This window comes from Nocardia sp., from assembly GCF_025465275.1.
Lineage (GTDB): Bacteria > Actinomycetota > Actinomycetes > Mycobacteriales > Mycobacteriaceae > Nocardia.
In genome coordinates this window covers 115,343-230,685 of the sequence record NZ_JAODNK010000153.1, presented here as the reverse complement: position 1 = coordinate 230,685, position 115,343 = coordinate 115,343, and the positions used below count along the sequence as shown (strand labels likewise).

At 66.3% G+C, this 115,343-nt stretch carries 107 protein-coding genes, 5 tRNA genes and 1 pseudogene (2 of these 113 running past the window's edge); 59 read left to right on the top strand and 54 right to left on the bottom strand.

Annotation, left to right across the window (positions count from 1 at the left end):
- Positions 1-275 carry the start of a CAF17-like 4Fe-4S cluster assembly/insertion protein YgfZ gene (ygfZ, locus tag JWN03_RS33395; RefSeq protein ID WP_297623306.1) on the bottom strand. Its footprint begins 835 nt before the window's first position, so the window shows 275 of its 1,110 coding nt (coding positions 1-275); it begins with the start codon at positions 273-275; its stop codon lies beyond the left edge, outside the window.
- A gap of 290 nt (positions 276-565) precedes the next feature.
- Here ygfZ and JWN03_RS33390 point away from each other — a divergent pair, with 290 nt between their 5' ends.
- From JWN03_RS33390 to JWN03_RS33370, 5 genes and pseudogenes are all read left to right on the top strand, one after another.
- Entirely contained in the window at positions 566-1,495 is a 930-nt protein-coding gene (locus JWN03_RS33390; protein ID WP_297623304.1) for an aminodeoxychorismate lyase, read from the top strand.
- 183 nt (positions 1,496-1,678) lie between these two features.
- Entirely contained in the window at positions 1,679-3,148 is a 1,470-nt protein-coding gene (locus tag JWN03_RS33385) for a cytochrome ubiquinol oxidase subunit I (protein ID WP_297623302.1), read from the top strand.
- Between the two features lie 9 nt (positions 3,149-3,157).
- Positions 3,158-4,207 (top strand): cytochrome d ubiquinol oxidase subunit II, encoded by a 1,050-nt coding sequence (gene cydB / locus JWN03_RS33380; RefSeq protein ID WP_297623300.1) that lies wholly within the window; start codon positions 3,158-3,160, stop codon positions 4,205-4,207.
- Between the two features lie 45 nt (positions 4,208-4,252).
- Positions 4,253-5,962, top strand: a pseudogene (gene cydD, locus JWN03_RS33375) (thiol reductant ABC exporter subunit CydD); the annotation flags it as partial.
- A gap of 424 nt (positions 5,963-6,386) precedes the next feature.
- A complete protein-coding gene (locus JWN03_RS33370) occupies positions 6,387-8,084 on the top strand; it encodes an ATP-binding cassette domain-containing protein (protein WP_297623298.1) in 1,698 nt (565 codons plus the stop codon).
- Between the two features lie 406 nt (positions 8,085-8,490).
- Here the strand turns inward: JWN03_RS33370 and JWN03_RS33365 are convergent, their stop codons facing one another.
- The 6 genes from JWN03_RS33365 to JWN03_RS33340 form a co-directional block, all read right to left on the bottom strand.
- Positions 8,491-9,213 carry an FABP family protein gene (locus JWN03_RS33365; RefSeq protein ID WP_441343102.1) on the bottom strand — a complete coding sequence of 241 codons (723 nt, stop codon included), beginning with the start codon at positions 9,211-9,213 and terminating at the stop codon, positions 8,491-8,493.
- A 320-nt stretch (positions 9,214-9,533) separates the two neighbouring features.
- A complete protein-coding gene (locus tag JWN03_RS33360) occupies positions 9,534-9,839 on the bottom strand; it encodes a DUF1416 domain-containing protein (protein ID WP_297623296.1) in 306 nt (101 codons plus the stop codon).
- A gap of 5 nt (positions 9,840-9,844) precedes the next feature.
- Positions 9,845-10,678 carry a sulfurtransferase gene (locus JWN03_RS33355; RefSeq protein ID WP_297623294.1) on the bottom strand — a complete coding sequence of 278 codons (834 nt, stop codon included), beginning with the start codon at positions 10,676-10,678 and terminating at the stop codon, positions 9,845-9,847.
- A 27-nt stretch (positions 10,679-10,705) separates the two neighbouring features.
- Positions 10,706-11,191, bottom strand: coding sequence for a DUF4395 domain-containing protein (locus tag JWN03_RS33350; protein ID WP_297623292.1), 486 nt, complete (start codon positions 11,189-11,191; stop codon positions 10,706-10,708).
- Between the two features lie 263 nt (positions 11,192-11,454).
- Positions 11,455-11,910, bottom strand: coding sequence for a thioredoxin family protein (locus JWN03_RS33345; RefSeq protein ID WP_297623290.1), 456 nt, complete (start codon positions 11,908-11,910; stop codon positions 11,455-11,457).
- Positions 11,907-12,740, bottom strand: coding sequence for an LmeA family phospholipid-binding protein (locus JWN03_RS33340; RefSeq protein WP_297623413.1), 834 nt, complete (start codon positions 12,738-12,740; stop codon positions 11,907-11,909). The genes JWN03_RS33345 and JWN03_RS33340 overlap by 4 nt, the downstream gene beginning before the upstream one ends.
- Before the next feature lie 353 nt (positions 12,741-13,093).
- Here JWN03_RS33340 and JWN03_RS33335 point away from each other — a divergent pair, with 353 nt between their 5' ends.
- The 6 genes from JWN03_RS33335 to pstB all read left to right on the top strand — a co-directional run bounded on the left by JWN03_RS33335 (position 13,094) and on the right by pstB (position 18,903).
- Complete coding sequence (locus JWN03_RS33335; RefSeq protein WP_297623288.1) at positions 13,094-13,858, top strand: winged helix-turn-helix transcriptional regulator; 765 nt, start codon at positions 13,094-13,096, stop codon at positions 13,856-13,858.
- Entirely contained in the window at positions 13,858-14,754 is an 897-nt protein-coding gene (gene mshD / locus JWN03_RS33330) for a mycothiol synthase (RefSeq protein WP_297623286.1), read from the top strand. Before JWN03_RS33335 ends, mshD begins: the two co-directional genes overlap by 1 nt.
- A gap of 250 nt (positions 14,755-15,004) precedes the next feature.
- On the top strand, positions 15,005-16,123 hold the full coding sequence (gene pstS / locus JWN03_RS33325) for a phosphate ABC transporter substrate-binding protein PstS (protein ID WP_297623284.1): 1,119 nt from the start codon (positions 15,005-15,007) through the stop codon (positions 16,121-16,123).
- A 116-nt stretch (positions 16,124-16,239) separates the two neighbouring features.
- A complete protein-coding gene (gene pstC, locus JWN03_RS33320) occupies positions 16,240-17,211 on the top strand; it encodes a phosphate ABC transporter permease subunit PstC (RefSeq protein ID WP_297623282.1) in 972 nt (323 codons plus the stop codon).
- The gene (gene pstA, locus JWN03_RS33315) at positions 17,208-18,107 is read left to right on the top strand and encodes a phosphate ABC transporter permease PstA (RefSeq protein ID WP_297623280.1); all 900 of its coding nucleotides are present in this window, start codon (positions 17,208-17,210) and stop codon (positions 18,105-18,107) included. The genes pstC and pstA overlap by 4 nt, the downstream gene beginning before the upstream one ends.
- 19 nt (positions 18,108-18,126) lie before the next feature.
- Positions 18,127-18,903 carry a phosphate ABC transporter ATP-binding protein PstB gene (pstB, locus tag JWN03_RS33310; RefSeq protein ID WP_297623278.1) on the top strand — a complete coding sequence of 259 codons (777 nt, stop codon included), beginning with the start codon at positions 18,127-18,129 and terminating at the stop codon, positions 18,901-18,903.
- A 92-nt stretch (positions 18,904-18,995) separates the two neighbouring features.
- Here pstB and JWN03_RS33305 read toward each other — a convergent pair whose 3' ends face one another.
- Entirely contained in the window at positions 18,996-19,682 is a 687-nt protein-coding gene (locus tag JWN03_RS33305) for an FCD domain-containing protein (protein WP_297623276.1), read from the bottom strand.
- Positions 19,683-19,818: 136 nt separating this feature from the next.
- Here JWN03_RS33305 and JWN03_RS33300 point away from each other — a divergent pair, with 136 nt between their 5' ends.
- The 4 genes from JWN03_RS33300 to JWN03_RS33285 all read left to right on the top strand — a co-directional run bounded on the left by JWN03_RS33300 (position 19,819) and on the right by JWN03_RS33285 (position 25,423).
- Positions 19,819-20,934, top strand: a complete 1,116-nt coding sequence (locus JWN03_RS33300; protein ID WP_297623274.1) for a mandelate racemase/muconate lactonizing enzyme family protein — start codon at positions 19,819-19,821, stop codon at positions 20,932-20,934.
- A gap of 18 nt (positions 20,935-20,952) precedes the next feature.
- Positions 20,953-22,281, top strand: a complete 1,329-nt coding sequence (locus JWN03_RS33295; protein WP_297623272.1) for a cation:dicarboxylate symporter family transporter — start codon at positions 20,953-20,955, stop codon at positions 22,279-22,281.
- Between the two features lie 2 nt (positions 22,282-22,283).
- A complete protein-coding gene (locus JWN03_RS33290) occupies positions 22,284-23,456 on the top strand; it encodes a mandelate racemase/muconate lactonizing enzyme family protein (protein ID WP_297623270.1) in 1,173 nt (390 codons plus the stop codon).
- Between the two features lie 311 nt (positions 23,457-23,767).
- Entirely contained in the window at positions 23,768-25,423 is a 1,656-nt protein-coding gene (locus JWN03_RS33285) for an MFS transporter (protein WP_297623268.1), read from the top strand.
- Positions 25,424-25,488: 65 nt separating this feature from the next.
- On the opposite strand, the gene phoU is transcribed toward JWN03_RS33285, so the two are convergent.
- From phoU to JWN03_RS33250, 7 genes are all read right to left on the bottom strand, one after another.
- Entirely contained in the window at positions 25,489-26,160 is a 672-nt protein-coding gene (gene phoU / locus JWN03_RS33280) for a phosphate signaling complex protein PhoU (RefSeq protein WP_297623266.1), read from the bottom strand.
- A 111-nt stretch (positions 26,161-26,271) separates the two neighbouring features.
- Entirely contained in the window at positions 26,272-28,548 is a 2,277-nt protein-coding gene (locus JWN03_RS33275; RefSeq protein WP_297623264.1) for an LCP family protein, read from the bottom strand.
- Positions 28,549-28,850: 302 nt separating this feature from the next.
- Positions 28,851-30,011, bottom strand: coding sequence for a tRNA dihydrouridine synthase DusB (gene dusB / locus JWN03_RS33270; protein ID WP_297623262.1), 1,161 nt, complete (start codon positions 30,009-30,011; stop codon positions 28,851-28,853).
- A 69-nt stretch (positions 30,012-30,080) separates the two neighbouring features.
- Entirely contained in the window at positions 30,081-31,058 is a 978-nt protein-coding gene (locus JWN03_RS33265; protein WP_297623260.1) for an acyl-ACP desaturase, read from the bottom strand.
- Between the two features lie 211 nt (positions 31,059-31,269).
- Positions 31,270-31,869: a DUF937 domain-containing protein gene (locus JWN03_RS33260; RefSeq protein ID WP_297623258.1), complete on the bottom strand. Its 600-nt coding sequence runs from the start codon at positions 31,867-31,869 to the stop codon at positions 31,270-31,272.
- A gap of 383 nt (positions 31,870-32,252) precedes the next feature.
- Complete coding sequence (locus JWN03_RS33255) at positions 32,253-33,491, bottom strand: hypothetical protein (protein WP_297623256.1); 1,239 nt, start codon at positions 33,489-33,491, stop codon at positions 32,253-32,255.
- A gap of 2 nt (positions 33,492-33,493) precedes the next feature.
- Positions 33,494-34,318: a GntR family transcriptional regulator gene (locus tag JWN03_RS33250; RefSeq protein ID WP_297623254.1), complete on the bottom strand. Its 825-nt coding sequence runs from the start codon at positions 34,316-34,318 to the stop codon at positions 33,494-33,496.
- Between the two features lie 206 nt (positions 34,319-34,524).
- On the opposite strand from JWN03_RS33250, the gene JWN03_RS33245 reads away from it, so the two are divergent.
- The 17 genes from JWN03_RS33245 to JWN03_RS33165 all read left to right on the top strand — a co-directional run bounded on the left by JWN03_RS33245 (position 34,525) and on the right by JWN03_RS33165 (position 46,482).
- Positions 34,525-34,740 carry a helix-turn-helix domain-containing protein gene (locus JWN03_RS33245; RefSeq protein WP_297623252.1) on the top strand — a complete coding sequence of 72 codons (216 nt, stop codon included), beginning with the start codon at positions 34,525-34,527 and terminating at the stop codon, positions 34,738-34,740.
- Positions 34,737-35,057, top strand: a complete 321-nt coding sequence (locus tag JWN03_RS33240) for a hypothetical protein (RefSeq protein WP_297623250.1) — start codon at positions 34,737-34,739, stop codon at positions 35,055-35,057. Before JWN03_RS33245 ends, JWN03_RS33240 begins: the two co-directional genes overlap by 4 nt.
- Positions 35,054-35,512, top strand: a complete 459-nt coding sequence (locus JWN03_RS33235) for a hypothetical protein (protein WP_297623248.1) — start codon at positions 35,054-35,056, stop codon at positions 35,510-35,512. Before JWN03_RS33240 ends, JWN03_RS33235 begins: the two co-directional genes overlap by 4 nt.
- On the top strand, positions 35,512-35,688 hold the full coding sequence (locus tag JWN03_RS33230; RefSeq protein WP_297623246.1) for a hypothetical protein: 177 nt from the start codon (positions 35,512-35,514) through the stop codon (positions 35,686-35,688). The genes JWN03_RS33235 and JWN03_RS33230 overlap by 1 nt, the downstream gene beginning before the upstream one ends.
- Positions 35,685-35,990 carry a hypothetical protein gene (locus JWN03_RS33225; RefSeq protein ID WP_297623244.1) on the top strand — a complete coding sequence of 102 codons (306 nt, stop codon included), beginning with the start codon at positions 35,685-35,687 and terminating at the stop codon, positions 35,988-35,990. The genes JWN03_RS33230 and JWN03_RS33225 overlap by 4 nt, the downstream gene beginning before the upstream one ends.
- A complete protein-coding gene (locus JWN03_RS33220; RefSeq protein ID WP_297623242.1) occupies positions 35,987-36,397 on the top strand; it encodes an RRQRL motif-containing zinc-binding protein in 411 nt (136 codons plus the stop codon). The genes JWN03_RS33225 and JWN03_RS33220 overlap by 4 nt, the downstream gene beginning before the upstream one ends.
- Positions 36,394-36,747 carry a hypothetical protein gene (locus JWN03_RS33215; protein ID WP_297623240.1) on the top strand — a complete coding sequence of 118 codons (354 nt, stop codon included), beginning with the start codon at positions 36,394-36,396 and terminating at the stop codon, positions 36,745-36,747. The genes JWN03_RS33220 and JWN03_RS33215 overlap by 4 nt, the downstream gene beginning before the upstream one ends.
- Positions 36,744-37,520, top strand: coding sequence for a hypothetical protein (locus JWN03_RS33210; RefSeq protein WP_297623238.1), 777 nt, complete (start codon positions 36,744-36,746; stop codon positions 37,518-37,520). The genes JWN03_RS33215 and JWN03_RS33210 overlap by 4 nt, the downstream gene beginning before the upstream one ends.
- A complete protein-coding gene (locus tag JWN03_RS33205) occupies positions 37,517-39,634 on the top strand; it encodes a hypothetical protein (protein ID WP_297623237.1) in 2,118 nt (705 codons plus the stop codon). Before JWN03_RS33210 ends, JWN03_RS33205 begins: the two co-directional genes overlap by 4 nt.
- Positions 39,635-39,663: 29 nt before the next feature.
- Positions 39,664-40,173 (top strand): hypothetical protein, encoded by a 510-nt coding sequence (locus JWN03_RS33200; RefSeq protein WP_297623235.1) that lies wholly within the window; start codon positions 39,664-39,666, stop codon positions 40,171-40,173.
- 38 nt (positions 40,174-40,211) lie between these two features.
- Positions 40,212-40,691, top strand: coding sequence for a hypothetical protein (locus JWN03_RS33195; RefSeq protein WP_297623233.1), 480 nt, complete (start codon positions 40,212-40,214; stop codon positions 40,689-40,691).
- 5 nt (positions 40,692-40,696) lie between these two features.
- Positions 40,697-41,386, top strand: a complete 690-nt coding sequence (locus JWN03_RS33190) for a hypothetical protein (RefSeq protein WP_297623231.1) — start codon at positions 40,697-40,699, stop codon at positions 41,384-41,386.
- Between the two features lie 6 nt (positions 41,387-41,392).
- Complete coding sequence (locus JWN03_RS33185; RefSeq protein WP_297623229.1) at positions 41,393-43,339, top strand: hypothetical protein; 1,947 nt, start codon at positions 41,393-41,395, stop codon at positions 43,337-43,339.
- Complete coding sequence (locus JWN03_RS33180) at positions 43,336-44,385, top strand: hypothetical protein (protein ID WP_297623227.1); 1,050 nt, start codon at positions 43,336-43,338, stop codon at positions 44,383-44,385. The genes JWN03_RS33185 and JWN03_RS33180 overlap by 4 nt, the downstream gene beginning before the upstream one ends.
- Positions 44,382-44,813 (top strand): hypothetical protein, encoded by a 432-nt coding sequence (locus tag JWN03_RS33175; protein ID WP_297623225.1) that lies wholly within the window; start codon positions 44,382-44,384, stop codon positions 44,811-44,813. The genes JWN03_RS33180 and JWN03_RS33175 overlap by 4 nt, the downstream gene beginning before the upstream one ends.
- Positions 44,810-45,829: a DUF2637 domain-containing protein gene (locus JWN03_RS33170; protein ID WP_297623223.1), complete on the top strand. Its 1,020-nt coding sequence runs from the start codon at positions 44,810-44,812 to the stop codon at positions 45,827-45,829. The genes JWN03_RS33175 and JWN03_RS33170 overlap by 4 nt, the downstream gene beginning before the upstream one ends.
- 203 nt (positions 45,830-46,032) lie before the next feature.
- Positions 46,033-46,482, top strand: a complete 450-nt coding sequence (locus JWN03_RS33165) for a hypothetical protein (RefSeq protein WP_297623221.1) — start codon at positions 46,033-46,035, stop codon at positions 46,480-46,482.
- A 1,566-nt stretch (positions 46,483-48,048) separates the two neighbouring features.
- On the opposite strand, the gene JWN03_RS33160 is transcribed toward JWN03_RS33165, so the two are convergent.
- Positions 48,049-49,161 carry a tyrosine-type recombinase/integrase gene (locus tag JWN03_RS33160; RefSeq protein ID WP_297623219.1) on the bottom strand — a complete coding sequence of 371 codons (1,113 nt, stop codon included), beginning with the start codon at positions 49,159-49,161 and terminating at the stop codon, positions 48,049-48,051.
- Positions 49,162-49,228: 67 nt separating this feature from the next.
- On the opposite strand from JWN03_RS33160, the gene JWN03_RS33155 reads away from it, so the two are divergent.
- Positions 49,229-49,301 (top strand) — tRNA-Lys (locus JWN03_RS33155).
- A 44-nt stretch (positions 49,302-49,345) separates the two neighbouring features.
- On the opposite strand, the gene JWN03_RS33150 is transcribed toward JWN03_RS33155, so the two are convergent.
- Positions 49,346-49,444, bottom strand: a tRNA-Lys gene (locus tag JWN03_RS33150).
- Between the two features lie 1,094 nt (positions 49,445-50,538).
- Here JWN03_RS33150 and JWN03_RS33145 point away from each other — a divergent pair.
- From JWN03_RS33145 to JWN03_RS33120, 6 genes are all read left to right on the top strand, one after another.
- Positions 50,539-51,204: a TetR/AcrR family transcriptional regulator gene (locus JWN03_RS33145; protein WP_297623217.1), complete on the top strand. Its 666-nt coding sequence runs from the start codon at positions 50,539-50,541 to the stop codon at positions 51,202-51,204.
- A gap of 93 nt (positions 51,205-51,297) precedes the next feature.
- Positions 51,298-51,370, top strand: a tRNA-Glu gene (locus tag JWN03_RS33140).
- 35 nt (positions 51,371-51,405) lie between these two features.
- Positions 51,406-51,479 (top strand) — tRNA-Asp (locus tag JWN03_RS33135).
- Between the two features lie 35 nt (positions 51,480-51,514).
- Positions 51,515-51,591 (top strand) — tRNA-Phe (locus JWN03_RS33130).
- Positions 51,592-51,674: 83 nt separating this feature from the next.
- Positions 51,675-51,848 (top strand): hypothetical protein, encoded by a 174-nt coding sequence (locus tag JWN03_RS33125; protein ID WP_297623216.1) that lies wholly within the window; start codon positions 51,675-51,677, stop codon positions 51,846-51,848.
- A gap of 225 nt (positions 51,849-52,073) precedes the next feature.
- A complete protein-coding gene (locus JWN03_RS33120) occupies positions 52,074-52,775 on the top strand; it encodes a polyprenol monophosphomannose synthase (protein WP_441343108.1) in 702 nt (233 codons plus the stop codon).
- A 159-nt stretch (positions 52,776-52,934) separates the two neighbouring features.
- Here the strand turns inward: JWN03_RS33120 and JWN03_RS33115 are convergent, their stop codons facing one another.
- Together JWN03_RS33115 and JWN03_RS33110 are read right to left on the bottom strand one after the other, a co-directional pair.
- The gene (locus JWN03_RS33115) at positions 52,935-54,446 is read right to left on the bottom strand and encodes an HAD-IB family hydrolase (protein ID WP_297623213.1); all 1,512 of its coding nucleotides are present in this window, start codon (positions 54,444-54,446) and stop codon (positions 52,935-52,937) included.
- A complete protein-coding gene (locus JWN03_RS33110) occupies positions 54,443-56,809 on the bottom strand; it encodes a glycerol-3-phosphate 1-O-acyltransferase (protein WP_297623211.1) in 2,367 nt (788 codons plus the stop codon). Before JWN03_RS33110 ends, JWN03_RS33115 begins: the two co-directional genes overlap by 4 nt.
- Before the next feature lie 198 nt (positions 56,810-57,007).
- Between JWN03_RS33110 and JWN03_RS33105 the strand changes: the two genes are divergently transcribed.
- A complete protein-coding gene (locus JWN03_RS33105; RefSeq protein ID WP_297623209.1) occupies positions 57,008-58,342 on the top strand; it encodes a salicylate synthase in 1,335 nt (444 codons plus the stop codon).
- Between the two features lie 14 nt (positions 58,343-58,356).
- Here JWN03_RS33105 and JWN03_RS33100 read toward each other — a convergent pair whose 3' ends face one another.
- The 4 genes from JWN03_RS33100 to JWN03_RS33085 all read right to left on the bottom strand — a co-directional run bounded on the left by JWN03_RS33100 (position 58,357) and on the right by JWN03_RS33085 (position 61,786).
- A complete protein-coding gene (locus JWN03_RS33100) occupies positions 58,357-59,229 on the bottom strand; it encodes an oxidoreductase (protein WP_297623207.1) in 873 nt (290 codons plus the stop codon).
- Between the two features lie 46 nt (positions 59,230-59,275).
- Positions 59,276-60,895 carry a (2,3-dihydroxybenzoyl)adenylate synthase gene (locus JWN03_RS33095; protein ID WP_441343107.1) on the bottom strand — a complete coding sequence of 540 codons (1,620 nt, stop codon included), beginning with the start codon at positions 60,893-60,895 and terminating at the stop codon, positions 59,276-59,278.
- Between the two features lie 76 nt (positions 60,896-60,971).
- Positions 60,972-61,628, bottom strand: coding sequence for a disulfide bond formation protein B (locus JWN03_RS33090; RefSeq protein WP_297623203.1), 657 nt, complete (start codon positions 61,626-61,628; stop codon positions 60,972-60,974).
- Positions 61,622-61,786, bottom strand: coding sequence for a DUF5993 family protein (locus JWN03_RS33085; RefSeq protein WP_297623201.1), 165 nt, complete (start codon positions 61,784-61,786; stop codon positions 61,622-61,624). The genes JWN03_RS33090 and JWN03_RS33085 overlap by 7 nt, the downstream gene beginning before the upstream one ends.
- A 156-nt stretch (positions 61,787-61,942) precedes the next feature.
- Between JWN03_RS33085 and JWN03_RS33080 the strand changes: the two genes are divergently transcribed.
- From JWN03_RS33080 to JWN03_RS33070, 3 genes are all read left to right on the top strand, one after another.
- A complete protein-coding gene (locus JWN03_RS33080) occupies positions 61,943-62,827 on the top strand; it encodes an oxidoreductase (RefSeq protein WP_297623199.1) in 885 nt (294 codons plus the stop codon).
- 9 nt (positions 62,828-62,836) lie between these two features.
- Positions 62,837-63,199: a PH domain-containing protein gene (locus JWN03_RS33075; RefSeq protein ID WP_297623197.1), complete on the top strand. Its 363-nt coding sequence runs from the start codon at positions 62,837-62,839 to the stop codon at positions 63,197-63,199.
- A 268-nt stretch (positions 63,200-63,467) separates the two neighbouring features.
- A complete protein-coding gene (locus JWN03_RS33070; protein WP_297623195.1) occupies positions 63,468-64,562 on the top strand; it encodes a 3-deoxy-7-phosphoheptulonate synthase in 1,095 nt (364 codons plus the stop codon).
- A gap of 238 nt (positions 64,563-64,800) precedes the next feature.
- Here JWN03_RS33070 and JWN03_RS33065 read toward each other — a convergent pair whose 3' ends face one another.
- Positions 64,801-65,382, bottom strand: a complete 582-nt coding sequence (locus JWN03_RS33065; protein ID WP_297623193.1) for a GNAT family N-acetyltransferase — start codon at positions 65,380-65,382, stop codon at positions 64,801-64,803.
- Positions 65,383-65,476: 94 nt separating this feature from the next.
- Here JWN03_RS33065 and sigJ point away from each other — a divergent pair, with 94 nt between their 5' ends.
- Positions 65,477-66,403, top strand: coding sequence for an RNA polymerase sigma factor SigJ (gene sigJ / locus JWN03_RS33060; protein WP_297623191.1), 927 nt, complete (start codon positions 65,477-65,479; stop codon positions 66,401-66,403).
- A 110-nt stretch (positions 66,404-66,513) separates the two neighbouring features.
- On the opposite strand, the gene JWN03_RS33055 is transcribed toward sigJ, so the two are convergent.
- On the bottom strand, positions 66,514-66,756 hold the full coding sequence (locus JWN03_RS33055) for a hypothetical protein (protein ID WP_297623188.1): 243 nt from the start codon (positions 66,754-66,756) through the stop codon (positions 66,514-66,516).
- Positions 66,757-66,962: 206 nt separating this feature from the next.
- On the opposite strand from JWN03_RS33055, the gene JWN03_RS33050 reads away from it, so the two are divergent.
- Positions 66,963-68,144 (top strand): pyridoxal phosphate-dependent aminotransferase, encoded by a 1,182-nt coding sequence (locus tag JWN03_RS33050; RefSeq protein ID WP_297623186.1) that lies wholly within the window; start codon positions 66,963-66,965, stop codon positions 68,142-68,144.
- 59 nt (positions 68,145-68,203) lie between these two features.
- Here JWN03_RS33050 and JWN03_RS33045 read toward each other — a convergent pair whose 3' ends face one another.
- The 4 genes from JWN03_RS33045 to JWN03_RS33030 form a co-directional block, all read right to left on the bottom strand.
- Positions 68,204-69,610, bottom strand: coding sequence for a M1 family metallopeptidase (locus tag JWN03_RS33045; protein WP_297623184.1), 1,407 nt, complete (start codon positions 69,608-69,610; stop codon positions 68,204-68,206).
- A 62-nt stretch (positions 69,611-69,672) separates the two neighbouring features.
- A complete protein-coding gene (locus tag JWN03_RS33040; RefSeq protein WP_297623182.1) occupies positions 69,673-70,311 on the bottom strand; it encodes a LysE family translocator in 639 nt (212 codons plus the stop codon).
- 62 nt (positions 70,312-70,373) lie between these two features.
- The gene (locus JWN03_RS33035; RefSeq protein WP_297623180.1) at positions 70,374-71,042 is read right to left on the bottom strand and encodes a DUF3239 domain-containing protein; all 669 of its coding nucleotides are present in this window, start codon (positions 71,040-71,042) and stop codon (positions 70,374-70,376) included.
- 38 nt (positions 71,043-71,080) lie between these two features.
- A complete protein-coding gene (locus JWN03_RS33030; RefSeq protein WP_297623177.1) occupies positions 71,081-72,739 on the bottom strand; it encodes a DNA repair helicase XPB in 1,659 nt (552 codons plus the stop codon).
- A gap of 184 nt (positions 72,740-72,923) precedes the next feature.
- On the opposite strand from JWN03_RS33030, the gene JWN03_RS33025 reads away from it, so the two are divergent.
- Entirely contained in the window at positions 72,924-74,432 is a 1,509-nt protein-coding gene (locus JWN03_RS33025) for an endoglycoceramidase I (RefSeq protein ID WP_297623175.1), read from the top strand.
- Between the two features lie 307 nt (positions 74,433-74,739).
- Entirely contained in the window at positions 74,740-75,270 is a 531-nt protein-coding gene (locus JWN03_RS33020; RefSeq protein ID WP_297623173.1) for an LppU/SCO3897 family protein, read from the top strand.
- A 26-nt stretch (positions 75,271-75,296) separates the two neighbouring features.
- On the opposite strand, the gene JWN03_RS33015 is transcribed toward JWN03_RS33020, so the two are convergent.
- The 4 genes from JWN03_RS33015 to JWN03_RS33000 form a co-directional block, all read right to left on the bottom strand.
- Positions 75,297-77,609, bottom strand: a complete 2,313-nt coding sequence (locus JWN03_RS33015; protein WP_297623410.1) for a helicase-associated domain-containing protein — start codon at positions 77,607-77,609, stop codon at positions 75,297-75,299.
- Between the two features lie 277 nt (positions 77,610-77,886).
- Positions 77,887-78,075 carry a hypothetical protein gene (locus JWN03_RS33010; protein WP_297623171.1) on the bottom strand — a complete coding sequence of 63 codons (189 nt, stop codon included), beginning with the start codon at positions 78,073-78,075 and terminating at the stop codon, positions 77,887-77,889.
- Between the two features lie 243 nt (positions 78,076-78,318).
- The gene (locus tag JWN03_RS33005) at positions 78,319-78,945 is read right to left on the bottom strand and encodes a resuscitation-promoting factor Rpf1 domain-containing protein (protein ID WP_297623169.1); all 627 of its coding nucleotides are present in this window, start codon (positions 78,943-78,945) and stop codon (positions 78,319-78,321) included.
- 460 nt (positions 78,946-79,405) lie between these two features.
- Positions 79,406-79,636, bottom strand: a complete 231-nt coding sequence (locus JWN03_RS33000; protein ID WP_297623437.1) for a hypothetical protein — start codon at positions 79,634-79,636, stop codon at positions 79,406-79,408.
- Positions 79,637-79,818: 182 nt separating this feature from the next.
- Here JWN03_RS33000 and JWN03_RS32995 point away from each other — a divergent pair, with 182 nt between their 5' ends.
- Positions 79,819-80,247, top strand: coding sequence for a cold-shock protein (locus JWN03_RS32995; RefSeq protein WP_297623408.1), 429 nt, complete (start codon positions 79,819-79,821; stop codon positions 80,245-80,247).
- Positions 80,248-80,335: 88 nt separating this feature from the next.
- On the opposite strand, the gene JWN03_RS32990 is transcribed toward JWN03_RS32995, so the two are convergent.
- The 3 genes from JWN03_RS32990 to JWN03_RS32980 all read right to left on the bottom strand — a co-directional run bounded on the left by JWN03_RS32990 (position 80,336) and on the right by JWN03_RS32980 (position 83,938).
- A complete protein-coding gene (locus tag JWN03_RS32990; RefSeq protein WP_297623167.1) occupies positions 80,336-80,869 on the bottom strand; it encodes a DUF2771 domain-containing protein in 534 nt (177 codons plus the stop codon).
- A gap of 16 nt (positions 80,870-80,885) precedes the next feature.
- Positions 80,886-82,940 carry an MFS transporter gene (locus JWN03_RS32985; RefSeq protein WP_297623166.1) on the bottom strand — a complete coding sequence of 685 codons (2,055 nt, stop codon included), beginning with the start codon at positions 82,938-82,940 and terminating at the stop codon, positions 80,886-80,888.
- Positions 82,941-83,143: 203 nt separating this feature from the next.
- The gene (locus tag JWN03_RS32980; RefSeq protein WP_297623164.1) at positions 83,144-83,938 is read right to left on the bottom strand and encodes a glutaminyl-peptide cyclotransferase; all 795 of its coding nucleotides are present in this window, start codon (positions 83,936-83,938) and stop codon (positions 83,144-83,146) included.
- A 17-nt stretch (positions 83,939-83,955) separates the two neighbouring features.
- Here JWN03_RS32980 and JWN03_RS45875 point away from each other — a divergent pair, with 17 nt between their 5' ends.
- Complete coding sequence (locus JWN03_RS45875) at positions 83,956-85,344, top strand: DUF3027 domain-containing protein (RefSeq protein ID WP_441343101.1); 1,389 nt, start codon at positions 83,956-83,958, stop codon at positions 85,342-85,344.
- A 270-nt stretch (positions 85,345-85,614) separates the two neighbouring features.
- Positions 85,615-88,596, top strand: a complete 2,982-nt coding sequence (locus JWN03_RS32970) for a sacsin N-terminal ATP-binding-like domain-containing protein (RefSeq protein WP_441343106.1) — start codon at positions 85,615-85,617, stop codon at positions 88,594-88,596.
- Positions 88,597-88,824: 228 nt separating this feature from the next.
- On the opposite strand, the gene JWN03_RS32965 is transcribed toward JWN03_RS32970, so the two are convergent.
- Both JWN03_RS32965 and JWN03_RS32960 read right to left on the bottom strand, forming a co-directional pair.
- Entirely contained in the window at positions 88,825-89,439 is a 615-nt protein-coding gene (locus tag JWN03_RS32965; protein ID WP_297623162.1) for a TetR/AcrR family transcriptional regulator, read from the bottom strand.
- 90 nt (positions 89,440-89,529) lie between these two features.
- A complete protein-coding gene (locus JWN03_RS32960; RefSeq protein ID WP_297623160.1) occupies positions 89,530-89,769 on the bottom strand; it encodes a DUF2530 domain-containing protein in 240 nt (79 codons plus the stop codon).
- 130 nt (positions 89,770-89,899) lie between these two features.
- Between JWN03_RS32960 and JWN03_RS32955 the strand changes: the two genes are divergently transcribed.
- A complete protein-coding gene (locus JWN03_RS32955; protein WP_297623158.1) occupies positions 89,900-90,337 on the top strand; it encodes a MarR family winged helix-turn-helix transcriptional regulator in 438 nt (145 codons plus the stop codon).
- Between the two features lie 23 nt (positions 90,338-90,360).
- Here the strand turns inward: JWN03_RS32955 and JWN03_RS32950 are convergent, their stop codons facing one another.
- The 6 genes from JWN03_RS32950 to pdxH all read right to left on the bottom strand — a co-directional run bounded on the left by JWN03_RS32950 (position 90,361) and on the right by pdxH (position 98,461).
- Positions 90,361-92,094 carry an AMP-binding protein gene (locus tag JWN03_RS32950; protein ID WP_297623156.1) on the bottom strand — a complete coding sequence of 578 codons (1,734 nt, stop codon included), beginning with the start codon at positions 92,092-92,094 and terminating at the stop codon, positions 90,361-90,363.
- A gap of 28 nt (positions 92,095-92,122) precedes the next feature.
- Positions 92,123-92,512, bottom strand: coding sequence for a YccF domain-containing protein (locus JWN03_RS32945; RefSeq protein WP_297623401.1), 390 nt, complete (start codon positions 92,510-92,512; stop codon positions 92,123-92,125).
- A gap of 415 nt (positions 92,513-92,927) precedes the next feature.
- Positions 92,928-94,133, bottom strand: coding sequence for a GNAT family N-acetyltransferase (locus JWN03_RS32940; RefSeq protein WP_297623154.1), 1,206 nt, complete (start codon positions 94,131-94,133; stop codon positions 92,928-92,930).
- Positions 94,134-94,822: 689 nt separating this feature from the next.
- Positions 94,823-96,136, bottom strand: a complete 1,314-nt coding sequence (locus JWN03_RS32935; RefSeq protein ID WP_297623152.1) for a citrate synthase — start codon at positions 96,134-96,136, stop codon at positions 94,823-94,825.
- Between the two features lie 180 nt (positions 96,137-96,316).
- A complete protein-coding gene (locus JWN03_RS32930; RefSeq protein ID WP_297623150.1) occupies positions 96,317-97,600 on the bottom strand; it encodes an MFS transporter in 1,284 nt (427 codons plus the stop codon).
- A gap of 135 nt (positions 97,601-97,735) precedes the next feature.
- Positions 97,736-98,461 carry a pyridoxamine 5'-phosphate oxidase gene (gene pdxH / locus JWN03_RS32925; protein ID WP_297623149.1) on the bottom strand — a complete coding sequence of 242 codons (726 nt, stop codon included), beginning with the start codon at positions 98,459-98,461 and terminating at the stop codon, positions 97,736-97,738.
- Between the two features lie 101 nt (positions 98,462-98,562).
- On the opposite strand from pdxH, the gene JWN03_RS32920 reads away from it, so the two are divergent.
- Positions 98,563-99,702, top strand: a complete 1,140-nt coding sequence (locus tag JWN03_RS32920; RefSeq protein ID WP_297623147.1) for a citrate synthase 2 — start codon at positions 98,563-98,565, stop codon at positions 99,700-99,702.
- Positions 99,703-99,774: 72 nt separating this feature from the next.
- On the opposite strand, the gene JWN03_RS32915 is transcribed toward JWN03_RS32920, so the two are convergent.
- Positions 99,775-100,476 carry an RDD family protein gene (locus JWN03_RS32915; protein WP_297623145.1) on the bottom strand — a complete coding sequence of 234 codons (702 nt, stop codon included), beginning with the start codon at positions 100,474-100,476 and terminating at the stop codon, positions 99,775-99,777.
- Positions 100,477-100,656: 180 nt separating this feature from the next.
- Between JWN03_RS32915 and JWN03_RS32910 the strand changes: the two genes are divergently transcribed.
- Positions 100,657-100,830, top strand: coding sequence for a DUF1272 domain-containing protein (locus JWN03_RS32910; RefSeq protein ID WP_297623398.1), 174 nt, complete (start codon positions 100,657-100,659; stop codon positions 100,828-100,830).
- Between the two features lie 44 nt (positions 100,831-100,874).
- Entirely contained in the window at positions 100,875-101,747 is an 873-nt protein-coding gene (locus tag JWN03_RS32905; protein WP_297623142.1) for a polysaccharide deacetylase family protein, read from the top strand.
- 21 nt (positions 101,748-101,768) lie between these two features.
- Here JWN03_RS32905 and JWN03_RS32900 read toward each other — a convergent pair whose 3' ends face one another.
- Positions 101,769-102,557, bottom strand: coding sequence for a hypothetical protein (locus JWN03_RS32900; protein ID WP_297623140.1), 789 nt, complete (start codon positions 102,555-102,557; stop codon positions 101,769-101,771).
- A 133-nt stretch (positions 102,558-102,690) separates the two neighbouring features.
- Here JWN03_RS32900 and serC point away from each other — a divergent pair, with 133 nt between their 5' ends.
- The 3 genes from serC to JWN03_RS32885 all read left to right on the top strand — a co-directional run bounded on the left by serC (position 102,691) and on the right by JWN03_RS32885 (position 106,137).
- Positions 102,691-103,815 carry a phosphoserine transaminase gene (gene serC / locus JWN03_RS32895; RefSeq protein ID WP_297623137.1) on the top strand — a complete coding sequence of 375 codons (1,125 nt, stop codon included), beginning with the start codon at positions 102,691-102,693 and terminating at the stop codon, positions 103,813-103,815.
- Between the two features lie 147 nt (positions 103,816-103,962).
- Positions 103,963-105,117, top strand: coding sequence for a septation protein SepH (gene sepH / locus JWN03_RS32890; protein ID WP_297623135.1), 1,155 nt, complete (start codon positions 103,963-103,965; stop codon positions 105,115-105,117).
- Positions 105,118-105,399: 282 nt separating this feature from the next.
- On the top strand, positions 105,400-106,137 hold the full coding sequence (locus JWN03_RS32885) for a DUF6928 family protein (RefSeq protein WP_297623133.1): 738 nt from the start codon (positions 105,400-105,402) through the stop codon (positions 106,135-106,137).
- Positions 106,138-106,154: 17 nt separating this feature from the next.
- On the opposite strand, the gene JWN03_RS32880 is transcribed toward JWN03_RS32885, so the two are convergent.
- Together JWN03_RS32880 and JWN03_RS32875 are read right to left on the bottom strand one after the other, a co-directional pair.
- Positions 106,155-106,448: a DUF2537 domain-containing protein gene (locus JWN03_RS32880; protein WP_297623131.1), complete on the bottom strand. Its 294-nt coding sequence runs from the start codon at positions 106,446-106,448 to the stop codon at positions 106,155-106,157.
- Positions 106,445-107,248: a TrmH family RNA methyltransferase gene (locus JWN03_RS32875; protein WP_297623129.1), complete on the bottom strand. Its 804-nt coding sequence runs from the start codon at positions 107,246-107,248 to the stop codon at positions 106,445-106,447. The genes JWN03_RS32880 and JWN03_RS32875 overlap by 4 nt, the downstream gene beginning before the upstream one ends.
- Before the next feature lie 91 nt (positions 107,249-107,339).
- On the opposite strand from JWN03_RS32875, the gene JWN03_RS32870 reads away from it, so the two are divergent.
- Positions 107,340-107,702, top strand: coding sequence for an FKBP-type peptidyl-prolyl cis-trans isomerase (locus JWN03_RS32870; RefSeq protein ID WP_297623128.1), 363 nt, complete (start codon positions 107,340-107,342; stop codon positions 107,700-107,702).
- Between the two features lie 268 nt (positions 107,703-107,970).
- Here JWN03_RS32870 and JWN03_RS32865 read toward each other — a convergent pair whose 3' ends face one another.
- The 6 genes from JWN03_RS32865 to JWN03_RS32840 form a co-directional block, all read right to left on the bottom strand.
- Positions 107,971-108,255, bottom strand: a complete 285-nt coding sequence (locus JWN03_RS32865) for a hypothetical protein (protein WP_297623395.1) — start codon at positions 108,253-108,255, stop codon at positions 107,971-107,973.
- 149 nt (positions 108,256-108,404) lie between these two features.
- The gene (locus tag JWN03_RS32860) at positions 108,405-109,562 is read right to left on the bottom strand and encodes a hypothetical protein (protein WP_297623126.1); all 1,158 of its coding nucleotides are present in this window, start codon (positions 109,560-109,562) and stop codon (positions 108,405-108,407) included.
- A gap of 29 nt (positions 109,563-109,591) precedes the next feature.
- Positions 109,592-110,986, bottom strand: coding sequence for a sensor histidine kinase (locus tag JWN03_RS32855; RefSeq protein ID WP_297623124.1), 1,395 nt, complete (start codon positions 110,984-110,986; stop codon positions 109,592-109,594).
- The gene (locus tag JWN03_RS32850; protein WP_297623122.1) at positions 110,983-111,699 is read right to left on the bottom strand and encodes a response regulator transcription factor; all 717 of its coding nucleotides are present in this window, start codon (positions 111,697-111,699) and stop codon (positions 110,983-110,985) included. The genes JWN03_RS32855 and JWN03_RS32850 overlap by 4 nt, the downstream gene beginning before the upstream one ends.
- 16 nt (positions 111,700-111,715) lie before the next feature.
- On the bottom strand, positions 111,716-112,096 hold the full coding sequence (locus JWN03_RS32845; RefSeq protein ID WP_297623120.1) for a hemophore-related protein: 381 nt from the start codon (positions 112,094-112,096) through the stop codon (positions 111,716-111,718).
- Positions 112,097-112,399: 303 nt separating this feature from the next.
- Positions 112,400-114,544, bottom strand: a complete 2,145-nt coding sequence (locus JWN03_RS32840) for an AMP-binding protein (RefSeq protein ID WP_297623119.1) — start codon at positions 114,542-114,544, stop codon at positions 112,400-112,402.
- Between the two features lie 340 nt (positions 114,545-114,884).
- Here JWN03_RS32840 and JWN03_RS32835 point away from each other — a divergent pair, with 340 nt between their 5' ends.
- Positions 114,885-115,343, top strand: partial view of a sensor histidine kinase gene (locus JWN03_RS32835; protein WP_297623118.1) — the 5' end (the start) only. It continues 3,957 nt past the right edge of the window; the window shows 459 of its 4,416 coding nt (coding positions 1-459); it begins with the start codon at positions 114,885-114,887; its stop codon lies beyond the right edge, outside the window.

Genomic DNA, 115,343 nt, shown 5'->3' with positions numbered 1-115,343 from the left:
AGATCGAGATCCAGATTCTCGGCGGACTGCCCGTCCTGCAGCCCGGCCACGGCCTGACTGGAGATGGTGTGCAGCCAGCTCAGGCGTTCTTTTCCGGTGATGCTGATGACGAATCGATGCGATCTGTCCACCATTGCCGCACGCTGAACCGCGGCGCGCTGCTCACCCAGTGGATCCCCGTAATGCCACGCGACGGCCGCATCCGGTGACTCGGGCGGCCCCGCGACAGCCCCTGGAACCTGCAGAATCGGACTGGGTGCTACCTCGAAGGACACCACCCCACCCTAGCGTGACCTACAGACGCCGTCCGCTCACCCAGTCGCGTGAAGCGCTGTGACCTCCTCGAGTGTGTTAAGCGACACCACTCCCAAGGTCGCGGCCGTCCCGGTTCTGGACTGCGGCTCCATAGACCTGCGCCTTGGAGCGGGGGAGCGAAGCGGAGGAGCGGAGGGAGGGAAGAACCGGGACCAGGGGCCGCGACCCTGCCCGGAGCGAAGCGGAGGGCAATTGAGCACAGTGGCCGGATATCGCTCGATATTGTGGCGTCTGTCCTAGGCTCGCCTGCATGGTGGAACGGGTTTTGGTGACTATCGACGGCGCGATCCGGGATCCGGACGCGCCGCTTCTTTATGCGGACGATATCGGCGCACTTCGTGGTGACGGCATTTTCGAGACGGTGCTGGTGCGGGGTGGTTCGCCCTGTGCACTGGAGTTGCACCTGGGGCGACTACGCCGCTCGGCGGAGGCGATGGAGCTGCCTGCGCCGGATCTCGACGCGTGGCGGTTCGCGGTGGAACTGGCGGCCGAGGAGTGGGGCGCCGAGCGTGAGGGATTACTGCGGATGGTGCTCACCCGCGGGCGTGACAGCGATCACGCAAAAGCAAATAGCAAATCAACAGCTAACGCGGGTGGGGGTCTCTCCGGCTCCGAACCCGCCACTACCGGTTACGTTTTGGTGGTTCCGGTGCACGCGCGTGTCGAAACTGCCCGCAGCGAAGGTGTTTCGGTCATCACCCTGTCGCGCGGCATCTCGATCGACCTCGCGCAGGCCGCGCCTTGGCAATTGCTGGGCGCCAAAACCCTCTCGTACGCAACGAATATGGCGGCGCTGCGCTTCGCTCAGCGCATGAATGCCGATGATGTGATCTTCACCAGCACCGAGAACCGGGTGCTGGAGGGTCCGCGCTCGACCGTGGTTGTGGCACGCGGGAATCAGCTGGTCACCCCGCCCGCCCGCAATGGTGTACTGCCCGGCACGACACAGCGCGCGCTCTATGTACAGGCCGAGAAGGCTGGCTGGGACTGCCGCTACGAGCCGCTGTTCACCGCCGATCTGATCACCGCCGACAGCGTGTGGATGCTGTCGAGCGTGACCCTGGCGGCCCGGGTGAAATCACTGGACGGGCTGCGGTTGTCGGCTCCGGAGAATGCCCCCGAGATTGCGGCGCTGGTGGATCGCGGCATCGCGCTGCCCGGCAGCGTGGCCGACTGGTAGCCCATATTTCTGGTAGTTGAGCCCGATCATCGCCACGTCCCGTGGTGATGATCGGGCGCGCAGAGAGCGCGTTATCACAGTCCAGCTAATTTATGGCGTACTGTGGCGCGGCACATGTTGATCTGAAGTTCGTAAGGCGTACTGTCTGGTACTACGTCATGTCGTAGATCGGCTGGAGGTCGGATGAGCGTCGTGGATCTAGCGCGCTGGCAGTTCGGAATCACCACCGTCTATCACTTCATCTTCGTGCCGCTCACCATCGGTCTCGCACCACTGGTAGCGGGCATGCAGACCGCATGGGTGATTACGGGCAAAGAGCACTGGTACCGCCTCACCAAATTCTTCGGCAAGCTGTTCCTGATCAATTTCGCGCTCGGCGTCGCCACCGGCATCGTGCAGGAATTCCAGTTCGGCATGGCCTGGAGCGAATACTCCCGCTTCGTCGGCGATGTGTTCGGCGCACCGCTCGCCATGGAGGCGCTGGTCGCGTTCTTCATGGAATCCACCTTCCTGGGCCTATGGATATTCGGCTGGACCAGGCTGTCGAAAAAGGTGCACCTGGCCTGTATCTGGCTGGTCGCCATCGGCACCAATGCCTCGGCGTACTTCATCGTCGCGGCCAACTCGTTCATGCAGCACCCGGTCGGTGCGGAGTACAACCCGAAGACCGGACGCGCTGAGCTGCACGACATCTGGGCGGTGCTCGGCAACAACACGACGGTCGCCGCCTTCCCGCACGTGATCGCCGGAGCCTTCCTCACCGCGGGCACCTTCGTCGCCGGTGTCGCGGGCTGGTGGATGGTCCGCAAGGCCCGCCAGGTGGAGACCACCGGCGATCGCGCGCCGACCGAGGAGGCCCGCACCATGTGGCGGCCGGCTGCCCGGCTCGGGCTGTACGTCGTCCTGGTAGCCGCTGTCGCACTGGTTTTCACCGGCGATGTCCAGGGCAAGCTCATGTTCAAACAGCAGCCCATGAAGATGGCGTCGGCGGAATCGCTGTGCCACACCGAAACCGATCCGGACTTCTCCGTCCTCACCATCGGCACCCACAACAACTGCGACAGCGTCACCCACCTCATCGAGGTGCCCTACGCGCTGCCGTGGCTGGCTCAGGGCAAATTCAGCGGCGTGACGCTCGACGGCGTGAAGGACCTGCAGCTGTCGTACAACGAGAAGTACGGCGTCGGCGACTACCGGCCCAACCTCTTCGTCACCTACTGGACCTTCCGGGCCATGATCGGCCTCATGGCCGGCTCGATCCTGTTGGCGCTGGTCGGATTCTGGGTCACCAGGGGCGGCCGGGTGCCGAACCAGCGGTGGTTCTCCTGGCTGTCGCTCATCTGCATCCTGACGCCGTTCTTCGGCAATATCTCCGGCTGGATCTTCACCGAGATGGGCCGCCAGCCCTGGGTGGTCGCACCCAATCCGACCGGTGATCCGCACATTCGACTGACGGTGCAGCAGGGTGTCTCCGGCGTCACCGCGGGCACCATCGTCACCTCGCTGGTCGTCTTCACGCTGCTCTACGGTCTGCTCGCGGTCGCCTGGTTCTACCTCATGCGCCGCTATGTGATCGAGGGCCCGGAACAGCCGGCCCCGGACACCCCGCGCATGACCGGGGACAACGTCGACAAGCTTTCCTTCGCCTACTAGGAGCCCAGGATGAGTCTCCCCGAATTCTGGTTTCTGCTGATCGCAGTGCTGTTCACCGGCTACTTCGTCCTGGAGGGCTTCGACTACGGAGTCGGCATGCTCATGCCGATCCTCGGGCGGGGTTCCGAAGTGCGAAAGCGGGTGGTGCTCAACACCATCGGACCCGTATGGGACGGCAACGAGGTATGGCTGCTCACCGCAGGCGGCGCGCTGTTCGCCGCCTTCCCGGAGTGGTACGCCAGCCTGTTCTCCGGGTTCTACCTGGCGCTGCTGCTGATCCTGGTCGGACTGATCGCCCGCGCCTGCGCCATCGAATGGCGCAGCAAGATCGACGACGACCGCTGGCGGCTCGGCTGCGATATCGGCATCGGTCTCGGCTCCTGGATTCCGGCTCTCGCTTGGGGATTGGCCTTCGCCAATATGGTGCGCGGCGTAAAGCTCAACGAGCACAGGCAGATCGGCGGCAATCTGCTCGACCTGCTGAACCCGTACGCACTGCTCGGCGGGCTCACCACCCTGCTGCTGTTCCTGCTGCACGGTGCGCTGTTCATCGTGCTGAAGACCGGCAACGAGGTGCGCGACGAGGCACAGGCCCTGGTGCGCAAGCTGTTCGTGCCCACCGCCGTGGTGGTGGCGGCCTTCGGCATCTGGACCCAGCTCGCCTACGGCAAGGGCTGGACCTGGATTCCCTTGGTACTGGCCGTGATCGGGCTGCTGGTCGCGGGCTTCGCGGCCACCCAGGGCCGCGACGGCTGGGCCTTCACCGGCACCGCGCTGACCATTATCGGGGCCACGGTGCTGCTGTTCGGGTCGCTGTTCCCGAATGTGCTGCCCTCCACCATCGATTCGGCCTTCAGTCTCAGCGTCGACGGCCGCGGCAGCACCATCTCGGCGTCCTCCACGCACTACACGCTGGTGGTCATGAGCTGGGTGGCGGTGGCCATGGTTCCGGTGGTGCTGGTCTACCAGGCCTGGTCGTACTGGGTATTCCGGCAGCGCCTCACCATCGAGCAGATCCCGGCGCCGATCGGACTGCCGATGGGAGCGCCGCGCAGCTAGTTCGATACGCAGTCAGTTCGATACCGACAGTACGGAACCGAAGAGATGGCACGACCGGTAGACCCGCGCCTGTGGCGGTACGCCCGCTCGGCACGCACATATCTCACGCTGAGCGTCGGCCTGTCGCTGGTGACCACAAGCTGCATCGTGGTCGCGGCCCTGGCCCTGGCGCGGGTGCTCGCCGGAGTCGTCACCGATCCGTCCCGGCGCCATATCGGCTCGTGGACAGCCGAACTGGTGATCTTCGCCGCCGCCGTACTGTGCCGGGTCACCGCCACCTGGTGGCAGTCCCGGCTCGCGCACCGGGCCGGGGCGCAGGTGGTCGCCGAGCTGGAGACGGCCGTGCTGCGCGCCGGGGCGCAGTTGCCGCCCCGCGAATTGGAGCGGCGGCGCACGGAATTGGCCGTCGTGGTGGGCTCCGGGCTGAACGGGCTGCGCGCCTATCTCGCCGGATACCTGCCCGCACTGCTGCTTTCGGTGCTGGTGCCACCGATTGTGCTGGTGGTCATCGCCGTTCACGACTGGGTCTCCGGGCTGATCATCGTCATCACACTGCCCTTGATCCCGGTATTCATGATCCTCATCGGGCTGCTCACACAGGGGCGGGCCAAGGACACCCTGGCGGCCACCACCCGGCTGTCGGATCAACTGCTGGATCTGTTCGCGGGCATGCCGACCCTGCGGGCGCTGGGGCGCGAGACCGGCCACGCCGATCCGGCCTCGGACGAGGATGCCGCCCGCACCACCATGCGGCACCGCGTCCGCGACCTCGGCGACGATCTGCACCGGCGCACCATGGCCGCGCTGCGCATGGCCTTCCTCTCCTCGATGGTGCTGGAGGCGCTCGCCACGCTGTCGGTGGCGCTGGTCGCGGTGTCCATCGGCCTGCGCCTGGTGTACGGCGATATGGGACTCCATGCGGGCCTGCTGGCACTCATTCTCGCCCCCGAGGTGTACCTGCCGCTGCGTGCCGTGGGGGAGCGCTTCCATGCCGCCCAGGACGGAATGGCCGCCGCCGAAAAGGCTTTCGCGGTACTCGACCCGCAGGCCGGGGTCACCATGGACGTGAGGGACCCGAAGCCCGATGCCGTCGATCATCGGGATTTCCACGGCAGCATAGAGATTCGGAACCTGACCGTCGCGGCGCGCGACGGAGCCGCACCCGATTCGCTCTCCGCGCTGCTGCGCCCCGGAGCGGTCACGGTGCTCACCGGACCCAACGGCAGCGGGAAATCCACCGTGCTGCAGGCAATTCTGGGTCTCATTACCCCTGATACGGGCGAAGTCCTGCTCGACGGCACCGCCGTTCCCGCTCTCGACCCCCAGCACTGGTGGTCGCGCCTGGCCTGGCTGCCGCAGCGCCCCGTCCTCGTCCCCGGAACCCTCCGCGACAATCTCGAACTCCTCGGCCCGCCCGCCGACGCCGCCCAACTCGACGAAGCCTGCCGCGCAACCGGATTCGACACCGTCCTGGCAGAGCTGCCCGACGGCTGGAACACCCTGGTCGGCGTCGGCGGCACCGGTCTCTCCCTCGGCCAGCGCCAGCGCCTGGCCCTCACTCGCACCCTGGCCGCCGACCGCCGCATCCTGCTCCTCGACGAACCCACCGCCCACCTCGACCCGGCAGCCGAAGCGAGCGTCCTACTGGCCCTGGCCACACGGGCCCGCGCCGGGGCCACCGTCGTCATCGTCGCCCACCGCCCCTCGATCCTCGCCATCGCCGACCACCTCGTCCATGTCCACGCCACCTCCGCCGCACCACAATCGGAGCCGGAGGCTCTCCTGCCGAAGTCGCCGAACGTCGCTGCCACGCATCTGAACCACGCAGACGTACCCGGCGATGAAGCGGTTGGCATGGGCGGCGCTACAGGACCTGCTGCTGCGGTTGGTACGGCTGCAGGCATGCTCCCCGCGGCTTGCGGGGGGTCCGCAACGCCCGGCGAATTGGATGTGCCGACCGCTGCTGATTGCGTGCTGAGCGTGGCTCACTCGCCTCACGAGGCGGTGGAACCACCCGAGGCGAGTGGCCTGGGGACGTCTGTGGATAAGTCGGAGGTGGGAGCGCGATGAGCGCGGCACCGGGCGGATGCCGACAGGTTCGAGGCTCGATCTACGTCATCGCGCTGGAGCCGGCCGTCGGGCTGGGGAACGCTGTGGATAACTCTGAAGTGGGTGTGCGATGAGTGGGGTGCTTGCGGATTTCCGGCGGATTCGGGGGTTGCTCGAATTGTCGCGGGGGCGAATGGCTTTGTCGGTGGCTTGGGGGGTGGCGGCGCTCGGAAGTGGGCTCGGGTTGGCGGCGCTGGCGGCTTGGCTGATTGCTCGGGCCTGGGAGATGCCGCCGGTGCTCGATTTGAGCATTGCGGTGGTGACGGTGCGGGCGCTGGGTATTTCGCGTGGGCTGTGCCGGTATCTCGAGCGGCTGGCCACCCATGACGTGGCATTGCGGTCCATGAGTCTGGCGCGCACCACCACCTACGGCGCACTTGCCGCGGCGGATATCTGGCGGCCGCGGCGGACCGGTGCGAGCGCCGCGTCGAACTCCGCCGCGCAGAGCGTCGGAGATGGCGATACGCGGGCCGAAGGCAGTGCGCTGCAGGGAGATCCGACGCAATTGCGGCAGGGGGAGCTGCTCGGGCGGGTCGGCGCGGATATCGATGATCTCGGCGCCGTGGTGGTGCGGGCCTTCGTCCCCATTGCGGTGGCGCTGGTGCTGTCGGTGCTGGCGGTCGTGCTGCTGGTGACCATCTCGGTACCCGCGGCCGTCATTCTCGCTGTGGCGCTGGCGGTTTCCGGGATTGTCGCGCCCTGGATGTCGGCGCGCGCCGCGAGCGAGGCGGAAGTGGCCGTGCGCGCCGACCGCACCGAATTCACGGCCGAGGCATTGACGGTTCTCGACCACGCTCCCGAATTGCGGGTCGCCGGACGACTTTCCGAGGCGATCGTCACGGCCGAGCGGGCCGGTCAGCGCGCCGTTGCCGCCGAGGACCGGGCGGCCGCCCGCAGCGCCTGGTCGGCCGCGGTGCTGCCGCTCGCCATCGGTGCGAGCGTGCTGGGGTCACTGCTCATCGGAATCGCGCTGTACGGCAACGGTTCCGTCGTTGCCTTCAAGGGATTCCAGACGGTCTCGCCGGGTGGCATCACACCCATGGCGTTCGCGGTGCTGGTACTGGTCCCGCTGTCGGCCTTCGAAGCTGTCGCGGTGCTCCCGGCCGCAGCGCAGGCCCTCACCACCGGCCGTGCGGCCCTGCACCGACTGGCCCGCCTCGAACACTCCGAATCCGACAGTCCCGCACTCGATCTCCCGCCGCTCCCGGAGGGCCGCCGCATCGCCGTCACCGGCCCCAGCGGCGCGGGCAAGACCACGCTGCTCATGTCCTGGGCGGGGCTGTTCGACACCCCGCGCCCAGGTATCACCTTCTTCGCCGAGGACGCCCACCTCTTCGGTACCACGGTGCTGGAGAACCTGCGGGTGGCGCGCGGCGATATCACCGCGCAGGAGGCCGAAAGCGCCTTGCGCGTGGTCGGAGCCGGTGACTGGCTGGACTCCCTCCCGGACGGCGTCGACACCGATCTGATCGGCGGTGCGGCAGCGGTTTCCGGTGGTCAGCGCCGCCGGCTACTGCTCGCCCGGGCCCTGCTCTCCCCGGCCCGGGTGCTGCTGCTGGATGAGCCCACCGAACATCTGGAAGCCGAAGCGGGCGCGGATCTCCTGTGCCGACTGCTCGACGTATCCAGCGGCTTCGTGGACCCCAGCCGGACCGTGGTGGTTGTCACACACCAGCTCCCCGCGGAGCAGCACGCCGACACTCTCGTCCAGGTCGCCGCGAACGGTACCGTCTCCATCGACCGGTTTATTCCCGCAAACCAGCATTGACCTGGTATTTCGCGGACCGAGAAAATACGTTGCCGCCGATCCCGCAGACGACTACTTTCGTCTGTACACAAGGAAGGAGGTGGTTCGAATAATGATTAGTTCGAGGACGCGTGAGGTGGCTGTCCGCTAAGGGCCACCGCTGCAACGGATTCTCGTAGCGCGAGCGCTGAGCGAATCCCAGGCAGTCACCCGGCCCCCGAGTCTCCGGTCTAGTCCGATCGGAATCGCGTGAGTTAGCTCCGCGATAAGACTCGGGGGCTGTGCCGCCTCTCCGGAACTTTTGCCGACGGGTGAGCACGTAAAGACTTACGCACCGGGCCGACGGTCCGGTGCGTGATTGCGTTCTGGGGGTCCCCCAGGAGTTACCCTCGCCTCGCGAGATCACGAGTTGCGTTGGGAGAGAGAGCTATCCTATGTAGCGCTTCAGGCGCGCGGACAGGCGCGGCTCGAGAGCGCCGTCCGGGGCGATGCGCTCTTCGACGTAACCCAGGTCGCCGCCCTCGACGATGCCGTAAAGGCGCTTGGCCCCACCCACGACAATGCCGGACTGGCTGCGAATGACCACGTCCGTGGCGAGCTCCCAGGAGGACTGGGTGAGCGCCTGGCCGTAGAACAGCTCGACGATCCCGGACGCGTGCGTGAGCAGCAGCTCGAGCACCTCGTCGTCACCGTCGATGCCGACCCGCCAGAAACCGCTCTCGCGCAGATCCGGGCCCGCGTAATTGCCCTCGGTATCGATGACCCAGGAACGCGCTTCCCAGGTGAGATAGTCGCCACCGTCGTGCGACACGATGATCTGCTGACCGAAGCGGTAGTCGCCGGTCTCGGGATCGTTTCCTTCGCCCTCGCCGCGCCACACGCCCACCAGGGGCAGCAGCGCGAGCATGGAGGAGCTCAGGTCCGGGCCCAGCCGCAGATTCGCGGTATCGATGGGTAGCGGAAGGTCGGGGAGCGAGGGAATGTTCACGGCCGCCGTCACCTTGGCGCGCTCGGCGGCCTCGGCCACGGCCTGGTCACCACTGCGGCGAGCAGCGAGCTCGTCGCGTGCGGCATCGTCACGGTCCGCGGAAGCGTCCCGTGTCGTTGCGTCAGCCGTGTGTTCGACGTTCTCGCTCGCCGACTCGCTCACGACTCGGTGAACAGCCGGTAGAGGACGTAAAGACCGAACCAGGCGATCAGCACGGAGACGAGAACCAGCAGAATCTCGAAGGTAAGCACCACGATTCGGAGTGTAATCGCACCCCGTCGAAGACGCGAAAACGGCCCCGGGAATTGAATCCCGGGGCCGTTTCGAGTGTTTGGACTTCCCGCCCAACGTAACTCGTGATCTCGCGAGCTACGGGTAACTCGCCGGGTACCGGCTAACCCCACCAGCTACGTTGCCGTCAGCGGCCAACGCGACTGTTGTGGCACCTGAGTCCGGCTAAAAGTTCCGGGGAGGCGGGACAGTTACTTGGCGACGACGACGTCCAGGTTGTGGATGCCGTTGCCCTCCGGGGCAAGCTCGGCGGTGCCGTTACCGGACGCGGAGAGCGCGCGAATGGTCCACGAGCCCGGCGCCGCGAAGAAGCGGAAGTCGCCGGTACCCGACGCCACGACCTCGGCGGTGAAATCGCCGTTGCCGTCCAGCAGACGGACGAAAGCGCCACCGACGGTCTGGCCGTCAGCGGTCAGGACGCGGCCGGTGATGACCGTCTCCTTCTCGACGTCGACGCCGGCCGGAATGGCCTGACCCTGGGTAGGTGCTGCACACATATTGATTACGCTCCCAACTCGATCGGTACACCGACGAGGGAGCCGTACTCGGTCCAGCTCCCGTCGTAGTTCTTGACGTTCTTGTGGCCCAGCAGCTCCTGCAGCACGAACCAGGTGTGCGAGGAACGCTCGCCGATGCGGCAGTAGGCGATGGTCTCCTTCTCGCCGTCCAGGCCCGCTTCCTTGTACAGGGCAGCCAGGTCCGCATCGGACTTGAAGGTGCCGTCCTCGTTCGCGGCCTTGGACCACGGCACGTTGATGGCGGACGGGATGTGACCCGGACGCTGCGACTGCTCCTGCGGCAGGTGCGCCGGGGCCAGGATCTTGCCGGAGAACTCGTCGGGCGAACGCACGTCGACCAGGTTCTTGGTGCCGATGGCCGCGACGGCCTCGTCACGGAACGCGCGGATGGTCAGGTCCTGCTCGCTCGCCTTGTAGGCGGTGGCCGGGCGGACCACGACATCCTTGACCAGCGGGCGGCCGTCGAGCTCCCACTTCTTGCGGCCACCGTCGAGCAGCTTCACGTCCTGGTGGCCGTACAGCTTGAAGTACCAGTAGGCGTAGGCCGCGAACCAGTTGTTGTTGCCGCCGTAGAGCACCACGGTGTCGTCGTTGCCGATACTGCGGGTGGACAGCAGATCGGAGAACTGCTCGCGGTTGACGAAGTCACGACGGACCTGGTCCTGCAGGTCCTTCTTCCAGTCGAGCCGGACAGCACCCTCGATATGGCCCAGGTCGTAAGCCGAGGTGTCCTCGTCGACCTCTACGAGGACGACTCCGGGCGTGTTCAGGTTCTCTTCGACCCAGTCTGCGGAGACCAGGACATCGGAGCGAGCCATGTTGTTCCTTTCGAGGTGGTGCCGGGGTCAGGCGGTGGGATTGGCGGACGTCGACGCGGTCTTGAACCGCGAGACGAGGGGATAGATCTTGCAGCCCAGGCAGATACCGAAGGCCGCATTGAGGAAGGCCGCGAACAGCGCGAAACCGGTGAAGACGGCACCCGCGACCGGGCTACCGGCAGCGAACCCGATGACGCCGAGCACCGCGAACAGCAGACCGACAAGCTGCGCGAACCGAAGCGGCGCAACGGGTTCCAGCTCGGAGGGGGGACCGACTCGCGGCGCGACCACGGTGGCGTAGATCCGGCCGTAGGGGCTGTTTCGGGGGCCGGTGGCCGCGCCGAGCGCGAAGACCACGGCCTGGACCGCGAGCAGCACAGCGGCGATGGGAACGGAGACGGTCGCGATGATCAGCACCAGCGCCAGCACGGCGGTGGTGATCCAGGCGGCAAAACGCGGGCCGCGGACATCGACCTGCCCGGCGGGCGGCCTGGTGGGATTCGGATTCGACATGTGCGTACTCCTGCGCGATGAGGTCTATGGGTCATTTCGCCGGAGGATCGACACGATCTCTCAAACGGCGGGACACACCCGGTCGGCGCGAAGAAAAGGGGAACGCGAAAGGCCGACCGGCTAGCGGCAGAGGCAGCAACAACCACCGAGCCGGCACAGGTCTACCGTGCGGCGTCGGGTGAGCATCAGCTCAAGGTTGGTTTGCACGAGAGGAAGTTTACCCAATTTTCGGGGGAAATTGGACCCGGGGTCCGTAATGCTGGTCACTCGGATTTGCCGGATCTCGCCAATTCGGCCAATGACCTGCGCAAATCAGGCGTCTTCGGAACACCGGCGATGCGGAACCTTTCCTGTCCTGCGGCGTCCAGCAGGAAAGTCGTCGGCAGGGACAGCACGTTCAGCTCGCGCGCCAGCGCCGGATTCGCGTCGATATCTACCTCGAGATCCAGCGGGGGAGCCTCGGCCGTGGCCAATTCGGCCACCACATTCGCGACCACCCGGCGTACGGCCGCACACGGACCACACCAGTCCGCGGAGAAATGCAGCACCGTGGGACGGCCGGCAAGCACACCGGCCGCGGTGAGCAGCGCGGACGGGCCGTCTGCGGGCACGGTGACCAGCGGCGCGGTATCGCGGACACGACCTTCGTTGCGGCGCACCATGATTCCGATACCCGCCCCGACCACGAGCACGACGGCAAGCACTCCGAGCGCGATCACGGCTGCTGCAACCGATCCAGATCGACGGTCACATCGCTGCCCTTGCCCTCCACCACGATTTGACCGCCGCTCGCCTCCACCTTCTGCGGGTGCACGCCGAACGGCAGATCGCGGGTATCGATGGTCCGGGTGAACAGGGCCAGCACCCGGGCCTTGTCGGACTCGGGAATCACGGTGACGGGCGTGGCGTCGCTGGTCTGAGTGGCGGCGCCGGGACCGCGATAGATATCGGTGGCGGTAATACGGACCTGATCGTCGACCAGTCGCAGATCCGCCAGCACGCTCACGGTCTCGCCCTTGGTGCCCGGCACCGCGGGAGTATCGGAGTCCGACAGCGGAATGGTGCCGTTCAGGATGATCGCGCCCGCGGTGGTCATGCCGGAGCCGCCGGAACCACCGGTGCCGTCGGATTTATCGGCGGGCGGGCCGAACACCTGCAGATTGGGAATCTTGAACAGCCGTCCCAGTTCGACCGGTTCGATTCGCATGCGCGCTTCCACCTGATCCACCGGCACTCCCCGCACCTGGCCGTCGACCAGATTGCGCAGCGAGAGGTGCATGCCCTTCAGATTCGCCTCGACCATGATCTCGCCCGGAATATCGGGCCGCATGGCACGCGCGCGAATATCCACGTTCTTGTACTCGTCGTCGAGTGCCTGGGCCGTGAACGGGAACCCGTGGAAGGTGACCTCCGGATCCGCACTGAGATTCGAACCGTCACGTAGCAACCGCGACACCCGGTACTCCGAATACGCCGCCACCCCGAAGTCGAGCACTACGGCCAGACCTGCCAGGCAGAGCAGCGTAATGATCAGCCTCCGGAAGGCCATTCCGCGCAGCCCGCTACGCCGCGACTCCTGCCGACGCACCGGAGTCACCACGGTCTCGTCGAGGAGCGGCGGCTGGATGCGGGGCTGGGTTTCGGGCGTACCCGGTGAGTTACCCATAGGGGCACGATATCTGTCGCCGCCTCGGAGGACGACAGATGTGCCGTCGTCGAGCCCCTTCTCGGGGGTGCGCTGTGTGATCTCTGAATAGCCAGAGGCCGATACGCTGCCCGGATTGCGTGGCTGTCGGTCCGGACGCGCTAATGTAGCAACCGACTTACCTGTGATAACCAGCATGGAGTCGTGGCATACAGAGTAGTTGCCACACACATGCCAGATGGGATGGAGGGCCCTCCATGGAGCTGCTCCTGCTGACCTCCGACCCCAACCCCGAGGCGGTGCTGCCGTCGCTCGCGTTGCTGCCGCACCATGTGCGGCCTGCGCCGACCGAGGTGGCGTCCCTGCTCGAGGCCGGTTCCGCCGATGTAGCGCTGGTCGATGCCCGCACCGATCTGGCCGCCGCGCGCGGTCTGTGTCGTTTGCTGGGTAGCACCGGATCGTCGGTGCCGGTGGTAGCGGTGCTCACCGAAGGTGGATTGGTTGCGGTGAACGCGGACTGGGGACTGGATGACATCCTGCTGCCCGGGACGGGTCCAGCGGAACTGGACGCCCGCTTGCGACTGCTGGTCGCACGCAACGGTGGCGCTGCAAGTCCGGAGAACACCGGCAAGATCACCCTCGGTGAGCTGGTGATCGACGAGGGCACGTACACCGCCCGGCTGCGCGGTCGCCCGCTCGACCTCACCTACAAGGAGTTCGAGCTACTGAAATACCTTGCGCAGCATGCCGGCCGGGTCTTCACCCGGGCTCAGCTGCTGCAAGAGGTGTGGGGTTACGACTTCTTCGGTGGCACCCGCACCGTGGACGTCCATGTGCGACGGCTGCGTGCCAAGCTCGGGACCGAATACGAATCGCTCATCGGCACGGTCCGCAATGTCGGCTACAAGGCCGTGCGCCCGGCGCGTTCGACCGGAGCCAAGAACGAGGCGCCCGCGCCCGCTTTCCCCGAGTCCGATGGCACCGACGACTCCGAATTGACCTCGGCGAACGGCATTATCTGATGGTTTCCAGCACCGGCCGGCTGTCCCTCGAGACCGCGGCGGAGGTGCGGGGAGTGCTGGAGCGAGCCACTGCCGCGGACGGCGTTGCGCCGGTTTCGGAACAGGCGGTGCTGTCGCTTGCCACCGACTCTCCGGTGCAGCATCTGGTGGAGCAGTGGGATGGCGCGGTCGCCGGATACGCGAATGTGACTCCGGCGCACGGGGAACACCCCGCCATGGCGGAGGTCGCGGTCGATCCGCGCTTCCGCCGTCAGGGCCTCGGCGCGGGGCTGGTCGCTGCCGCACTGGCGGCCGGCGGCCCGGAAGCCCGGGTCTGGGCGCACGGCAATCTGCCGCCCGCGCAGGCGGTCGCGGCCCGGCTCGGATTGCGTGTGGCGCGCGAACTCTGGCAGATGCGACGCGATTTGGCTACTACTGAGCTACCGGAATTGACGGTTCCGGCCGGCCTCGAATTGCGTACTTACGCGGGGCCTTCCGATGATGCCGAGATCCTGCGCGTCAACAGTGCGGCCTTCTCCTGGCATCCGGAACAGGGCGCCTGGACCGAGCACGATATCGAGGCGCGCCGCGCGGAATCCTGGTTCGATCCCAAGGGCCTGTTCCTCGCCTTCGATCCGGCCGATCCCGGCCGGATCCTCGGCTTCCATTGGACCAAGGTGCATTTCGACGAGACGCCGCACATCGGTGAGGTCTACGTTGTCGGCGTCGACCCGCAGGCGCAGGGTCGCGGGCTGGGGCGCCTGCTCACACTTGCCGGTCTGCGCTATCTCCGGGACAGTGGACTGGGCGCGGTGCTGCTCTATACCGAGGCCGACAATGCCGCTGCGGTGAATACCTATACGAAACTCGGCTTCGGTCCGGCCCATGTGGATGTGGCGTACTCGGCGGGGTCCTAGCCAGCCCCCGTCCCGCTCACCGGCATGCTCCGCAATGATGCGGCAAATGTCACATATCGTGCAGTGCAATCGCGCCGGGTTGTTCATCTCCAGTTCACCTTCCCAGGTCCAGTTGGCTACCAGCCGCCCTTACGTTTCTTTTGGGCAGCATTCAGCTTCCTGGTGCGCTAGTTCGTAGCGAACAGCCGCCACATCACGCCCGTCCGACCGTTGAGGGGTCGAACGTGCAACGTGATTCCCGGAGGAATTGGTGAATCTCAAGCGCAGCAGCGCCCTGCTCGGCGTGTTGGCAGTGGCCAGCACCCTGACCCTGTCCGCCTGTGGCAGTGACAACAACGACTCGACCACGGGTGCCGCGAAGATCGACGTCGCCTGTGGCGGCAAGTCAGCTCTCAAGGCCAGTGGTTCGACCGCCCAGAAGAACGCGATGGACCGTTTTGTCGCCGCCTACGAGGCGAACTGCAGTAGCGCCAAGCTGGACTACACCGCTTCCGGTTCCGGTGCGGGTGTGAACGAGTTCCTCGGCGGCCAGACCGATTTCGCCGGCTCCGACTCGCCGCTGGACGCCAAAAAGGGTGAGGTCGACAAGGCCGCCGCCCGCTGTGGCAGCCCGGCCTGGAACCTGCCCGCCGTATTCGGCCCGATCGCGGTCGCCTACAACGTGCCCGGCATCGACGACCTGGTCCTGGATCCGCCGACCATGGCGAAGATCTTCGACGGTGAGATCAGCACCTGGGACGACGCCCACATCAAGGCGCTGAACACCGCCAAGGCCGACAAGCTGCCGTCGGACAAGATCGGTGTGGTCTTCCGCTCCGACGAGTCCGGCACCACCGACAACTTCCAGAAGTACCTGGACTCGGCCGGCGGTTGGACCAAGGGCGCCGGCAAGGCGTTCCAGGGTGGCGTCGGCGAGGGTGCGAAGGGTAGCGACGGCACCTCGGCCGCTATCGCGAACACCAAGTTCACGATCACCTACACCGAGTGGTCCTTCGCCAAGGCGCAGAAGCTCACCACCGCGCGCGTGCTGACCGCCGCCACCTCGAACGACCCGAAGCCGGTCGACCTCACCTCGGAGTCCGCCGCCAAGGCGATCGACGCGGTCAAGGTTTCCGGCCAGGGCAACGACCTGGTGCTGGACAACAGCTCGATCTACAAGCCCACCACCGGTGGCGCCTACCCGATCATGCTGGCCACCTACGAGATCGTCTGCTCCAAGTACAGCGACGCGGACACCGCGAAGGCTGTCAAGGCGTTCCTGACCTCGGCTGTGGGCAACGGCCAGACCGGTCTGGCGGATGCGGGCTACGTGCCGCTGCCGGATTCGTTCAAGACCAAGCTCACCACCGCGATCAGCGCCATTTCCTGATCGACTGATCTGAGAAAAAGACGATGACCGTGCACGACGAAAAGTCCGCGACGGGCCTGTCCGAAACGACCGGCCCGTCGGCGGACCGTGCCCAGACGCCGGGGGATACTGCGCTTATGTCGACCGAAGCCAGCGCCAAGCCGGCCACTGGGCGCAAGGCCCCCACGAAGTACGGTGCGGAGTTCGCATTTCGTTCGGCGGCCACGGCCGCCGGCGGAATCATCGTCGCCGCGATCGCATTGATCGCCCTGTTCCTGCTCATCCGGGCCTGGCCCTCGGTGATGGCGAACAAGGCGAACTTCTTCACCACCTCCGAGTTCAATACCTCGGACGCGAACAATCTGAAGTTCGGCATCAAGGACCTGTTCATGGTCACGGTGCTGAGTTCGCTGTTCGCGCTGGTGATCGCGGTGCCGATCGGCGTGGGTATCGCGTTGTTCCTGACGCAGTATTCGCCGAAGGTGCTGGCGCGTCCGTTCTCGGCTGTCGTCGATCTGCTGGCGGCGGTGCCGTCGATCGTGTTCGGTCTCTGGGGATTTCTGATGCTGGCTCCCAAGCTGGAGCCGCTGCAGACCTTCCTGAACAACCACCTGAGCTGGTTGTTCCTGTTCAAAACCGGTGATGTCAGCATTGCCGGCGGCGGCACCATCTTCACCGCGGGCATTGTGCTGGCGGTGATGATTCTGCCGATCATCACTTCGGTGAGTCGTGAGGTGTTCGGCCTGACGCCGCGTTCGCAGATCGAGGCGGCGCAGGCGCTGGGCGCCACCAAGTGGGAGGTCGTGCGGCTGACAGTGCTGCCGTTCGGCCGCTCCGGTGTGATCGCGGGTTCCATGCTCGGCCTCGGCCGTGCGCTCGGTGAGACCATCGCGGTGCTGATCGTGCTGCGCACCTCGGCCCAGGCCGGCAAGTGGTCGCTGTTCGACGGCGGCTACACCTTCGCCTCCAAAATCGCTTCGGCCGCTTCGGAATTCAGCTCGAAGCTGCCGACCGGTGCGTACATCGCCGCCGGCTTCGTGTTGTTCGCGCTGACCTTCGTGGTCAATGCACTGGCCCGGCTGGTGGCCGGCGGGAAGGTGAACGGATGACCGCCACACTGGACAAGCCGGTCAAGGCCCCGACCTTCCGGCATGTCAGCCCCGGCCGCCGTATTCGTAACAACCTCGCCACCGGTGTGGTGTGGTTGTGCTTCCTGCTGGCGCTGGTGCCGCTGCTCTGGGTGCTCTACACCGTCATCGACAACGGCTGGCACGCAATCGCTTCGCTCGACTGGTGGACGAAGTCGCAGAAGGGCGTGCTGCCCGAACAGCGTGCGGGTGGTGTGTACCACGCCATCTACGGCACCATCGTGCAGTCTGCGGTAGCCGCGGTCATAGCGGTGCCGCTGGGTATTATGGCCGCGGTCTACCTGGTCGAATACGGTCGCGGCTGGCTGGCCAAGACCACCACCTTCATGGTGGACATTCTGGCCGGTGTGCCGTCGATCGTGGCGGCGCTGTTCATCTTCGCGCTGTGGATCGGCACCTTCGGGTTCCCGCAGAGCGCCTTCGCGGTATCGCTGGCCCTGGTGCTGCTCATGCTGCCGGTGGTGGTGCGCAGCAGCGAGGAGATGCTCAAGCTGGTGCCGGACGAATTGCGCGAGGCCGCTTACGCGCTCGGTGTTCCGAAGTGGAAAACGATCGTGCGGATCGTTATTCCGACCGCCGCGCCTGGCATGATCAGCGGCATGCTGCTGGCCGTGGCGCGTGTCATGGGCGAGACCGCACCGGTGCTGGTGCTGGTCGGCTACTCCAAATCGATCAATTTCGACCTCACCAACGGCAATATGGCCTCACTCCCGCTGCTCATGTACCAGGAGCTGGCCAATCCGGAGCCGGCCGGCCGGGCCCGGGTCTGGGGCGCGGCGCTGACGCTGATCCTGATCATCGCGCTGCTGTACCTGGCCGCCGCCGGGGTCAACAAGCTGCTCACGCGGAACCGATAGAGCGAACGGGAAAAGACTGATGGCCAAGCGGATCGATCTCAAAGACATCAACATCTACTACGGCAAGTTCCACGCCGTCTCTGATGTGTCGCTGACCGTGCTGCCGCGTTCCGTGACCGCGTTCATCGGTCCGTCGGGCTGCGGTAAGTCCACCGTGCTGCGCTCGCTGAACCGGATGCACGAGGTGACGCCGGAGGCGCGTGTCGAAGGCGCGGTGCTGCTCGACGGTGAGGACATCTACGGCGCGACCGTGGATCCGGTCGGCGTGCGCCGCACCATCGGCATGGTGTTCCAGCGGCCGAACCCGTTCCCCACCATGTCCATTCGCGACAATGTGGTGGCCGGGCTCAAGCTGCAGGGTGTGCGCGGCAAGAAGGAGCTCGACGAGGTCGCCGAGCGCTCACTGCGCGGCGCGAACCTTTGGAACGAGGTCAAGGACCGGCTGGACAAGCCGGGCGGCGGCCTCTCCGGTGGTCAGCAGCAGCGTCTGTGCATCGCCCGCGCCATCGCGGTCTCCCCGGATGTGCTGCTCATGGACGAGCCGTGTTCCGCCCTGGACCCCATCTCCACGCTCGCGATCGAGGATCTGATCTCCGAGCTGAAGAAGGATTACACGATCGTCATCGTCACCCACAATATGCAGCAGGCTGCCCGCGTGAGTGACCAGACCGCATTCTTCAACCTCGAGGCGCAGGGCAAGCCCGGCCGTCTCATCGAAATCGACGAGACCGAGAAGATCTTCTCCAACCCGTCCACGAAGTCGACCGAGGACTACATCTCGGGCCGTTTCGGATAGCGGTTTCGCCTCGAAATCGAATACAACGTGCGCTGCCCCGGGCTGAATCAGCCCGGGGCAGTGTCATTTCCGGGGACGGTCACCGGAACAGGTCAGCTGCGGACGGCGGCGAGCATACGCTCCTTGCCGGAGAGAATGTGGGCCTCCATGAGGCTTCCGGCCGCAGCGGCATCGGCGTGCGCGAGCCGGTCGAGGATTTCGGCGTGCTGGCAGTTCGAGGTGTGCCGGGCGGTTTCGGTTTCCAGGCCGTGACGGCGGAACAGGTGCAGTTCCTTGGAGACGTCGCCATAGAGCTCGACCAGGCGCGGATTGCCGGACAGCGCAACAAGATCCCGATGCAGGTCGACATTGCGGGGGTAGTAGTCGTCGACCACTGGAACGGCCGCGTCGAGCCGGGAAACCTTGGCGCGTAAGGCTTCCAGTGCCTCCGGTGTGGCCCGGTCGGCGGCGAGCCGGCCCGCGAGACCGAAGAGCGTGGCCCGGATGTCGTAGAGCTGGGCGGCCTCGTCCACGGAGATCTCGCGCACGAACATGCCCCGGTTGGTACGGAATTCGACCAGGCGGCTGTATTCGAGCTGCCGCAGCGCCTCGCGAACCGGGCCGCGGCTGGTGCCCAGCTGAGTGGCGAGCGCGGACTCGTTGACGCGGTCGCCGCCGCGTAGCTCGCCTCTGATGATCATCTGCTCGAGTTCTCCGGCGATCAGCTGTAGCAGCGAGGTCGCCTGTCGCTCGGCCACCCGCTGTTGCAGGGCGTTGATCGCCTCCGTCTGCTCGGTCATGGACTCCGCTCGCTGATCGCACCGATAGATCAAGGCGAATCTTCGCATAGTCAACTGTTGATTGCAAATCGTTGACAGTTGACAAACGCTGCGCGCAGACTCGAATCACCGTCCGAGCGAAAAGAAGGAGGACGGGATGAGGATCAAAGACATTCGTGCCAGTGTGCACACCACCTCGATCGATGTGCCGCTGCTGACCGAGCAGGTGCGCGGGTACGGCCGGGAGGAGCAGAAGGAGTTCGTCTTCTGCGAGGTGGAGACCGACGAGGGGATCACCGGCGTCGCGCTGACGGGGCACTTCCTGGCCCGGGCCGTGGTGGTCGCGCTACAGGAGCATTTTCTGCCGGCCGTGGTGGACATGGACCCGCGCGAGGTCGAGGCCGTACACCAAAGGGTCTGGCGCACACTGAATCCCCGGGCCATGACCGGGGTGGTCTCCAGCGCCCTGTCCCTGCTGGATATCGCGCTGTGGGATATCCAGGGCAAGGCGGCGGGCCGTTCGGTGGCCAGTTTGCTGGGCGGCGCCCGCACCGGTGTGCCCGTCTACGCGACCTTCGGATTCCCGCAGTACGACCGGGAAACGCTGGCCGCCGCGGCGAGACTGCAACTGGAGCAGGGCTTTACGGCGCTGAAACTCGTGGTTGCCGTGGATCCGGGTGGCTGGCGTGAGGATGCGGCTCGAATCCGGGCCGTACGCAATGAGATCGGCGACGACATCGACCTGATGATCGACGCCAACTATCTGTTCACGCCCGCCGAGGCCAAATATCTCTGTCACGCGGTGGAAGATCTGAACCTCACCTGGTTCGAGGAGCCGCTGCACCAGAACGACGCCCGCGCCATGGCGGATCTGCGCGCGCACACCGCGATTCCGCTGGCGGCCGGCCAGATGGAGGGGCATCGCTGGCGGCTGCGGGAGCTGGTCGAGCGGCAGGCCGTCGATATTCTGCAGCCGAATGTCTGCTACTGCGGCGGTTTCACCGAGGCCCGCAAGGCCGCGCACCTCGCCCAGATCTACAACCTGCCGCTCGCGCACGGCGGCGGCTGGCCGCTGTTCAATCTGCACACGCTGGCCGGGCTCATGAACGGCTGGCTACTGGAGTGGCATCTCGGTATGGCGCAGGTCGGCAAGCTGCTGTTCCCGGATTCGCCGGAACCGATCGACGGGGTGCTGACGGTTCCGGACCGGCCCGGGCTCGGGCTCACCGTGGACCGGGACGCATTGCGTTCGACTCGCGTGCGGCCCGAGTGAATCCGGGCGGTGGGTCGGATGAGCACTGCCGCGCTCGATACCGTGCCGGAGTCGGCGGCCCCGCCGCCGCGCTGGCGCAGAGTTCTCACCAATACCACCTTCCAGGTGCTCGTCGCGGCCGTCGTGGCGGCCGTTTTCGGGATGGTCGCCCCGGCCGCCGCATCGAATATGCAGCCGGTGGCACAGGCCTTCATCGCATTGATCCAGATGCTCATCGCGCCGATCGTGTTTCTGGTGACCGTCACCGGCATCGTGGCGACGGGCGGGTTGAAGGCGGTAGGGCGGATCGCGGTGCGCGCCTTGATCTATTTCGAGGTTGTCACCACCGTGGGCATGCTGATCGGCCTGCTTGCGGTCGACCTGCTCCGGCCCGGCGTGGGTGTCGCGCAGCCCAGACATGCGGCGGGTGACCTCTCCAGCTATGTGAAGGGTGATGCGGCGAATACCTCGTTCGGCGCGTTCCTCGCGGATGTGGTGCCGGACAATGCCGTCAATGCCTTCGCGACGGGGCACATCATTCAGGTGCTCGTCTTCGCGGTGCTCTTCGCCATCGCACTGCTGCGGCTGCCGGCCGGTGTCACCACACCGATTCTGGGCGCCTGCACCAAGCTGACCGAGGTGTTCTTCCGGATGATCCGGATGATCATGCTGCTCGCGCCCATCGGCACCTTCGGCGCGGTGGCGGCCACGGTCGGTAAATACGGGCCGGAGACCTTGACGGCCCTGATGCGATTGGTGGCCGTATCCGCGCTGGCGCTACTGGTTTTCGTGATCGTGGTGCTGGGCGGGGTGGCTCGGCTGGCGAGATTCTCGCTGCTGCGGCTGATCCGGACCCTGCGCCGGGAACTGCTGGTGGTGCTGGGCACCTCCTCGTCGGAAGCCGTACTGCCGCAATTGATGCAGCGGCTGGAGGAGGCCGGCTGTCACCGCAGTGTGGTGGGCCTCGTGGTGCCGACCGGGTTCTCCTTCAATCTCGACGGCGTCGCGGTGGTGGTGCCGATCTGTGTGGTGTTCATCGGGCAGGTCTACGGCGTTCCGCTGAGTGCCGGTGATCAGCTCGGGCTGTTCCTGGTCTTCCTGCTGCTCTCCAAAGGCACTGCGGGGATCAGTGGTTCGGCCTTCATCACGCTCGCCAATACCGTGGCGGCCACCGCGCTGGTGCCGGTCGCGGGGCTGGCGCTGGTGCTGTCGGTGGATCGATTCCTTTCCCTTCTCCGGGCTTTGACCAATGTGCTCGGCAATGCGGTGGCCACCGTGGTCATTGCGCGGTGGGAGCCGGGCGGGCTGGATCCCGTGCCCGCCGCCCAAGCCCTCGGGTATCGCCCGAAAAACGTTCAAGGAGTGTAGATATGCCTCGTATCGTCGCTATTCACGAAGGCACCGTGGCGATCAGCTCGTCCATGAGCAATGCCTTCATCGATTTCAGCGCCATGGACTGTTCGATCGTCGCGGTGGTCAGTGACGTCCTGCGGGACGGAAAACCGGTGGTGGGCTACGGCTTCAATTCCAACGGTCGCTACAGCGCGGGGGAGATCCTGCGCCGCAGGGTGATTCCGCGGCTGATGCGGGCGGCGCCCGAGGAAATGCAGACCGAGGACGGCGGCTTCATCGATCCCGCGCGGGCGTGGAACCTGATGACGCGCAATGAGAAACCGGGCGGGCACGGGGAACGCTCGGTGGCCGTCGGCGTGATCGATATGGCGCTGTTCGATCTGAACGCCAAGCTCGCCGGGCTGCCTCTCTATCGATGGCTGGTCGGCCACTACGGTCTCGGCGAGCCCGACCATGACGTATTCGTCTATGCCGCAGGCGGTTACTACGCGCCGGGCAAGGAGCTGGCGCAGCTGCAGGAGGAGATGCGGGGCTTTCTGGACCAGGGCTACGACGTGGTCAAGATGAAGATCGGCGGTGCGCCACTGGGTGATGACGTCAAGCGTGTCGAGGCCGTGCTGGAGGTGCTCGACGGCGACGGCTCCCGGCTCGCCGTGGACGCCAACGGCCGCTTCGATCTCGACACCGCGCTGGCCTACGGGCGGGCGCTGGAGCCGTACGGCCTGCGCTGGTACGAGGAGCCCGGCGATCCGCTCGATTTCGCCCTGCACGCGACCTTGTCCGAGCGGTACCCCGGCCCGCTGGCCACCGGTGAGAACCTCTTCTCGCATCAGGATGCGCGCAATCTGCTCCGGTATGCGGGCATGCGCCCGGACCGCGACTACCTGCAGTTCGATCCGGCGCTCGGCTACGGGCTGGTGGAGTACCTGCGCATTCAGGACATGCTGCGGGCGCACGGCTGGTCCGCCCGCCGCTGTATTCCGCACGGCGGACACCAGTTCTCGCTGCACATTGCCGCGGCCCTGCGGCTCGGCGGCAATGAGTCCTATCCGGGTGAGTTCCAGCCCACCGGAGGTTTCGCCGATCACGCTCGCATCGAGCACGGGCGGCTTCGGCTGACCGACACTCCGGGCATCGGCTTCGAGGACAAGGCCGAGCTCTACCGCGTCTTCCGAGCCCTGCATCCCTGATTTCGAGCTGGCATTCCGAGATTCAGGCTGCGTTGTCCCCGGCCCGCCGCGGACAACGGGCGCAGGCCGTGCTGCCGGTTCAGCGCCGGGGCACGAACCTGCCGGCCTGAAATATGGGCCTGAGCGGGTCGGATTCACGCGTCGACTACCGGCGACTCCGGGCTATTCGGCTCGGGAGTGCCAGTAGCTTTTCGCCCAGGATCGGGGGTGTGGCCTGCGTCATATGGGGCGTGGGGGATTGTGTGCAACTCTCGGTCACAGATAGTCTGCTCGGGTAGGTAAACCGATCGGTCTACTAAGGAGGTGCCGAGATGACGGTGTCAATGGCGAGCCGGCAATCCGGCCGAGCTACATCGGGGTTGAGTCAGCGGGGGCGGATTGCCGCACTGGTGGCGATCTGCCTCGCGGAACTACTTGTGGTGCTGGACAACACGCTGGTGAATGTGGCGCTGCCGTCCATGGCGGTGCAGCTGCAGGCCGACATGAGCGGCCTGCAGTGGATTGTGGACGCGTTCACGCTGGCCTTCTCGGGACTGCTGCTCGCCATGGGGCATCTCGGCGATCGGTTCGGGCGTCGGCGTTTCATGATCATCGGCCTGATCGGTGTGGCGATCATGTCGGCGGCCGGCGCGCTGTCCTCCGGTCTGGGGCAGGTCATTGCGGCCCGCGCGGGCATGGGCGTGTTCGCGGCGGTCGTGTTCCCCGCGACCCTGGCCCTGCTGATCAATATCTTCACCGAGCCGCGCCAGCGTGCCGGTGCGGTGGCGGCGTGGACGGCAATGGCCGGTATGGCCGTTGCCATCGGCCCGACCATCGGCGGCTGGCTGCTGGAGTATTTCTCCTGGCATTCGGTGTTCTGGATCAATGTCCCGGTGGCGCTCGTTGCCATTGCGGCAGTGGTGATCACGGTTCCGGAGTCGCGCGCCGATCATGTGGCCCGGCTCGACCGCATTGGAATTCTGCTGTCACTGGTGGGTGTGACCGCCCTGGTGTGGTCGATCATCGAGGCGCCAAAGCACGGCTGGCTGTCGACGCAAAGCATTGCGGGATACCTGCTTTCGATCATCGCGCTGGCGGTGTTCGTGAGCTGGGAGCTGCGGGTGGCGGCGCCGGTGCTGAATATGCGGCTGTTCCGCAATCGCCGGTTCGCGCTGCCATCGCTGGCGATCACCGTCTCCTACTTCGCCGCCTTCGGCTTCCTGTTCCTGATCACCCAGTATTTCCAGGGCGTGAAGGAGTTGACGCCGCTCGAATTCGGTATCCACTCACTGCCTTTCGCGGTGGCGGTGGGATTCGGCGCACCGATCGCGACCATGATGGCGCAGCGGTTCGGCACCACGGCCATGGTGGTGAGCGGGCTGCTCATTCTCGCGGTGGCCATGTACATCGCCGGGCGCACCACGGTCGACACCGAGTACGTGGGACCGGTGGTGGTGTCCATGATTCTGATGGGCCTGGGCTTCGCGGTGGTTCAGGGTCCGGCGACCGAATCCATCATGGGCTCGGTGCCTTTGGCGGAGGCGGGCGCGGGTTCGGCGGTCAACGACACCACTCGTGAGGTGGGTGGCGCGCTCGGTGTCGCCGTGCTGGGCTCGATCATGACGTCGATCTATGCCGCGCATGTGAGCGGCCGGATCGCCGGGATTCCCGCGCAGATCATGAATCCGCAGCAGAAGGAACTGGCGGGCAATACGCCGATCAGTGTGCTGGAGATTGTGAAGGCGCCGGTGAATCCGCTACTGGCGCCGGCGAAAGCGGATCTCATCCACGCCATGAAGGTCGCCGCCATGGAGGGCTCGCAGGTCGCCTCCTACGTCGCGGTGGGCACATTGGTGGTGGCCGCGATCGTGGTGGCGCTGGCGCTGCCGTGGCGGGCGGAACGCGGCCCGTCGGTACTGCTGGGCTGGCGCGAGACCGACCCTGCCGCAACCGATCCGGCGGTCGAGGACACGGTGAAACAGGCTTGATATACGCCTCCGGCGCCCGCACCGTGTCGTGTGCGAGCGCCGGAGCGCGGTTCCTGCCGGGAAAGTCAGATGCTTTCCTTCTCCGAATCCGGGTCGGGCGGAAGCACTCCCGTGACGAGGAAGACGACGCGACGGCCGATCTCCACGGCGTGGTCGGCGAAGCGCTCGTAGTAGCGGCCCAGCAGCGCGACGTCCACGGCTGCCGCGACGCCGAACTGCCAGTCGCGGTCCATGATCAGCGTGAACAGGTGCTTGCGCAGGTCGTCCATCGCCTCGTCGTCATCGGTGAGCTTGGCCGCGCGATCGGGATCGCGGGTCTCCAGCACCTCTTTGGCGGTGGCGCCCATCTTGACCGCGATGCGGCCCATCTCGGCGAAGTAGCTGTTCACGGCCGCGGGGACGGCGTGATTCGGGAAGCGCCGGCGCGTCATCTTGGCCACGTGCAGCGAGAGCACGCCCATGCGATTCACATCGGAGACGATCTGGATCGCGCTGACCACCTGGCGCAAATCGCCGGCAACGGGAGCCTGCAGCGCCAGCAGCGCGAAGGCCTTCTCTTCGGCGAGCTGGATCATTTCGGCGATCCGGTCGTACTCGGTGATCACCTGCTCCGCGAGCTCGAGATCGGCATTGAGCAGCGAATTCGTCGCACGCTCCATGGCCGATCCGGCGAGCCCGGCCATGCCACCGAGCAGATCGGCGAGCTCGGCCATTTGTTCGTTGTAGATGACACGCATGAATCAAGACATTAGTGGTAGCCGCTGACCAAGTCACCAACGGTGGGTGAATCATCGGTGCCGGTTGGCTCCGGCAAAGTCACCGCACGTAGGCCGGGTGTGGGCGCCCGCCTACTTACAGGTGTCGTCCGCCGCGTTCACATGCTCCAGATCCGACGGCAGTGTGACGGGTGCCGCACTTGCGCCGCCGGCGTCGGTCGGTGTGTCGGGGAGCGGCTGGCCGAAGGCGGTCGGCGCGTGCACGGTGCCCGCGTAATCGGTGCCGAGCACCACCTCGACAATGCTGCCCAGACCGCTCGCCGGTTCCAGGGTCGAGCCCGCGATGGAGCTCGCGACGGTGGCCGCCGCGGCCTCGTGCCCGCTGGAATAGCGGACGGTGGTCTTGGGTGAGGTGCCGTCCGCGTAATTGCCGGTGCTGTAGATCTGGAAGCCCTGATTGGCGAGTTTGGTTGCGGCAGTGGAGGCCACGCCGGCGACGCCCGAGCCGTTGGAGACCTGGAGCGACACCGTGCTCGGGTCGACGGCCATCAGCTTCGGCGCGGCGACCGGCGCGGCCGACGTGGCGACCGGGTCGGACTTCTTCTCACCGGGCAGCGGCTGATCATCAATGACGGCGCGGAAGATGGCCTTGATATCGGATTCGCGCGGAATCTCATTGCCGTAGGACGTGGTGCCCGCGGTGGGCGCGGTCAGGAAGGTGATGGCCCCGGCCTGCACCTTCTGCATGGATCGCCCGAGCATGAGCAGATCCTTGGTGCTCACATTGTCCATGAACGAGTGCTGGGCGAAGGCGTCGATGAATCCGTTCAGCTTGCCCGGATCGAAGAGCACCTTGCTGGAGAGTGCGCTGCGCAGCAGTGAGGACAGGAAGCGCTGCTGTCGGTTGATGCGGTCGTAGTCGCTGCGTTCCTCGCCCTGGACGTGCCGGGCGCGCACATAGTCCAAAGCCGTGGAGCCATTGATGATCTGCTTGCCGGGGGTGGTGAGCACCGTGCCGAGAATGTCGTCGACGAGCGGTTTGGTGGTGCAGACCTCGACGCCGCCGACCACGTCCACCATGGATTCGAAGCCGGAGAAGTCGATGCCGACGAAGTGGTTGATCTTGAGCCCGGACAGTTTGGTGATCACCTTGGTCAGGCATTTCGGCCCGCCCAGCGCATAGGTGGCATTGAGTTTGTCGCCGATGGCGGACGGGAAGCTCTCGCCGGTGTAGGCGGCCTTGTCATTGTTCCAGCCCTCGCAGACCGGGCGGCTGACATCCAGATCACGCGGGAACGAAACGGCCACCACGCGAGCCCGATTGGCCGGAATGTTCACCAGCATGACGGTGTCGGAGCGCGCGCCCTCGGCATCGTCCTCGGAGCCCGCGCCGAGTTGGGAGTTGGCGCCCGCGCGAGTGTCGGTGCCGACGATGAGGAAATTCTCGTCACCGGTCTGGCCGTCGGCGTCGACGACATCTGGAGAATTGTCGTCGAGGGCGGACACCTGCTGGAAGTTATTGTCCTTGGCGCGCAGGTAACTCCAGCCGCCGCCGGTGATGAGCATGGCGATCACCGCGAAGAGTGCGAGCGCGGTGCGCGCGGCCAGCCGCAGCCGCCGATGTTTGCGCAGGCGTCCGGCGGCCAAGCGGGACAACGGTTTTGCGCCGACCGCTGCCGGCAGTGCGGTGCTCGGTTCCGGCGTGGCCGGTGGTTCGGCCGCCGGCAGTGCGGTGGTCGGATAGTCGGCGGGCGATTCGACCTGGGCGGTGACGCGGATCGGCTTGGGGCGCTTGGCCCGCGGCGGCGCAGCGACCGGGGGTAGCTCTTCGGTGATCGGATCGGCCGTCTGGTCGGTGCGTGGCGGGGCGGGTACCGCGCGGCGCGCACCGGTGGTGGCTGCGGGAGCAGCGCCCGCGACAGGCGAATCCGGGACGGCGCGCTGGGATCCGGTGGAGTTCAACAACTCCGGAGGTAGCGCGCGCTGTGCGCCGGTGCCCGGTGGCAGCGCGCCGCTGCCGGGAGGTAGGGCCGGTTGTGCACCGGTGCCCTCGTTCGCGTGCCGGGAAGTATTGGGGGCGAAGGGATTCGGAGGTGCTGCCGGTCGCCGCGCACCCGTGGTGTCGGGCGGGGCGGAGCGGCGGCCGGCGGGGTCGGCGCCGGGTTGTGCTGGGCGCCCGCTGGTCTCCGGTGTGTCGTCATCGCGGCGGCGGCGCCGGGACTTACGTTCGCTGTCGACGCGTTCGACCAGATCCTGTACCGAGATGGGTGCGGATTCCGGATCGGGATTGTCGGTGTGCCGGGAGCGGCGGGAGGTGCGTGGCCGATCATCCTCGGCGTCCGCGGGGTAGCGCTCCCACGGGGCGGGACCTCCGGGCCGTGGCGTACGCCCGTACCGATCGTCACCCACCAGCGAACCTCACTTTGCTTTTCGATGCCGACCGTCATGATAACGATTTCGCCACGATGGACCACCCGGAGAGAAATCGCCCGGGCTTGGCTCGCCCTGTTCCCGGTCCCGCCACGCCGAGGTTCAGACGCCGGTGCTCGGCGAGTCGAGCGGCAGCGCGGTCGGGGCTGTTCCGGAGCAGTCTGCCAGGGAGGTGGTCCTCGGTCGGGGAACATGATCGGCGCGGTCACCGGCAGCGGTACTGACCTGCGATTCTCGTATCGACCGGCGTCAGTGGCGAGGTCTGCCCGATGAACGAATCGTCAGCCGCCGCTGTGCATGACGTCGGCGGCGCAGGGGACGGTGGGATCCTCGGGATCGTCGAGCCAGCCTTCGGGCAGGGCGACCTTGCCGGGCGAGCCCTGACGTCCGCGCGGGCCCTCGGCGTCCTTCGGGAACGGCACAGTCGGGTCGAGCTGCCCGATCAGGTCGATGAGCCGGTCCATGCTGCTGACCGTGGCGAAACTGCGCCGCAGGTCCCCGCCGATCGGGAAGCCCATCAGGTACCAGGCCATGTGCTTGCGGATATCGCGCATGGCCTTGTCCTCGCCGTCGTGCGCGACGAGCAGTTCGGTGTGCCGCCGCAGAATCTCGCCGACCCGGCCCAGATTCGGCGCGTCGGGCAGTGGCTCACCACGCAGTGCGGCCTGCAATTCTCCGAAAAGCCAAGGGCGGCCGAGGCATCCGCGTCCGACCACGACGCCGTCGCACCCGGTCTCGGCCATCATGCGCACCCCGTCGGCGGCGCTGAAGATATCGCCGTTGCCGAGCACCGGAATGCTGGTGACGGCCTCCTTGAGCCGCGCGATGGCGGTCCAGTCGGCCTCGCCGGAGTAGCGCTGGGCGGCGGTGCGGGCGTGCAGGGCGACGGCGGCCGCGCCTTCACCCTCGGCAATGCGCCCGGTATCGAGGTAGGTGTGGTGATCGTCGTCGATGCCGATGCGGAACTTGAAGGTGATCGGCACTCCGGCGGGTTCGGCCGCCGAGACCATGGCCTTGACGATGTCGCGGAAGAGCTGCCGCTTGTAGGGCAGGGCCGCGCCGCCGCCGAGCCGGGTCACCTTGGGGACCGGGCAGCCGAGATTGAGGTCGATGTGGTCGGCCCAGCCCTCGCCGACGATGATGCGCACGGCCTCGCCGACGGTCTTCGGATCCACGGCGTACAGCTGCATGGAGCGCGGGCTCTCGTCCGGCCCGAACGACATCATGTGCAGCGTCTTCTCATTGCGCTCCACCACGGCGCGCGCGGTGATCATCTCGCACACGTAGATCGAGGTGGCACTGCCGAATTCGCGGCACAGGGTGCGGAAGGCGACATTGGTGATACCGGCCATCGGAGCCAGCACGACGGGCGGATCGACCGGGTACGGTCCGATCCGCAGCGCGGTCCGGGAGGCTTCGAGCGACGTTGTCACGGCATCCATTGTCTCATTGAGACGAAAGTGCCCCGGACCACAGGCCAGGTCCGGGGCACTTCGTACGTTCTGCGAGGGTCAGCGAGAGGTGCTTGCGAGCAACTTCTCGGCCTTGGCGGCCTCGCGGGCCAGCATGCGGTCGCGCTGCTCTTCGAACTTCAGCACGTCGCCGGACAGCTTCTCCAGGAAGAGGCCGAGGCGTTCACGGGTCTGCTCGCCGCGTGCGGTGAAGTCGTCGCGCTCGAAGATGCGCCACTTCTTGAGCACCGGGTTGACCACCTCTTCGAGGTGCTGCCGCAGGTCGTAGATGCCGTGCTTGGCCATCAGGACGCCATTGCGGCGGAAGTTCGGCATGCCCGCGCCCGGCATCTGGAAGTTCTCCAGGATGAGCGTGATGGCATCGATGGTCTGGTCGGGCGACAGGTCGAGCGCCGCGCCACACAGGTTCCGGTAGAAGATCATGTGCAGGTTCTCGTCGGCGGCGATGCGCTGCAGCATCCGGTCGGCGATGGGGTCGTCACAGACGCGGCCGGTATTGCGGTGCGAGACGCGGGTCGCGAGTTCCTGGAAGGTCACGTAGGCGACCGAGTACAGGAAGCCGGCATCCATATCGGATACCTGTGAGGGAGAAGCGAAGCCGTTGGTCATGTGGATCATGCGCGCCTGCTCCAGCGCGACCGGGTCGACGCCGCGGGTGACCACCAGGTAGTCGCGGATGGCGATACCGTGCCGGTTCTCCTCGGCGGTCCAGCGGCCGACCCAGGTGCCCCAGGCGCCGTCCTGGGAGAAGTTCTCGGCGATCTCGCGGTGGTAGGAGGGGAGGTTGTCCTCGGTGAGCAGGTTGGTGATCATGGCCGCCTTGGCCAGCTCGCTCAGCCGTGACTGCGACGGATCCCAGTCCACGCCACCCATTTCGGCGAAGTTGCGGCCTTCGTCCCACGGCACGTAATCGTGCGGGTGCCATTCCTTGGCCATGGAGAGGTGGCGGTTGACGTTTTCCGCGGCAACCGGCTCCAACTCCGCCAGTAGCTCGAGTTGAGTCAGATCCTTTGCCATAAATAAGCCCTTCGTATTTCTGCGATCCAGCTGTCTACCCTCGCCGGCCTGCCGCCGCGGCCCATACCTTACGGCACCGTAGGGTGATGTGAAACTCATCCGTGTGCCATTGCGGGGCTAGTGAGGGATGTCATATGGCAGCGGCCCGCGGCGTTCTGTCTATCGCCGCGAGCCGCAGTTCGTTAGCCGCACACCGGCTCTGGGTGCTTTGTCACTTCTTGTTGCCGAGCAAACCGCCCAGCACATTGCCGAGCACGCTGCCGGCATTCTGGCCGACGGCCTTCCCGAGGATGTCCCCGAGACCGCCGCCGCCCTTACCGCCGGTGGCGCCGCCGAGCAGGCTGCCGAGGATATCGCCGATGCCGCCGCCGCCACTGGCCGCGGCCTCACCGCCGGTGGCCGCACCGCCACCACCCATTGCCTTCTTACCAAGATAGGCGAGAACGATGGGGGCCAGCATGGGGAGCAGCTTGGCCATCAGGTCCTGGCCGTTGCCACCACCGACATTACCGAGGGCGCTGATCACCGTGTTCTTCTCGGCGCCGAACGTCTGATCGACGATCTTGTCACCGGAGTCCGTATCCACGTGATCGATATTGACGCCACCGTCGAGTAGGCCGACCGGCTGGTTGGCGACTTCGCCCTCCAGATTCAGGCCTTCCTCGGGGTTGCCGGCTTGTGCCTGGAATCCGCCGAGCAGAACAGGAATAGCCGCATTGATGGCGCTGGTCGCGGTCGCTTCGTCGACTCCGAGCTTGTCGGCGATCTGTGCGACGGGCACATTGGAGAGCAGGTCATCGAAGGAAGTCATGAACTCCGCCTGTGGTGTTGGGTCCCGGGAAAAGCCCTACTGAGGTCACGGTAGGCGAAATCCGGACAGATTGCCACGGATTCGCGGATGTGGCGAGGGGCCCGAATATAGGATCCGGGCCCCCCGACAACTGTGCCCCCACCAGGGCTCGAACCTGGGACCTGCGGATTAAAAGTCCGTTCTAATCACTCGGTACCAAACCCCATGACATAGGTCAACATCAGTGACATTAAATGCTATCTGTACAGCCTTTTCCTGCGCTATTCAGATAGCACTTACGCGACACGAGCGTACACGCCAAAACATCTGTCTGCCCCATATATGCCCCATGGTAGGCGATACTCTGCCCCACGTTCGAGATTGTGACCATGGCGGTGACCTGGTCAGCTTTGAATCTGATCCAGTAGCCAACCGCGCTTGGCTGCCCGTTTCGGGAGCTGGTCGAGCTTGGCCTGGACACCGTCGACGGTGCGCTGAATCTGCGCAAGACTGCGCGGCGGTAGTTCCGTAAGCGAGGCGGCAAGCGGCGTGGCGACGACGCCAGCCGCACCCGCGTCAATCGACTGTCGGATCCGTCGCGAGGAGCCGTCCCATGTCTCGAATGTGGGTGCAGCGTGCCGGATCTCCGCGATTTCGGTCAGGCTGACCTTTGCGAGCTTCCCGCCAGATGGCAGATGGTCTGCGCTTCTGGCCCAAGCCGCCAACTCGGCATCGAATGTACAGCCGAACATTGGGTGGCTGTAGATCGTTGATCCGGCCGGCAGAGTCCGAAGGAGCTGTTCAGCCGCTGGCCGAGTATCGGCCTGTAGCACTGCCATTGGCCTTATGTCATGGTCGACGGCGGTCGCAACGTCATCACAAGACCACGCGCAGGCGAGCAGTCGACTGGGATCGACCGCATTCAGCCATGTATCAAGAACGGCTGTGCGTTCGGCACTGGTCAGCTCACTGCCAGCTGTAGTTGAGCCGTTGATCAGGAAGCAGTCGACCCACCCCGCTGCAGCTGAAACCGCGTGACGGTGGGTCGCAGCCAGATCCAGCGAGCCGTCTGGATGTACGAGGTGCATCGCGGGAACGATGATCGAGGACTGGGCCGCACGAACTGCATCAACGATCTGGTCGGCAGCTCCAGCGGGATCGATTGACCCTGTGTCGATCCGTACATCAGCAACCATGAGTTTTGGAGTTGCGTCCCAGGCTGCCAGGCGTTCTGTGACGTCACCGGTATTTCGAGCTGCCGCGCGCTCTGCGGCAACATCACGCGGGCACCACAATTCGACTACGACCCACCGAATTGCGGGAGCAGCGGCCAGCAGCGTGCCGATGGCCTCTGGCTGGCCTACGTGGAGAACTGGAATCTGGCTGGCGGTGAGCATCCGGTTCAGCTCAACCCGATCGATGAGGTATGTAGAGCCGTACTGGCTGTTCGAATAGATGACTTCGCCCGCAGTGGTCAAATGGTCGAGATCGGCGGTCGAGGCCATCCGGTATCCCGCAGTACGGCCGGGGCCGACCTTGATGCGGTGGTAGTGCCGGAACTTGTTGTCGACCCCAGCTAGTGAGGCCGTCACGGTGTCCTTGCCCGCCGCCGGCGGACCGTACATCACGATCGCGGTGTCCATGCTCAGTCCCTAAGGGATTTGATCAGTTCATCTGCCTGCTCCGGCAGGGGCGGGGAGTCGGGGTCGTTCATGACGATGGTGTGCTGCCAGGGAGGTTCGAATGCGATGTTGATACCGCGTACGTAGCCATCCCAGTTGGCGAGCTTCCCGCTGTCGCGTGCTGCACCGCGGCGAGTGATATACGAATGCATCGAATCCGGCTGGCATCGGATCCAGACCACCTCCATATCGGCGCCCATCGCGTCTAGTTCAGCCGCTGTACGACGAAACCATGCTTCGGATCCGAACTCTTTGAGGTACGGCGCGGTCGTGACCACAGATACTCCGCAACCGACGTTCTCGCGAACTGTGGCGGCAAGGCACTCGTACTCGGCAGGGCGTACGAAATCCAGGTAGATCGGCGATTCGCGGTCGGAGACGGTGCTGCCCAATTGCACGAGGGCCGTGTCGACTACTGCCCTGGTGATGGTGTCCTTGTCTAGCATCGCCCAACCGGTCTTTTTCGCCAGGATGCGCCCGAACTCTGTCTTTCCGCTACCCGCGTAGCCGCCGACGTATATCACCTGAGGTCGGCCTCGCCGGGGGCGTGGCGCTCCAGGGGTGGCGGTCTCGCTGACGAACCGGCCGGAGCGCGGTCGGCTAACAATCAGCCCCTCCACTTCGAGGACGGCCATCGCGTCGTTGACCGGCGCGACGCTCACGCCGAACTGTTCGGCAAATACCCGCGTAGAGGGCAACTTCTGGCCGGGCCGCAGCCGACCCGATTCGATCTCGTTGCGGATCTCACGGGCGATCTGACGGTGTTTCGCGTCCCCTGTGATGTCCACGCACCCCTCCTCTGTTGTCTGTATTGGCAAACAGAACCTATCAGTTGATATCTGTGCAACCTCCCTGACGTGGGATGTCTTCCGATAGCCGCATGTTTGTGATGAAAAACGCATCTATGTCTAGACATCAGAAGACATCAGATCTAACGTTAGAGACATCAGACGGTAGATCTGATGTCGGACTGATTGTTAGAGGAGTGATGTTCATGAGCAGGCGGAGCAGTTCATTCGGAGCGCGCAAAACGCTGATCAGCCTTCGCGATGCGGCGGACTTGGCCGGCGGAGTTCATCCCCGGACCATCCGGCGCTGGGTCGACAGTGGCCTTCTGGAGGGTTTCCAGGTTGGTCCGCGACTGATCAAGGTCGATCGCGATCAGGTTCTCGCGCTGGTCCGCCCCCTGAGCCAGGGAGTCGGTGCGTGATGCGGGACAACTTCGACAACCACGTGACCACGCTCGATGGCCATGGCTACGCCGCGGACGTAGACAACGTGGCTGTTTCTATCAGCGTCCGCGGTTCCTTCCGGGTCAAGTATTTCGCCCCGCTCGACAAGGTTTGCCTCGATGTGTGCCGTTGGGGCGAGTACGGCGACATGTCCACGCAGTTGACGGTCGAACAGGCCATTGCACTGCGAGACCTTCTGGATGCCGGGATCGCCGATGCTCGCGTGGCGAAGGCGCTCGGGATCGGCACCATCGCTGCCGAGATCGTCTCGGTCACCGACGAGGTGACGCGATGAGTGACCCGAAAAAGATCGACCGCGCGGACATCGTGAATGCGCTGTGGCCGATGGACGGTCCGCATACGGCCGAGTCCGTTATTGCTGCTGCGGACACGATCGAGGATTTGTGGCGGTACCTCGCCCACGCGACTCGCCGCAGCGACAGCGGAGCACTTGCAGCCCCCGCTGATGTGTACGTATCTCTCAGCCGACTGGTGACGTCCGTACGCAGCGCAGAACAGGTATTCAGCCAGCTTGCGCGGTGGGCGGATCGGTTGCAGAACAAGACCCGCCTCGCTCACGACGGCGAACGCAGTGGTGATCACTGGCTGGCAATCAACGCGGCGGCGGAAGCAGCCGGGTGGCTCAGCAAGGCGCGAGCAGTCACCGAGTTGCTGGGGCGGAATCTTGACCAGGCGAACTCCAGCCTGAGTCACCTCTACATCGATGCCGATGAAGAGGAGGACCAGTGATGAACCGGCTGAGTCTCTTCCTGATCGTCTTCATCTTCTTCGTGATCGCGCTGTTCAGCGCGCCGGGATTCGTTTTCGACAGGATCATCTGGGCCGCTGTGATCGTGTTCGGCGCGCGCTGGTTCCTGCGCGCCGCGAGTGGTCGCGGGGGCCGTTCGGGGATGTGGCGGCGATGAGCGAGTCGCAGCGGTATCAGTACACGTTCAACCGCGAGACCGCCGAGCCGATCGGCGTTGTCGATTCCTGGTACACCCCTGAGCCGCCCGCGAGAGAGGTTGTGCGGCAGTCGCATTCGATGCCACCTGCGTACACGGTCGTGCTGTGGCTGCTGGTGTTCGCATTCGCCGCCGGCGGGTGCCTGTTGTTCGGCCGGCGGGCTGAGCAGGCGCCGACGGTCGTGGTATGCCCGGCCCCGGGCGTACAGGTGGCCGTGCTGCCTGCCGAATGCGGCAAGCCGACCTGGGCGGTGAAGCCATGAGTGACGGCATTCCCACCTACCAGTGGCGCACTGCGCCAACGCATCTGCGGACTCGTCGCCAGCTCGCTGCCGAGGGTTTGCGGCCGAACGGGCAGGACATCGCAGGCAAGTTGCCGTTTCAGCGGCGGGGGCGCGAGTACGTGGCGCACCTGTTCGATGTGGGCAAGAGCGCACCGAAGCGGCCTCCGACCGAGGCCCAGCTGGAGGCGCTGGCGAAAGCCACCCGTGAGCACCAGCTGCGGGCCGCCGAGCGGCATGGCATCAGCCGCAGCGAGTTCGAGGAAACCACCGAACCGGGCTCGGGCTGGGACACACCCACCAGTGCTCTGGCCGGATATGCGAGCCCGGGCAACGCCCTGGCCGACGCAATGACCCACAGCACCGAACGAGACGGGATGGACCGATGAGCCGTCCCCGGATCGAACAGCACCGCGAGCAGCCCGCGGACCCGAAACGGTCGGTGCTGGTGCCGATAACCGAGATTCCGCACCTGGCCGAGGCCGCGAAACGACTCGGTCAGACCGATCGCATGATCCGGGTGGAGCTGCCCGAGCCAGCGCAGGTGAAGACCGTCGGCCGTGAGGTGGGTCAGTGGCTGCGGTGCGGGGAGTACCTGCCCGATCCCTGCAACTGCCCCGAGGACGAGAGGTTTTCCCGCTCGCCCAACCGCAGCCCGCTTGCCGGATATGCGGGCTCGGGCAACGCCCTGGCCGACGCGGTGACCCGCACCGCTGATCGGGAGGGGGTGGAGCGATGAGCTATCGGCTCTCGCCGCGGGACATGGCCGGTCTGATGATTCTGGCCGAAATGTACGGGGCGCCGCTGGATGTGATTGCCCTGATGCTGGGCGTGAGCCTCAACCGCGCTTACCGGATCACGGCGAAATGGCAAGCCGCGAACATGATCAGCGCCAAGCGGGTGCGGCCGGTACCGGGGCCGTCGTGGCGATTTCCCACGAAGGCATCGGCGGAGGCGCTGATGGGCCGGTCGGTGCGGTACTGGGTGCCGACACCGAAGATGGCTGCCCATACCAAGGCGGTGTTCCAGTTGCGGCTGGCACTGACCGGGATGGATCTGGAGCGCTGGATCTGCGAGCGCACCCTGCGCGCCGAGGTCGGGATCGTGCCGGCCGGGCAGGCCCGCCCGCACATCCACGACGGCCGCTACTTCAACAGCGCCGGGGAGTTGTGGGCGGTCGAGGTCGAGCTGACCGCGAAAAACGCTGCGGCAGCGCGCTCTTCGGTCGCGCAAGCCCTGCGCGCCGCCGAGCGGGCGGACTGCGTCGGGGTGAAGTACTTCTGCCGCGGGGACGCGGTGAAGAACGTGATCCGGACGGCGGCGGCGGGTCTGGATCTATCCAGCGGCCCGAAGTTGACGCTGCTGGATCTGGACGACCTTCTGGACACCAAAAAGCCCGAATCAGCTTCTCCCGCTGCGCGACCCGGACTTCGGGTGATCGCGGGCGGAGCCGCTGATCACGAAACATCCCAGGCCGCGAGCCGGGACGAAGGAAAGGCGGTCGGATCATGACCTGCACCCCGATAATCACCCCTGACGACTGCGCACAGACCGTGGCCGCGCCCGTTCCGGCACCGGCCACGACGGTGGAGCAGCCCGGTATCCACGTGCATCCGGAAATGCCGCCGATCGGGATCAAGCACGACCCGTTGGGCTGGCTGCCGGACTTCGCGGCCTGGCATTGGGACAGCGTCGGCCAGCATGCCCTGCTGGGTGCGGCGGTACTGGTGACAGTCCTGGCTGGTGTGGTCGCGATCGTGGCCCCGGCGACGCTGCTGGGCTGGAAACCGGCCCGGCTGCGGAACTGGATGTTCGCGTCGGTGCTGCTCATGCCCGGCGCTGCGGCGCTGTGGGCGTGGGACATCTTCGCCCCTGCCCGCGGCTTCGGCCGGGCGGCGCAGGAGTTCCTGGCGGGCCAGTTCGTCGGCGCGATGTTCGGGATGGCGCCGTTGCTGATCCCGGCCGCGTGGCTGATCGCGACCGTGTTCTACACCAACCGCCGGGTGCAGCTGGCCACGGTCGGGCTGGGGAGCACGGCCCGGACCGAACGGGCGATATCGAGGCAAGCTCAGCGTGAACAGTGCGGTGCGGCCCGGCTCTCGCGCCGGCGCCTGCCGTGCACGACCGGTGGCTTGAACCCGAATCTGGTGATCGGGCGCCTGGCGCTGGAAACCGATCAGGCCCCGCCGTCGGGTGTGATGCGCACGCTCATGGGCCACAACGAGACTCGGCTGATCCTGCCGTGGATCAACGTGGCCGAGCACATGACCACGGTCATGTCCAGCGGCTCGGGCAAGACCACGCTGATGCAGCGGGTGCTGTTCTCCTGGTTCATCACTACCTGGATCCGGCATCGGCAGTGGTGGCGCCTGGACCGGCCCGGTCGCCCGCTCGCGATCGTCGTGGACTGCAACGGCGGCCCGGAATCGCGCAAGGTCGCAGCCCGCATGCGGAAGTGGTTCCTGGCGTTGGGTGTTCGGCCCGAGAGGATCGGGCACTTCCCGGCCGATGTGTCACTGAGCATGTGGCCGCGTAGCGACTTCGACACGCTGACCCCGAAGGCCCAGCAGCAGATCGTCGATGATCTGCGGTCGATCCTGTCGGCGATGGTCTCGGGTGGTTCGACACCCACGACCGACACCGAGAAGTACTTCCACGAGATCCGCGAGACCCTGATCCACCTGATCGTCGATGCCCCTGCCCGGGTCGATCTGATCAACGGCGTACCGACCCCGGTCGGTCACAACCCCCCGCGGACGTGGCTGGAGTTCCTGTCCAGGTTCGATGTGCTGAAGCTGGCGAAGTTGTGGGGCGGGCGGGCCGGGGAGGATCTCTGGTCGGGCGTGCTGGGTGTGGACATGGAGATCAAGTCCACGATCGACGGCAAGCAGCCGGTCATGAACAGCGCACGCGCCGAATTCGCGAACCTCTACCGCTCGCTCGGCTCGGCCTTCGACGGGGACAAGGAGCTGACCGACTTCGACCTGATCTACATCGTCCTGGAAGGGGTGAAGACCCCGGATCGGGCGCGGTCACAGTTCGGTGCGCTGGGAACGATGTTGGAGCAACTGGCCGACAAGGAACACGGCCGCACCTCGCTGATGGTCGTGGACGAATTCTCCGCGGTGTCCGATGGCAAGACCCGCGCGGTGAAGTGGGTCGAGCGCCTGCGTAAGGCCGGGATCGGGTCGTGGTGGATCGCGCAGTCCTGGCAGGGGCTGGGCTACGACGACGACAACCGGGCAGCCCTGATCAATGCCGGGTCCGGCGGCAGCCTGCTGGGCCGGTCCACCGACCCGGAAACCCTGTCCAAGGTCTACGGCACCCGCCCCAAGTTCGAGCACAGCCACAAGCTGATCAACGGCAACCGCGACGGCGACGAGGGCAACGTCCAGTACTCGGACCAGTTCATCCTGCCGCCGAATCGTATGCGCGCCATGGCCAAAGGCGATGTCGTGCAGGTCTCCGGGGGCCGCACCCGCTGGGGCCGGGTGAGCCCCCTGGATGACAACGAGCTCAAGAACGTGCGCCCGTTGCCGGGCATCGCCGACTTCGCCGCACCCGCCACCACCGGCACCGATCAGCTGGCAGCGGTCATCGATCTGAACAAACGCCGTCCGGCCTGAACCCACCACCGCACCAAGGAGATACGAACATGTCCGAACCGAATCCGATCGAACCCGAAGACCACGGCGAGGAGCTGGGCGGCCGTAGCGCCGCCGAGCAGGCTCACGAGCAACAGGTCCTGGAAGCGCTCACCACCGACATGGCCGGCAGCACCGCCGCGCAGCTCGCCGCGCAGCTGGTACCGGTCCTCTCCGACGGCGGAACCATCGGCCGCACGGTCGCCCCGCACGTCTCCAAACTCACGAAAACCCGTGAAAGCGTGCGGATCTGGGGACCGGCGGTAGCGACCACCGTGGCAGCGAGCACGGCAGTCACGGTGCTGCCGTTGCCGGGCCCGTTGTCGCTGTACGTGCTGGCGCTGGCCGCGTTCGCGTGGTGGCACTGCGCCGGCCGCCCCGGCCCCGTCGACTCGGTGCGCATGCTCGCGAGCGTCGTCGCCGAGCAGTACGGCGGGCTGCGCGAGCGGGTGACCCGCCTGGCCGAGCGGCGCCGCGCCTACGAGATACGCCGCACCTCCACCGACCCCGGATCCCTGTAGATCCGGTCCCTCAGAAATATCGATCGAAAGGAAAAATAGTGACTACCAACGCTTTTCAGATGACGCCAGAGCTGCCGGGGTGGCTGTGGACACTGCCGCCCGCCACTCTTGCCGCGGTGCTCGCCGCGGACGGCGACCAGTTCGAGCAGTCCTCGATCCAGGACTACTACTGGGTGCAACTGCGGGAGATGGCATTACATCTCATCGTGGGGGCCCCGACCGGCCCTGCCACCGGCGCCGCGGACTTCCTGTCCCGGCTTGACCCGTACGTCCTGGCCACGCTGTGGGGCGGTTCCTTCAGCTCCGCGCCTTGGACGGGTGAGCCCGGTGTGGATCACCAGATCGCCGCATTGCTCGACGGCAAACAGCCGGTCTTGCTTTCGCTGCGTGCCGAATTCACCAACCGGTTCCGGCGCTGGGCCGCGTTCCCCGCGCAACTGCGTGCCGCCGTGCTCGCAGCGGACCCGGCTGCGTCCTTCACGACCGCGTCCGACCCCGTCATCGGCGCGGGGGAGTGAACGGCATGGACCACAACATCAAGGTGCTGATCGCACTTGCGCTCACCGGCGGAGTCGTTCTCGCGGCAACAGTCATGCTGCGGGCAGAGGTCGTGTACTGCCTGTACATCCTGCGGACCGACTGGCGCCGGCGCCGGTATCTGACCGCCGCGGAGCGCACCGAACTGCGTGCCCAGTCCCGCGCATGGCACTACGTCCCCGATGGGGAGACCGAACAGCGGGTGCTGCGTGAGCGGGATATCAAACGGTCGAAGTTCCGATCGGACCTGTTGATCGGCGCTCAGGCCGGGATCAGCGACCAGGTCGAGCTGATGGAGTTGACCGCCACCGAACTGGTGGCCGAGTACCGCCAAGCCATCATCTGGCGGCGGATGGCCGAGACCGCGGGCAGCGCTGTCACCGGTCCGTGCGGGATCGCCGATCTCGCGATGGTGCGCCAGTGGCGCGAGCAAACCGAGGCTCTGGACGCCGAATACGACCGCAGAATCAGCGATCCGGCACGCCGTGGGCTGTCGTGGCGGGCACGGGTTGTGTTGCGGCGGGCACGGTTCGAGTTCGGTGACTGGCAGGCCCAGCAGCTGCCTCTGCCGTTGCACAGCATCCGAGACCGTGTCGCGCTACTCGCGTCGTTCCCCGGCCCCGACGATCCCGAGATCGCGGCGTTCCTGTCCGGCATCGAATCCACCGAGGAGTAGAAACCCATGTCCGAATCCAATGAAGTCGACGAAATCGTCGGCGAGGTACGCAAATTCAGTGTCGCGATGATGGCGGCGATGAAGCGCCACACCCAGGCCGGGAACTGGCTGGAGCGCCGCAAGGCGCGCAAGGACATCAGTCGAGTGGTCCGGGCCGAGCAGCGGGAGCAGGCCCAGGCCCGAACACAGGATCTGACCTGGACTAGTCAGGCGGTGGATCGCTACCGCGCCCACGCGCACGCCGTCGCGGCCCGAGCCGCGGATCCGAGGATCGATCACGACCGCCGCGATCGCGACGGCGCAGGGTTGATGCGGCACCGTGACGATCTGGCGGGCCAGTTCGTGAGCAGTAGTCATTTGACCCCCACCGAGCAGGGGATCGCCCTGGAAGGTTTGGACGCGGTGACTGTGTTCCCGGAGTACGAGACCGGTGATCTGTTCGGCCGTGCGCACAAGGTCAGGGGTTTGGAAGCGCTGCGCTACCGGGCAAGGGTGGCCCGGGAAAAGGTCGGTGCGAAGGAACGTGCAACGACCGAGCAGGCTGCTTGGCAGGCCAACGCGGACTCCGCGGAGCGCGTGTCCTGGGAGTCCAGCGTGGAGGCCGCGCGCCGCGCGAACCAGCAACGGGGCGAGCTGAACCGGATCGAGAAGGCTCAGCCCGATCAGCGCCGCTATCGCGGGCAGATGAGCTGGACCGACAACGAGGGTGGGGTGATCTCGGAGTCCCGGTTCTTCCCGACCGAGCACGCCGCGACCGAATGGATCGGCCGCAGCATCGATCACACGCTGTGGACCGAGGGCACCACGGTGCAGGTCGACACGTTCGACTCCGACAGTGGTGCAACTCAATACGCCGATCGGGGCCGACCGGAAATCGTGGCCGAGCGGGCGGCAGCGCGGGAAGCGGTGCTGCGGGAGCAGACCTTGCCTTGGCAGGTGCACGAAAACCAGTCGGCGCAGGCCCGCGAGAGCGAGCAGGAAGCCCCGCATTTCCGCAGCTCGGTCACCTATCTGCCCGAGGGTGCGAATCAGGTTCAGTACGAGCGCGCCCGCCACGGCAGCGAGATCGAGTCAGCGGTGTGGATCCACAACCAGGTCAGCACCATTCGGCCGGCGGCTGATTCCCGGGTCCTTGTCTCGTCCTGGGAATACGACGCAAAAGGCAACACCGCACCGGCATTCCAGGCTGAGGGCGGTCCGCAGTTCGTCGTCGATGAGGTGACGCAGTGGTGGGACGGCGCCGAGCACGAGCACGACCGGCAGCGCGCCGAGCAGCCCCGGGAATCGGTCGCCGCAGAACGCGATCAGCTGCGCGGTGAACTCGATTCGCTGACAGCGAGGCATCGGCTCTCGATCGAGCACAACGGCGATCTGACCGACCGGAACGCGGAGTTGACGCGGCGGATGGCCGCACTGGCCGCCGAGCGCGATCAGTTGCGCGGCGAGCGTGACGAGGCGGTCCGCAAGGTCGTCGAGCGCACCCCAGCGGGGGAGCGTTTCGGAAGCCCGCAGCGTCGAGCCGAACAGGCCCGCAGGTCGACTCGGACGGAGTCTGCAGAACACGTCGGCCCTGAACAAGGCCGTAAGCGGCCCAAGTCCGAGCATGAGGAGGCCGTACAGGAGTGGAACGAGTTGGTCGGCGGCAATGTGGCCCGCGCCGAAATCCTGCAAGGCCTTTCGGAGTCCGATATCGCGCGACGCCAGCTCGGCGAGGTCGAGTGGACCCGGTTCTGCAACGGCACCGAAGACGTGAATGAGGTTGCTCGCCAATGGGTCAGCGGTGGGGCCGAGAAGTACTGGGCCGAGCGCGACGCCCGAGAAGGCAACGCACAGACCACTACCCACACGCAGCCGAGTGAGGATCGCTCGGCACTGGCGGATTACCAGCCCGGGCGCACCCTCGCCGATGCCGTCGCACACAACGGACACGACAGAGAGGAGATGGAGCGATGAGCGCCGACGACGAGCGCGCGCTGCGGTGGGCGCAGGGCACCGGCGAGCCGCGGGTGGAGTTCGCGCCGGAGGAATTGTGCATGGACACGGTGCTGGTGTCGCTGGCGCTTTCCGGGCTAGACCGCAGCGATGCCGCGATCCGCGCCTACCACGCCACCCGTGTCCCGGACCCGGCAGAAGCCCAGTGGCGCACCGATTACACCCGTGCCTACCACCGCCGCGATCTCGCCGAGGACCAGCCGTGGCGTGATCACCCGGACGCGCTCTGGCTCCGGGCGCGAGCAAGTGAGATCGAAGACCGCTGGGCCGCGGATCCGGTGATCGGTCCGCGCTGGGCGGAGCTGGACCAGCTGCGGGTCGGCGCCGAGTACGGCAGGCCGCCGGCGTGGTGGCGCGGGGAGTTGCCGACCATGCCGGGCGTTCCAGCGCCCGGCATGGACCCGGTGACGTGGCGCAGTCAGTGCCAAGCACACGACCTGACCAGCCACGGCCGATGGCCCGCCATCACCACAACATCCAATCGAGAGGACACCGAACCAATGAACGACATTACCGACCCCCAGCACGGCGCCGAGTCCGATGAGACCGAATCGCAGACCGAGCAGCAGATGCGCGCGGACTTCATGTACGCGTGGGGGAGTCATTCGGACGACCCGGCCGAATACGACCCGGCTGATTCACTTGACTACTCCGAGTACGCGGGTCCGTGGCTCAGCGGCGACAAGCAGTGGATGGACGAGTGGATCTACCTCGAAGACGCGACGTTGCGCTGGCACGACGACAACCTCGACCCCGACCGGGAAACTCAGCCCGTCGACACTGAGGCCTTGTCGCCGGTCCGGCGTCGTAGCGAGGAGCAGGCCCAGTACGTCGCCGAGCACGGTATCGAGCGCGACGAACACGGGATGCTGAACTCGCACTACGTCACTCGCGTACAGGAGCGCGCCGAGATCCTGGTCTCGCCGTCACCGTTGGCCGAATTCCTGCCCGGCAATGCGCTGGCCGCGCATGCGGCGAACTGCGAGCGCGACGGGATCGAGCGGTGAGCGCCCCGGCCATCGAGGCCACGATGCCCGCCGACACCGTGCAAGAGCCCGGCGAGCCGATGATGCGGCCGGCGTCTCTGCGGTCTCCGGTCCGGGCGGCCTGTACGGCGACGCCGAAATCTGCAGTCGCGATCCGGTTGTCGTCGGGCGGCGCCGTCGATGTTCACGAGCTGTTGACCGCCGCGCAGCAGCGCGCAGCGGAGTTGGAGGAGCAGTTGGCCGCCGCGGTCGCGCGCGGTGATGCCGCCGAGCAGCAGGCCGCGCAACTGAAAGACCGCAACCGGGAGATGGCCGTCGATCTCGACAACGCCCTGGATCAGCTTGCCGGGCATGCCCTGCACGTCGAGCAAGAACGACTGTTCCGGACCCCGGCATGGAACTCGTGGACCGCGTCAGCCGAGCGAGAGGGAGGTGGATTCGAGCGATGAGCACCGCTGACCGGCCGCCCGCACCGGCTCCCATGGCAGACACCGATCGGCCGTCTCCTGCTCCTGCCCTGGAGCCGGGGGAGGAGACGAATCAGGTCCAGCACAACGCAACCGAATGGTTGGAGGAGACGATGGAGCACCCCGAGGAGACGATCGAGGAGACGGCCCAGGAGACCCTCCAGGGGTGGGACCGGGTCGAAATGGCAGCCGTTATCACCGTGGTCGCGGTGCTGACTGCCGCGTGTGGCTGGTCAGCTATCGCCCTGCACGGTCTCGCACGGCAGTCCGGCGTCACGTCGTGGCTGGCGTGGGGTGCCCCGATCATCGTGGACGGACCGCTGTTCCAGTCGGCCATCGCGCTGGTGGTCCTGAAACGGCGCGCCAACGCCGGCGTCATTGTCGAACCGCGGCACAAGTGGTTCTTCTGGTGGATGCTGGCCGCATCGGAGCTGATCAGCCTGATCGGCAACGGCGCTCACGCCGCGAAAGTTCCTGTCACGCCGCTGATTTCAGCGATCATCGCAGGAGCTGCTCCGGTCGCGGCGATGGCGGTCATGCACGGATTCACGATCCTCATCGAGGTTCCGCGCAAACCCGCACCGCACGCGCAGGCAGGCAATCGTGAGCAAGCCACGCTCGCAACGGATTTCGATACCTCCCAGGTATTGACACCCGTCGTGTCTGTGGGAGACGGCACATCGTCTCCTACCGTCTCCACCCCGTCTCCTACGCGTCTCCAGGAGGCGACCGAGGAGACGCCGCCCGTCTCCTATCCGTCTCCAGGAGACACCGATCCGGCAGCGCAGGAGACAGCAGGCAGCCCCGAGGAGCGAGACGCGGCCGTCTGGGCGCTGCATCAGGGCGGCAAGAGCTTGCGTGAGATCGCCGAAATCACGGATCTGTCGAAGGGCTACGTCGGCAAGATCCTGGCCCGGCTCAAAGCCGAGCACGCCGCCGATGACAGCGAGCAGGCCACCGACGACGGGACGGGGGTGGTGCTGAAGTTCGTTCGCTGACCGACTGCCGAGGGTGGTTCGGGAGCGTATCGGGCGGTGTTTCTCCCGCGTCAAGGGCGCCGAAGGCGTCGCTGCGCGATCGAGAACCCTCTGACCCGCGAGCCTCGCACCACCCGCAGAGCAGGAGCCCTGAAGGGCAGGCAGCGAGCCTGCCCCTTCAATTCCCCTTCACCACAGCATTTCTCACTCACATGGAGGACATCATGACCAACGCATTGACCGACCTGGACCAGATCAACGCCGAGCTGATGGGCACCGGTGCCCGGAACCCGTTCGGCAAGGACGTACAGCCCGGCGACGGGGTGACCGGCGAGATCGTCTCGGTTGTGCGCCGCCACCGCCACAACAGCCAGGGGCAGCCCTTGTTCTGGGTCAACCGCAAACCGATGGTCGCTGCGGGCGGTGACCCGGTGATCGATTCGCAGCTCATCCTCGAAACCGACGCCCGCGCCGATGATCAGGACGACGGGTTGCGTGCGATCACCCTGGACCGCGATATCCAGCGGGCCATCAGCGCGGGTGTGCGCCGCGCCCGCGCCGGCGGAATCGCGATCGGCGGGAGGATCGACGGCCTGCTCTACATCGGCCCGGTCGAGGGCGGTGGTTACGGCCGCATCTACGACATGGGCGGCTATATCGCACCCGCCACATAGCCGAGATCCCCGCGGCCTTCGAGCCCCTAGCCCGTTCCGAACGGGCTGGGGGCTTTGTCGTGTTCACAGTCTTTCGGCTGCCCGTGGTCCGGCCTTCGGCTCACCACCTGAATGTTCCCCGGCCCCTTCCTCCGAAGGCTTTTCGTGCCCGGACAGTGGGTTGCTCAAGGGTGGCCGCAGGCCATCGCCGTAGGCGACGCGACGCAGGAGCGCCCTTGAACAACCCGGTGACCGGGTACACACTGTCCGGCCGAGGAAGGGCCCTGCTCGTGTCACGGCATCGGCGGATCGGAGTCGATCTTGACGTGATCGACGGCGCGAAAAACGCGCGAGAAACCCGCGAATCAGGCATACAAGGAGGTGCGGGGTTTTCGCGCCACCGGACCACTACACCAACTAGCCCTGAGCTGGGGCTCAGGGCATGATTTTCGCTCACTCCCCACCCCCACCCAATCCGACATCTCATCGCCCACTTCGTGTTCAACGAGATGTCGGATTGGGTGGGGGTGGGGAGTAATCAAAAATCAAAAAGAAGAAGTAAGAGAGAGTTGGTGTGGTGGTAAAGAGAAAAAGAGAAAAAGAAGTGGTTGCGTTGGGTAGCTGTCGGAAAGTTAGCGAGTGGGCTGGGTTGGCATACGGATCGCCTTGCCTTCGGCGGCGCTTCCAGCTGGTCGACTCGTGCATGCATGTATCTGTCTAGAGCACGCGGCTATGTGCGGGCTGCAGCGGCGTAGCGCGTGTGACGGCAAGTGTGTGTGGGTGCGCGGTCGGAGCCCGCGGAAGAGCTTGCACGGCCTGGCGGCCGTGTGCCCCTGGGTGGTGGCGCCTGCATTGTGTTCCCGCGCCCCTCACGCCTCAAGGGCGCCTACGGCGTCGGCAAGCCGATGGCGCAAGCGCCACCCTTGACCCGCGAGCCTCTGCGCGAGAAGAGCAGGCTTTAAGGGGCAGGCCGGTGGCCTGCCCGGTGTTGGCGCAAGCGCCACCACCCAGGGGCAAAGAACCCGCCCACGCGGCGGTCCGCAGCAGGAATCGCAAGGTCTGTCCTGCGGGACTTGTGTTGGCCTACTTCGGTATTCGGGTTAGCGAGATCGCTACCGAGTCCGAATCTGCTGCCCCAGATAGCAACTCAGTGGCATCTAGATAGCAACTATCGAGCGAGAGGGTAGTGGCGGCCCGATGATTGTCGACGAACGGGCCACCGATTCGCGGCGAAATACCCGCCATTCGTACCGGTGAAAGATGCTGGTAGAGGTAACTATTGGACCGTACTAGCTCATATCGGTCGGTGGGCGCGGATATCGTTGAATGGGTGTCGAATTCGATACGGTCCAGGATCCCGGGGGGTTCGTCGTGCTGATATTGAATGCCGATCGGTCGTTGCCGAGTGCCACCGAAGAGCAGGTTGTGAAGTGGATGCGGACCTGGCAGGGCCAGCATCTGATCCCGGGGGTAGCGATTTCTGGGTGCTTCATCCCGGACCGGAAAAATCCGGATCGTGCGATCGAGGCCGATCTGGTGATGAGTAGCGTTTTCGGCGCGCCGGATGTGGCCGTGGGCTTGACGATCTCACCCGAGGGCGTCTCGAACCTGGTCCCATTGCGTCTTTGCCCGGTGTGCATACCGCTGGGTAGTGGAGATGCTGGCGTGGCCGAGCAACCGCGAGACCTCGTGGATCGGGACCCCATGCTCCAGTAGTCGGCTGGCGTAGGTGTGCCGCAGATCGTGAAGGCGGACGTGTCCGATCTGATGGCGTCCCCGGCCCTTGCCGACATATGCGATTCGAACCGAGGCGTCGAAACGGGTCCGCAGATTGGACGGGTCGAACGGCCGACCTTCTGTGTGCGCGAGGACCAGTCCGGTGTGCACATGGGCATTCCGGGGGTAGCTGACCGGTGCAGGTGCACGCTTGCCAATGCCGACTTGCGAAAGGTGGCTGTCGAGCAACTTGGTCAGCGTCGCACCGATCGGGATGCTCCGGCGTTCATGGTCCTTCGGATCCTTCATATCCTGCGCAACCGGGTCGTACGACCATTCGATCGACACCAATCGACGCTTGAGGTCCACGTTCTCCCAGTGCAGGCCCATCGCCTCGCCTAGCCGCATGCCGGTGCCGAGCAGTACACCCACGACCAGCTTGTCGAATTCGGACAACGAAGCATCAATTGCTGAAACTTCGCTGCTGTCCAAATATCGGTCGGGCATCGGGCCTGCTTTCGGGAGCGTGATGCCCTTGCATGGGTTGACTGTGACCACCCTGGCGCGTTGAGCCGCCTTCATGGACGAGCTCAGGAGGTAGTAGCACTTGGCGACCGTCGACGCGGCCATGCCTGCCTTCGAGAGGTCTGTCACCCACTGCTGGATGACATCGGGCGTGATGTCCCGGAGAGGAGTCTTCTGCCACCGCGGGCGAACGTGGTCGCGGAGCCGACCTTGGTCGGAGCGGTCTGTGCTCTTCACCACAATCCGAGCGGCCTGCCACCGTTTCTCCCACTCGCCCCAAGTGAGCGTCTTCGCCTCGCGCGGCGTCGGCGTATCTCGCTCGCCCACTTCTTGTGCCGCCGCCTGCCGCTTCGCCTCCTCTTTCCGGGCATAGGTCCCGGGAAGGCGGCTCTTCGCGCCTGTGGCGTCGCGGTAGACACCGCTGTAGCGGCCGCTGGGAAGTTTCTCGGCCCATGCCATCTCGGTCGTCCTCCATCGATAACGATGTGGGGCAGGCGTGGGGCATGTTGTAGTCTGTCCCCGCTAAGCCCCTTTAGCTCAGTTGGTAGAGCTGGTGACTTTTAATCACTAGGTCGTAGGTTCGAGTCCTACAGGGGGCACAACACGATTCAGGGGCACCTACGGGTGCCCCTGTTGCTGTCTGTGCCCCAGGATTGCCCCATGATTCTAACGTTCCCGCAGGTAGATGCGGTGAAACTCGCGGATTAAAAGTCCGTAGCTCTACCAACTGAGCTATAGGGGCGCGGTCGGTCAGTTTAGTGGTTCACCCGCCCAAGTGTTAAACGAGTATCCGATTGTGTTCCGGCAGGGCGTGTTTGCGCTGGTCATGCCGGTTTGCGCGGGGCGTGTCGGCCTGGTTGGCGGGCGTTGCGCGCGTGTCGCGGTTCTCGGGCGGGTGACGCGCCGTGCCGATCGGCTGACGCGCTGTGCCGATCGCTCGCGCTTCGGCGGAATGGGATGGGGTCGCAGGGGGACCATGGAGGGCTGTGAGGGTTCGGACCGGTCGGTGGGGACTGTGACGGAGTGGGCCCGCGCGCCGGGGGCGGAGGCGTGGGCCGGACGAGGGGTGCGACCCGCCTCCGCCCGGGGGCGGCGGACGGGGGCCGGCGCACGCCGGAACCCGCGCTGTACTGCTCCGGGGCAATCGCCTTGCCACTCAGATTGTTTCGATTCGCCTGGTTGTGAATATCATCCAATGGTGATGTGTGGCAAGCATTTTGGTGCAGAGGGTGGGGACCGGGTAGCACCGGCGCCGGGTTGGCGGCGTCGGGCCGGTGGTGATGCCGCGTGGGCCGGGGTGGGTGCCGCGGATGTGGCCGGTATGCCGAACATCCGTGGGATATGGGCGAATTCGTCTTTTCGGACCATTCACCCAGCCGTTAGCTGGGGAATTGCGGCTTTCGATAGGGGGCATGCTGGCTAACTGACTCTCCGGTACACCTCACGCAGGGTGCGCATTCCGGGTACGGTGACCGACTGGTGAATTCCTGAAGAACCGGGATTGCCCCGGCAGCACGGGATTCGGCTTATCGTTGAAGTGCCCGAACGTGTCGCGAGCGGTTCCGGCCGATCGCGGCTCCAATAGATCAGGCTGCGGGAGGCGGATCCAGACGACGAGAACGCCCGGGTGCGCACCCCCTGCGGCGCACCCGGGCGGGAAAAACTATACCAGTTGGTGTGTTTCAAGTTTTTCGCGCTTTTTCGTACCAAAAGTTTGGTAATTCGGGCGAAGCCCGTTTTGAAGTATTTGAAAGACACGTAACTTTGCGTCGAGGGCGCCCTATGGAACTCCAGGGGTAGTCAGCGGCGGTAGCTAGCTTCGGAGGCGTTTCGAGCATGGCACGGCAGCAAGAGCGGGCCCGCCGGACACGCGCGGCGATCATTCGGTCCGCCGCCGTTGAGTTCGGGAAGAGCGGCTATGCCGCTGCATCGCTCAACCGCATATTGGAAGGTTCACGCGCCACCAAGGGCGCCATGTACTTTCACTTCGACTCCAAGGAGGACCTGGCTCGCGCGGTCTTGGAAGCGGCTGTGGACCGCTACCGCGTATCCACTGAAAGATGGCTCGGCAGAGGGGATCTCGGACCCCTGGACGTGCTGCACGGCATGATCGACGAGATCGCCCTGCGGCTGGAGAACGACATCATCATCCAGGCCGAGTTCCGGCTCATTATCGAGCCGGAGTTCTACCGTGACATCCAGGCCGGTGGCGGCCGCATTCTCGGGCGGTCGATCCGGCTGCTCGCGGTGCGCGCCACCGAACACAAACAGTTGCGCGGCGACACCGATACCGATCGCTTCACCCGCACGCTGGCGGCGGCCCTGGCGGGCCAGCGCTATATCGCCGATGTGCTGGGTGGTCCGACCGATCTGCGTTCGCGGTTCACCGAGGCGCTCGAGATGATCGTGGAAGCCACCGCGACTCCCGAGTGGACCGAGGAGTTCCGGCGGGTCGGCTGGAAGGTCTCCGCTCGGCTGGAAGATCTCAATTTGGGAGTCTGACCAGCAGATTTGGGATTAGAGCGGATGCTGTCATAAGCTATCTCCGCTCCCAACGGAAGCCGTTGAGTGTAACGGTCCGGAGAAATCCGGCGGGCCCCCTTCGTCTAGCGGCCTAGGACGCCGCCCTTTCAAGGCGGTAGCGCGGGTTCGAATCCCGTAGGGGGTACATCGGTGGAAACGCCGATGTAGTGGAGCAAGCAAGGCCCTGTAGCGCAGCTGGTTAGCGCGCCGCCCTGTCACGGCGGAGGTCGCGGGTTCGAGTCCCGTCAGGGTCGCAGACCTATATCTTGGCATTCGTTCCGGGTGCTTCGGCCAGGTAGCTCAGTTGGTACGAGCGTCCGCCTGAAAAGCGGAAGGTCGCCGGTTCGATCCCGGCTCTGGCCACCAGTACAAGAAGGCCGCACCCCAGGGTGCGGCCTTTTTCGTGTGTTCACCGCCGCAGCTTCTGATCTTGATGGGATGCTGGATCGATGGCTGAGGAAGACAACCAGTGGTACTACTGCATCGATCATCACAAGGCGGAGCAGGGGAAGCAGTGCTGGGTGGGCGGGCGGATGGGGCCGTATCCCGATAAGGCCACTGCGGAGCGGGCCTTGGAGATCGCGCGGGCGCGGAACAAGGCGGCCGACGAAGGTGACGACTGATTTCGTGAGTTTCGGGGTAACTCCCCGGGTACCCCCAAAATCGGGTTGGCTCCCAACCGCCGGCACGCGTGCACGACGTTTAACGGCTCTTAGTTGGGCGCTTAAAGGTTCGGAGAGGCGGAGTTGTAAGGTGCCGTGAGCAGAAAACTGCGATGTGCCCGTCTGTACGGCATTCGTACGGGCGAGGATCGAGCGGGAGGGCGACCCTTGAAGGTGACCGTGGTGGTGCCGACCTACAACGAGCGGGAGAACCTGCCGGTGGCGGTGGAGCGGCTGACCGCGCTACCGGTGGCAGACCTGCATGTGCTGGTCGTGGACGACAATTCGCCGGACGGCACGGGCGAGGTGGCCGACAAGCTGGCCGTCGACCTGCCGAACGTGGTGAGCGTGCTGCATCGCACCGAGAAGGACGGCCTGGGGAGGGCCTACATCGCGGGTATTACGCGTGCGCTCGACGAGGGTGCGGATGTGGTCATCCAGATGGATGCCGACCTGTCGCATCCGGCCGAGGTGATTCCGGCCATGCTGGAGAAGCTGCAGACCACCGACGCGGGCGTGGTGCTCGGATCCCGGTATGTTCCCGGCGGTTCCACGGCCGACGAGTGGAAGTGGCACCGCAAGGCGCTCTCCGCGTGGGCCAACTTCTACGTGAATCTGCTGCTGCGGCTCGGGGTGAAGGATGCCACCGCCGGATTCAAGGCGTGGAAGGCCGATACGCTGCGCGCCATCGACGTGGCCTCCATCAAGAGCAACGGTTACTCGTTCCAGGTGGAGATGAACTACCGGACCGTCAAGAAGGGCATCGCGATCGCGGAGGTGCCGATCCGGTTCGAGGAGCGCACCAAGGGCGCATCCAAGATGAGCCTGAAGGTACAGCTGGAATCGGCCCTGATGCCCTGGAAGCTGTTGTTCGGCAAGCAGGTTTAGGACTGGCAGTCCCGCCTCCCCGGACCTTTAGCGCCCAGCTGAGAGCCGTTGACTGTCATGCATGCGTGCCGGCGGTTGGGAGCGCACCCGGTTTTGGGAGTACCCCAGGAGTTACCCTCGTCTCCCGAGATCACGAGTTGCGCTGGGAGACCGGGGTAGTTATTCCTCGTCTGGCCAGTGCAGCAGGGTATCGACGAACTGCTGACGGACCTGCGCCACTTCAACATCCATGTGGTCCGGGTCCCAGCCGCTGACGTCGATGGGCGGCAGCACGGCCACGTCCACGACGCCCTTGCGGATGACCGGTGAGTTGCGCCAGGCGATTTCGCCGGCATTGCGGATCACCACCGGGATGATCGGCACTCCGGCCTGGATGGCGATGTGGAAGGCCCCCTTCTTCAAGGGCCCGACGCGCGGTGTCATGGAGCGGGTGCCCTCGGGGGCGATGACGACGGACAGTCCGCCGCGCAGGGTTTCGACCACCGGCTCCAGGGCGGCCTTGGTGGCGGTGGTATCGCCCCGATCGATGAATGTGACCTCCACGAAGCGCATGAGCGGCCCGAAGAGCGGGTTGTTGGCGATTTCGCGCTTGGCGATACCGGTGAATCCGACGCCGAGCACCTCGGCGATCACGATGACGTCGAACTGGCTCTGGTGATTGAAGATGAACACGGCAGGCCGTGGGGCCCTGGCATTTTCGGCTCCCAGCACCCGCACCTGCACTCCGGTGCCGCGCAGGGTGGAGTCGGCGGCGACGGTCATCATCGAATCCGCCATCTGCCTGCGCTTTTTGGTGTGCGCCTTGGCCGCGACACCGAACAGCGCACCGCCCACCAGCGCCCCGAATCCGGCGAAGGTGCGGGCGTAGTCGGTGGCCTTGGGCGCCTGCCGGGGCCGGAAATGCAGGACCGGCCAATCCTTTTCGGCGGCCTCGAGTACCACGCGCGGGTCCGGATTGACGGCGACCGGTTGCCCCGCGACTCCCAGTAGCGGCAGGTCGGCGGCACTGTCGGCGTACACCCAGCTGCGTGTCAGGTCGATCCCGTGTGCGGTGGCGAAGCGCCGGACGGCATCGGCTTTGCCGTTGCGCCACAGCGGCTTCCCGTCCACATGCCCGGTGAGCAGCCCGTCCTGTACCGCCATGGTCGTGCACAGCACATTCGGGATGCCGAGTTCGGCGGCGACCGGCTGCACCTGATACCGGGTGAGCGAGCTCACGAGTATCAGTGTGTGCCCGGCGGTTTCGTGCTCGCGAATGAGCCGCCACGCCTCCGGATACAGGTGCCCGTGCACGGTCTTGTCGAACAGTGTCGCACCGAGCTGCTCGAGTTCGCTCTCGGGCACTCCGGCCCAGGTCTGCATGGCCTGCTGTAGGAAGCGCTCGTATTCGCCTTCGCTGCGGGCCCCGCGAATGCTGCCGAGCAGGGTGGCGGTGAGTCCGGTGGAACCGGTGCGCCGCCGCAGGATTCGCCGCATTGCCGCAGGCGGGTTGAAGCCGTGCAGGACGGTGCCGCCGAAGTCGAAGATCGCGGCGATACCGGGTCCCTGCGGCCCGGAGCGGATGGCGGCGACGGCGGTGTCGAGATCGATGGTGTTGACGGGTTGTTCGATGATGCCGACGCCCGGCCGGGGCGGCGGCGAGAGTAGCTCTCCGGCGGCGCGGTGTGTCACAGCGCTTCCCGCCGATTGGACGGGTCCAGGGTGGCGGCCCGGTTGATGCGGGCCCCGATGGCGCGCAGTTCGCCGGCGAAGCGGGTGCGCCGGGCGACCAGGTCTTCCGGGTCGTCGGAGGGTTCGAGCAACCGGTGATTGTCGGCGAGTTTGAGTGCGCTGCCGAACAATTCGGAGGAGACCGATTCGGGGCTGTGCAGTCGCTGCTGCAGCAGCATTTGCCTGCCGACCTGCAGACATTCGTCGAGGAAGGCCTTCTTGTCGACGGCGAGCGCCGGATCGCGGGCGGCCAGGCGTTCGGCGACCACGAGCTGGGCGTCGAAGAAGGAGCGCAGTACCCGGTGCGCCATCATGAATCCGGATTCCGCCAGCCGGGCGAGGATTTCGGAGCCGACGGTCCCGGCGGCGGTGCGCCGGTGCCACTCCGGGTCCACGCGCAGCATCTCGGCGGTGAGCTGGCTGGTGAACTCGGCGCGCTCCGGGAAGAAGAATTCGAATTTCAGCAGGTCACGCAGCCGGTAGGCGGCTTCCCAGCCGACCCGCAGCTGATCGCCCTCGGGCGCTTCGACGGCGGTGAGGATGGCCAACTCCAGGATGGCGCGATTGGCGAACCAGTGCACCGCGCTGTTGCGGTAGAAAGCGGCCTCCAGATGCGCGCCCGCGCCGATCGAGTAGACCGGTTCCAGCCCGCCGCGGTACACGGTGACCACCTTGGCCACGGCCAGTTGTTCGAGCACGACGGCGAGCCCGTGATCGTCACGCAGCGTGACGAGTTCGCCGCACGGCAGGTCCCTGCTCCCGATGTAGTCCAGCACGGGTGCGATGGCGGTGCGCAGCTCACGACGGGTGAGGGCGCGTTCGTGCACGCCGAGCAGCACCAGCGTGGTGAGGGCGTTGACGGTGATCGGGGTGACGTCGTTGATGCCGACGGCGACCTCGAAGGCGAGCCGCTGCACCGCCAGGTGTTCTCGCTCCACGACCTCCGGTGCGGCCGCGAAGTCGTGCGGGCGCAAAGGATCTCCGAGTGCGGCGAGCCGGTCGCGCGCCGACAGCGGGTTCCCGAAGCGCACGTATACATGCCCCGCCGAATGCTGTTGATTGCGCACATAGCGCGCCAGCCAGGCCAGTCCCTCGGGTTGTTTACTGCCACCGGTTTGTTCGTCGGCAATGGCGCCGATTTCATTGAGCCGCTCATAGGTGATGGAGACCGGAACCAGCATCACATCATCAATGCGCGATGAACGCAGTGCTGCCGCAAGATAATTCAACAGGCCATAGCGCGGCGGCCGGAGTTTACCGGTGCGGGTGCGCCCGCCTTCGAAATACCATTCGAGATTGAATCGTTTGGCGAGTAGATAGGCGAAGTATTCTTCGACGACTGCTTTGTACACTTCGTCATCGCCGAAACTGCGCCGAATGAATACGGTTCCGGTGCGCCGGGCAATGGGTCCGATCGGCCAGAATTTCAGGTTTGCTCCGCCGACCACATGATTGGGCGGAAAGTCATTGCGCGCCAGAATATCTCCGAGCACGAACGCGTCCACATAAGACCGGTGCGAGGGCAGGAACACCAGTGGATAGCGGCGATTCAGGGCCCGCAGCCGATCCAGTCCGGCCGGGTCGTCGTCGACCTTCCAGGTGGAGGCGTGCACCGGGCGCATGGCCTGGGTGAACAGATCGGATACCAGCCGGCTCTGCGCCGCGACCAGTTCCCGCAGCCCGCGTTCGGCCCGCCGGTACACCTCGCGCGCGGGCGTATCCGTTTGTTCCGCAATGGCATCCAGCCGGCGCAGGAACACCGGCGAGTCCAGGATCTCCTCGACCACCAGTCGCGGCACCTTGTACCGGTCGCCGATGACGGCGCGCTCGGCGCGTTCCAGGGCGACGATGCCCGCGCGCACGATGGCGCGTGCGAAGGCTTCCGGCGCTCCGGCCGCGCCCGGGTTGTTGGCGCGTAGTTCGCTCAGGCGCGCGGGTGCGCCGGTGAGGACCAGATGCCGGTCGGGCGCCGTGGTGACGAGCCGCCGCTGCATGAGCCGATTCGGCTTGCGCGGATTGGAGAGCGTGAGCAGATCGCCGAAGCTGGTGCGCCGCACCCCATCGCGTTCGGGCGGCAGCCACAGCACGCGCACCGGCACCACCAGTGGGTCGTCGTGGCGTCCGACGAGCCGGTCGCCGATGGCGTCGGCGTCCAGGTCGAGTTGGGTGACCGGTGCGCTGGTGCCGAACTCCTGGGCGATCCCGCCTTCGGCCAGCCAGCTGCCGATGAGTTCGCGTTCGACCCGTCCGGTGGCATCGACGAGCGCCACCACCGAACCGGGGATGGTGGCGGCTCCCGGGAGCCGGCTGTCGTGATCGAGCATCTGTAGTTCCCTCCGCGCGTGAACCGCCGCAACCCATTGAAGCGGAAAGGGGGGTGCCGGGACGGCAGGTCGCTCAATTCCTCGATCGTGGTGCGGGATTCGCGGCGTGACGGAGCTCGCTTTCGTGGCCTTTCTCTTCGAAGCAAGGTAATGCTAACCTCGCTCGATAAGTTAGGTAAGCATAACCTTGGAGGACCGGTGGCAGCCACGGACGAACGGTTACGGCTCGACGACGAGCAGCGATGGGGCGAACACGTCACCGATCCGGTGGCAGCGGTATCCGCGCTCGCGGCGGCGGATCGCTTCGGTGAATATGTGGTCTACGAAAAGCCGGGCGTCTGGGTTTTCGCAGCCGATCCACTCGGCGGAGTGGAACTGGACGCCGACGAACTGCGGTCGACCTGGGACGGCCGGACTACCGCCGGCGCCTGGGAGGGCAGTCCGGCACAGGCCGTGGATCGCGCCCTGGCCGAATTGCCGCTCGGGCAGCGAAACACATACGGCTGGATCGGTTTCGAGTTCTGCGCCTGGTCACTCGGCGCGACCACGCACGTGCACCCCCGAGCCACGCTGGCGCATCTGATGATTCCGCGCATCGAGGTGCGCATCGACGAGGCCGGAGTCCGGGTCGCCGGGGCCACGCCCGCCGAGACCGCGGATATCCACGAGCTGATCGCCGCTTCGCAGGGCACTGCGCTTCCGGTGGCGCATCCGGTGGATGTCACCCTGGACCCGACCGCCTACGCCGACCGCGTCGCGACCGGCGTCGCCGAGATCCATGCCGGTAAATATCAGAAGGTGATCCTGTCGCGGAAGGTGGATCTGCCCTTCGCCGTGAACATTCCGGACACCTACCGGCTGGGACGCATGAACAACACCCCGGCCCGCTCCTTCCTACTGCGGCTTGGCGGTCTCGAAGCTGCCGGGTTCAGTCCCGAACTGGTGGCCGCCGTGGACGCGGATCGCATGGTCACCACCGAACCGCTCGCGGGCACCCGGGCCTTCGGTCGCGGTGCGGCCGTCGATACGGCGGCCCGCGCCGAGCTGATCAGCGATCCCAAAGAGATTGTCGAGCACGCCATTTCCGTGCAGACCTCTTTCTCGGAGATCGCCGCCGTCGCCGAACCGGAGACCACCGTGGTCTCGGATTTCATGGCGGTGCGTGAGCGCGGCAGTGTGCAGCATCTGGCCTCCACGGTGAAGGGCCTGCTGGCGGCCGATCGGAGCCCGTGGGATGCGCTGGAAACCCTGTTCCCGTCGGTGACGGCGTCCGGGATTCCCAAGGCGGCCGGCGTCGACGCGGTCTTCCGCCTCGATCATGATCCGCGCGGCCTGTATTCCGGTGCGGTGGTGACAGTTTCACCGGACGGTGCGCTGGAGGCGACGCTGGTGCTGCGTGCCGTTTATCAGACCGGCGAGGGCGCGTGGCTGCGCGCGGGGGCGGGTGTGGTCGGCCAGTCCCTGCCGGAGCGCGAATTCGAGGAGACCTGCGAGAAATTGGGCAGCGTCGCACCGTATGTCGTACGGGCATAACGCTGCTCGGTGACTCAGACCGGGAAGTCGACGCCGGTCAGCCGTTCCGCCAGCTCCCAGAGCTGGCGGGCGGTCTTCTCATCGTGTGAGGCGGAGCTGGAGCTCACCAGGCCCGGCTGTCCGCGCCAGCCGAACCATTCGGAAGGCCCGTAGTAGCCGCCCGGTTCGGCCTCGCCGGCGGCGGCGAAAAGGGTGGGCAGCGCGCCCGCTTCGGCGCTCTGCGCGATCAGTCGATTGCCCAGGTCGATGATCTGCTCCAGCAGATTCTGGGCCTTGGAATTGATCTCGGTGGCCGCGTATCCCGGATGCGCGGCCACCGCCATTTTCGGCGACTCCACCGTGCACAGTCGCCGCTGTAGCTCGTAGGTGAACAGCAGCAGCGCCAGCTTCGACTGGGCGTACGCGCCGAATCGCTGGTAGGAGCGATGCTCCCAGTTCAGGTCGTCCAGGTCCATGCGGCCGATGTAGTGCGTGACGCTGGTGACATTCACTATGCGTGCCGAAATGCGGTCCAGCAGTAGACCGCTCAGCGCGAAGTGGCCCAGGAAATTGGTGCCGATCTGCAGCTCGAAACCGTCGGCGGTGCGGCTGTACGGCACCGCCATCACACCGGCATTGTTGACCAGGACATCCGCGTGGTCCACGGTGTCGGCGAAGGCGCGCACCGAGCGCAGATCGGCGAGGTCGAGCGAGCGCACCTGCACCCGGCCCTTGATCGTTTTGGCGACGGCCTGGCCCTTGATCTCATTGCGGCAGGCCATGATCACGAGCCCGCCGGCCTCCGCCAGCGCCCGCGCGGTGGCCGCGCCCAGCCCGCTCGTCGCACCGGTCACGATGTAGGTCTTGTCGGTCAGATCCGGAATATTCGACGTGTTCCACCCACCCATAGCCGAACTCTATGGTGTGGGTGGCTCCTTGTCCTGCCGAATGTGTTCAGGTGTCGCGCAGCACTTTCTTGTCGATCTTGCCGACGGCGGTGACCGGCAGGGTGTCGGCCCGGCGCAGCACGTCCGGCAGCTTGTAGGTCGCGAGTCCGCGCTCGGTCAGGAAGGTCTTGACCGCCGCGAGCGACGGCATCTCGCCATCGACCACCAGTACCGCGCAGACCCTTTCGCCGAGGGTGGCATCGGGCAGGCCGACGGCGGCGGCGTGCCGGACCGCCGGAAGCGCCAGCAGGTGCTCCTCGAGTTCGTCGCAGGAGATGTTCTCGCCGCCGCGATTGATCACATCCTTGATGCGGCCGGAGACCATGAGGTGCCCGCTCGGCAGGCGGCGCACCAGATCGCCGCTGCGGTAGTAGCCGTCGGGGGTGAAGGCGCGCGAATTGTGTTCGGGGGCACGGTAGTAGCCGCGAATCGTGTACGGGCCGCGGGTGAGCAGCTCACCCTCTTCGCAGTCGGGGACATCGTTGCCGTCGGCGTCGACCACCCGCACCTCGTCGGTGGGGGAGAGGGGGCGGCCCTGGGTGGTGCACACCATCTCATCGGAATCGTCGAGACGGGTGTAGTTGAGCAGGCCCTCCGCCATGCCGAATACCTGCTGCAGCCGCACCTTCAGAGCAGGCTCCACCTCACGCGCATTGACCTCGGCCAGCCGCGCGCCGCCGACCTGCAGCAGGCGCAGGGACGCAAGCTCGGCCTCCTCCCATTCCACTGCGGCGCACCACAATTGCGCCAGCGGCGGGACCACGGCGGTGACCGTCACACCGTGCCGTTCGATGGCGGCGAAGGCGTTCTCCGGGCTCGGATCGGTGATGAACACCATGCCGCCGCCGGTGGCGATGGTGCCGAGAATGCCGGGACAGGACAGCGGAAAGTTGTGTGCGACAGGCAGTGTCGCGAGATAGACATCGTCGGGGCCGAGCTCGCAGAGCGCGGCGCTGGACTCCGCGTTATAGGTGTAGTCGTCGTGGGTGCGGGCGATCAGCTTCGGCAATCCGGTGGTGCCGCCCGACACCAGCATGAGGGCGATATCGGTGGCGTCGATCTCCGGCAGCGAATCACCTTCCGCGGGAACGGAATGCAGATCGGTGAACGCGCCCGGGTCACCGAGGACGAGCACATGCCGCAGCGCAGGCACGGCGGTTTGCACCTGCTCTGCCAGGGTGCGGTAGTCGAAGTCGCCGAGCCGATCGGCGATGACGTACGCGACCGCGCCGGAGAGCCGGGTGAGGTGCTCGATCTCGGCCCGGCGATGCGCGGGCAGGGTCAGCACCGGAATGATTCCGGCCCGCAGCAACCCGAACAGCACCGGTACGAACTCCAGCACATTGGGCAGCTGGACGACGACCCGATCCCCGGGGCGCAGGCCCAGTGCCAGCATCCCGTGCGCCATCCGGTCTGCGGCGACATCCAGCTGGTCATAGGTCGCCCCCGCGCCGGGCGTGCCGGGATCGGCGAGCAGCGCCGGGCGATCGGGCCACTGCCGGGCGGCCTCGCTCAGGAGTTCGCCGAGCGGGCGTCCCGCCCAGTACCCGGCTTGCCGATAGCCCTCCGCGATATCGGCGGGGAAGGGGACGAAGCCGTCACGGTGGTCCCGGACGGCGGGCGGTATCGATGTCACAGCGACGACCTCTAGCGAGTAGGGGTTACTTTGAAAGGTTAGGCAACCCTATCTCACAGAGTCGGCGTCAGTGCGTCGCAGGCAGTACGCAGCCGTCCTTCAGCACTCCGATGTCGTGGAAGAACTGGTAGCAGGCCGGATCATCGGGCAGTTTCACGTGGAATCCTTCGAGCAGGAACGTCGCGACGATATTCACCACGATGACCAGCGCGAGGAGTCCGGGCGCCAACTTGCCCGCCATGCGATGCGGCACATCCGGAATCGTGGCGGTCGCGGTCAGATACGAAAACGACAGCACCACACCGATAGTCGTGATGGCGGCGACGAACAGAATCCACGCCCACACGTACAGGTGCAGCCCGAACACCGCGCCCATGTACCCGGGATCGCCCGGCAGGATGTGCAACATGGTCTGCCGCCAGGCCGTGAAGCCACCGCCGAAACAGGCCACGATCGCCAGCCCCCAGCCGACCGCGTAGTCGCGCGGCGCGATGACGCCGTTCATGCCCTTGCGCACGATGTACGCCCCGCCCAGCGCGGCCAGCATCATGAAATAGCGCTGCAGCATGCACAGCGGGCACGGGTACTCCCAGTTGACGAACTGGAATCCGAGCCCGCCGCAGATCACGCCGGCCCAGCCGGCCGTGAAGATGACGGCCAGCCAGAACTGGACCTGACCGAGTGCGCCGCTGCGGTTTTCGGTGCCGACGGTCTCGGTCACCATGTCAGCCCCAGGCCGAGGCTGCTGGTGATGTGCAATTTCAGCAGTACGGCGCTCAGCAGGGCCACGATCCACCATGCGGCCAGGATCGAGCGCCGGGAATTCTGTCTGTAGATCAGGATCAAAACCCCCAGCAAACCCAAGAGTATGAGCGTGTCCATAGTCGCGGACGCTACCGCTTCACCTGGTAGAAGCTGATTAATGCGAGACTGACACGCCGCCGGGTTCCACTTCCGGAAGCGGCCGCAATTTCCGGGCATAACACCGGTGCGGGCGAGATCCGGCGGTGACGCCCGCCCGCCCCTAGACTCGACCAGGTGAGTGGTTGGGACATCGCCGACATCCCGGATCAGACCGGTCGAACGGTCATCGTCACGGGCGCCAACAGCGGGCTGGGCGCGGCAACAACGCGCGCGCTCGCCGGAGCCGGGGCGCAGGTGATCATGGCCTGCCGCAATGAGGTGAAGGCCCGATCCGTTGCCGCCGAGATCGGCAAGGGTGTGCAGGTGCGCCGCCTCGATCTCGCCGATCTGGGCTCGATACGCGAATTCGCCGACTCCATCGATGCGGTCGATGTGCTGATCAACAATGCGGGCGTGATGGCGGTGCCGCTGAAGCGCACCGCCGACGGCTTCGAAATGCAGGTCGGCACAAACCATCTCGGCCACTTCGCGCTGACCGGCCTGCTGCTGGACAAGGTGCGCGACCGCATCGTCACGCTCTCCAGCGGTATGCACACCATGGGCAAGATCGACCTCGAGGACCTCAACTGGGAGCGCCGCCGCTATCAGCGCTGGCCCGCCTACGGACAATCCAAGCTCGCGAACCTCATGTTCGCCTACGAATTACAGCGCCGACTGACGGCCGCGGGTTCTTCGAAGCTGTCACTGGCCGCGCATCCCGGCTACGCGGCCACCGAGTTGCAGTCGCATACCGACTCCCTCTATGACGTGCTGATGGCCGTGGCCAATCGGGTGGTCGCGCAGAGCGCGCAAATGGGTGCGCTGCCAACACTTTTCGCCGCCACCGCCGCCGAGGTGGAGCCGGGGCGGTTCTACGGTCCCACCGGTTTGCGCGGCCTGCGCGGTCATCCCGGCCGCAGCGGTTCCAGCTCCGCCTCCCGCGACGAGGTGACCGCCCGCCGCCTGTGGGAGCTGTCCGAACAGCTGACCAAGATCAGCTACTCCTTCCCGCGCCGATAGCGAAAAATCATGAGTGTTCCGTTCGACCGCCGGGATCAGCTGGACAAGATTCAAGCGGGGCTGCTGCCGGGTGAGGCGATCATCGCCGTATACGACGCGATCGGGGTGGGCACCGGATTCCTGGGGCTCACCGATCGGCGGGTGATCATTCAGGACAACTCGTTCGTGGGGAAGAAGATCGCCATCACGAGCATCCCGTACGCGCGGATCAGCAGCGTCAGCATTCTCACCAACAAGTCGTTCGCCGGGCAGTGGTTCTCCTCCGGAAACTTGGCCATCAGCACCGGGCATCACACCTACGACGTGGAGTTTCGCGGCGATGACAAGACCCGGCACGCGCACGACGTGATCCTGCACTACATCACGCGATAGCCGGACCGTCCGAGCAGTGGAACGCGATCCCGCAGGATGAGACGGATGGCCGGTCTGTGGGGATCGCCACAGGCATCTTTTCCGATTTCTGATACTGTGCCGGGCATGCAGCGCACGTATTTCTGGTTTAGCCAGCCGGCCCCGGGTGGGTCGCGCGGCGTGAACCTGCGCTGACCTCTTCCACCCCGAGCCGGACGAACACAGACCGGCGCCAAGGGGTTTCGCAGTAACTCTCCGTGGGTCGGCCTGAGACAAGGAACCCACGATCATGACTCTCGCAGCCGATATCGACCGGCATGCCGATCTTGATGACCAGCGCACCCTCAGCGTGAGCCCGCTCAGCTCACCGCGTGAGGTCCGTCATGCGCACCCGATCGACGATGCGCTCGCCGACACCGTGCGCGCCGGGCGCAAGGCCACCGTCGACGTACTCACCGGTGACGACGACCGCCTCATGGTGATCGTCGGCCCGTGCTCGGTGCACGACACCGCTGCCGCCATGGACTACGCGCGCAAACTGGCCGCGAAGTCGGAGGAGCTCGGGGACCGGCTGCACGTGGTCATGCGCGTGTACTTCGAGAAGCCGCGCACCACGCTCGGGTGGAAGGGTCTGATCAACGATCCGCACCTGGACGGCAGCTTCGATATCAATACCGGCCTGAATGTCGGCCGTGAGCTGCTGGTGGACATCACCGCGCTCGGCCTGCCGGTGGCGTGCGAATTCCTGGACCCCATCACCCCGCAGTACATCGCGGACCTGGTGTCCTACGGTGCGATCGGCGCGCGGACCGCCGCCAGCCAGGTGCACCGGCAGCTCTCCAGCGCCCTGTCCATGCCGGTCGGCATCAAGAACGGCACCGATGGTGATGTGCAGGTCGCGGTCGACGGCGTGCGCGCCGCGGCGGCCAGCCACGTCTTCCCCGGCACCGACCTCGACGGGCGTTCGGCGCTCATCCGCACCGCCGGCAACCCGGACTGCCATGTCATCCTGCGCGGTGGCAGCAACGGCACCAATTACGATGCCGCCTCCTGCGCGGAAGCCCTTATCCGCCTGGAGAAGTCGTCGCTGCCGCAGCGCCTCGTCGTGGATGCTTCGCACGGCAACAGCAATAAGGACCACAATAAGCAGGTCGACGTCGTCACCGATATCGCCGACCGCATCGCCGTCGGCGAACAGGGCGTGGTCGGTCTCATGCTGGAGAGCTTCCTCGTCGCCGGCCGCCAGGACCTCACCCTCGGCCACGCCGAAGACCTGGCCTACGGCCAGTCCATCACCGACGCCTGCCTCGACTGGGACGTCACCGCAACCCAGCTCGACCGCCTGGCCGACGCCGTCGCCGCCCGCCGCGCCAACCGCGCCTAGAGGTCAGCCCGCCCGTCATCCGGCGCGTCACCCGGGCGCGGTAGGTGGCTCAGCACCTCATGATTCGGCGTGACCTATCCCGGCGCGTTTTTGGCCGGGATCCACTGAAACCCGTTGGACCGCTGCGGGTGTGGATCCCGGCCAAAAGCATGCCGGGATGACGATCGTGTGCCGGGATGACGATCGTGTGTCGGGATGACGATCGTGTGCCTGGACGATGGCGCCCGCGTCTTGGGCGTCAGACGTCGGCGGGCCAGTCGGTGGCGGGGGTGGTGGGGTCGGTGTGCAGGCGGGAGGCTATCCAGCTGTCGCGGCGGGTGCCGCGTTGCAGGCAGCCGCCGCGCAGGAGGCCCTCGTAGCGGAAGCCGGCGCGGCGGGCTACGGCGGCGGAGGGGTGGTTGCCGACTATGGCACGCCATTCGATGCGGGCCAGGCCCAGGAAATCGGGGTGGAATCCGGCCTCGCAGGCCAGGTGCACGGCCTGGGTCATGAGGCCGCGTCCGCGCGCGCCCTTAGCGAGCCAGAAGCCGATCTCGGCGGCGGCATCCTCGCGGCGGGAATCGATGGGGCCCAGGCCGATCATGCCGATCACGGGGGCGTCCGCGGCGAGGCGCAGGGCCCAGGTGGGGCTGCGTCCGGCCCAGCCGGGGGTCACCATGTCGTAGACGAACTTCTCGGCGTCGGCCCGGACATAGGGGACCGGCATGGTGGTCCACTGCCCGACCGACGGTTCCTGGCAGCAGGCGGTGATGCCGTCGATATCCTGCACTGTCGGCGGCGACAGCCAGACTGTTCCGTTCGAGAGTGTCCGCGCATCCATCGAGCCATGCTGTCATGGAACCGGACACAGGAAGTATCGAGTTTTCCCGGGACCGGTGCCGGGCGTGTCGGCATACGACCGTAGGATCGGCTCAATGGTTGCCGCTCTTCTCGCCGACTTGTTCGAATCCCATCGGGCGCACCTGCTCTCGGTGGCCTACCGGTTGACGGGCAGCGTCGCCGATGCCGAGGATGCGGTGCAGGAGAGCTGGTTACGGCTCGCGGTCGCCCGCCAGTACGAGATCGAAGACCTGCGCGCCTGGCTCACCACCGTCGTCTCCCGCATCTGCCTGGACCGTCTGCGCAGCGCCACCGCGCGGCGGGAGCAGTATGTGGGGCAATGGCTTCCGGAGCCCATCGTCACCAGTCCGCTGCCCTCGAGCATGCCGGATCCGCTGGCCGTGGTGGTCCGCAAACAGGATGCGCGCTTCGCCGCCCTGGTCGTGATGGATGCGCTCACCCCGCCGCAGCGGGTGGCCTTCGTCCTGCACGACGGTTTCACGGTGCCCTTCGACGAGATCGGCGACCTCCTCGGCGTCTCCACCGAGGCCGCCCGGGCGCTGGCGACGCGGGCGCGGAAAGCCTTGGCGCACACGCCGGAACCGGTCACCGACACCGAGCACATCGCGGCCGTGCAGCAGCTGCTGGAGGCGCTGTATCGCGGTGATGTGGACGGTGTGGTCGCCGCACTGCATCCGGACGTGCGCACCATCGGCGATGCGGGCGGGACCACCGCCACCGCGATGAATGTGGTTGCGGGAGTCGAGAAGAACGCCCGGCTGTGGCTGGGGCTGCGGACCAGGTACGGCTTCGACGAACCGGCGCAGGTGGGGGCGGGCGCGTTCGAGCCGGTGCTCGTCAACGGTCAATTGGGCCTGCTGGTGCACGAACGCGCCTCGTGGGACGGTCACCCGGGCACGCCGCAGCGGGTGTACGGCTTCACCGTCTCCGACGGGAAGGTCTGGGGCATTTACGATCTCGTCAATCCGGCCAAGCTGAAAGGCATCCGGCTGCCGCACTGAGGCGCCCGATACCCGCAACGGCGCGGACGCGAATATCGCGACCGCGCCGGCAACTACGCAGTGCGGATGGGCGGCATACCCCCGACTGGCCTGCCGCGCACCGGAAGTCGCTACTTGTTGGGAGGCACCAGCCCGGAACCGGAAGCGCCGCCGCAGGAGACGCCGCCGGACAGGCTCGCCGCCGATCCGGAGCCCATGCAATTGCCGATGCCGGATCCGGTGCCGGAGCCGCTGCCCCCCGAACCCGAGCCGGGCAGGCTGGAGCCGAGATCCAGGTTCGGAGTGGACGAACCGCCGGTGATGGTGTCGATGAGCTGAATCGTTGCGTGATGGAAGAGGTTGACGGTAGCCACCGGGTGGAGCAGAAGATCTATGTACGAGGCCATGTTTCGCCCTTTTCGAGAAGCCGCTGGTAAGCAGTGTGAGATAAAACACGGGCACCGTAGCCGCCTTTGGGACAATGCACAACGGGCCAGGTAGAAGCTTTGAAATGAAAGTGAAACATAGGCGTTCGCTATTGAATCGCAACCATTTCCGCAGGTGGACTATTCTCCGGAACATGCCCCACATTCCGACCGTCGCCCGACTGCGCCCCTATGCATCGACGATCTTCGCCGAGATGACCGAACTCGCCGTCCGCCACGGCGCCGTCAATCTCGGACAGGGCTTCCCGGACACCGATGGGCCGGCCGGGATGCTGGAGGTCGCGCAGCAGGCGATTGCCGACGGCTTCAACCAATACCCGCCCGGCCGTGGCGTTCCCGCGCTGCGGCAGGCCATCGCCGCCGACCGCGCCCACCGCTACGGCACCGAGTACGACCCCGATACCCAGGTGCTCGTCACGGTCGGCGCCACCGAGGCCATTGCCGCCACCATCCTCGGCCTCGTCGAGCCGGGTGACGAAGTGGTGCTCATCGAGCCCTACTACGACTCCTACGCGGCGGCCGTCGCGCTGGCCGGGGCTCAGCGGCGCACCGCCCGCCTCGTCCCCGACGGCGACGGTTTCGCCCTCGACCTGGACAGTCTGCGTGCGGCCATCACGCCCAGAACGCGTCTGCTGCTGCTGAATTCACCGCACAACCCCACCGGCACCGTGCTCTCCCGCGCCGATCTGGCCGCTATTGCCGAGATCGCCATCGAACACGATCTGCTCGTCATGTCCGACGAGGCCTATGAGCACCTCACCTTCGACGGCCACGAGCACATCAGCATCGCCACGCTGCCCGGCATGTTCGAGCGCACCATCGTGATCTCCAGCGCGGCAAAGACATTCAGTGTCACCGGCTGGAAGATCGGCTGGGCCTGCGCCCCCGCGCCGCTGCTCGACGCCGTGCTCGCCGCGAAGCAGTTCCTCACCTTCGTGGGCGGCGGTCCCTTCCAGCCCGCGATCGCGTACGCCCTGAACAATGAACAGCGGTGGATCTCGGCCCTGCGAGACACCCTCTCCGAGAAGCGCCTGCGCCTCTCCTCGGCCCTCGCCGAAGCGGGTTTCGGTGTGAAGCGCAGCGACGGCACCTATTTCGTCTGCGCCGACATCACCCCGCTGGGTGCGGCCGATGCCTACGACTTCTGCCGCGAACTCCCCGAACGCCTCGGCGTGGCCGCAGTCCCGGTCAGCGTCTTCGCCGACGACAAGTCGTCCTGGAACCGCCTGGTGCGCTTCACCTTCTGCAAGAAGGAAGAAACCATCGCCGAGGGCATCCGCCGCCTCCGAGCCGGCCGAACCGCGTCCGCGCACTGAGCGCGATGGCGGCCCTGGTCGCCACCGACCGCGCCCGGCCGCTGCCGGCCTGAGCGGCGTCAGGAACGCAGCGAGCCCGGGTAGAGGAACTCGTCGGCCGGGCGATCGGTGCGATCCAGCCAGGCGTCGAAGAAACCGGTCAGGCTCACCGGCGTGCGGGACTGCACGAACTGCCGGAACTCGGGCATGGAGGCATTGCCGTACCGATGCGATCCGACAAAATCGTGGATGGCCGGGAAGAACGCCGCATCCCCCAGGGTGCGGCGCAGTGCGTGCAGGAACAGCGGCCCGCGGTAGTAGACCGAGGTGAATTCGTTTCCGACGCCGGGGTTTTGCAGCGCTATCTCCCAGAACGTGGGATTGTCATGATATTTGGCGACGGTCTCGCGGTACTGCGCGTCGACATCCTTGCCATCTTTGCGTTCCGGCCACAGGTAGTCGGCGGTATAGCTGGCGAAGCATTCGTTCAGGCAGACGTCGGACCAGTGCTGCACCGACATGGAATCGCCCCACCACTGATGGGTGATCTCGTGCACCACGGTCCCCAGATCCGTCCAGGGGGCGTAGATGGGCCGCGATTGCGTCTCCAGCGAGAACTGCAGATCGGTATCCACGTAGATGCCGCCCGCCGTATCGAACGGGTACGGCCCGTACAGCTGCTCCTCGAAATCCAGGATCTCCGGCAGCCGCTGCTCGGTCCCCTTCGCCTGCAGCGCATCGGGTGCGAAGGCGCTCAGCAGCGGAGTCCCATCGGCGCGCCGCTGTTCCAGGAAGTCGAACCGGTCGATCGCGATGGTGGTCAGATAGCCGGCCACCGGCTGCCGCATCTCCCAATCCACGGTCCGATTCGCCCCCTGCACCACATCATCGGTCTTCAGCCCGTTCGACATCACCTCCCACTCGGCGGGCACTGTCGCATGCAGTGCGAAAGTCGCCTTGTTCAAAGGCGTGTCGTTGAGCGGGTACCAGCTGCTCGCCGAATGCGGTTCGCCCGCAACAAAAGCCCCGCCGCTGGGGGAGAAGACCCAGCCCTCGCCATCGGTGCCGGTGACCGCGCCCGCGTACTCCACCTGGACCGTGAAGGGCAGCCCGGGCAGTAGCGGCAGCGTGGGCGTCACCACGAGTTCGTGCTCGTCGGTGCGATCGAACCGGGCGGGCAGGCGATTGACCGTCACCTTGGACACCTGCGGCCCGCTGTAATCGAGGTCGAAGGCGCGCAGCACCTGCGTGGCCACCGCATCCACCAGGGTCGAGCCCGTCAGCTGATGCCCGGCCGGGTCGTATGCGATGGTGACGTCGTAGTGCTTGGCGTTGTATCCGCCATTGCCGTCCAGCGGGTAGTAGGGATCACCGGCACCCGGCGCCCCCGCGAACGGATCGCCCGGGTCGCCCTGCGCGGGAGCCGTATTCGCCATCGTCAGCAGCGCCGCACTCACCACCGTGTACCGCACCCACCTGAGCCTCATGCGCTGAGCCACCCCTTTCCGACGTCCACCCCGACCAGCAAAGATGCTAGTCGCCGCCGCCTTCAGCTACTGGTGCCTGACACGGCTACGGTGGCGCCCAGTCCGATGATCATCACCCCGCCCGCGGCGCCGAGGTTCTCCAGCCGCTTGGGGGAGCGCCCGAACCAATCCCGCGCGAATCCGGCGACCAGCGCCCAGGTGCTGTCGGACACCAGCGCGATGGCGACGAAGATGAGGCCCAGAATCAGGATCTGCAGCGGCACCCGACCGGCGGCGGGCGCCACGAACTGCGGCAGCACCGCGGAGAAGAAGATGATGGCCTTCGGATTGCTGATGCCCACCAGGAAGGCTTGGCGCAGCACTCGCACACCCTGTGCGGGCTCGGCCCGCGACTCCCAGGCCTCGCGCAGCGACCGCCGTTCCCGAATCGCCTGTACCCCCAGGTAGATCAGGTACACCGCGCCGGCCAGCTTCACGACGGTGAGCGCGATGGCCGAGGCCGCCACCACCGCCCCGAGCCCGGCCGCCACCAGCACCAGCATCAGCAGCACGCCGAGCGAATGCCCCAGTACCGAGAGGAATGCCGCCCGGCGCCCCGAACTCAGCGCGCGGCCTATGACGAAAAGCACGCCGGGCCCGGGGATTACGATGAGAACGGTCGCTGCGACGAAAAATGCCAGCAGGTTGGCGCCGGGGATCATCGATTCAGTCTACGCAGCGCCGCAAGGGATTTCGCTGGAAGTGGACCCGGGCAGACTATCGGCTAACCGCGTAGCTCGTCGGGAAGCTGCTGCGGATCCAGTAGCAGCCGTTTGGCATCCACATCCCGCACCTTGTCCGCCAGGTCCAGATTGTCGGTGAGCAACTCCCACTCGACCTCGCGAATCTCGCCGCGAGCCCGCTCGATGACATTGAGATCGCGGGTTCCCCAGGCGATCGGCATGGCGCTCACCGACTGCCACAGATCGCCCACCGACCCGGGTGCGCGGTCGATGCGCACGGTCACCGCGGGCACGCGCTCACCGACCCGGATGCGATGCCCGGGCAGCGCGCGCACGGTACGGGTCACCAGGGCGTAGCGCGGGCCGTCGGCATTCGGCTTCGCCAGATCCACCAGCGCCAGCAGCGTGGCCCCCGTGCCATTGGTCTCCGACACCACTGCGGGCACGAGTTCGCCTGCCGCGTAAAGCTTGTCGACGCGGGCGCGATGCGGCGTCCACAGGCCGATGAACAGGGAGGTGGCCGCCCCGAGGACAAAGGCCACCGCCAGCAGATACGACCACGGATGGTTCACCCAGACCAGGAAGGCGGTGCCCAGGCCCAGCACGATGGCCGCACCGATCCCGAGCACACGCAACCGCCGCAATGTGGCGACGACTTCGTTGACCGCCCGGGCATGCTCACGGTCCACCGCGAATTCGAAGCGTCGCACGTGCGTTCTCTCCCACCTACCGGAGCTTATTCCTCCAGTTATCCTAACGTCGGCCCCAGCAGGTCGTCTGCATCGGTGATGCGATAGGCATACCCCTGCTCCGCAAGGAAACGCTGCCGGTGCGCGGCGTATTCGGCGTCCAGCGTGTCACGCGCGACCACGGAATAGAAGTGAGCCTGGCCGCCATCCTGTTTCGGCCGCAGCAGCCGCCCGAGCCGCTGCGCCTCCTCCTGCCGGGAACCGAAGGTGCCCGAAACCTGGACGGCCACAGACGCTTCCGGTAGATCGATGGAGAAGTTGGCGACCTTGCTGACCACCAGCACCGGAATCTCCCCCTGCCGGAAGGCCTCGAACAGCGCCTCGCGCTCCTTGGTCCGGGTGGAGCCCTGGATGATCGGTGCGTTCAGGTGTTCGCCCAGCTCGTCCAGCTGATCCAGATACGCGCCGATGACCAGGGTGGGAGACCCCTGGTGCCGCGCCAGAATCGATTCCACCACCGGAATCTTGGTGCGCGCGGTGGAGCACAGCTTGTAGCGCTCCTCCGGTTCGGCGGTGGCGTACGCCATCCGTTCGGCATCGGTGAGCGTCACCCGGACCTCGACACAGTCGGCCGGAGCGATCCAGCCCTGCGCCTCTATGTCCTTCCACGGGGCGTCGTAGCGCTTGGGACCTATGAGCGAGAACACATCCCCCTCGCGCCCGTCCTCGCGCACCAGGGTGGCGGTGAGGCCGAGCCGGCGGCGCGATTGCAGATCCGCTGTCATGCGGAAGACCGGTGCGGGCAGCAGATGCACCTCGTCGTAGATGACCAGACCCCAGTCGCGGCTGTCGAACAGCTCCAGATGCCGGTATTCACCCTTCGTCTTGCGGGTGACCACCTGATACGTGGCAATGGTGACCGGCCGGATCTCCTTGCGCTCGCCCGAGTACTCGCCGATCTCCTCCTCGGTGAGCGAGGTGCGGGCCAGCAGTTCGCGCCGCCACTGCCGCCCGGCGACGGTATTGGTGACCAGAATCAAGGTGGTGGCCTTGGCTTTTGCCATGGCCGCCGCGCCGACCATGGTCTTGCCCGCGCCACACGGCAGCACCACCACGCCGGAGCCGCCGGCCCAGAACGAGTCGACGGCCATCTCCTGGTAGTCGCGCAGATGCCAGTGGCCGCCCTCGTAGTCCAGGTCGATGGCGTGGGCCTCGCCGTCCACATACCCGGCGAGGTCCTCCGCGGGCCAGCCGATCTTCAGCAGCATCTGCTTGATCCGCCCGCGCTCGGACGGATGCACCACCACGGTGTCGTCATCGACGCGCGCGCCGAGCATGGGTGCGATCTTCTTGTGCCGGAGTACCTCTTCGAGCACCGCCCGATCCAGGCTCACCAGGGTCAGGCCGTGCGCCGGATTCTTCACCAGCTGCAGCCGTCCGTACCGGCCCATGGTGTCGACAATGTCCACCAGCAGCGGTTGTGGCACGGCGTACCGGGAGTACTTGACCAGCGCGTCGACCACCTGCTCGGCGTCGTGACCGGCCGCGCGGGCGTTCCACAGCGCCAGCGGCGTAATGCGGTAGGTGTGCACATGCTCCGGTGCGCGCTCCAGCTCCGCGAACGGCGCGATGGACTGCCGGGCCGCGTTCGCGGCCTCGTGATCGACCTCGAGCAGCAGTGTCTTGTCGCTTTGAACGATGAGCGGTCCGTCGGTCACGGCACCTCCTGGCTTGGTGGGCCCGATCGGGCCGTTGTCCATTGTCCCTGATGGCACCGACAGCGCTGCGGCCGCCAATTCCGTGAAAACGGTCAAGCCCCGAGTTTCGGTGGCTACGATCACTCGAACTTGGGCAACTGTCCAATTAGTTCTCGTTATTCCGAAAGCTGAATAAGAGGTGCCGATGCGCAGGGGAGTACGGGGCAGACGGTGGACGGCGAGCCTGGCGGCCGCGGCGCTCGGGGGCGCACTGCTGGTCACCACTCCGAGCGCACAGGCCGAAGCGATCGATGCGATGCATACCGACGGCACCGCGTTCGTCGACGGGTCCGGGCGCGTCGTGGTGCTGCACGGAGTCAACAATGTGGACAAGGAACCGCCCTATATCGAACCGGGCGACGGCTTCACCCTCACCGCCGACGATGCGGCACTGCTTGCGGGACACGGCTTTAATACCGTTCGCCTCGGTGTGTCCTTCGACGGGCTCATGCCCACGAAGGGCGTGGTCGACACCGCCTACCTCGACCGCATCGCGAATGTCGTGGATACCTTGGCGCAGTATGGGATTCACACCCTGCTCGACAATCACCAGGACGGGCTCTCGAAGATCTGGGGCGGCAACGGATTTCCCGAATGGGCGCTGAAATCACGGCCCGGACCGCTCGAACCCAACCTCGGATTCCCGCTCTACTACCTCGAACCCAGCATGAACCAGGGCTGGGATGAGGTGTGGAACAACAGCAATGGCGTTCTCGACTACCTGGGCGAGGCACTCGGCGCGCTGGCCGCACGGGTGAACGGCCACGCCGGCGTGCTCGGCTTCGAGCTACTGAACGAACCGTGGCCCGGCTCTGCCTTCCTGTCCTGCTATCCCGACGGCTGCCCGGGCTTCGACGTGAAATACCAAGCGGCCATGCAGAAGCTGACCGATGCGGTGCGGGCGCGCAATACCGGGACCATGGTGTTCTGGGAGCCGAATGTGACCTGGAACGAGACCATGCCGACAAATCTCGGCAGGAATCCGCCGATCACCGCGCCCGATATCGCCTTCGCGCCGCACGATTACTGCATCCCCAGTCAGCTCGCCATCTATCTGAACCTGCCGGCTTTCCTGCGTGGGCTGTGCCCGCCGCAGCAGGACAAGACCTGGGGCAATATCGACTCCTTCACCGCGCGTACGCATTTGCCCGCGCTGGTCACCGAATTCGGCGACGGGGACCCGGCGGTGCTGAGCAATACCGTGACTCGGACCGATGAGCGGTTCATCAGCTGGCAGTACTGGCATTACGCCTCGACTTTCGGCGCGGGCGGTCCCCGGCCCGATCCCTTCCTCGGCGCTATCGGACAGCAGTTGGTGCGCACCTACCCGCAGGCCACCGCGGGGACGCCCGGGCGGATGATCTTCGATCCGGCCACCGGCGATTTCGCCTACCGGTACACCCCGCGTCCCGGGCCGAAGCCGACCGAGATCTATGTCTCCGATGTGCATTACCCGGGGGGATATCAGGCCCGGGTGGACGGTGGCACCATTACGTCACCGGCGGGTGCCCGCGTGGTAACCGTGGCGGCGAATTCCTCGTTGCCGGTCACCGTCTTTATCAATCGGCCCGGCTCGAAGGGTGCGACCGTGCCTACCGGTCCGATCGGCACCGGGTCGGGGACGGGGTCCGGCGGATCCGGATCCGTGGGATGACGCCGCGATTTATCCACCGGAGTGTGTAACGATCCAGGGGTGTCTTACGACACAGGACGAGGCGCGAGCACCTGGACGTGCGCCCAAATTGAGAGGGAATCATGGCTTTCTACGGAATCGGGCTGTTCACCAGTCTCCTCCCGAGCATTCTCAACTACTCGCTGCTGGCCATGCGCGGCCTGCATATGTACTGATACTCACTTACCTCTTGAAAGCCCGCTGCGCTGATGCGGCCGCTGCGGGCCCAAAGGTATCCTCACCGCGTTCACGGCAGCCGTGAACTGTTCGGTGAGAAAGGTTTTCACAGGTGAAGTTCACAGGGACGAGGCCGCTCCTGCGCCTCGTACTGGCCCTCATGGCCCTGGCCGTGGCCGCACTGGCCGTGACCGGGTGTTCGATGATCAAGGACGCCAGCAAGTCCGATACCGCCAAGTCCAAGGTCGGCGACTGTATCAACGTGATCTCGGGGTCGATGATCGACTCCAAGACCGAGCCGGTCGATTGCTCCTCCGATAAAGCGGTCTACAGGGTCGCGCAGGTCTACGACAAGAAGACCGACTGCAAAGACGAGCAGACCTCCTACGAGGAGACCGCGAACGGCGGCACCACCGCCTTCCTGTGCCTGACGCCCAACTTCAAAGAGGGCGCCTGCTACAACGAAAGCTCCACCACCGGATACAAAGCCGTGGACTGCACCGCGCCCGAAGCCTCTTTCAAGGTGACCAAGCGCATCGACGGTCAGGCCGATGAATTCCAGTGCGATGCCACCACCTCGATCGGATTCCGGACCGTTTCGGACCCGAAGACCACGTTCTGCCTGGGAAATCCCAAGGGTTAAAACAACTCTCGAATCCCGGCAGTTCGCTAGTCGACCAGTGCGACCGACGCGATCCGGTGCAGCGTGAAGTGCCGGATCGCGCCGGTGACCGGATCCAGCGCGTCCAGCTGACCGCCGCCGACCTTCAGGGGTTCGACCACCCGCTGCGAGGCCACCCCGGAGGCGTCCACATAGCCGATATGCACCGGACGCCTGGTGCGCGCGGCCAATTGCAGCAGATTGATGGTGGCGGTAGTAGTGGTCCGGCTGCCGTCGGAGCGGACCATCTGACTGGAACGGGTATGCGCGGCACGCTCGCCCGCCCGCAGTTCCGAGACCAGGGCCTGAAGTTGTTCGGGGCTGGGCGGATTCGGCCGCCAATTGGGTTTGTGATTTGTGCGGGACGGAATACGGGCGCCGCGCGGCCGCAGATCCACGATCGTGCCCGACGAATCCTCGCCCGCCGGACTGAAACCCGCGGCCCGCAGCTTCTCCAGCACCTCAGCCAGCGGGGCCTGTGAGATCGCGACCGTCGGCGCCACCGCCCGCAGCGCCAGCAGACCGGAGACCGGTGCGGCCAGCACCTCCGCCAGTAATGCCGGATCCTCGCTGCGCACAAAGGATTGCGCCATCCCCGCGCGTAACCGGCCGTGGCGCCGGGCCACATCGTCGATGAGATAGGTCAGCGACTGCGGCACCGGGGTGCGGGAGTGTGCGGTGAACAGATTGTGCAGTTCCGCGGCCGTCGCACCCGCGTCCAGGGCGCGGCGCACCGAGGTCTCGCTGAGGCGGTACACCGTTGCGGCGCCGGCCGATTCGACATCGGCGACCAGTGACACGCGATCCTGTAGCTCGGGCGTGAGCGGTCCGGGCGCGATGACTGTCAGATCCGCCTGCACCAGTACGTGATCGACCGGTTCCGGCAGTGCATTCGCCATCTCCGATTCGGCGTCCTCCGGGCGGCCGTGCAGCAGCGCCCGGCCCGCGGACGTCACCGCGCCACGCGCCACCAAACCCAGCGTCTCCGCCTCGGAGAGCGTGCGTTCCACCGATTCCAGCCGGTAGTGCCGCCGCCAGCGCGGCTGCCGCCAGGCCAGGGCGCGGCCCAGATCCGGGGCGGTCACCGCATTGCCTGCCGGATACTCGGCCAGCAGGCCCAGGATCGCGCGGCGGTCGCGAATGGCGTGCACATTGCGCAGCTCCGCCGAAAGTGCCGCCAGCGGTTTGTCATTGGCGTCCCGCAGGCCGATCATCCACGGGAAGCGGTCCAGATCCAGCCAGGCCTGCGCCAGCACCACCCAGCGGCGTGACGGGACCACGGCCAGCCAGGCGTCGGCGGTGGTGGTGGGCGCCCAGAAGTCCTCGGTGCCGTCGTCGGCGAGCGGTTCGGGGGAGCCCTTGTCCAGCAGCCGGGCCGCCGCGAGCACCTCCGCGATCAGGCCGATCCGGGCCTCGTCGATACCGGTCTGTTTGACCACCCGCCGGATCTCACGCACACCCAGCCCGCCCGAGCGCAGTGCGGGCGCCGGCGCCTGACCGAGGACATCGAGCACGGAAGCGCTGTGCCGCAGCAGTTCTCCCACCTCGCCGGCCGCCGCGGCATTCACATCGGTGGTGCCCTGCTTGCGCAGCGCGGGCTGCGGGGCGGTCAATACGTGCGGATCGGTGACCGGCTCGTCGCGCAGCAGCTGGCCGACGGAGATCGGCAGATCCACCGTCTCCTCGTCGATCCAATTCAGCAGCCGCAGCGCCAGCAGCCGCTGCACCGGGCGATCCTCGGGCGTGCCGGGCGCCGCATCGCGGGTGCGGCCGCGCGGGCCGGTGGCGGCCAGCTTATCCAGCAGGCCCCGCTCCTGCGGCGAGAGCCCGATGAGGGCGGCGGTGATCTCGGGTTCGGTGAGCGCGTCGGGCAGCTCGGTGGCGCTGCCCAGCGGCCACGGCAGCGCCTCCTGCGCGGAGGGTGTCAGATGCAGGCCCGCGTCCGAACCCCAGACGAGGGCGCGGCCGCGTAGTCGAGCCACCGACGCGTCGAGGGCGGCGACGGTGACACGTTCGCCGAGCAAGGTGCGGAGTGTGGCGCGCGGCAAGGGATTCGGGCTGCGCTGATCGGCAGCGCCCTGCAGTACGAGCGTTTCGATGACCGCGAAGTCGAGCGTGTCCAATTCGTCGGTGGCCCGCAGTACCGAGGCCCGCTGCTCGGTCCGGGCCGCCAGCACCGCCATCGAAGCGGGCAGTGGCACAGCCAGATCCGGCCGCAGCTGCAGCAGCGCGACGAGTTCGTCGTCGGTGTGCGCGGCCAGCCATTCGGCGAGCGTCGCCGGGGGAGCGGCCTTGACGGCCCGGCTCTTGCGCGGTTTCACCGCGGTGTCGTCGCGCGGCTTTGCCGCGGCGCCGTTGGGCTCGGCCTTGGACGCCTTTGCGGCAGCACCGTTCTCGGCGGGGTTAGCGGTATCGGTCACTTCACCCGATCCAGGCGGACGACGGCGGCGCGAGCGCGGCGCGCAAGGCCGCGGGCACGGCGAGAGGGCGGTGTGAGGCGCGGACGAGCAGCCGCCGCCGCGACCTTAGTCGCGTGCGCGGCGGCCGCCGGAAAGCGAGCCGCGCCGTTCACCGCATGGTTATCGGTTGAGAGGCGGATCAGCGGTTGATGACCGTGTGCGGGTGCACGTAGGGCAGCTGATCGGCGGGAAGCGGGAACTCGGTCTCGTCGCCGTATGGCGAGAGGCCGCCAGAGCGAGTCGAAGAGAGTTCGGTGACCGCGTGATCGCCATTGGCCGTATCCGGCCAGCCATTGTCGACGTAGGGTTTCTTCGATTTGTTCACCACGCGCCCATTCTGGCATGAGCGCTGTGTTTAATTTGCGTCGGCTCCGCCGCCGCGGGTTCGCGGCCCTGGAGTCTCGTTCTTCCCTCCGCTTCGCTCCTCCGCTCCACTCAGTCCAGAACGAGACGGGCCGCGAACCATGCAGGCTCGTCATCTCTGGGCGCTGCCATACATGGCTGGGAAATAACGACAAACGCCCCGCATCGACACTGATGCGGGGCGTATGTGCGCGAACGGGGTAGCAGCTCAGTTGGGGAGCAGACCCTTGTTCGCCTGGAAGAAGTTCACGATCGACGGATCGAGCTGAGTGTTGTTGGCCTTGCTCACATTCAGGAAATCGAGCACCGGCTGCGGGACCTGGATGCCCTGCTGCTCGACAACCTGCACGGCGCGATCGACAGCCTGGTAGACCTGCTGGCTGCCGTCTGCGGCCTGCTGTGCGGGGGCCTGGCCGGGGTTCCAGCGCGGCGCGTCCTGCGAGGCGACGGCGGGGCGGTCGCTGGCCTGGCTGTGGAGGCCGAGGCTCGAGGAGCAGGAGGGCCATGCGCCCCAGCCCTGCGTGGCGAGCACCTTCTCGGCGACGGTGATCTGCTGCTCGCGGCTGGCCTGGTTGGCGCTGGGGGCGTATTCGCCGCCGCCGTGCGCATTCCAGGTGCTCGGCGAGAACTGCAGTCCGCCTTGGAAACCGTTGCCGGTGTTGATGCCCCAGTTACCGCCGGCTTCGCACTGAGCCAGCTTGTCCCAGTCGGAGTCGGGTGCCGCGCTGGCGTTACCGGCCAGGGCCACACCGGCTCCACCGAGGGCGATGCCCGTCAGGGCAACCTTGGCGACCGTGCGACCGGTGTTGCTCGGCTTGCGATGGCGTCCACTCATGTTCGGGTTTTCCTCTCGTACGCACTTGCGGGACCGACTACCGGCGACGAACTGAGAGGTCGTCCGTTCCGGCGCGCTAGTGCGCGCTGTCCTCGCCCTCACCCCTGATTCCAGTTGGGGGTCCGTGCCCGCGGGGTGAGGTTTTGTGCGGCGGGCCGGTGGCGCCGGGCTGACCCGACTGGAAGGGAACACTACGACGATCGCCGTGAAAAGTCTCCATTTGGTAACCGCCGTGTCTGTCCGGGTCACTATCCGGCGCAAGGGGTTCCGCATATCGTCTGCGCAGGTGGTCGCGGCGAGTCTCACTTTGTAGCGGTCCGTTGCAAGCCTGTGACCGTTCCGTTATGTGACGAGGATCACACGCATAGTTGGGTAACGAACGGGGCAATCGGTCGTGTCGCGGCAGCCCTGACGCGCGCCGGTGCGTACCCGTGCCGCGTCGGTGCCGCGTTGGGTGGCGTCAGCGCGCGCGGCGGCCGGACCACAGGGCGAACACGATCGCCAGTAGGAAACCGAGGGGCGCTGCCATGGCGAGTACATACAGCCACAGTCCCGGCTTGGAATCGGACAGCAGGCCGACGCCGAAGATTGCCACGATGGCTAGCAATCCCACCGCGAACAAAGCCATGGCGAAATACAGCAGCCAGCTTCCGGACCTGCGCGGAGCCTGCTTCGAGGAAGTGTCGGACACTTGAAGACCGTAAAACTGAGGTGCTCGGGCTATTCACACCGGGGTAGACTCGAAGACCATCGCGTCCTGCCACAGCTGTGGGGCGCGTTCTTTCGCAAATCCGACAGGTTGCGGACGATCGGTCCGTCGATCAAGACTGTGCCCGGCGTGCCCGGGCATCGAATAACGAACAGGTGAGCGCAGTGCCGACCGGCAAGGTGAAGTGGTACGACGTCGAAAAGGGCTTCGGTTTCCTTTCCCAGGATGAGGGTGAGGATGTCTATGTTCGATCGTCGGCGCTGCCCGAGGGCGTCGAAGTGCTCAAGCCCGGGCAGCGGGTCGAATTCGGGATGGCGGCGGGTCGTCGCGGTCCCCAGGCGCTGAGCCTCAAGCTGCTCGAAACCCCCACTGTCCGTGCGCCCGAGCGTGAGCGCGGCGAGCGTCGCGGACGCGGTGACGCCCCGATCAACCGCAAGACCACCGACGAGCTGCACGGCCTCATCGAGGACATGATCACGCTCCTCGACACCAAGGTGCAGCCCGATCTGCGGGTGGGCCGGTATCCGGACCGCAAGCTCGCCCAGCGCATCGCCGAGGTGGTGCGCGGCGTGGCGCGGGAGCTCGACCACTAGGCCGAAGACCGAAAAGCCAACGGGCCCCGATGAGCTGATGCTCATCGGGGCCCGCTGTATTTCAGAAGTGTGTGGGCCGCACCGGTTTTCAGGCGGCCGTGTGGATGGCCCAGCGTGCCGAGGTGACGTAGCCCTCCTGGCCGTTCTCGTCCCGGGCCGGAATGGGCAGCTGCAGTTCGATACCCGTCAATTGCAGATGCGGGTCCGTCGGTGTCGGCACGGTGATGGCGCGGGCATCCTGCGGGAAATCGCGGTGCGTGGCCAGCCGCTGGGCGCCCTGTCCGTCGGGCAGCTGATACACCAGCACCATCTGCCACGGCGCGTCCGCGATCTCCTTGGGCAGCGACAGTTGCAGCGGATAGCCGGCGGGGACGGTCAGTTCGGCAATGTGCTGGCTGTCATCGCAATTGCGCAGATCGAGCTTGTTGTCCTCGATATGGACGTCGCAGTACAGGTACGGCGTCACGCTCACCGACTTACCGTGCGCATACGCGGTGATCTGCGGCTGCGGCTTGTCCGCATGGCGCGCCAGCACCACGATGACGGCCACGTAGGCCACGGCCACCACGAGCAGGGCCGCTGCCGCGAGAGCGACGATCGTGCGGGTGTTGGGTTTGCTCACCGTTGGGTTCCTGTCCTCACCGAGTGGGCTCCGCGGTGCCGTGAGCACCGGGAATCTCCTGCTGCGCGTGTTGCGGTCGGTTGCCGCCCAAACCGGGCAGCAGCGAATGACCACGGTAGCTGACCACTGTTTGGGTCAGTCCCAGCGCCATCACCGCCGTGACCGCAGCGAAACCGATCCACCAGTCGGTCGGCAGCAGCACGCCCATCGAGCCGCCGATCACCCAGGACAACTGCAATACCGTTTCCGAGCGGCCGAAACCGGAGGCGATGGATTCGGCGGGGAGGTCGTCCTGGATGGAGGCATCCAGCGACACCTTCGCCAATGCGCTTGCGCCCGAGGCAACCAGGGTCGCGATGGCCGCGCCCATCAGGCTGTCCAGGTATGCCGCGATCACACCCGCCGCGACGCAGGCGATGGTGCAGATGAGGACGAGCTGGGTCGGGCGGCCCAGCTTCATGCGCGCACCGGTCGCATTGCCTGCGAAGTTGCCGATGGCCGCGGACGCGCCGAACACGCCGAGCATTGCGGCCAGTTTTGCTGGCTCGTGCTCGGTGGACTTGGCGACGAAAGGCACGTAGAAGAACAAGAATCCGGTCAGGAGGCGGACGGTGCTATTGCCCCACAGTCCCGTGACCACGGCTCGGCCCAGTGGCTGGCGGCGCCGACTCGGCTGCACCTCGGTGGTTTGATTCGCGCCCAGCACCTCGGTGTGTGAATCGTCGCCGTGGTATGTCAGGGTTGCTGGTACTTCGCCCTCGGTGACCTCGACCCATGACGGGATCTTCAGGCTCAGATAGCAACCCACGCCCGCCAGCACCGCGGCAAAGGCCAGCGCTCCGGCCGAATGGGCCACCAGGGCAATGAGTGCCGCGATGCCGCCCGCGCCCATCGTGCCACCCACCAGGCCGAATACGGTGAGACGGGAATTGGTGCGCACCAGGTCGATTCCCGCCGGCAGCACGCGCGGCGTTACCGCGCTCTTCAATACCGAGAACGACTTGCTGAGAATCATCATGCACAACGCGAGTGGATACAGCGCCCAGTTGTTCACATTGAAAATCAACAGGATTGCCACCAGCACACGCGCGGCGAACGACCCGGCCAGTGTCAGTCGACGACCTCGCTGCAATCGATCCAGTGCCGGACCGATCAACGGTGCGATCACCGCAAACGGGGCAATGGTGATCAACAGGTACAGCGCGACCTTGGTCTTGGATTCCGCGGTGGCACTGGCGAAGAACAGGGTGTTCGCCAATGCCACCCCTACCGCGGCATCCGTCGCGAAATTGGCCATGGTGGCGTAAACCAGTGCGGTCAGCCCGGATTCCTCCGCGCCATCGGCCTTGGCCGCACGCTGGAAGGTCGCGAAACCGCGCTCGGTGAGCTCCCGGCTGCGCCGCGCCGCCACCCGAGTGACGGTCAGCTTCTTCGGTGGTTTGTGCAGTCCTGGATCGGGCGCATCATCCTGCTCAGCCCCCAGGTCATGCGAATGTGTCAGCGGGCGCGTCGTTTCCGGATTGCCCGGATGCGGCTGTTCCGGTCGACCGGCAGGACCGCGCTCCGGCTCCTGCCGCCGTGCCTGCCCCGCACGCCCCTCGAGCTCCTCATGCGGAGTCGGCGGCGGTGTGTCATGCCGGGCGGGCGGCTGTGCCTCGTACCGAGCCGTCGGCGGGGCCGGACGCGTACCGCTCGGCCGCGCTCCCGGCGGCGGTGTGCCCCGGAATTCGGTGGTCGGTGCTGCCTGCGGCCCGGAGGTGTGGTCCGAGGCGACCGGCCGAGTGGACGGAGCCTCCGGCCGGTCCGACGGTGTCGGCTCCGACCGGCGTCGCCGCGACCAGCGCGAAGTGCTGCGGGGAGCTTGCTCGTCGGAAGCGTGCGGTGGGTCCGCCGGATGCGCCGGCTTGTGCCCGGCCAGGAACTCCGGCACCTCCGGCTCGTTGGTGCGCGACCCTCGCGCCGGGGTATTTGCGGGCGGGTACCGGTCGAATCCCGGATGCCGTTCGATGAGCGGAGACTCCTCGTCCCACCACCGACCGGAGTCGGCGCCTGAGTCTCGTGGAGTCGTCACGCCCCCAATTCTTGCAGTGTCGAAGACCGGCGGCTCCACTACCGCAGGTGTGCGCCGCCACATTGCGTCCCACACCGCCCCCAATTCCCGCCATCGGGCCGTTCCCGCGCAGGATTTCGCACACCGCGCATGGAATTTGCTGCTATTCGGTGCGCGGCGTGACAGCTTGTGTGCGGCAGTGGGCGTGCCGGTGCGCTGCGGCGTCAGGCGGGGACGAAGCGGACCTCGAAGGTGTACGGCCATTTCTTGCCGGTGAGGAGGAAGTGGTCGGTACCGGGGAGGTGGGCGATGCCGTTCAGGACGTCGGTGTCGGGGGTGCGGGAACCCTTCGGGAGGAGGCCGGAGGCGTCGATAACGCCCAGTACAGCGCCGGTTTCGGGATTGATGTGCAGGATGGTGTCGGTCGGCCAGGCGTTCGCGTAGACGGAACCGTCGGGGGCGCAGTCGAGTTCGTTGAGGCGGGTGCCGGTACGGCTGGTGAGGCTGATCGTTCCGGTGGGAGCGAAGGTGTGCGGGTCGCGGAAGGTGAGGGTGCTCGAACCATTGCTCATGAGAATTCGGTTGTCCCGGGTGCACAGGCCCCAGCCCTCGCCGTCGAAACCGGTGCGGCGCAGCTCGGTAAGGGTTTCCGGATCGCGGGCGATGGCGATGTGGTCCTGATAGGTGATCTGCCAGAGCACGTTTCCGGCGCGGGTGATGCCCTCGCCGAACAGGGGGGCCGGCAGGTCGGCGCGGGCCGGCTCGGTGCCGTCGGACAGCTTGCTCGCGCGGACGAAGGACTGTCCGGAAAGTCCGGTGCTCTCGTAGAGCGTGTCGCCGTCCACCTCCAGGCCCTCGGTGAAGGCCGCGGTGTCGTGTGCGCGCATGGCGACGACTTCGACACGCAGTTGCGGCGTGTCGTCCGGGCTGCTGCAGGCGGCCATAACGACGGCCAGGCACACGGCGGTGGCCAGAACAAGGGGGACGGCCGCTACCGGTGCACGGCGTTTGCGCTCCATACGGCAAAATGTAGGGCGTGAGCGCGGTTGGAGTTTCGGAGTCCGTTGTACGGCCGATCCTGGCGGAGGCGGTCGACCTGGCTCGCCGTGCGCTCTTGGAGTTGGAGCCGTTCGGCGTCGGCATGCATCTGGGCGTGACCACCGAGGACGATTCGGCGGCCACCCATCACTTCGAGGCCACCCTGCCGGGCTATCGGGGCTGGCAGTGGGCGGTGGTCGTGGCCGCCGCGCCTGGGGCCACTCGAGTCACGGTGAGCGAATCGGCGCTGCTACCCGGCCCGGACGCGCTGGTCGCGCCGGACTTCCTGCCGTGGGACCAGCGCATCCGCCCCGGCGATCTGGGACCCGGCGACCTGCTGGCCCCACTGCAGGACGATCCGCGCCTGGTGCCCGGCTATCTTGTCACCGGCGACCCGGTCGTCGACGAGGTCGCGCTCGAACTGGGTCTCGGCCGCAGCCGGGTGCTGAGCCGCGAAGGCCGCGAGGACGCCGCCGACCGCTGGTTCTCCGAATTCGGTCCCGACACCGATATGGCCCGTGCGGCACCCGCGAGCTGTGGCGTCTGTGGATTCTTCGTACCGCTGGCCGGCGCCCTGCGCGCCGGATTCGGCGTCTGCGCCAATGCCATGGGTGCGGACGGCCATGTGGTGCACCGCGAATACGGTTGCGGCGCACATTCGGACACCGAACTCCCCACCGGCGCCGGATCCCCGGCCTTCGAGGCCTATGACGACGCCGCCTTCGATATCGTCCCCGAATCGGAATTCCGTACTCGGGAGCAGCTCGCGGCTCTCGAAACTGCCTCCCGCGCAGCCGAATCCGCAGCCGAGAGCACTGAAATGTCCACGGTCGACGCACCTGTCGAGCTCGTGGCTGATGCGGAAGTCGAGTTCGTGACTGATGTGAACGAAGAAACCACGGTCGACCCCAACGGTGAGCCCGTGTCCGAGGTGAGTATCGAGCCCGCGACCGCGGTGAGTATTCCGCCCGGGACCGATGCGAACGCCGAGTACGCCGCCGAGGTGAGCATAACGCCCGCGGTCGATGCGAGCGCTACGCCCGCCGGCACGGGGACTGCGTTGAATGATGCTGTCGCCGAGGATATTCCGGTCGACGCCGAGACTGCTGTGGTCGCGGCCGATCTTGCGGACACGGCTGCTGCCGATGAGGATGTCATCGCCGACTCGGTGTCCGTGCTGGGCGATGTGAATGCCACGCAAGCCGCTGCGGCAACCGTGGAATCCGATGTTCCGGCCGCCCCGGCCGACAGCGGCCCCTTCACCCTCTTCGATGTGACCGACCCCGACGCGATGGAGGACGACGCCTGGGGCGTCACCGCTGTCCGCGTCGACTCCGAAACCGGTGCGGCACAGCCGGGCGACCCCGGAGCGCCGGAGTCCCGCTGAGCTTCGCGGCCGAGACCTCGGACGCGGCCGTCATGATCGGGGCGGGCCTGCCCGCCCACCCGGAGACTGCCGTGCGACCATGCGCCGAGCCGCTGCTCGTCGTGCTCCGAAGGCTCGAAAAGCCCTCGGGCGCGCGGTGTTCCGAGTCCAGGCGCGGTGGCCGGTGTGGGAAATTTTTCGGTAACGCGCCTATTGTGTGCTGTTCGCGTGCGGGTATACGGACGGCGATGCACGCCGTGCCGGTGTTGACGAGTGGAAGGGGTGCGTAGGTTGAACGGCGGTCTGGGAGTGGGGGATCCGTTCGATACTGCGGCGCTGCGGGCGGGGGTGGTCGCGGCGTGGCGGGGGTCGCCGACCCGGTTGCGTGAGGATGCGGCCACCGAGGCGGATCTGGTGCGGGCGGGGTATCGCGATCGGCTGCTGACTGAGCTGGCGCAGAATGCGGCGGATGCCGCGGCCAAAGCCGGCGTGGCCGGGCGGGTTGCGGTGTGGCTGGAGGGCCGCGCGCTGCATGTCGCGAATACCGGTGTGGAGCTTGATGTTTCGGGCGTACATGCGCTGACGGCGCTGCGTGCCTCCGCGAAGGGTAGCGCCGACGCCGCCGTGGGGCGGTTCGGCGTGGGGTTCACGGCGGTGCTGGCGGTGTCGGATGACATCGAATTCCGTTCCCGCAGTGGGTCGGTGCGGTTCTCGCGGGCCGATACGCATGCGCTGCTCGGGACGGAGGGGATCGATATCCCCGATGTCGAAGGTGGATTCGCGCCGCCCGCACTGCGGCTGGCGTGGCCGTCCGATGAGCGACCGGCCGCCGAATTCGACAGCGAAGTCGTCCTCACGCTGCGCGAGGATATCGACACCGTCGGACTGCTCACGGCCATGCGCGCAGAAGCGGTGGATCTTCTGCTGGAATTGCCTGCACTGCAACACATTCGAGTCGGCGACGATGAAATCGCGAGTACCGTAACCGAACTCGAAAACGGTATTCAGGAAGTGCGCGTCACCGGGCCCGAGGGCGAGGATCGCCGCTGGTGGCAGTACCGGACCGCGCACGCGCGCTGGCTGCTGCCGCTGCGCAGCGGCCGCCCGGTCGTGACGACACCGGATGTGCTGCGCGCACCCACCCGTTCGGACGAGGAGCTGTCGCTGCCGGCGCTGCTCATCGCAGATATTCCCATGCAGCCGGACCGCCGGCGCCTGCTGCCCGGCGCCAGGATCACCGACTTGGCCGCCGGCTACGCGGATTTCGCCCGCGCCCTGCCGCCGATCGATCGCCTGGTGCTGGTGCCCGCCCCGGCCTTCGCCCGCAGCGAGGCCGACAGCCTGCTGCGCGAGGCCCTGGTCGCAGAACTCCGCGAACACCCCTGGCTCCCGGTCCTGAGCACCTCGGACCACGCGTCGGCCACCGACCCCGTCCTCGCCGCCGATCTGGCCCTCGCATCGGACCCCGCGCACGAGCCCGACAGTGCCGCCGCATCCGCACTCGATGCCGGTCGCCCGAGTGATTCGGACGATCTGCTCGACGACGACCTGCTGTTCGGTGCGGCGCGTAACGGGGCCGGATCGGCGGTGCGGACCGCTTTCTCGATCGAGCGGCCCAGTCGGGTGAGTGTGTTCACCGGCGTCACAACGGAATTGGCGGCACTGCTCACCGAAATCGTGGGACCGCTGGTGATTCCGGAATTGTCCGGGCGCGCGGGTTCCGATGCCCTGGCGGCGCTGGATGTGCATCGGCTCGGGCTGGCCCGGATAGCGGAGTTGTCGAGCAGCCTGGAACGCGCACCGCAGTGGTGGTATTCGCTGTACGACGCCTTGGAGCCGTTCGTCCTCGATCCACTGTCGGTGGAGGAGCTCGGCGCTCTCGCGGTGCCGCTGGCGGATGGCCGGGTGGTGACCGGTCCGCGCACGGTGGTGCTGGACGATCAGCTGCAATCGCCGATTCCGGTGCACTGGGCGCGGCTGGCGCATCCGGAGGCCGCACACGAGCTGTTGGGGCGGCTGGGAGCGCGCGCTGCCACGCCCGAGGACCTGCTGAACGATCCTGCGCTGCAGGCGCAGCTGGAGGACGACCCGAGCGATCCCGATACCGTCGAGGCGGTACTGGGGCTGGCGGCGCATGCGGTGTCCGTGCCCGGCGCGCTGCCGTCCTGGCTCGGATCGCTCGAATTGCCGGACAGCACGGGTGAATTGCAGCCCGCCGACGAGCTGTTGCTCCCGGACGCACCGCTGGGCCGGATATTGGACGGGGAGTCCCCGCTCGGCACCGTCGCCGCGGAGACGCTCCAGCAGTACGGCCCGGAAGCCTTGCGCGCCATCGGTGTCGGCTGGAGTTTCACCGTGGTTACCGAGTCGGATCCGACGGGCCCGGACCATCACCTCGATGACGAGGAATCCTGGTGGGACCGTCTCGCCGACGATCCGCGCGAGCTGTGCGCCGTCCGCGACCTGGATCTGGTGGACGACGACAAATGGCCGGAAGCCTTGCAGCTCTTGCTGTCCGACGAGAACACCCGCCCGCTGCTCGGCGACCGTGACGGCTACACCGCGTGGTGGCTGCGCCGGCACGCGCACATCGACGGCATCGCGCTCGGCCGCATGCGGCATCCCGACGATACGACCTTCGACGGTCTGCTCCCGGTGATTCCCGGCTTCGGCACCCACGATCTGCGGGTGCTGCGCGCCGTGCTCGCCGATCCGGAGGTCATGTCCGCCGAGCTGGCCGAAGAGCTCATGGATGCACTCGCCGATCCGACGAGAATCCCTGTCCCCGAGGCGATTTCACAGACGCACCGCCGTCTGGCCGAGGGTCTCGCCGACGGCGTCCTGGAGGTGTCGGACCTGGATGCACCCGACAAGGTCCGCGCCCTGACCGGCGTGGTCATCGATGCCGCCGACGCCCTGGTCCTGGACCAGCCCTGGTTCGGCCCGGCCCTGCCCGCCGACCGCCTGATCGTCGGCGATATCGACACGGCCCCTTCACTGGCAGCCCTCCTCGACCTTCCCCTCGCCTCACAAGCGGTCACCGCCGAAGTCCTCGGCGAAGGCCGCCACACCACCTGGACCGCCGAACCCCTCGGTGTCCTGCTCCGCCTGCAATTCGGTTCCCCCACGCGCACAGGCGAACTCGTAATCCACGACGAACTCCGAGTCCGCCTCACCGGCGCAGTCGAAGCCACGGTCGCCGTCGCCTGGTGGCGTGAAGGCGACGTCACCCACGTCCAAGCGCACCCGCACATCGCGGTGCCGAACGACTGACCCCGCCGTCAGGGCTTAGCCGCCCCGTCATCCCGGCATGCTTTTGGCCGGGATCCACCGGTCCTCATTGGGGCGCTGTGGATCCCGGTTAAAAGCGCGCCGGGACGACGAGGTGCTGCGCCGGGATACGAGGGTGGTCATTCCCCGAAATCGCGTCAGGCGCGGGCATCCATCGGGGATGCCCGCGCCGGACGCGGTTGTATTGCGGGACAGTGCAGCTGGGGCAGATCAGCTGGCGTAGGAGCACACCATGGTGGCGAGAACGTCCAATTGCTCACGGACGGCGGCACTGTCGTTGTCGACGAGCCAGCGGAGCACTATGCCGTCGATGGTGGCGAGAATGAAGCGACTGAGCGTGCCGACGGGGAGGGACCACTGCGTCGACGTGGCTTCACGCGCATGCTCGACGATGTCGGCAAGGGTGGAGTCGTTGAACAAGTACTGCTCGCGAGCAATCGCGAGTTTTGCCGGAGTTAGTTCACCTTCGCGAAGTGCGTAGGTGGTTGTTTCGTAGGTGAGTAGTTGGCGTTCGGGAGTGGCTTCGACATTGAGCCACATGAGTTCGAGTGCCGCGCGCACCAATCTTTGAAGTGCTTCTTTTCCAGTTCCGACGTCTTGCCATACTGCTTCGTTGGCGTCGACGGAATCTCGCAATTCCATCGAAAGCGCCTTGACCAGCTCTGTCATCAGCTGGTCCTTGTTTTCGAAACAGTAATGCACCACACCGAGCGAAACACCGGCTGCCTGAGCAACATCGCGCGTGGTAACTCCTGCCACGCCCTTTTTTTCGGCAAGGCCGATGGCCGCCTCGATAAGGTGGGCCCGTCGTTCTTCGACGCTCAATCGGGAGGACACTCCAGGGAGTTAAGCGTCAACAACGCGTGCAGTCAATTCGCACGCTCATAAATTTTCTGCTGGACGCTCGTCCGGGGGTTACTCCAGCCCGAGTTGCGCGCCTTTGTCACCACGACGGGCGCCGCGGCGCTGGATAACGAAGAGGGCGTAGCCGAGCAGTCCGACTCCCAGACCCATCAGACAAATCGGGCGAGCGGTCGCCCAGCTGTCATTCAGCCAGACGGCGATGGTGGCGATCAGGAAGCCGATGCTGCCGATGGCCAGCACCGGACGCGGGTCGGTGAAGCGCGGGGGGATTTCCGGCACGGGCTGGGTCACGTCTCCAGAGTAGAAGGTGCAGGGGTGTAGCGGGGGACAGGGCGCGTACCGGTGGGTTCGCCACCTGGTGGCGGAGGTCTGATACTGAACCGGCGTCCCCGGCGGGAGGTGTCACGTATCGTTTGCCTCTGTGACAACGCCTTCCGATATTCGAGCGCTCGCCGGTGAACTGTCGCTGGCGGTAGTGCGCTTGACGCGACATCTGCGAGGTAGGCGCGCCGATGCCCAGATTTCGCTGACGCAGCTCTCCGCGCTCGCCACCCTCAATCGTGACGGCGCCATGACGCCGGGCACACTCGCCGCCAAGGAGCGCGTACAACCGCCGTCCATGACCCGGGTGATCGCCTCCCTGTCGGAAATGGCTCTGGTGGAGCGCAATCCGCACCCCACCGACGGCCGCCAGATCATCGTCTCGCTCTCGGAGTCCGGCCGCGCTCTCGTCGCCGACGAAAACCATGCGCGCGAAGCCTGGATGACCGAGCAGCTGTCGAGCCTGACCCCGGATCAGCTGAAGGTGCTCGGGCAGGCCGTCGGCATCATGAAGCAGATCGTCGACGAATCCGAGTAGCGCGGACCGGCTCTCGGGCCGCGTCAGTTCGGAGTGCGGCCGTACAGCGCGTATTCCTCGGCCAGCTCCGCCCGTAGCAGCGGGGTCAAGCGCTGGTACTCCGGCGTTTTCCCAGCGCCCAGGTAGATCGGGTCGTTCGCCAGCCAGGACTCGCGGCGCAGCGCGGGCTTGTCGATCTTCCGGGTGGCGGTGACCGGCAGCGCGGCGGTGATCCGCAGGAACCGCGGCGCCCACTTGGTACCGAGATCGCTTTGCCGGGCCAGGAATCGGCCGAACTCCGCCGGATCGAACTCCACCCCCGCGTCGAGTTCGAGCGTGGCCATCACCTGATCACCGGTGCGCGGGTCCGGCACCGGATAGACCGCCGCCAGTTTCACGCCCGGGAAGCGCGCCAGAATCCGTTCCACCGGTGCGGACGAGAAGTTCTCGCTGTCCACCCGGATGCGATCGCTGGAACGTCCTGCGAAGTAGAAGAATCCGGCCTCGTCCTGATAACCGAGATCGCCGGTGCGGAAGATCGCGCCGTCGATGCGCTCCGCACTGGCCTGCTCATTGCGGTAGTAACCCTCGAACATGGCCGCGCCCGTGATGTTCACGATCTCGCCGATCGCCTCCGCGGCATTGACCAGCGCACCCCGTTCATCGAAATACGCACGTGGACACGGCTTTCCGTGCTCGTCGTGAATTTCGATATTCATGAACTCGGGCGCCCGGCCGAGCGAATTCGGCGGTGAGTCCGGTGACAGCCGAATCACCACCCCGCCCTCGCTCGACCCGTAGCTCTCCACCGGCCGCACCCCGAACCGGCGCGCGAACTCGTCCCGGTCGCGTGGCGCCGCCTCGGTCCCGAAGGCGATGCGCAGCTTGGTATCTCGCTCCAGCGGTGACTCCGGCGCGGCCAGCAGATAGGCCAGCGACCGGCCGACATAGTTGAAATAGGTGGCCCCGAACCGGCGGATATCCGGCAGGAAACCAGAGACCGAGAACCGGCGTCGCATGGTGAAGGTCGCGCCGGTGAACACCGACGGCGCCCAGCACGCCATGATCGCATTGCCGTGGAACAGCGGCATGGCGTTGTAGGTGACATCCTCGCGGGTCAGCGAACAGTGGTTCATGGCGCCGAGTGCCGCCAGCCGCCCGGTCGTGCAGATCACGGCCTTCGGTGCGCCGGTGGAGCCGGAGGTGAAGGTCAGCAGCAGCCGGGTGGACCGCTCCCGCGCCTCGGGCGCGACCCGCACAGAATGGGTGGACGCGGCGGAAAGACGTTCGAGCCACGCGGATTCATCGACGGCCAGGATGCGGTCCGCGTCCACGCCGGTGTCCAGATCTGCGAGCAGTTCCCGCTGCTGCGAGTCGGTGATGATCAGATCGCAGTCCACGCCCCGGATATCGGCGGCCAGCTCGCCGCCGCGCCGGGTCGGATTGATGCCGATCAGCGTCGCACCCGACAGCGCGGCCGCGCCGAGCAGGAAGATGTACTCGGGCACATTCTCCAGCAGCACCCCGAGATGGAAGGGGCGGTCCGGGCGGCGCAGCTCGCCGAGCACCTCGGCGCGGGCGGCGCATTCCCGCACCACCTCGCCCCAGGTCCAGACGGAGTCCTCGAACCGCAACCCCGGATGCTCGTCGTGCTCGCGAAGCAGCAGCAGATCGGCGAAGGTCAGGCCGCGTTCGGCGACCTCGGCGGGTGTGAGCCGCGGGATCTCGGGGCCGGACGCCCACAGCGGATTGTCTTGCCTGGGCGGATTGTCGTGCATGACAACACTCTGCCGCGCCGGAGCGGGTTCAGGCGCCGAAAACCCGGTCACTGGGCACGATTTCGCGGCCGAGCGGCATTAGCGAGATCGGGATCAGCTTGAGGTTGGCCCAGGCGAACGGGATTCCGATAATGGTGATGGCCAGGGCAATGCTGGTGAACAGATGCCCGAGCGCCAGCCACCAGCCGGCGACGATGATCCAGATGACATTGCCGAGCATCGACGCCACACCGGCACCCGGCTTCTCGACCGCCTCCCGCCCGAACGGGAAGAGTACGAACGAGGCGATGCGGAACGAGGCGATGCCCCAGGGAATGGTCACGATCAGCACGCAGCAGATGAGCCCCGCGATCACATAACCCACGGCCATCCAGAATCCGACCAGGACGAGCCACAGGACGTTCAGAATCAGCTGGATCGGTTTCACCCTTCCAGCATGCCAGCGCCGCGGGGGTGTCCACCACGGGGAGAACCCTGACTTATCGGTGGGGGTACCGATCAGGGTGTGCGGGATTCGCATTGCGAGTGCCTGAATCGTCTCGCTCCGAGATCTCTTGTTGCAAATATCCCGCTAATGATCTCGAGTGACTCCGATCCGACTCGGGATTGCCTATTTATGGCTCTCGGGATTGAAGATTCAAGTTCGGTTGGCACCCTGAGGCGCGTGTATGGAACACGTGCACAGATAGAAGCACACTATGGGCAAACTATTGCGCCGGCGGGCGGGACAAGCCGGAGGACGGCATCGAGATAGCGTGAAACCGGCTGCGAGGCGGCACCCCCGGGGTGCCGCCTCGCAGCTGTCGTTCTGGCTCAGTGGAATTCCCGCGGGCTCAGAAGAACCAGCCGAGTTCCGGATCCTGCTCGCCGGTGAAGGCCGTGTCGAACGCGCGCAGTACTCCCGCATCCTTGGCTTGAATTCGGTTGGCGGCGGCGAAGACTCGTGCCCGATGCGCACCGAAGTACAGGCTGCCGAGCACATCGATGCCGAGTTCCAGCTCCGCCGGACGGCTGGTGGGCGTGCATTCGGCCACGCCGTCCCGCACCCGCAGTGCGAAGGTGCCGCCCGCATGGCGGAACGGATCCTGTACTGCCAGCACGGTATCCAGATCCTGCTGGTAGGTCCGGGCGGACAGCGCCGCCGGTACATCCATGACCCGCGCCCACACGCCGTCGTAACGGGCGGTGGTGCGGACCAGCCGCGGATTGGTCACCAGCAGGGGGAGTGGATCGTCGTCGGTGAGCGACGCCTCCACCTTCTTCAGCAGGTCGAGGCTCAGCAGCACCCGCCAGAGTGCGGCATGCGCCTCGGGCGTGACCGCGCGGAACTCGGCCACGGTCGCGATGGATTCGTCACTGCGCCACTGCCGTCGGTACAGCACATAACCGTCCGGATGGGTGAGCACGAACAGTGAGGACGCGCCCTCGCGATGGCGCTCCGGATCGGCGAACCAGATATTCCAGTTGGCGTCCGGGCGGGCCTGACCACCGGGGACCAGACGGCGCCAGCGGTCGTACACCTCCCGGATATGGTCCTGCGCCGCGACCAGGGTGGAGGTCTGCACGCCGCCGGGATCGGGTGCGGTGGGCCGGAATTCGGCCAGCGCCCGGTCGATGCTGACCACGTTCTCCACGGTGGCCGGGCCGTACCCGAACCGCCCGTAGATGGTGCCCTCGCTGGCGGTGAAGATGGTGAGCGGTATGCCCTCGGCTTCGGTGCGCTCGTGCTGCGCGGTGTAGAGCGCGCGCAGAATGCCGCGCCGCCGATGGGTGGGGGCGACCGTCACCGCGGACACGCCCGCCGCCTGCACGGTGGCCGCACCGGGCACGGTGACCGTCATGGTCCGGTCCACGGTATGCCCGACGATCCGCCCCTCGTCGACGGCGACAATCGCTCGGTCGATGGGGAACAGACCCGGAATATTCTCGATTTCGGACTGGTCGTAGCGCATGCCGAAGCACACTTCGGCCAGCTCCAGAATTGCCGGCCAGTCGCTCTCGGTGGCCGAACGCAGGGTAATGCCATTCGTCGATGCCATGGTTCGACCATCCCATGAATCCGGCATCCCGCGCATTCGGTTTTCCCTCCGCGTGGCGCCACCCGCCCCCGACTCTTCTTCGGATGGCGCCACACGGCCCCCTCGTCCCCCCGGTTCCACGCCGGCCCCCCGACCCGGCGCGTCCCCCCGGCCAGTGCCGTCCCCCGACGACGCTGGCCCCGGATCAGCTCGTCCCCCCGGACCAGCTGTTCCCCCCGGATCAGCGCTCGTCCCCCAGACCAGCGCTGACCAGATTGTTGCCCCCAGGCAATCCCCCGCTTTGGTGTGAACCCCCGACCCCCGAGTTGTTTGGTTACCCCGTCCCCCCGGACGGTGCCCCCGGCGATCGGCGGATCAGGGATGCGGGGCGAGCGCCATGATGATGTTGATCAGATTGCCGATTGCGGCGGTGGCGTTTGCGGCGATAGAAGAGCCGGCATCGAGCAGGTACAGCATGATATTTCCCTCTCAGCTGTATGCGCCTGTGGCACATACTCTTTCGTTTCCCTTCGAGATCATTTCGATCTCGTGGGAACAACAATGCCGGGGGTCGCTGTCGATCTCCTTAAGAAGACCTTGCAGTCCACGTTAACGCCGGGAAATGCTGTGCGATAAGGGCTTCCGAAACGACGAAACCCGCCTCCGTTGTGCCGGAGGCGGGTTCGATGTCAGGTACTACGGCACCGAGCTCAGCGCTCGGAAATGCCCTTGTAGTCACGCTCGGCATAACCGGTGTAGATCTGGCGCGGACGGCCGATCTTCAGCGGCTCGCGGTGCATTTCCCGCCAGTGCGCGATCCAGCCCGGCAGCCGGCCCATGGCGAACAGCACGGTGAACATGCGGGTCGGGAAGCCCATGGCGCGGTAGACGACACCGGTGTAGAAGTCGACATTCGGGTACAGGCGGCGCTCGATGAAGTACTCATCGGTCAGCGCGGCTTCCTCGAGCGCCTTGGCGATAGCGAAGAGCTGATCATCGCCGCCGAGCTTGGACAGGATGGCATCGGCGTGCTGCTTGGCGATGGTCGCGCGCGGGTCGTAATTGCGGTAGACGCGGTGCCCGAAGCCCATGAGCTTCACGCCGTCTTCCTTGTTCTTGACCTTGCGGATGAACTCCTTGACGTCGCCGCCGTTCGCCTTGATGTCGTCCAGCATCTCCAGCACGGCCTGGTTGGCGCCGCCGTGCAGCGGGCCCCAGAGTGCGTTGATGCCGCCGGAGACGGAGGTGAACAGGTTGGCGTCCGACGAACCCACCAGGCGCACGGTCGAAGTCGAGCAGTTCTGCTCGTGATCGGCGTGCAGCACCAGCAGCATGTCCAGCGCGGCGGCGACCTCGGGATCGACCTCGTACGGCTCGGCCGGGAAACCGAAGGTCATGCGCAGGAAGTTCTCGACCAGGCTCAGCGAGTTGTCCGGGTACAGGAACGGCTGGCCGACCGACTTCTTGTAGGCGTAGGCCGCGATGGTCGGCAGCTTGGCCAGCAGTCGGATGGTGGAAAGCTCGACCTGCTCGGGATCGCGCGGGTCCAGCGAGTCCTGGTAGTACGCCGACAGCGCGTTCACCGCGGACGACAGCACCGGCATCGGGTGCGCATTGCGCGGGAAGCCGTCGAAGAACCGCTTCAGATCCTCGTGCAGCAGGGTGTGCCGGCGGATCCGGTCGGTGAAATCGTCCAGCTGGGCCTGCGTCGGCAGCTCACCGTAGATGAGCAGGTAGCTGACCTCGATGAAACTGGCCTTACCGGCCAGCTGCTCGATCGGGTAGCCGCGGTAGCGCAGAATGCCCGCTTCGCCATCGATATAGGTGATGGACGATTTGGTCGACGCGGTATTCATGAAACCCGGGTCGTAGGTGACGTACCCGGTGCTGGCCAGCAGCTTGCCCAGGTCTATTCCGTCATTTCCCTCGACCGCCTTGGCGACCGTCATGGGGTACTCGCCGCCGGGGTAAGTCAGCACCGGCTTGGCGTCGTCGTCGACGTTGATGATGTTCTCAGCGGGCACGGAAGGATCCCTCTCAGGCTTGAAACCATAGGCATCGGCGGGTGGCGACGACGCGCTTGCGTCAACGCTAGCCGTTGTCCAGTACGCCCGACTAACGAGGGGTCACCAATAACTACCTCACAGTCACTTCGCTGCCAGGTGAGGTTCGAGGCTCTCCTGTGCTATTGGCATCGGCCGTGCTCAGGTGGTCTGCAATTGCGAGTGCGCACGTCCCACCCGGTACCGCAGGAAAGCAGGGAAGAGCAGGGCCGCGACGACCATGCCGATCACCACGAGGAATCCGCCACCGGCCGCTGCTACCGCGGTACCCACCGCCGCGGCCGCGAAACCGTGCGCAACATCACCGATGCGGGGTCCGCCCGCCACCACCACGATGAATACGCCCTGCAGCCGCCCGCGCATCTCGTCGGTGGCCACCGACTGCAGCATGGTGGTGCGTAGCGCCGCCGAGAACATGTCGACCGCACCGCCGAAAGCCAAGCAGGCGAGCGCGATCCACAGCGCCACCGTGGTGCTCAGCGCATGCCCCGCCGCACCGATGGCCAGACCGAAGCCGACCATGCCGATGCCCCACAGCACGATGCAGACCACCACGGCCAAGCCCTGCCTGCGGATTCGCGTGAGCCAGCCGGAGAAGACGCCACCCAGCACGGCGCCCACCGACATGGCGGCGAAGAGCAGGCCCAGCGCGGTGCCGCCGGAATTGCTGCCGGGGAACGTATCCAGTGCGATCTGCGGGAACAGCGCACGCGACATACCGAAGACCATGGCCACCACATCGACGGCGAAGGACGCCAACAGGATTCGCTGCGTCGCGAGATAGACGAAACCGTCCAGGACCTCACGCAATCCGGCCCGGCGGGCGGTACCGGTGGGCGGGATCGGGGGCAGCTTCCAGATGGCCCACAGCGTGGCGAGCAGGAAGAACGAATCGATCAGATACAGCGTGGCCAGACCGCTGAACGGAATCAGCATGCCCGCCGTCACCGGTCCGGCGATCGCCCCGAACTGCATGACCGTCATGCTCAGCGAATTGGCCGCGGGCAGCTGCTCGGGAGGCAGCAGACGCGGGTAGATGGCCGCGCGGGCAGGCTGATTCATCGCGAAGAACGCCTGCTGCACCGAGAACAGCACCAGCACCAGCCACGGATTGTTCATGCCCGCCGCCGCCTGCGCCCAGAACGCCACGGAGGTGAGGCCCGTACCGGTGCTGGTGATCAGCAACAACTTCCGGCGATCCATGACATCGGCGAGCGCACCGCCCCAGAGCCCGAACACGATGAGCGGGATCAGGCCGAAGAGTCCGGCCAGCCCGACATAGGAGGAGCTGTGCGTGATGTCGTACAGCTGCTTGGGAACCGCTACCACCGATAGCTGCGCGCCGATAACCGTGACGATGCCGGTGGTCCAGAGCCTCCGGTAGTCAGCGTTGCGTAAGGGGGTTATATCGGCGAGCAGCTTCACCGCGGTGACATTAGCCAGCCTAAACACGGCTTGGCTAGGCAATTTGGGCGAAACATCCCACCATTTGAGAGTGTTTTATCCCACGAGTTTTAACGTTCCCCTGACGTGCTGGGATCCACACTCTCGCACACCCGTTCAGGGCTGTAGACGCTCGACCTTCATCGCCGAAACCTCGGTACTGCCGGGCTCCAGCGTCATCTTGAGGCGGTTGTGCATCCGGCTGCGCCGCCCCTGCCAGAACTCCACAGTCTCCGGCTGGATCTGGAATCCGCCCCAGAACGGCGGCACCGGAACCGCATCCAGTCCGGTGAAGCGCTCGGTGGTGGCCTCCCACTGCTCATCCAGCCCGGCCCGCGAATCGATGGCCCGCGACTGCTGCGAAGCCCATGCGCCCAGCTGCGAACCCCGCGGGCGCGATCGCCAGTAGACCTCGGTGACCTCGGCCGCGACCCGTCGCACCGGACCGCGCACCGTCACCTGCCGGCCCAGCACCGGCCAGACGAAAGTCGCCGACGCATACGGCGTCGCCGTGAGCTGGCGACCCTTGAAGGATTCGTAATTCGTGTAAAAAGTCACACCTTCGGGCGACAGGCCCTTGCAGAGCACGGTCCGCGAGGCCGGATGCGGACCCGATTCGGTGATTTCCACGGTGGCCAGCACCATGGCATTCGAGTCGGTGATCCCGGCACTGGTGGCATGCTCGATCCAGTTGCGCAGCAACGGTTCCCAACCGTCCGCCAACCAGCTCTCGTCGAGGTCGGTATCCAGGCCCGGATGATTGTCTCCGGCGTCCACTCCGTACTCCACGCGCATGGCGGCGATATCGAGGTCGGGAGTGGCGGAATTCTCCTGGTCGCGCATGGGCCAGACGTTACTCCGCAGTAATGCGCGCGTTAAGGTCTAGATGATCGGCGTGGCTGCCCATGGATCGGGTGGCCCGACTTTGCAAGGAGAGTCACAACATGACTGCCAGCGCTGCGACCAGCCCTGTCATCCCAGCTGACTTCGTCAGCGGTCTCGAAGGCGTGGTGGCATTCACCACCGATATCGCCGAACCGGACAAGGACGGTGGTGCGCTCCGGTATCGCGGCGTCGATATCGAGGACCTGGTCGCGAACCGGGTCACCTTCGGCGACGTGTGGTCCCTCCTGGTGGACGGCGAATTCGGGCACGGGCTCCCGCCCGCCGAGCCGTTCCCGCTGCCGATCCACACCGGCGACGTGCGCGTCGACGTGCAGGCCGGCCTGGCCATGCTCGCCCCGATCTGGGGCTACCAGCCACTGCTGGACATCGACGACGACACCGCTCGCGACAATCTGGCCCGCGCCTCGGTCATGGCGCTGTCCTATGTCGCCCAGTCGGCGCGCGGCATCTACCAGCCGGCCGTGCCGCAGAAGAAGATCGACGAGTGCACCACCATTACCGAGCGGTTCATGACCCGCTGGAAGGGTGACCCGGACCCCAAGCACACCGAGGCCATCGACGCCTACTGGGTGTCCGCCGCCGAGCACGGCATGAACGCCTCCACCTTCACCGCCCGCGTCATCGCCTCCACCGGCGCCGACGTGGCCGCCTCGCTGTCCGGCGCCATCGGCGCCATGTCCGGCCCGCTGCACGGCGGCGCCCCGGCCCGGGTGCTCCCCATGATCGAAGCGGTCGAGCAGTCCGGCGATGCCCGCGCGCTGGTCAAGGGCATTCTGGACCGCAAGGAAAAGCTCATGGGCTTCGGCCACCGGGTCTACCGGGCCGAGGACCCGCGCGCTCGCGTGCTGCGCGCCACCGCCAAGCGCCTGGACGCCCCGCGCTACGAGGTCGCCGCCGCACTCGAGCAGGCCGCCCTCGCCGAACTGCGCGAACGCCGCCCCGACCGCGCCATCGAAACCAATGTCGAGTTCTGGGCCGCCGTCATCCTCGACTTCGCCGAGGTACCGGCGCACATGATGCCCGCCATGTTCACCTGTGGCCGCACCGCCGGCTGGTGTGCGCACATCCTCGAGCAGAAGAAGCTCGGCAAGCTGGTCCGCCCGGCCGCCATCTACACCGGCCCGGCCCCGCGCCTGCCGGAGGCAGTGACCGGCTGGGAAACCGTCGTCCGCAAGTAGCAGCACCCCGGCACAGTTCGCGGCTCGCAACGGAATTCCGTTGCGAGCCGCGCTGTTTCGAACCTCGGACCGCTAGACCTTGATCACGACGGTGTGGACGATCTTGTCGCAGAGCGTCTGGCGCTTCTCGTCCCACAGTGGCCAGAGCCAGCCGAGGTAGCAGGCCATGCTGTCGACGACGTGCAGGAACGTGCGCCCCAGTGCCAAGCCGAAACCCAGTGGCTGACCATCGAATTCGCGCACGACGCGAATTTTGAGCGCCTTCTTGCCCGGAGTCTGGCCGCTGGAGCCTTCGAGGTAGACCAGGAATAATCCGCCGGCGATGAAGACCGTCAATGCCAGAAATAGGCAGATGTAGCCCACGGCGTTGAAGCCGCCACCGCGGCACACCGAGTCGTAGTCATAATTCGAGCTGGAACTCGAACTGTAGGTGGAGCAATCGGCGTAATCGATGCCGAGCGTCACCCCCAAAATCTCCAGGATGACGACGGGCACGAAGAAGATCAGCCTGTCGATGAGGAACGCGCCGACCCGGGCACCCCAATGTGCGTACGGCAGTTGCGGTTGGCCGTAACGGTTGTCGAAGGGGGAGTAGCCGTAGCCTGCTGGGGCGTATCCCTGTTGCGGGTAGTTGTATCCCGGCTGCGCGGGCTGCTGCTGGGGATACCCGTAGCCCGGCGGCGGGCCGTCCTGCGGGGGATATCCGTACGCCGGCTGCTGTGGATAGCCCTCCCCGGGCTGCTGCGGCGGGTACGGATTGTTCGGGTAGGTCATGTACTTCCTTGTGCGAGTCGAAAACAGTCAGCGCCGTGATGACGCGATGCCCCCCGATTGCCGCCGATTGTCTGTCGGCCGCAAGGTGACTGGGCCGCTACAGTCTGGAGCACCCTGGTGACGCAGGCGCGCCGGAGGGACAGTTGTCAGGTATGGCGGAGGTGTGATGTGGCGCTGGAGATGAGAATTCGCTGTGAACGCTGCGTGGTTGCGGAGCTGCCGCAAGACGGTCCGGCGCTGATCTGCGCGTACGAGTGCACATTCTGTGAGTCGTGTGGTCGAACAATGAATTACATCTGCCCGAATTGTGGTGGCGAATTGGTAACCAGGCAGCGAATGTCCAAATCGCGATGATTCAGGTCCTGGCAATGCAGTTTCGATTGACATAACCTGCGACAGTGCTCGATGCAGGACTATCTCGGAGACGACTACTCACCGCCGGCGCGGCCCTTGCCGCCGGCTTCGTTACCGCTGGTTGCGGCTCCGCCACCGGCCATGCGGCCGATCGAATCGCCGAGACCTCGCCGGACCGGACAGCAGGCCTGGCGGCGACGAAATTGCCGTTGACTTCGACCGGCATGACCCCCGATGCGGTGGCCGCCAAATACGCGGGGAAGAAGCCGCAGCAGTGGGGTACGGATATCCCCGGCATCATCACCAATTTCAATGCCACGGGTAAACAGTTCGCCGTCACCTTCGATGCGTGCGGCGGTCCGGGCAACAACGATATCGACGAGAATCTGCTGAGTTTGCTGATCGCACAGCAGATTCCGGCCACCCTCTTCGTGAACCGGCGCTGGATCGACGCAAATCAAGCGCGCGCCGCGCAGTTGGCGGCCAACCCGCTTTTCGAACTCGGCAATCACGGCACCGCGCACCGGCCGCTCTCGGTGAACGGCCGGGCCGCCTACGAGATCAAGGGCACCGGTTCCCCGCAGGAGGCGGTCGACGAGGTGTGGGGCAATCACGAGCGGCTGGTGGCGCTCACCGGCCGTGCTCCCCGCTTTTTCCGCACCGGCACCGCTCATTACGACGAACTCGCGGTCTCGATCGTCCAGGATCTCGGCGAAACGCCGGTCGGCTTCTCCATCAATGCCGACCTCGGCGCGACCGCCACGGCCGCTCAGGTCCAGGCCAATATGCTGAAGGCCCAGTCCGGCGGCATCTCCCTCGCGCATATGCACCGCCCCAAATCGGGCACCGGGCCCGGTATGTACAACTCGATCCCGGCCTTGCGCTCCAACGGGTTTGCCTTCGTCGGACTGCCTTAGTCAAACTGCCGTAGCCGCAGGTCAGCGGTCGCGGGAGGCCTTCCAGTCGACGGCGACCGATTCGCCGCGATCGACGGTGAAGAACGCGACCTCCAGCCGCCGGCCGAGGTCCACCAGTTCCAGTGCGGACAGCGGAACCGGGTGGACGATCCGGACCCGCCACGGGGCGGGCTCGTCCCAGGCGTGCAATTCGAGGTCCAAGCGCAGCACCGGATCGTCGCGCCCGGTGTAGTCGGCGGCCACCGGGGTGGTGGCCAGCACGGTGGCCTGGGCGCGGCGGCCGTCGCTGAGGATCTTGGCGATATTGGTGCGAGCCGTCTCGTTGACGGCGGGGACGTAGAGGACCACGCGGTCGTGATCGCCCGGATCCACCCGGCAGGCGATGATGTCGCCGGGTTGCATCCACTCCTGATCAGGGGGGCTGACGCGCTGACGGACCCGGGTCTCGTAGGCGTGCTCGCCTTCCAATTGGATGCGGACCCAATATTCGTGGCCGGAATCCGGTCCGTCGTCCTCCGCGGAACCCCGCGCCCCGCGCACGCTCAGAACGGTGGCGGTGCCCTCCGTGCCGTGGATGAGCAGTTCGCGGCGAGCGGCATCGTCGAGCCCCGGACCGCGTCCGGGTGCCGCGAGATGCAGTCGTAAGCCGCGCGAACCGAATTGCGAGGACAGCCGGAGCCCGGACAACCGCCGGAACAGTCCGGGGCGGGGCCCCTCACCTGGGGTATCGCGTTGTGTACCTGCCGAATTCGGAAGGCCGTCGGATCGATCGGCGGTGGGACTCGGTCGCTCGTGCGCGGCCATGCTCATGATGGTGAACGGTAATGCCTGTGTGGCCCGCACCACAGCGATACCCGCTGTATCCGGAGGGTCGCGGTCCGATCATGTTGCGCTGCCCACCCACTCGTTTCGGCGATAATGCGCAGCAACTACCCTGGTCGCCATGACCTCTGCGTTCCCGGCCATCCCCGACGATCTCAAGCCCGCCGACGGACGGTTCGGCTGCGGACCCTCCAAGGTGCGTCCCGAACAGCTGCAGTCCCTGGTGGATACCGGTGCCTCCGTATTCGGCACCTCGCACCGGCAGAAGCCGGTCAAGGACGTGGTGGCGCGGGTGCGCACCGGCCTACGCGAATTGTTCACCCTGCCCGACGGTTACGAGGTCGTGCTGGGCAACGGCGGCACCACGGCGTTCTGGGACGCGGCCGCCTTCGGCCTGATCCGGGAGAAGTCGCTGCACCTGAGCAATGGCGAGTTCTCCTCCAAGTTCGCCTCCGTGGCCAAGGGCAACCCGTTCATCGGCGACCCGATCGTGGTGAAGTCCGAGCCGGGCAGCGCACCCGAGCCGACCTCCGATCCGTCGGTCGACCTCATCGGCTGGGCCCACAACGAGACCTCCACCGGTGTCGCCATCCCCGTCTCGCGTCCCGCGGGCTCGGAGCATGCGCTGATCGCCATCGACGCCACCTCCGGCGCAGGTGGTCTGCCGGTGAATGTGGCCGACTCCGATGTGTACTACTTCGCGCCGCAGAAGTGCTTCGCCTCCGACGGTGGTCTGTGGATCGCGCTGATGAGCCCGGCCGCGCTGGCTCGCGTCGAGGAGATCAAGAACTCGGGTCGCTGGACCCCCGAATTCCTGTCGCTGCCGATTGCGGTCGACAACAGCACCAAGGATCAGACCTACAACACTCCGGCACTCGCCACGCTGTTGCTGTTTGCGAATCAGATCGAATGGATGAATGGGAACGGCGGCCTGGATTGGGCGGTCAAGCGCACCGCCGATTCTTCCTCGCGTCTGTACTCGTGGGCCGAGACCAGCGAATATGCGACTCCGTTCGTAGCGAACCCGGCACACCGCTCGCAGGTTGTCGGCACCATCGACTTCGCGGATACCGTGGATGCCGCACAGGTTGCGAAGGTGCTGCGCGCCAACGGAATCGTGGATACCGAGCCGTACCGTAAGCTGGGTCGTAACCAGCTGCGCGTAGGCATGTTCCCGGCCATCGACCCCGAGGATGTGTCGCAGCTGACCCGCTGCATTGATTGGGTCGTAGAAAAGATCGGCTGATACCGAAACTTAGACACAGTATGCGGCGCGGAGCTCTGGTGACAGATTTCCGCGCCGCGTGTCTTGCCCCACGAACCCCAGAAGTGCACTACTGTTCCATTATCGTGGGCGGTGTCTCGAGCCTGGCAGCTGTGATTGGAGGTAACGGTGCGTGAACTTCGAGTAATCGGATTGACGCCCGATTCCACACACATCGTGTGCATCGATACCGAAAGTGGTCAGAAGTACCGGCTCGCCGCCGATGACAAACTGCGTGCCGCTGCCCGCGGAGATCTTGCCAGGTTCGGCCAAATCGAGATCGAAACGGAAGCCACGATGCGCCCTCGCGATATCCAGGCCCGTGTTCGTGCCGGTGCCTCGGTGGAACAGGTGACCGAAGAGTCCGGCATGCCGGCCAGCCGGGTCGAGCGCTTCGCGTATCCCGTACTGCTGGAACGCGCCCGGGCCGCCGAGCTCGCGCAGAAGGCGCACCCGGTGCGCAATGACGGTCCCGCCGTCGAAACCCTCATCGAGATCATCTCCGCGGCCTTCGCCGAGCGCGGCCACAATATCGACGTCGCCGAGTGGGATGCCTGGAAGGACGAGAAGGGCTACTGGGTCGCCCAATTGCAGTGGCAGGCGGGTCGTTCCGTCATTGCCGCGCATTGGCGCTACCAGCCCGACGCACACGGCGGTTCCGTAGTGCCGCTGGATGATCCGGCCTCCGACCTGATCGATCCCGACTTCGGCCGGGCCCTGCGCGGGCTCGCCACCATCCTGCCCGCCCAGAACGAGCCGGCCGCCGTCGAGGCGCCCGCGCTGCGTACTCCGGCGCCCGCACCGCGGGAAGAGCGGGCCGAATACGAGACCGCGCCCTCCCGGGTCGCCAGCCAGCAGAGCATGGACGGCTACTTCGAGCAGCGCGCCGCCGTCGGTGACGGCACGGTGCCCGCTGCCACGGTCGCCGCCCCGGCTCCGGTACCGGCCGCCCCCACCGCTCCGGCCACGCCGAATCCGCCTGCGGCACCGGCACAGTCGGCCCCCGCGCCCGCCGCCCCGGTTCCGGTCGCACCCTCGGCACCGGCGCAGACCGCGCCCGCCGCACCGGCTCCCGTTCCGCCCGCACCAGTTCCAGTGGCTCCGGCGCCGGTTCCGGTTCCTGCCACGGAAGCTCCCGCTGCGGAACCGGCCGCCCCGGCTGCTGCGGCGCCGGCCGCCGCCAAACCGGCTGCGCCGAAGCCGAATCGCGCCAAGCGTGGCGGCAAGGCACCCATGCCGTCCTGGGAAGACGTACTCCTAGGCGTGCGCAGCTCCGGGCATTGAGAACGGAACGACTGATCTCGTAAGGTCCGGGTAACTCCCCGGGTACCCCCAAAATAGGTGCCAGTCCTCACCGCGGCTACGCGTCCCCAACAGCTAACGGCTCCCAAGCCGTGCGCTGAAGATTCGGGGAGGCGGAACAGTATTTCCGGCCGTGGTGCGGGTAGATTTTGTAGTGGTGGCGGTGATTGCCGGGGCTGTCCGCGCCGACGCCGACTTACGGCCACCGAATGTTGCTCAGGAGTTGCTGTCCTTGGGTCGCGAGTAATTCGGGAGGTGCCGGAAGTGCCGTCCACAGTCTCGTCTCTCTGGTACGTCGACGCGCCCGACCCGGTCGCGGTGCTCCGCGATCACCCAGGCCCGGATCCCGAGGCCGCCTGGGCGCTGGCCCGGCAGCTCAATCCCGGCCGCGATGTGGTGCCCGCCGCCTCCGGCACCTTGAAGGTCTGGGCCGGACCCGATCCGGAATCCATCTATATCGGCTGCTATCCCGGCGTCACCGTCGTCTGCTCCACCCAGGCCGCGCTGCCGAGACCCACGAAGCTGCCGGAGCTGCTGGTCCGTCCGCTCGCCTCGGAGCACACCTATCTGATCGCCTACGACCTCTCGCTGGGCTGGGGTGCGTTCGCACAGTGGGAACGCGGCGAATTCCGGCGGTCGTTCAGTTCCACGCGGGTCAATATCCTCGAGGACGAGGGGCTGCCGCGGGTGTGGGAGCGGCCGCACTGGGCGGGGGAGTACCCCATCGAATTGGAGCCGGGCGAATTGGCCGATCCGCAAATGCTGCCGTTCGATCCGCCGGACTTCGCGGACGCGGCCAATCAGGAATGGCTCGGATTCCGGTATCGCGGAAAGTTTTCCGAGGACGCGCTGACCTCGGATCAGATCGCGGTGTGCGGATTCTCGCTCTTCCCGAAGGGGCAGGCGCCCGCGCTCGATGAGGCGCCCACGCCGGCGGTGGCCGAGCGCAATGGCAAGCGCGGACTGTTCGGCTGGCTGCGCGGCCACGACCGGGTCTCCTGAGCGACCGGGTCTCTCGGTTACGAGACGAGCAGCGCGATCCAGGCCACCAGCACGCCCGCGCCGAGCCCGCCGATCACCCAGCGGGTCACCGGCTGGAACCGCCAGCGCCACGCGGTCGGTGTCGCGCCGCCCACCGCGATGAGATTCACCGCCGCCGACAGCAGTGGATGCACCTGTGCCAGTGCGGAACCGAAGGCGTAGACGCCCGTGGCGGTCAGCAGTCCGACACAGACGATGACGGTGATTCCGGTCGCCCACGGGGTCGGTTCGGAGTACCCGTATCCATAGGGTCCGTCCGGCGGATAACTCACTGGGCACGCACTCTTTCGTAGAAGGCCATGGCGGCCGCGGTCGCCACATTAAGCGAATCGGTGCCCGGTGTCATCGGGATGCGCGCGCGAGTGTCGCTGGCCCGCATGGTTTCCTCGGTCAAGCCGGGGCCCTCCGCGCCGAGCAGCAGGGCCACCCGTTCGCCGGTCATGGCGGTGGCGAGCGTATCCGCGTTCGGGTCCGGGGTCAGCGCGATGATCTGGAAACCCTTGTCGCGCAGCATATCCAGGCTGCCGGGCAGTGGAGGTAGTTGCGCGAACGGGATTCTCAGCACATGCCCCATGGATACCCGCACCGATCGCCGGTACAGCGGATCCGAGCAGCGATCGCCGAACAGCACCGCGTCCGCGCCCAGCCCGGCCGCATTGCGGAAGATCGACCCGATGTTCTCGTGATCGTTCACGCCCTCCAGGACGGCCACCGTGCGCGCCTCGGCCAGCACCTGCTCGGCGGTGAGTTCGGGCGGGCGGCGCGCCGCGGCCAGCACACCGCGATTGAGATGGAAGCCGACGATCTCCGCCATCACCTCGGCGGTCGCGCGGTAGTAGGGCACGTCCACCCCGGCCAGCTGCTCGGCCAGCAGTTCGTAGCGGCGCGCCACACCGAGCACCGCAAAGGGCGCGAAACGCGAGGTCAGCATGCGTTCCACCACCACGGTGCCCTCGGCGATCACCAAGCCTTTGCCGCCGGGCAGGTCGGGTCGCCGGTCGGCATTACTGAGGTCGCGGAAATCGGCCACCCGCGGATCGGCGGGGTCGTCGATATCGATCACTTCGGCCACCGAGACATTCTCGCGCGACGTCGTTCGGGGTCCGTTCCCGGCAGGGCCTAAAGTGATCACGATCCCGATCCCCTATCGAAGAGGACCACCCATGAGCAAGCCCGAAATCGAATTCCAGGACGGGCCCGCCCCCGCCACGCTGGTGATCAAGGATCTCGTCGTGGGCGAGGGCACGGAAGCCAAGCCCGGCGACACCGTCGACGTGCACTACGTGGGCGTCGAGTTCGACAGCGGCGAAGAGTTCGATTCCTCCTGGAACCGCGGCGAATCCATCACCTTCCCCCTGCGTGGCCTGATTCAGGGCTGGCAGGAAGGCATTCCGGGAATGAAGGTCGGCGGCCGCCGGCAGCTCACCATCCCGCCGGAGCTGGCCTACGGCCCCGCCGGCGCCGGTCACCACCTGTCGGGCAAGACCCTGGTCTTCGTCATCGACCTGCAGGACGTGCTGAACTAATACGTTCAGCGCCCTGAAAGCGCCCGCGCCCGCCTCGCAATCGCGAGGCGGGCGCAGCTGTATGGAATTCGGGTGCGCTGCCCTGTCGGGGCCGACGCGTCTGTCCTGCGGAGCTGAGTTGCGAGGCGCCTTCCCCTGTGGAGCTGAGCTTCGGGGCGGGACCGATCTACGCTGGTGTGGGGGTTTCGGGGGCTTGCCCCAGAATTGCGACCGCCCCGGACTTTCCGGGGGTCTCGGGGGCCTGGCCCCCGAGTTACCCCTGTCGGCTCTAGGAGCCGACGACCGTATTCATGATGGTTCCCGCGCTGGTGGCGGTGGCTCCGCCGATCATGGCGTTGGCGACCATCTTCGGGGATCCGGATCCGCCTCCCCACTTCTCCCAGGCGAATTTGCCGCCACCGTAGGTGATGGCCGCGATTCCGGACATCTGGGTGAACCAGGTGAAGTAGCGGAACATCTTCATCATCTTGTCGGCCATGGGTGGCGTCTCGGATGTGGGATTGCCCATCTGGGCGAGGACTGTGCCGTACATGTCGTGCGCGGACAACAGCATGCTCAAGATCGTTTCCTCTCCGGTACCGGGTGCGCGGGGGTTCGAGCCGTGGCGCGGGTAGAGCGGTAGTGCAAACGGGTCGATTAGAGCAATTCGGGCATGATTCTATCTGGAAGAACCGCCGATTGTTGCTGATTGTTTGCGAACGTTTATTTGCGAACGATATCCACCGGGTCTGCCAGCGCGGTCGCGATCACCGACTGCTGTGGCACCCCACGCAGCGGCAGCGCGGTGAGTGCCTTATCGGCCTGTGTGCCCAAAGTCGTCGTCACAGCCTGCAATTGGCTCACTCCCGAGGTGAGCGCGGAAAGCGCGGCGAGCAGCTGCGTCTTCCCCTCATCGGCCAGCTGCGGAATGCTCGCGGCCAGCTGCCCGCCTTGATTCAATTGCGCACTCGCATCACCCAGGCGCGTCGCGCCATCGCGCAGCAGCTGCCCGATCTGGGTATTCGGCGTGACCGCGGTCCCGACCAGCGTGCCCACCCCTTCGAGCTGCGTCCCCGCCTGGTCGGCCACGGTCTGCAATCCCTGCAATTGCGTGATGATGCTCGCCAGCTGCGGATCGTTCGCGAACGGCAGCCCCTGCAACAGCGGCACGATGGCATTGATGCCCCCGCTGAGCTGACTCGCGGCCTGCGAGACCTGCCCCACCGTCACCCCGGTCGAATCCAGTGCGGTGGCAAACTGATTCGCCTGCGTGGTGGCCGCCGCGACCGTGGTGTTCAGGCTGTTGATGGCCGAGGTGATCTGCCCGGCGCCGACTTTCGCCTGATCCAGGAACGCGAGCATCTGATCGGCCCCGGACCCGAACTGCTGCGCCCCGTCGGCGGCCGCTTTCACGCCCGCATTCAGCAGCATGGTGGTGAACTGAATCTGCGATACCTGCCCGCGCGCGGAATTCATGGACGCGAACACGGTGTCCAGCCCCGACGCGCTGATCTTGCGGGTCACCTCGGTCACTGCGTCGTTCACGGTGTTCGTGTCGGCGTGCTTGGCCGTGGCCACGGAAACCTGTGTGCGCTGTGGTTTATCGGTGGCCAGCGTGGCGATGGAGGTCGACAGGTCCGCGGGCAGCGTGATGACGGCCGCGTAATCCTTGGTGGAGGCGGAATCCACCACATCCCAGTGGCTGGTCCCGGTGTCCTGCAGTGCCCGCGCGATCTTCGCCCCCATCGGGCCGGTGTCGCGATTGATCAGTGCCACCCCCGTCGGCGCCGCGGACAGGCGGACATAGCCGATCACACCCGCGGTGACCGCGGCAGCGACAAGCAGAACGAGCAGGGCCCAGCGACTGCGTTTAGCGAACACTATTAAGACCGTAGAGGTCCGAAATGGCGCTAGCTCTGACGTTTGTCTGAGAGTTCGGTAAAGACTGGATTGTCCGGTATCTCCAGGACCAGTCGCACACCGCCGAGTCGCCCGTCATCGAAATACGCTCGACCGCCATGCAATTGCGCCTGCTGCGCCACCAGCGCCAGGCCCAGCCCCGAGCCGCCCTTGATGGCCCGGCTGCCGCGGAAGAATCGTTCGAAGACGGCGGTCCGCTCGTCCACCGGAATACCGTGACCATTGTCGTCGACCGATATGACTATGTGCCCCTTGGTATCTCGATGCGCGGATACCAGCGCCTCGGTCGCCCCGCCGTGCCGGGCGGAATTGGTGAGCGCATTGTCGATGGCCAGTCGCATCCCGGTCGGCAAGCCGCGGGTGACCAGTTCGGCATCGGTATCGACGCGCACCTTCAGCGTCGGGAAGTGCCGGCTCGCATCGTGCACGGCGGCATCGATGAGTTCGGCGACATCGGTGGCCACATGGTCGCGCACATTGGTGAGATCACCCGCCGCCAAACGTTCCAGCGCGGCGAGGGTGGACTCCACCCGATTCTGCCCGCGATGCAGGTCGGCCAGGATTTCCGCACGCTGCGTCTCGTCCAGATCGAGCGTGCGCAGTACCTCGAGGTCGGTGCGCATGGCAGTCAGCGGGGTGCGCAGTTCGTGCGCGGAGACGGCGGCGAAATCGCGGGCGGTCTCCAGCGCCGCAGCAGTTTCGGCTTGGGCCCGGTCGATGCGCAACAGCATGGTGTTGACCGCATCGGCGAGTTGTTCGGCCTCCCGCACCCCGGAGCCGTCGACCGGTTGCGGCACACCGGGTTTGCCATGCCCGTCCAGCCGCTGTGTCAGATTCTCGATGGGCCGCACCGCACGCCCGCCGAACAGCCAGCCGAGTCCGGCCGCCGCGGCGACCGCCAGCAGTGCGGCCCACAGCACCCAGCGTCGTTGCGCGGTGGTGGCGCGTTCGTTTTCGGTGGTCGGAAGGCCGAGGGAGACAACGCGTCCCGCCGGTTGGTTCTGGGTCGTGGTCATGACCCGATAGGTATTGCCCTCCACCGTGACGGTCTGATTGCCCACCGGCAGCGGGGGCAGCTGGACCCCGGTACTCGCCAGGGATCCGTCGGCATTGCGCACGGTCAGCGCCAGATCGTTGGTGGGCCCGAGTACCCCGAGCACGGTCACCGCGAGCACCGGTTCGATCAGCACCACCCGCGAGGTGACGGCCAGCTGCTGATCGGCCTGCGCCAGATTATTGCGCTCGATGGCGTACATGGTGAACCAACTCAGCACTGCCACAATGATTGTCGCGCCGAGCGCGGCCGCCGCGGCGACGCGTGCCCGCAGCGAATACGAGCGGCGGCGAGTGCGACGACGGAGACGGGGCAGGCGAAGGGCGCTCATTTCGGCGCGCGCAACACGAATCCGACGCCTCGAATGGTGTGCAGCAGGCGCGGCGTGCCGTCGATCTCCAGCTTGCGGCGCAGATACCCGACAAAAACGTCCACCACATTGGTGTCGGCCGCGAAGTCGTAGCCCCACACCAACTCCAGCAGCCGTTCCCGGCTGAGTACCACACCGGCGCTGCGGGCCAGCGTGGACAGCAGTTCGAATTCCCTTTTGGTGAGCTCGATTTCGTCGCCGTGCAGCAGGGCGCGGTAGCCCGCGACATCCACTTCGAGCGGGCCCACGGTGATCGCACCGGGAATGGTGGAGGCGGGCACATCGCTGCGCCGGCGCAGCAGCGCCTTGATCCGCGCCACCAGTTCGGCGAGTACGAAGGGTTTCACCAAATAGTCGTCGGCCCCGGATTCGAGTCCGGAAATGCGATCGTCGACCGAGCTGCGCGCGGACAGCACACAGATCGGCACCTCATTGCCCATGGCGCGTAGTGCGGTTACCACGCCCGCGCCGTCGAGGATGGGCATATTCATATCGAGCACGATCGCATCGGGTGCGGCCTCGGTCACGGCGCGCAGTGCCGCCGCACCGTCCCGGGCGATGACCACCCGGAATCCCGAGAGCCGGAGCCCGCGTTCGACCGAGACGAGTACATCCTCGTCGTCATCGACGACCAGGACAGTCGGTACCTCGCCGCGTTCGCCCACGGGCTCCATACTGTCAGGCTCTACGTCAGTAGTTGTGGCAGGAGTCGGCGACCTGCTGGATCGAGGCGCCGATGCCGGAGGCGCGCGGGTCGTCGGTGTTGGCGGCGTCCGGGTGCTCGCTCATGTAGGTGTCGAATTCGGCCTGACGCTGGGCGATCGGCTGATCGAACTTGGCCTGCAGTTCGGCCTTCGCCGAGGGGTTCTGATCGAGGTACGTGGCCAGCGACGGGGCCTTGTCGTGCAGTGCGGCATCCACCTGCGTGAAGGTGCAGGTCGAATTCAGCAGCGGCCCGGCAAGATCCGCCGGGCTGGCGGAGGCGGTGGCCGGAACGAGCGAGATAGCGAGGGTAGCGAGCGCACCGGCTCCAAGCACTGCGGTGATCCGGCGAGCACGAGCGAACGTCATGAGGCTCCTTTTGTGAAAGCGGAGAAGGATTCGAACAGGTGAGCTAACGTCGTTGGCGGCCGCCGGGCAGTCGGTGAAGATGGTGTTAGTCCTCAACGGGTTTCCCGGGCGGGCAGTCATCGGTGAAGCAGATAACCCGGTCCGCGAAGGATTTAGGACTTCCCTTCATCGGACGGGGTGACGTCCAGCATCGACCTTTCTCGGGTGCGCGCTGTGCGCGAATCACGCACTTCGCGTCCGCCCGAGACTAAGGCACCTCTATAGGAGGTCGATGAACTCTCTATGAGAGTTCTGTGAGGGTTATCACCCGGCCACGGGTGAATCGCCGGTCGAAGTCGCCGGGCTGCCGTCATTTGTCAGCCCGGCATTCGGATCGATGCGGCGGAAGGGCATGGTGGCGGCGGTCGCGGCATCGGCGGCCGCAATGCGCTCCTTGTCCTCCATGAGCGTCACCGCATCCCGGATCTGCTTCTCCAGGGTGGTCAGCATGCCGGCGTCCTCGATGGTCGGCGGCACCTCGTACGCATCGCCCGCCGCGATCTGACGCATGGTGCGGCGCAAGATCTTTCCGGAGCGGGTCTTGGGCAGCGAGGTCACGGCGACCACGTCGTAGAGGGTTGCGATCGCGCCCACCCGCTGGCGAACCCGGTCGATGATCTCGGCGCGCAGGCGTTCGGGCTCGATATCTACCCCGGCCTTGAGGACCACGTACCCGATGGGCCGCTGCCCCTTCAGCTCGTCCGGCACCCCGACTACCGCGGTCTCGGCGACCAGCGGATGCCCGGCGATGGCGGCCTCGATGCCACCGGCCGAGAGCCGGTGCCCGGCCATATTGATCACGTCGTCACTGCGCCCGAGGACGAAGAGGTAACCGTCCTCGTCGAAGTAGCCGGAGTCGCCGCTCAGATAGTGGCCGGGATAGGCGGAGAGATAAGAGCGTTCGAAGCGAGCGTCGTCCCGCCACAGTGTGGTCAGGGTGCCGGGCGGCAGCGGCAGCCCGATGACGATGTTTCCTTCTGTATTGGGCGGCACCGCATTGCCTTCGGAATCCAGCACGCGCAGCCGGTAACCGGGCACCGGCACCGAGGCGGAACCGGCCTTGATCGGAAGTTGCTGCAGCCCGAGCGGATTGGCGCAGATGGGCCAGCCGGTCTCGGTCTGCCACCAGTGATCCACCACCGGGCAGCCGGGGCGATCGGCGAGCAGGGTGTCGACGGACCATTCGTAGGTGGTGGGATCCAGGCGTTCGCCCGCGCAGAACAGGGCGCGCAGCGAGGAGAGGTCGTGGCGGCGCGCGGTCGCGGCCTCGGGATCGGCGCGGCGAATGGCACGCAGCGCGGTCGGCGCGGTGAACATCACCTCGACCTTGTACTCGTCCACGAGCCGCCAGAAGGCGCCCGCGTCCGGGGTGCCGATCGGCTTGCCCTCATAAAGCACCGTGGTCGCGCCGACCAGCAGCGGCGCGTAGACGATGTAGGAGTGGCCGACGACCCAGCCGATATCGGAGGTCGTCAACATGACCTGACCGCCGTCGATGTCATAGATATTGCGCATGGACCAGGCCAGGGCGACGGCGTGCCCGCCGTTGTCGCGCACGACGCCCTTCGGCTTCCCGGTGGTCCCGGAGGTGTAGAGGATGTACAGCGGATCGGTCGCCGCCAGCGAGACGGGGGCGGCGGGTTCGGCGTCGCGGGTGGCGTCGTCCCAGTCCAGCCAGCGGGCGGCCACGGTCTCGGAGGAGGCGGGCAGGCTCTCGGTGGCGGCCTGATCGGCCGGAAAACGCATGGTGTCGAAGCCGTCACGGTGCTTGACGATGACATTGCGGGCTGCGGTGGTCTGTGCGAGGTCGAGGGCCTGCAGCACGATCGGCGGGTACTCGATGCGACGCCCCGGCTCGAGGCCGCCGGAGGCTGTGATGATCAGCACAGGCTCGGCGTCATCGATGCGAGCGGCCAATTCGTGGGCCGCGAAACCGCCGAAAACCACCGAGTGCACCGCGCCGATTCGGGCGCAGCCGAGCATGGCGATGACCGCTTCCGGAATCATCGGCATATATATGACGACTCGATCACCGGTCTTGACGCCGAGACGCAGCATGGATCCGGCAAATCGGGCGACTTCGTCCAGCAGCTCCGCATATGTGTAAACACGCCTGGCGCCGGTCATAGCCGAGTCGTATATTAGGGCGGGCTGATCGGCGCGACCCCCCTCCTGACCCGGGGAACCCTCCTCGGATGGTGTGATCTCGCGCACATGCCGATCCAGTGCGTTGTAGGAGGTGTTGAGGCGAGCGTCCGGGAACCAGCGGGCCGTCGGGCGCGCAGTCGAGTCGACAATCTGCGTGGGCGGCACATCCCAGCTGATGGCTTCGGCCGCGGCGCGCCAGAACTCCGAGGGATCGACCAGGCTCAATTGATACGCCGGTCGGTACTCCTGCTTCACGTTCAACCCCGTGACTCCCTAGCTCCGCAGCACGCATGTGAAGGGCATGGATGCCCGCCTCGATAGATCAGCCTGATTGTGGCAGACTTCACGCGACGTCCGGGCGGACGCCGCGACCTTTGATTTTGCCTGCAAACGGCAGGTCAGCGGCCGGTGGTTGCCAGAAGGTCACACAAGAAGTTATTGATCCGTTAGAATCGCATGTCACATATTTCGGCCGTCATGGACGCAATTTCTCGGCCAGCCGCAGTTCTCGGTCAGCTCTGCTTGTCGAGCCCAGCGTGCGATCGCGGAGGCTCGCTGTTAGCGCAGTGCTGCTTGGGCCAGTTTGGAAAGTGAGTGGGAGATGCGTGACGCCGCTAGGTCCGGCAGCAATAAGCGCTGGGCGCTGAGCAACTGGGACCTGCGATGGAAGGTGACGGCGGTTCTCGCCGTCCCACTTTTGGTCGCCGTCGTGCTGGGTGCGTCCAGGATCTCGACGGAATTCGCAGACTCGAGCCGCCTCGCCACAGCCGTTGATCACGTCGGGGTCATCCCTGCAATCACCGGCCTCAGCGCCAATGCGGCGCAGGTCGCGGGTGGTCAGATGATCTACATCAGTCCGACCCAGTCCCTGACCTCTGATCCGGAACTCCAGCAGTTGGACACCGCAATCGACTTCGCCCAGAAGGCGACGTCGCGGTTGAGCGATATTCCGAGCGCGCGGTCCGCTCTCGACGAGATGATCACCGGTGCGAAGGCCATTCGCGCTCAGGGCCTCGCCCCCGCCAAAGCGGTGACCGACTCCACCAACGCAATCGAGAAG

Coding starts and splice junctions, on each gene's coding strand:
- JWN03_RS33390 (WP_297623304.1), top strand. CDS start 566: ATGGTGGAACGGGTTTTGGTGACTATCGACGGCGCGATCCGGGATCCG.
- JWN03_RS33385 (WP_297623302.1), top strand. CDS start 1,679: ATGAGCGTCGTGGATCTAGCGCGCTGGCAGTTCGGAATCACCACCGTC.
- cydB (WP_297623300.1), top strand. CDS start 3,158: ATGAGTCTCCCCGAATTCTGGTTTCTGCTGATCGCAGTGCTGTTCACC.
- JWN03_RS33370 (WP_297623298.1), top strand. CDS start 6,387: ATGAGTGGGGTGCTTGCGGATTTCCGGCGGATTCGGGGGTTGCTCGAA.
- JWN03_RS33360 (WP_297623296.1), bottom strand. CDS start 9,839: ATGTGTGCAGCACCTACCCAGGGTCAGGCCATTCCGGCCGGCGTCGAC.
- JWN03_RS33355 (WP_297623294.1), bottom strand. CDS start 10,678: ATGGCTCGCTCCGATGTCCTGGTCTCCGCAGACTGGGTCGAAGAGAAC.
- JWN03_RS33350 (WP_297623292.1), bottom strand. CDS start 11,191: ATGTCGAATCCGAATCCCACCAGGCCGCCCGCCGGGCAGGTCGATGTC.
- JWN03_RS33340 (WP_297623413.1), bottom strand. CDS start 12,740: ATGGCCTTCCGGAGGCTGATCATTACGCTGCTCTGCCTGGCAGGTCTG.
- JWN03_RS33335 (WP_297623288.1), top strand. CDS start 13,094: ATGGAGCTGCTCCTGCTGACCTCCGACCCCAACCCCGAGGCGGTGCTG.
- mshD (WP_297623286.1), top strand. CDS start 13,858: ATGGTTTCCAGCACCGGCCGGCTGTCCCTCGAGACCGCGGCGGAGGTG.
- pstC (WP_297623282.1), top strand. CDS start 16,240: ATGTCGACCGAAGCCAGCGCCAAGCCGGCCACTGGGCGCAAGGCCCCC.
- pstA (WP_297623280.1), top strand. CDS start 17,208: ATGACCGCCACACTGGACAAGCCGGTCAAGGCCCCGACCTTCCGGCAT.
- pstB (WP_297623278.1), top strand. CDS start 18,127: ATGGCCAAGCGGATCGATCTCAAAGACATCAACATCTACTACGGCAAG.
- JWN03_RS33305 (WP_297623276.1), bottom strand. CDS start 19,682: ATGACCGAGCAGACGGAGGCGATCAACGCCCTGCAACAGCGGGTGGCC.
- JWN03_RS33300 (WP_297623274.1), top strand. CDS start 19,819: ATGAGGATCAAAGACATTCGTGCCAGTGTGCACACCACCTCGATCGAT.
- JWN03_RS33295 (WP_297623272.1), top strand. CDS start 20,953: ATGAGCACTGCCGCGCTCGATACCGTGCCGGAGTCGGCGGCCCCGCCG.
- JWN03_RS33290 (WP_297623270.1), top strand. CDS start 22,284: ATGCCTCGTATCGTCGCTATTCACGAAGGCACCGTGGCGATCAGCTCG.
- JWN03_RS33285 (WP_297623268.1), top strand. CDS start 23,768: ATGACGGTGTCAATGGCGAGCCGGCAATCCGGCCGAGCTACATCGGGG.
- phoU (WP_297623266.1), bottom strand. CDS start 26,160: ATGCGTGTCATCTACAACGAACAAATGGCCGAGCTCGCCGATCTGCTC.
- dusB (WP_297623262.1), bottom strand. CDS start 30,011: ATGGATGCCGTGACAACGTCGCTCGAAGCCTCCCGGACCGCGCTGCGG.
- JWN03_RS33265 (WP_297623260.1), bottom strand. CDS start 31,058: ATGGCAAAGGATCTGACTCAACTCGAGCTACTGGCGGAGTTGGAGCCG.
- JWN03_RS33260 (WP_297623258.1), bottom strand. CDS start 31,869: ATGACTTCCTTCGATGACCTGCTCTCCAATGTGCCCGTCGCACAGATC.
- JWN03_RS33255 (WP_297623256.1), bottom strand. CDS start 33,491: ATGGACACCGCGATCGTGATGTACGGTCCGCCGGCGGCGGGCAAGGAC.
- JWN03_RS33245 (WP_297623252.1), top strand. CDS start 34,525: ATGAGCAGGCGGAGCAGTTCATTCGGAGCGCGCAAAACGCTGATCAGC.
- JWN03_RS33235 (WP_297623248.1), top strand. CDS start 35,054: ATGAGTGACCCGAAAAAGATCGACCGCGCGGACATCGTGAATGCGCTG.
- JWN03_RS33230 (WP_297623246.1), top strand. CDS start 35,512: ATGAACCGGCTGAGTCTCTTCCTGATCGTCTTCATCTTCTTCGTGATC.
- JWN03_RS33225 (WP_297623244.1), top strand. CDS start 35,685: ATGAGCGAGTCGCAGCGGTATCAGTACACGTTCAACCGCGAGACCGCC.
- JWN03_RS33220 (WP_297623242.1), top strand. CDS start 35,987: ATGAGTGACGGCATTCCCACCTACCAGTGGCGCACTGCGCCAACGCAT.
- JWN03_RS33215 (WP_297623240.1), top strand. CDS start 36,394: ATGAGCCGTCCCCGGATCGAACAGCACCGCGAGCAGCCCGCGGACCCG.
- JWN03_RS33210 (WP_297623238.1), top strand. CDS start 36,744: ATGAGCTATCGGCTCTCGCCGCGGGACATGGCCGGTCTGATGATTCTG.
- JWN03_RS33205 (WP_297623237.1), top strand. CDS start 37,517: ATGACCTGCACCCCGATAATCACCCCTGACGACTGCGCACAGACCGTG.
- JWN03_RS33200 (WP_297623235.1), top strand. CDS start 39,664: ATGTCCGAACCGAATCCGATCGAACCCGAAGACCACGGCGAGGAGCTG.
- JWN03_RS33190 (WP_297623231.1), top strand. CDS start 40,697: ATGGACCACAACATCAAGGTGCTGATCGCACTTGCGCTCACCGGCGGA.
- JWN03_RS33185 (WP_297623229.1), top strand. CDS start 41,393: ATGTCCGAATCCAATGAAGTCGACGAAATCGTCGGCGAGGTACGCAAA.
- JWN03_RS33180 (WP_297623227.1), top strand. CDS start 43,336: ATGAGCGCCGACGACGAGCGCGCGCTGCGGTGGGCGCAGGGCACCGGC.
- JWN03_RS33170 (WP_297623223.1), top strand. CDS start 44,810: ATGAGCACCGCTGACCGGCCGCCCGCACCGGCTCCCATGGCAGACACC.
- JWN03_RS33165 (WP_297623221.1), top strand. CDS start 46,033: ATGACCAACGCATTGACCGACCTGGACCAGATCAACGCCGAGCTGATG.
- JWN03_RS33160 (WP_297623219.1), bottom strand. CDS start 49,161: ATGGCATGGGCCGAGAAACTTCCCAGCGGCCGCTACAGCGGTGTCTAC.
- JWN03_RS33145 (WP_297623217.1), top strand. CDS start 50,539: ATGGCACGGCAGCAAGAGCGGGCCCGCCGGACACGCGCGGCGATCATT.
- JWN03_RS33125 (WP_297623216.1), top strand. CDS start 51,675: ATGGCTGAGGAAGACAACCAGTGGTACTACTGCATCGATCATCACAAG.
- JWN03_RS33110 (WP_297623211.1), bottom strand. CDS start 56,809: ATGCTCGATCACGACAGCCGGCTCCCGGGAGCCGCCACCATCCCCGGT.
- JWN03_RS33100 (WP_297623207.1), bottom strand. CDS start 59,229: ATGGGTGGGTGGAACACGTCGAATATTCCGGATCTGACCGACAAGACC.
- JWN03_RS33090 (WP_297623203.1), bottom strand. CDS start 61,628: ATGGTGACCGAGACCGTCGGCACCGAAAACCGCAGCGGCGCACTCGGT.
- JWN03_RS33085 (WP_297623201.1), bottom strand. CDS start 61,786: ATGGACACGCTCATACTCTTGGGTTTGCTGGGGGTTTTGATCCTGATC.
- JWN03_RS33075 (WP_297623197.1), top strand. CDS start 62,837: ATGAGTGTTCCGTTCGACCGCCGGGATCAGCTGGACAAGATTCAAGCG.
- JWN03_RS33070 (WP_297623195.1), top strand. CDS start 63,468: ATGACTCTCGCAGCCGATATCGACCGGCATGCCGATCTTGATGACCAG.
- JWN03_RS33065 (WP_297623193.1), bottom strand. CDS start 65,382: ATGGATGCGCGGACACTCTCGAACGGAACAGTCTGGCTGTCGCCGCCG.
- sigJ (WP_297623191.1), top strand. CDS start 65,477: ATGGTTGCCGCTCTTCTCGCCGACTTGTTCGAATCCCATCGGGCGCAC.
- JWN03_RS33050 (WP_297623186.1), top strand. CDS start 66,963: ATGCCCCACATTCCGACCGTCGCCCGACTGCGCCCCTATGCATCGACG.
- JWN03_RS33045 (WP_297623184.1), bottom strand. CDS start 69,610: ATGAGGCTCAGGTGGGTGCGGTACACGGTGGTGAGTGCGGCGCTGCTG.
- JWN03_RS33040 (WP_297623182.1), bottom strand. CDS start 70,311: ATGATCCCCGGCGCCAACCTGCTGGCATTTTTCGTCGCAGCGACCGTT.
- JWN03_RS33025 (WP_297623175.1), top strand. CDS start 72,924: ATGCGCAGGGGAGTACGGGGCAGACGGTGGACGGCGAGCCTGGCGGCC.
- JWN03_RS33005 (WP_297623169.1), bottom strand. CDS start 78,945: ATGAGTGGACGCCATCGCAAGCCGAGCAACACCGGTCGCACGGTCGCC.
- JWN03_RS32980 (WP_297623164.1), bottom strand. CDS start 83,938: ATGGAGCGCAAACGCCGTGCACCGGTAGCGGCCGTCCCCCTTGTTCTG.
- JWN03_RS32950 (WP_297623156.1), bottom strand. CDS start 92,094: ATGCACGACAATCCGCCCAGGCAAGACAATCCGCTGTGGGCGTCCGGC.
- JWN03_RS32940 (WP_297623154.1), bottom strand. CDS start 94,133: ATGGCATCGACGAATGGCATTACCCTGCGTTCGGCCACCGAGAGCGAC.
- pdxH (WP_297623149.1), bottom strand. CDS start 98,461: ATGCGCGACCAGGAGAATTCCGCCACTCCCGACCTCGATATCGCCGCC.
- JWN03_RS32920 (WP_297623147.1), top strand. CDS start 98,563: ATGACTGCCAGCGCTGCGACCAGCCCTGTCATCCCAGCTGACTTCGTC.
- JWN03_RS32915 (WP_297623145.1), bottom strand. CDS start 100,476: ATGACCTACCCGAACAATCCGTACCCGCCGCAGCAGCCCGGGGAGGGC.
- JWN03_RS32910 (WP_297623398.1), top strand. CDS start 100,657: ATGAGAATTCGCTGTGAACGCTGCGTGGTTGCGGAGCTGCCGCAAGAC.
- JWN03_RS32900 (WP_297623140.1), bottom strand. CDS start 102,557: ATGAGCATGGCCGCGCACGAGCGACCGAGTCCCACCGCCGATCGATCC.
- serC (WP_297623137.1), top strand. CDS start 102,691: ATGACCTCTGCGTTCCCGGCCATCCCCGACGATCTCAAGCCCGCCGAC.
- JWN03_RS32870 (WP_297623128.1), top strand. CDS start 107,340: ATGAGCAAGCCCGAAATCGAATTCCAGGACGGGCCCGCCCCCGCCACG.
- JWN03_RS32865 (WP_297623395.1), bottom strand. CDS start 108,255: ATGCTGTTGTCCGCGCACGACATGTACGGCACAGTCCTCGCCCAGATG.
- JWN03_RS32855 (WP_297623124.1), bottom strand. CDS start 110,986: ATGAGCGCCCTTCGCCTGCCCCGTCTCCGTCGTCGCACTCGCCGCCGC.
- JWN03_RS32850 (WP_297623122.1), bottom strand. CDS start 111,699: ATGGAGCCCGTGGGCGAACGCGGCGAGGTACCGACTGTCCTGGTCGTC.
- JWN03_RS32845 (WP_297623120.1), bottom strand. CDS start 112,096: ATGACGTTCGCTCGTGCTCGCCGGATCACCGCAGTGCTTGGAGCCGGT.